Raw genomic sequence first — 115,343 nt, 5'->3', positions numbered from 1 at the left:
GAGCCCTTTGACGTCGCGTTGCTCGGCCACGGCCAGCGGCACATCGACGAAGACTTCGACAAACTCCCCGGGGGCGAAGCGCTCCCGTGCCATCCGCCGCTCGGCGCGGAAGGGCGAGATGAAGCTCACCAGCACGATCAGCCCGGCGTCGGCCATCAGCCGCGCCACTTCGGCCACGCGGCGGATGTTCTCCACACGATCCTCGTCGGTGAAGCCCAGGTCGCGGTTGAGCCCGTGGCGGACGTTGTCGCCATCCAGGATGAAGGTGTGGTGGCCCAGCGCATGCAGGCGCTTGTCGACCAGGTTGGCCACGGTGGACTTGCCGGCGCCGGACAGGCCGGTGAACCACAGCACCTTGGGCGTCTGGCCCTTGATCCGGGCCCGCGCGGCCTTGTCCACGTCCAGGTGCTGCCAATGCACGTTACCGGCGCGGCGCAGCGCGAAATCCAACGTGCCGGCGCCGACGGTGGCATTGGTCTGGCGGTCGATCAGGATGAAGCCGCCCAGGGCCCGGTTGCGGGCATAGGGCTCGAAGGCGATCGGCTCGTCCAGGGATAGATTGCAGACCCCCACCTCGTTGAGCTCCAGGCGCTTGGCGGCCAGGGCCTCCTGGCTGTTCACGTCGATGCGGTGCTTGATCTCGCTGACACTGGCCGAGACGGTGCGCGCGCCGACCTGCAGCCAGTACGGACGGCCAGGCAGCAGCGCGGCATCGTCCATCCACAGCACGTGCGCGGCGAACTGGTCGGAGACTTCGGGCGGGTCGCCCGCCGCGGCGATCACATCGCCCCGGCTGATGTCGATCTCATCGGCCAGGGTCAGGGTCACCGCCTGCCCAGCGCGGGCCAGGTCCACCTCGCCATTGGCGTCCAGCACGCGGGCCACGGTGGAGCGGCGTGCCGAGGGCAGCACCACCACCGCGTCGCCCGGGCGTACTTCGCCAGCCGCGATGGTGCCAGCGAAGCCGCGGAAGTTCTGGTTCGGGCGATTGACGTACTGCACCGGCAGGCGCAGGCCGCTGTCGGCCTCGCGCGCGTCCACGGGCACGTTGTCCAGGTGCTCGATCAGGCTGGGGCCGTCGTACCACGGGGTCCGGGCGGAGCGGCTGGACAGGTTGTCGCCCTCCAGCGCCGAGAGCGGGATGCACTGCACCTGCTCGATGCCCAGCTGCGCGGCCAGCGCGCGATAGTCCTGCGCGATGGCGTTGAACACGCCGGCGTCGAAGTCGACCAGGTCCATCTTGTTGACCGCCAGCACCACGCGCTTGAGGCCCAGCAGCGAGACGATGTAGCTGTGCCGCCGGGTCTGGGTGAGCAGGCCCTTGCGCGCATCCACCAGCACCACCGCCAGATCCGCGGTCGAGGCGCCGGTGGCCATGTTGCGGGTGTACTGCGCGTGCCCCGGGCAATCGGCCACGATGTACTTGCGCTGGTCGGTGTCGAAGTAGCGGTAGGCCACGTCAATGGTGATGCCCTGCTCGCGCTCGGCGGCCAGGCCATCAAGGAGTAGCGCGTAATCGATGCCCGGTCCCTGGGTGCCATGGCGGCGGCTGTCGCTCTCCAGCGCGGCCAGTTGGTCGTCGAACAGGCGCTTGCTGTCGTACAGCAGCCGGCCGATCAGCGTGCTCTTGCCGTCGTCCACGCTGCCGCAGGTGATGAAGCGCAGCAGCGGCTTGGATTCGTGCTGTTTGAGGTAGGTCGCGATGTCGGTGTGCGCGGTCATCAGAAATACCCCTCCAGCTTCTTCTTCTCCATCGAGGCGGTCGGGTCGTGGTCGATCACCCGGCCCTGGCGTTCGGAGGAGGTGGCCACCAGCATCTCGGCGATGATCTTCTCCAGCGTGTCGGCGGTGGACTCGACCGCGCCGGTCAGTGGGTAGCAGCCCAGGGTGCGGAAGCGCACGGACTTCATCATCGGCACTTCGCCCGGGTGGAGCGGCAGACGCGCGTCGTCGACCATGATCAGCGCACCGTCGCGCTCGACCACCGGACGCTCGCGGGCCAGATACAGCGAGGGCACGGGGATGTTCTCGCGGTAGATGTAGAGCCAGATGTCCAGCTCGGTCCAGTTGGACAGCGGGAACGCGCGCACGCTCTCGCCGCTGTGCACGCGCGCGTTGTACAGGTTCCACAGCTCGGGGCGCTGGTTCTTGGGGTCCCAGCGATGCTTGTCGTTGCGGAAGGAGAACACCCGCTCCTTGGCCCGCGACTTCTCCTCATCGCGGCGCGCGCCGCCGATGGCGGCATCGAACTTGTATTGATCCAGGGCCTGCTTCAGGCCCTGGGTCTTCATGATGTCGGTATGGACCGTGGCACCGTGGGTGATCGGGCCGACGTCCTGCGCCACGCCGTCGGGGTTGATGTGCACGCGCAGGTCCACGCCGGTCTCGGCGGCGCGGCGGTCGCGGAAGGCGATCATCTCGCGGAACTTCCAGCGTGTGTCCACATGCAGCAGCGGGATCGGTGGCACCGCCGGGGCGAAGGCTTTCAGCAGCAGGTGCAGCAGCACCGAGGAATCCTTGCCCACCGAATACAGCAGCACCGGATTGCGGAACGCCGCGGCGACCTCGCGCAGGATGTGGATGCTCTCGGCTTCCAGGCGATCGAGATGGGACAGCGAGGCGACGACGTCTGGCATCACGCGCGGGGCGGCCCGTTGGGAAGAAGCAGGCATGGTAGCCCCGGCCGGTCCCGGCACGGGCGGATCGAAGGCGGTGGCGGAATCAGTCATAGGACGTTGAAGTGTTTGAGCAGGGTGCGGGTACTGAGCGCGATCACCAGCGCGCCGACCACGCCCAGCATGGGGCGCGGACGCACGCGCTTGACCAGCCATGCACCGACTGGGGCGGCCAGCACGCCGCCGATGGCCAGCGCGGCGATGATCTGCCAGTGCCCGAACCCCAGCGTGAGCAGGAACACCGCCGAGGCGGTGAGGGTGACGAAGAACTCCACCGCGTTGACGGTGCCCACGGTCAGGCGCAGGTCGTTGCCGCGTGCCAGCAGGTTGCTGGCCACCACCGGTCCCCAGCCACCGCCGCCCAGCGCGTCGACCAGCGCGCCGAAGAAGCCTAGCGGGCGCAGGTGCGAGGCCACATTGCGCGGCTGGTAGGGACGGAAGGCCCGGACCACGATCCACACCCCCATCAGCAGCAGGTAACCGGCGATCCAGGGTTTCATCAGATCGCCCGGCAGGCTGGCCAGCAGGTAGGCCCCCACGGCCGCACCGATCACGCCGGGTAGCAGCAGGCGCCGGAACAGCACCCGGTCGATGTTGCCGAAGGCGTGGTGCGAGGCGGCCGAGGCGCCCGTGGTGAAGCACTCGGCCGCATGCACCGTGGCGCTGGCCACCGCCGGAGGGACACCGGCGCCCAGCAGCAGCGTGGAGGCGGTGATGCCATAGGCCATGCCCAGCGCGCCATCGACCAGCTGCGCGCCGAAGCCGATGGCGACATACCACAACAGGTCGGCGGAGAGGTCCATGCGGGAATCGAAGAGCGGGGCGGCGCAGTATCCGCAGGGGTGGGAGGCGGCGGAAATGCGCGGATGGCATAAGCGCATAACCGTTGATCCTTTCCGCGCTCGCGTGGGGGCCCCTAGCCTGCGAGCCCTGTCGCTCCGCCCTGCCCGCCGCTCATGTCCAGCGCCCTGCCCGTCCCGCCCCTGCCCCTGTCCACCGATCAGGCCGATGCCCTGCACCGCCTGACCCGCGACCTGGACGCCGCGCGCCTGTGGTGGCTGTCCGGCTACGCCGCCGGCCTGGCCCAGGGCCATCCGGTGGCCTCGGTCGGGGCCGTGCCGGCCGCCACGCCCACCCCTGCGGCCAGCGCCGGTGAGCGCGCCACCGTGCTGTATGGCAGCCAGACCGGCAACGCCAAGCGTGCCGCCGAGGCCCTGACGTCAGAACTGGAAGGCGCCGGGCTGGCGGTGCGCCTGGTCCGCGCCGACCGCTACGCCACGCGCGAGCTGGCCGGCGAGCGCCTGCTGTACCTGGTGATCAGCACCCAGGGCGAAGGCGATCCGCCGGACGATGCCATCGGCTTCACCGAATTCCTCACCGGCCGTCGCGCGCCCAAGCTGCCGGAACTGAAGTTCGCCGTGCTGGGCCTGGGCGATTCCAGCTATGCCGACTTCTGCGGCATTTCCCGGCGCCTGGACGCGCGCCTGGCCGAACTGGGCGCCACGCGCCTGTTCGCCGCCGGCGAGGCCGACATGGACATCGACACCGTTGCCGCGCCCTGGCGCGCGCAGGCCCTGGAGCAGGCCAGGAACGTCCTCAAGTCCGCCGCCGCACCCAGTGCCACGGTCACCCCGCTGCGTCCGGCCGCGGCCACGCCGGTCTACTCGCCCAGCGCGCCGTTCCAGGCCGAGGTGCTGGCCAGCCAGCCCATCGCCGGGCGCGACTTCAAGGGCCCGGCGTTCGGTCGCCACGGCGCGCCAGACAAGCAGGTGCGGCACATCGAGCTGTCCCTGGAAGGCAGCGGCCTGTCCTATCTGCCGGGCGACGCGCTGGGCATCGTCCACCGCAACCCGGATGCGCTGGTCGAACCGCTGCTGGAAGCCTTGAAGCTGGACGGCGATGCCGCCCACCACATCGACGGCAGCGAGCGCAGCGTGCGCGAATGGCTGGCCGGTCATCGCGAACTGACCAAGCTCTCGCGCCCGTTCCTGGCCGCCCATGCCAAGCTGGCCGGCGCGCGCGAGCTGGACGACCTGCTCACCCCCGGCAACGCCGACCTGTCCGCGCTGCTGGGCAGCCACCAGGTGATCGACGTGCTGCGCCGCTGGCCGGTGGAATGGAACGTGGCCGAGCTGCTGGGTGCGCTGCGCCCGCTGGCCCCCCGCCTGTATTCCATCGCCTCCAGCGCCAAGCGCGTGGGCGAGGAAGTGCACCTGACCGTCGACGTGCTCAACTACGACGCGCACGGCCACGCGCACAGCGGCTCGGCCAGCGGTTTCCTCGCCTCCCTGGCCGAAGGCGACCACGCCGCGGTGTATGTCGAGGCCAACGAGCGCTTCCGCGTGCCGGCCGACGGCACGCGCGACATCATCATGGTCGGCCCGGGCACCGGGGTGGCGCCATTCCGCGCCTTCACCCAGGAACGCGCCGAAACAGGCGCCTCGGGGCGCAACTGGCTGTTCTTCGGCGCCCAGCACTTCAACAGCGGCTTCCTGTATCAAAGCGAATGGCAGGAAGCGCTCAAGCGCGGCGAACTCAACAAGCTGGACCTGGCCTTCTCGCGCGACCAGGCCGACAAGGTCTACGTGCAACACAAGCTGCGCCAGCGCGGCCGCGAGGTCTATGACTGGCTGCGTGGCGGCGCGCACTTCTACGTGTGCGGCTCGATCGCCATGGGCAAGGACGTGCATGCCGCGCTGAGCGAGATCGTCGCCGAGCACGGCGCCCTGGATGCCGAAGCCGCCCACGACTACCTCACCACCCTGCAGTCCGAGGGACGCTACAGCCGCGACGTCTACTGACGTCCAGCCCCTTCCCCGCCGTACACCGCGCCTGCGGACACCGCGATTCAGACAAAGAAGATCATGAGCAGCCATTCCGTCGAAGACATCAAAGCCGAAAGCCGCCGCCTGCGGGGCAGTCTGCTGGAGAGCCTGGCCGACCCGGTCACCGGCGCGCTGCGCGAGGATGACCAGACGCTGATCAAGTACCACGGCAGCTACCAGCAGGACGACCGCGACCTGCGCGACGAGCGTCGCCGCCAGAAGCTGGAGCCGGCCTACCAGTTCATGATCCGCACGCGCACGCCGGGCGGCGTCATCACCCCCGAGCAGTGGCTGAAGCTGGACGCCATCGCCACCCAGTACGGCAACCACTCGCTGCGTGTCACCACGCGTCAGGCCTTCCAGTTCCACGGCGTGATCAAGCGTGAGCTCAAGGCCACCATGCAGGCGATCAACGCCGCGCTGATCGACACCCTGGCCGCCTGCGGGGACGTCAACCGCAACGTGCAGGTGGCGGCCAACCCGCTGCTGTCAGACGCGCACGCCACGCTCTACGCCGATGCGGCGGCCACCTCCGAGCACCTGCTGCCCAACACCCGCGCCTATTACGAGATTTGGCTGGACGAAGAAAAGGTCGCCGGCGCCGGCGAGGAGACCGAGCCGGTCTACGGCGACACCTACCTGCCGCGCAAGTTCAAGATCGGCTTCGCCCTGCCGCCGACCAACGACGTGGACGTGTTCGCCAACGACCTGGGGTTCATCGGAATCACCGATGACGCCGGTCAGGTCGTCGGCTACAACGTCAGCCTCGGCGGCGGCATGGGCGCCAGCCATGGCGATGCGGACACCTATCCGCGCGTGGCCGACGTGGTCGGCTTCATTCCGCGCGCGCAACTGCTCGATGTCGCCACCGCCGTGGTCACTACCCAGCGTGACTTCGGCAACCGCGATGTGCGCAAGCGCGCGCGCTTCAAGTACACCATCGACGACAAGGGCCTGGACTTCATCAAGGCGCAGATCGAGCAGCGTGCCGGCGTGCAGTTCCAGCCCGCGCGCGTGTTCGCCTTCGACCACAACGGCGACCGCTTCGGCTGGACGCAGGGGACTGACGGTCGCTGGCACCTGACCCTGTCGATCTCCGCCGGCCGCATCGCCGATGTCGATGCCGCCACCCATCTGACCGGCCTGCGCGAGATCGCCGCGCTGCTGCAGGAGGCGGGCATCGGCGAATTCCGCATGACCGCCAACCAGAACCTGGTGATCTCCAACGTCGACGACACGCTCAAGGCGGAGGTCGACGCGCGAATCGCCCAGCACAGCCTGGACGCCGGCAACGCTTTGCCGACCGCGCTGGCGCGCAAGGCCATGGCCTGCGTGGCCCTGCCGACCTGCGGCCTGGCCATGGCCGAGGCCGAACGCTACCTGCCCGCGTTCACCGACAAGCTGCAGCCGCTGCTGGACAGGCATGGCCTGGCCGAAGCCCCGATCGTGCTGCGCATTTCCGGCTGCCCCAATGGCTGCTCGCGCCCGTATCTGGCCGAGATCGCCTTGGTCGGCAAGGCCCCGGGACGCTACAACCTGATGCTCGGCGGCGACCACCGCGGCCAGCGCCTCAACACGCTGTATCGCGAGAACATCACCGAGGACGAGATCCTCGGCGCGCTCGACCCGCTGTTCGGCCGCTACGCCGCCGAGCGCGCAGGCGACGAGGGCTTCGGTGACTTCCTGCATCGGGCCGGCGAGATCGACTTGCCGCCCTACCCCACCCATCGATCCATTCCCGTGGAGCTGCACGCATGAACGCGCTGCCTGCCAACACGCCGCGCCCGCGCGCGGCTGACGCCATCGACCTGAAAGCCGCCAACGCCGCGCTGGAGAAGCTGGACGCGCCCGCGCGCGTGGCCTGGGCCCTGGAACATGGCCCGGGCGTGGCCGCGCTGTCCTCCAGCTTCGGCGCGCAGTCGGCGGTGGCCCTGCACCTGTTGACCCAGCAGCGTCCGGACATCCCCGTGATCCTGGTTGATACCGGCTATCTGTTCCCGGAAACCTACCGCTTCGCCGACGCCCTGATCGACCGGCTCAAGCTCAACATTCAGGTGTTCCGCCCCCTGGTCAGTCGCGCCTGGATGGAAGCGCGTCACGGCCGCCTGTGGGAGCAGGGCGTGGTCGGCATCGAGCAGTACAACAACCTGCGCAAGGTCGAACCGATGCGCCGTGCGCTGGACGAGCTAGAGGTCGGCACCTGGTTCACCGGCCTGCGCCGCCAGCAGTCCACCAGCCGCACCGACACCCCCATCGTGCAGCTGCGCGGCACGCGCTGGAAGGTCAGCCCCATCGCCGATTGGACCGACCGCGACATCTGGCAGTACATGAAAGCCCACGACCTGCCCTACCACCCGCTGTGGGATGAGGGTTACGTCTCCATCGGCGACATCCACACCACCCGCCGCTGGGAGCCGGGCATGCGCGAGGAAGACACCCGCTTCTTCGGCCTCAAGCGCGAGTGCGGGATCCACGAGCAGCTTTGACTCGCACGTACCGTCCTATCTCCCTTTCAGGGCCGGCCTCAGTACCGGCCCTTTCCATTCCTGCCCACCCTGCCGAGCCGACGCAAAGGCAGGGCGGCCCAGATCAGCGATACGCACGCTCGCGCACGTCGTCCAGCGCCCGCTTGGTGTCCTCGTCAGCCTGATCGTCAGCGGGACCGACGTTGCAGGCAATGATCATGCGCGGCTGGCCGTCGGCGCTTGGCGTCGCCACATTGAACACAGAACGCCTCGTCCGGTTGTCGCCGCAACCGCTGCCGCAGTACAGGTCAAGCTGTCGCAGCCTGGGGCCGCGCAGGGTTTCGAGCACCTCAAAGCGCACCAGGTCGTAGGTTTCGGGCATGCCCGCAATGCGGGAATACGGCGCGAGCACGTGCCGACGGGACAAGACTTCATGGGGAACGATGACATAGACGTCCTCCGCACGGCGAAGGCGTGTCGGATAGTGGTCGCAACTGAGCGCCAGGCTGTTAAACGACGACGCCAGGAACATCACCAGGCCCACGAGGGAAACGACCCGTCGTCCACGCTTCTTCATGACACCTCCGTGCGCAACCTCGGGTCCGCAGCCTGACGTGATCAGGCGTGCATGTCCCGAATGGACAGCCCTGGCCTCGCCCGACCGATGTGCGCACCTTGAACGATGCCATGGCGGCGATATGTCGCTGACAACGATACGCCAGCGCACTGAACCGGTTACTGTTCCGAACAATGGATTCCGGACACATGGGCATGGTCAAGCGCGATTATTTCGAACACCTCCGCACCTTGGACACCACGCCCGCGCCGGGCCCGGTCAACGCCTGGCAGACCTGCGTCGGCGCGCACCTGGGCCGGCAGCGCGAGGCGCTGTGCTGGATCGACCTGCAACGCGTGGTGCGTCGCTATACCTTCGAGCAGTTGGACGCGTGGTCGGCCCAATTCGCCCACTTGCTGCTGTCCCGTGGTGTCGGCCCGGGCGAGGTGGTGGCGGGCCTGCTGCCGCGGCGGCTGGAGTTGCTGATCGTGGTGCTGGGCACCTGGCGCCTGGGCGCGGTCTACCAGCCGCTGTTCACCGCCTTCGGCCCCAAGTCGCTGGAACACCGCCTGTCTACCAGCGGCGCCAGGCTGGTGGTGGCTTCGGCCGACCAGCGGCCCAAGCTGGACGAGGTGCCGGACCATCCACCGGTGCTGACCCTCGGCAGCGGCGATGCAGAGGATTTCTGGGCCGCGCTGGAGGGCCTGCCGCAGGCGTTCGATCCGGTCGCCCGCGACCGCGAGGACCCGTGCATGGTCATGTTCACCTCCGGCACGGCCGGCGCGGCCAAGGGCCTGCTGGTCCCGCTCCACGCGCTGGACGTGATCGCCACCTACATGCGCGAGGCGGTGGACGTGCGCGAGGACGACGTCCTGTGGAACATCGCCGATCCGGGCTGGGCCTATGGACTGTATTACGGCATCACCGGTCCGCTGGCGCTGGGACATTCGGTGACTTTCCACGAAGGGCCGTTCACGGTGGAGAGTTGCTACCGGACCATCGCCGAGCTCGGCGTGACCAACCTGATGGGCGCGCCGACGGCCTATCGCATGCTGATGGCCGCCGGTGACGCAGCGGCCGCGCCGGTGAAGGGCCAGCTGCGCGCGGTCAGCAGCGCCGGCGAGCCGCTCAACCCGGAGGTCATCCGCTGGTTCGACAAGGCGCTGGGCACGGTCATCCACGACCACTACGGCCAGACCGAAACCGGCATGACCCTGTGCAACCACCACGCGCTGTCCCATCCGGTACAGGCCGGCAGCGCAGGCTATCCACTGCCCGGCTATCGGCTGGACGTCTTGAGCGAGGACGGCCAGCCGCAGCCGGTCGGCGTGCCGGGGATGCTGGCGGTGCACATTGCCGATTCCCCCGCGCTGTTCTTCCGCGGCTACTGGAAGGCGCAAGCGCAGCCGTTCAAGGACGGCTGGTACCTCACCGGCGACACGGTCGAGCGCAATGCCGATGGCAGCATCGCCTTTGTCGGCCGCAGCGACGATGTGATCACCTCGGCCGGCTACCGCATTGGCCCGTTCGATGTGGAAAGCTGCCTGCTCGAACACCCCGATGTGGTCGAGGCCGGCGTGGTCGGCAAGCCCGATCCCGAACGACGCGAGTTGGTGAAGGCTTACGTGGTGCTGCGGTCGGGCGTGGAAGGCAGCGATGCGCTGGCCACCGAGCTGGCCGGATACGTGAAAAAGCGTCTTTCCGCGCACGCCTATCCGCGCGAGATCGCCTTCGTGGCCGAACTGCCCAAAACCCCCAGCGGCAAGATCCAGCGCTTTCTGCTGCGCCACCAGGCCAGGGCGGAAGTCGAAGGCGCGCAGGCGGCAGCGGCGGATTGAGACCGCCGCTGCCCGTGGCTCATTCGGCAACGGCCGGGGCGCTGGTCAGCGGCACCTTCTCCCCGCAGGCCAGGCACTTGCGATACGCCACGCCGCGCTTGCGCCGCGGGCGCGACAGCAGGCCGCCGCAGTGGCACCTGCCCTGCTCCAGGCCACGCAGCCACAGATAGAGCCGCCAGCTGGCGAGCATCGCCCAGATGAACCCCAGCGCGGTCCCCAGCAGCGAAAGCAGGGACGCCGCATGGTGTGCGCCCTCCACGCCGAGCACGCCACGCGCGTGCTCGGCCGCGAAGGACAGGCCCCAGCCAGTGGCGACCAGCACCGGCGCCGGTGCGTAGAGACGCGCCACCATTCGCGAAAGACGCTTCATGCCCGCTGTTCCCCGGTCGGCGAGGCGGACCACACCGGGTCCGCTTGGCCTCGACCTTAACCGGTCACATGTGCATGTCGTGCATGTCGTGGGGACCGGCCGCGCCCAGCGGCATCACCTTCAGGTGCACGACTAGGTCCGGCGCGTGGGCGAAGGACAGGGTGACCTCCACCTGCTGCCCGGCCACCAGCGGCCCGGTGGGGGCGACCAGCATCAGATGCGTGCCGGACGGGGCCAGCGACACGGTGGCGCCGGCAGGCAGATCCACGCCATCCACCTGGCGCATGCGCATGACCCCGCCCTGCATGGCGCTCTCGTGCAGTTCCACGCGCGCCGCCGCCGGCGAGCGCGCGCCCACCAGCCGGTCGGCCTGTGCCGCGGTGTTGACCAGGGTCAGGTATCCGACCGCCGTCGGTGCATGCGGCGGTGTGGCCCGCGTCCAGGCCTCGCGCACCTGGATGGCCGGCGACGGCGTGGCGGCCTGGGCCACGGGCAACAACCCCAGCAGCCCCGCGATAACGATGGTCTTGAACATGCGCCTTGCCCTCTCCTTCAAGGTCGATGGCGGACGACGCCGCCGTTGGGGACAGCATGCCGGCACGGTCGCCGGCTGTCTGTCCTACGTTGTGTGCAGACGCCGCTGCCGGCGCTGCATCCAGCCAAGATCGAACACCAGCACCAGCAGCAGTGAAACGCCCACCAACGGGAACAGCACGCCTCCCACCGCCAGCAGCGCCACGACCATCTTCAGCGCCCGCGGCTGCGCGGGCAGCGGCGGCACGCCCAACCCGGCGCGCGGACGCCGCTTCCACCACATCACCGCCGCGCTGACACAGAGCAGCAGCGTGCAGGCACAGGCCAGCACCAGCAGCAGCCGGTTGGCATTGCCGAACTCATCGCCCATGTGCACGTTGATGCCCCACTCAAACGCCTTGGCCACCGGGCCGTAGTCGGCATAGTCCATATCCAGCAGCACCTTGCCGCTGTACTGGTCCAGGTGGATCACACGCTGCTGATCCAGGTGTCCGTTGTAGAGCGAGGCGGTATACACGCCGCGCGCACCCTGCGGCATCGACACGCTGTAGCCGGCGCCGATGCCGCGCGCAGCGAAGATCGCCAATGCGCGGTCCAGCCCGATCGCACCGACTTGCGGCGCGGTGCCAGCGCTCCTGGCGTGACCCGGGTGATTCATGCCGGGCATGTCGGCCATCGCATCCTTGGGCATCGACTGCGGCAGGCGCGCCTGCTCCAGCGACCAGGCCGGCACCGTGGTCTGCGCCAGGCGCGCCTGCGACATCGGCACCTGCACGCGCACGCCGGCCGGATAGCCGAAGTTGTGTCCATTGACCCACTGGTTGACCTGCGCGCCCCACAGCCACGACCACGGCATCCCGGTCAGCACCAGGAACAGCACCGCCGCGCCCGCGCCGATGCCAAGCACCGCATGCAGGTCGCGCCAGAACAGCCGCTGCGTCGGCCTGCCGCGCACCGTGACCACGCCGCCTGTCCTCCCGCGCGGCCACCACAGGTAGGCGCCGGTCAACACCAGCAGGATCGTCCAGCCGGCGGCCATTTCGATCAGCGCGCTGGCCCACGCGCCGAGCAGATCCAGGCTGTGCAGGCGACGCAGCGTCCAGCCGAAGGTGCCGCGATCCGGCAGCGACCCCAGCACCCGCGCATCGGCCGGATCCACATAGACCACGCGGCGCGCACCGGTCGCGGTGATCACGCCGACCTCCGCCGACGCATCGGCCTGGGCCGGGGTGGTATAGCGGAACACCTGGCCCGGCTGCGCGGCCAGGGCAGCATCGGCGATGCGTTGCGGCGTCGCCTGCGTCGCGCTCGGCTGCACGACCAGCAACGCGTGATGCACCAGCCGGTCCAATGGCTTGTGATAGACAAAGCCCGCGCCGGTCAGGGCCAGCCACGCCAGGAACGGCAGCACCAGCAGGCCTGCGTAGAAGTGCCAGCGCCACACCGCGCGATACAGCGAAGCGGCACCGATGCCACGCCGGGACGTCGTCGCAAGCGTGGCCATCAGAAGCTCCAGGTCCAGCTGGCGTAGAGCGCGCGCCCGTCGCCAGGCGAGAAGCCATAGCTGCCGCTGTCGTACCACGCGTAGACGTAGAAGCGATCAGTGACGTTCTTCAGCTGCAGCGAGACTTCGTTGCGCGCGTCCAGCGTCCAGGTCGCGCCGAGGTTGGCCAGCGCGTAGCTGCCGTAGCGGCCCAGCGTATTGGTGCGTTCGAGATAATAATCGCCCTGGCCGTTGCCCCAGGCGCTGAGCTTCACCCGATCGGTGACCTGCCAGTCCACGCCGGCGCTCGCCAGCCAGCGCGGCACGTTCTCGATCTGACGGCCTTCGGTCAGCGGCGCATCCGGTGCAGCCTCGGCCACCGTGGCCTTCTGCCGCGAATAGGCGAACCAGGCGCTCCAGCGTTGCCCCGGCTGCAGGTTGGCCTGCAGATCCCAGCCACGTCGCAGGGTGCGGCCAACGTTGGTGACATCGCTGCCGGTGCCGGTGGCGCCCAGCATGGTGGCCACTTCCCCGGAGGCCCGCTGTTCCCAGTACGCCACTCGCCCGCTCAGCCACGGCGTCGGCACGAGCTTGAAGCCCGCTTCCCAGCCATCGTTGATCGACGGACCGAGATCGTGGACGGTGGTGCGATACGCGCCATCGCCGGCTCCGATCTGGAAGGTGCGACCCCAGTTAGCGTAGGCCGTCGTGGCCTCGTTCAACGCATACGAGGCGCTGAACTTGGGTTGGCGGATGGTGCCGTAGCCGTAGGTGTCGTAGCGCAGGCCGGTGATGCGGTCGTGCAGGGCGCCGTCGACACGGTCGATGCGATATGCCGGCACCAGCTTGAGCCCTTCGATCGGCTGCAGCACCGCCTGCAGATAAGCGCCGCGCGTGTCGAGCGTGTAATCCCAGTCGCGGGTCAGCGCCAAGCGGGCCTGTGACGCGGTCCGCCAGCGCCGCGCAGTGTTGTCCTGCCATTGCGCGTCCGCGCCGCCTTCCAGCGCGAACATGCCGCTCGGGCTCCAGGTCGCAGTCGCGAGCAGGCCCCGCTGGGTCTCGTCGTTGTCGCGCTCCTGCTGGCTGCCGGTCTGCGAGAAGCGCACGAACCGCGCATTGGTGTAGCGGTTGACGTAGGCCTTGCCGCTCCAGGTCCAGGCCTGCCCAAGGCGACCGTCCAGGTGCAGCGCGTTCTGCGCAGTCTGGCGCTGCCCGCCGTCTGCCGCCGCGTAGGACACCGCGTCGCGCGGGGTGGCCTTCGCCAGCGCATAGGTGCTGAAGTAGCCCGGCTCGCGCGCAGCGTTGTGGTAGTAGCGCGTGCTCAGCAGCACGCGCCAACGATCGTCTGCCGCGTTGTAGCCCCACTTGGCGGCGAAATTGCGCTTTACCGCGTCGGCATGGTCCCGGTAGCCGTCCGAATCACGCCAGCCCAGGAAGTAGTTCTGCGTCCAGGGCCCGGATTCAACACCCTTGGACAGCTGCACCTCGCGCGTGCCGTAACTGCCGACGGTGACATTCAGCCGTCCCTCGTTGCCGCCCGTGCGGGTGACGAGGTTGACGTCGCCGGCGATGGCGTTGAGCCCGTAGCGCGCATCATTGGTACCGCGCACGACTTCGATGGCGGCGATGTCGCCGGACATCACCGCGTCCAGGTAGGGCATCGCGCCAGCGTTGTCGTTGCTGGGGATGCCGTCGATCAGCAGCTTGACCGCGTTGATGCGCCCCTCGGCATTGAACCCGCGGAACGAGAAGCTGCCCCCCACCGTACCCATGCGGAACGGGGTGAGCTGCATGCCCGGCACCTTGCCGAACAACTCCCAGGTGTTGTCCACATGCTGGTCGCGCACCTGGTCGGCACCGACCACATCAACCGAAGTGATGACCTTGTGCGCAGGCAAGGCGCCGCGGTTTGCGGCCTGGACCTGCACTTGGCCCAGGGTGAGCACGGCATCGTCCTGCTCCAGGGCGGCGGCTTGGCCGGTGCAGGCCAGCAAGGCCAGGGCGAGGCAGAACGGTCGCGTCGGCGCACGACGCCACGATACCGCCCGATCGGGCGGCAAACGGAAGGATTCCACGGAATAAAGCTCCAGCGAACACGGAGTGGCCGCCGCTGGCCCACGCGAGGCCGGCAGCGGATCAAGAACGGCGTGTGTCAGGCGTGGAGCGGTGGGCCGCGCGCGGCGTGGGCCGGCCAGGCCGCGCCTGGGCGCGGCAGGACATGGGAGCAGGAAAGCGTGCGCGACGCGAGCTGCAGCAACGGCAGGATCAGCGCCAGCAGCACGAAGGGCAGCAGGTTGGCCGCCAGCACACAGTAATCACAGGCCGCGCCGTCGTGCCCGGCCGGCATGGGCATGCCGTCGCCTTGGTCCATGCCCGCGTGCTCGATCGCCACGGCCGGCGCGCGCGCGCCATCGGAGGGGTGATCCAGATCGACCAGCCGCAGGCCCTGCCCCGTGCACAGTTCCACCAGGTGCGCGACATGCGCCTGCGCGCCGTGCCACTGCATCCAACGGCTCACCGCCGGCGCGATAGCCATCATCAGCACACCCATCAGGGCGAGCCGGTGCATGGCGAGCAGGAAGCGACGGTGACGCAGCATGGCGCGCAGTCTAGACCATGGTCCAGGTCGGGTCGCTCTTCGAACGCCATTGACGTCGCCGCATGCGCCGGTGGCTTAAGCTCGCGGCCCCGCTTTTCCGGCGCCCCTTGTGACCATGGATTCGACGAACCCAGAGCCTGCCCCCGAGGCCATCGCCGAGACACCGACGCCAACTTCTGAAAGCCTGCGCCTGGAAGCCTTGCGCAGCTACCGGATCCTGGATACGCCACGCGAGCCGGCCTTCGACGACATCACCCGTATCGCCGCGCTGATCTGCGGCACGCCCATGGCGCTGGTCAGTCTGGTCGACCACGACCGGCAATGGTTCAAGAGCCGAGTGGGATTGGAAGCGCCGCAGACACCAAGGACCTCTTCGATCTGCGCCCATGCGATCGCGCAGGACGCGCTGTTCGTGGTCGAGGACACGCTGGAAGACCCGCGCTTCGTCCGCAATCCACTGGTCACCGGCGACCCGCACCTTCGCTTCTACGCCGGTGCGCTGCTCAAGACTTCGGATGGATTGCCACTGGGGACCGTCTGCGTGCTCGACACCCAGCCGCGACGGCTTTCGGAGGCCCAGCGCGAGGCGCTGACCGCGTTGACACGGCAGGCCATGGCCCAGCTGGAACTGCGCCGTACCCTGGCCTATGCGCAGGAAGCGGCGCATTACCGTGGCCGGCTGATGGCCATCGCCGGGCACGACCTGAAGACACCGCTGCGCGCGGCCTCCTACACGATCGAGAAGGTCCGTCGCAGTGTCGAGCCACCGTTGGCCGCGCAGCTGGAAAGCGCCAAGCAGTCCCTCACTGGTATCGCCAAGGACTTCGAGCAGTTGGCCACCATGGCGGCGGCGGGAGGCTCGGGAACCTCGCCGCGCATGACCGAGTTCCCGATCGCCCAAGTGCTTGCGCCGGTACTGGAAACCTGGCGCCGCCAGGCCGAGCAGCGCGGACTGGCACTGCACGCGGTCCACACGGACCTGCGCGTACGCAGCCACCCCACGCTGCTGGCCACGGTGATCGGCAACCTGGTGGGCAATGCGATCAAGTACACCGCCACCGGCAAGGTGCTGGTTGGCTGCCGTCGACGTGGCGATCAGGTCCTGCTGGAAGTCCTGGACACCGGCCAAGGCATGGACGCGCAGACCACCCATGAGGTCTTCAATGCCTTCCGTCAGGGCGACCCGGCCAGCGACGGACTGGGCCTGGGCCTGTGGATCGTCAGCCGCACCGCCCAGACGCTGGGCAGCGAAGTCCGCCTGACCACCCGCCCCGGCCGTGGGACTCGCTTCACCGTGTCCATGGCCCGCGCCTGAATGCATCGCTGAGCAAGCCATTTCTGCTGCCTGGCAGGTCTTCAGCCCAGGACATGGTCTGCCGATAAGACAACGCGGCGTCATCCTGCCTGACGCTCCTGCCGTCTTTCGCCGGCATGGAGCGTCTTGGATATGAGTGCCCGGCGTTGCCGCCGGGGTGCTCGCGGAAGGGCGCAATCGCGGTCGGCTTCTTTCCTCTTCAAGGCAGTTCACCATGTCCCGCATCTCTCCGCCCCCCGCCTCCTTCTGGCGCAACTGGCTGCGCTTGCGGCCGCGCGGCGATCAGCGCGCGCAACTGGCCGCCGTGGATCGGGTCATGGCCGTGATCGAATTCGATCTGGACGGCACCATTCGGGCTGCCAACGACAACTTCCTGCAGGTGATGGGTTATCAGCGCGAGGAGATCATCGGTCGGCACCATCGCCTGTTCGTGGCTCCGGGCCAGGCCGATAGCGAGGACTACCGCCAGTTCTGGCAGCGCCTGGGCAGTGGTGCGTTCGACAGCGGGCGCTATAAGCGTCTGGGCAAGGACGGGCGCGAGGTATGGATCAGGGCCTCCTACAATCCGGTGCTCGACGCCGCCGGGCGTCCCTACAAGGTGATCAAGTACGCCAACGACATTACCGACGCGATGCGCCGCGCTGCCGAGATGGAAAGCCGCATCACTGCGATCGACAAGGCCATGGCGGTGATCGAGTTCGACCTGAACGGGCACGTGCTGGAGGCCAACGAAAACTTCCTCAAGGCCATGGGCTACACGCGCGAGGAGATCCTGGGCAAGCACCATCGTCTGTTCGTCGATCCGGCCGAGCGCAAGGACCCGGCCTATCAGAGGTTTTGGGAAAAGCTCAGCCGGGGCGAACTGGATGCCGGCCGCTATCGACGCATCGACCGGCACGGCCGGGAGGTCTGGCTGCGGGCCTCCTACAATCCCATCCTCGATGCGGACGGGCGGCCCTACAAGGTGATCAAGTACGCCACCGACATCACCGACCAGGTGACCCGGGCCGCCGACTGCGAAAGTCGCATCGCGGCCATCGACAAGGCCATGGCGGTGATCGAATTCGATCTGCGGGGCAACATCCTCCATGCCAATGCCAACTTTCTGGACCTGTTGGGTTATCGCCTGGAGGAGGTGCGCGGCCAGCATCACGGCATGTTCGTGGACCCCGCCACCCGCGCCAGCGAAGACTATCGGCGGTTCTGGGCCAAGCTGGGGAGCGGTGCACTGGACGCCGGCCGATATCAGCGCCTGCGCAAGGATGGGCGGCCGGTATGGATTCAAGCCTCCTATAATCCGGTGCTGGACGGCGCCGGGCGTCCTTACAAGGTGGTCAAGTACGCCAGCGACATCACCGCCCAGGTGAACGATAGCGCGCGCATGACCACGCTGGTCGAGCAGGCCGGCGCCGTGGCCGCCCGGGTTGACGCCAGCGCGCGGCATATCGCCGACAGCAACCGCGATCTGTCCACGCGTATCCAGGCGCAGTCCGCCTCGGTGCAGCGCACCGTGGCCTCGATCAATGCCCTGGCCGAGACGGTGCGCGACAACGCCCACAATGCCGATGCCGCCCGCGACGGCGCCGAGCGCTCGGCTGCGGTGGCGCGGCAGGGCGCCGAGGTGATCGCAGGCGTGGTCACCGGCAGCGGACAGATCCGCGCCGCCAACGACCGGATCACCGACATCATCCAGGTCATCGACGGCATCGCCTTCCAGACCAACATCCTGGCGCTCAATGCCGCGGTCGAGGCCGCGCGTGCAGGCGAGATGGGACGGGGCTTTGCCGTCGTGGCCAGCGAAGTGCGCAACCTGGCGATGCGCTGCACCGCTTCGGCTCGGGAAATCCGCACGCTGATCGAGGACGCCACCGCCCGCGTCCACGACGGCGAACGCCTGGCCGGCGAGGCTGGCGCGGTGATGCAACAAGCGTTGTCAGCGGTGCTGGAGGTCAGCCAGTCAGTCGCTGGCATCGCCAGCTCCAGCCGCCAGCAACTGGAGGGAGTCGTGCAGGCCCGTCAGGAGCTGCAGGCCATCAACGACCGCAGCCAGCAGGAGTCGACGGTGGTTCAGGCCATCGCCGCCTCGGCCGGCGACCTGCAGCAGCAGTCTTCGCGCCTGTACGCCCTGGTGGGAAGCGAGACGGACAGCGAGGCACCAGCGTCTGCTCTTGGCAAGCACGTCGCGCTTCCATCGACCTGCTGACGCCAGTGCGCCAGCGGCAGTGAGCATTCACCGGTCCCGCGCGACGTGCCGGCGCCAGCGCCGCTTGCGGCCACACGACCCGGCGATGATCGCCGGTGTGGGGCCGGACCCGCCTTACCCGCACAGGACGCCACCAGCGCGTTCGCCGTAGGCCCGCCTCAAATGGTCTGGACGCCATAGTCCAGGATCGACGGCCACTTCAAGTCTGCGTGTTCCTCCTTGGAGGACGCGCAGACTGGGGTTGACCAGACAGATCACCCTCCACGCGCGATGCCCCCGGGCGGGACCGGTCAGCTGGTGATGGTCTGGGTGAGCGATTCCCAGGTTGGCGGCACCGGCCAGTCAGGCTCCCGATTGCCGTCCATCACCTGACGCAGGTCGCGCTTGTCGATCTGCGGGGCGAGCACGTTGACCAAGTCCAGCGCGTAGTCGCGCAGGACGCGTTCGCGCGGCAGCACGGCCCAGGCGATGCACTCGCTGATCTCCCTGGGCGCTGGCCAGGCGCGCAGGTCGGTATCGCCGGTGCTGACCGCCATCTCAGCCAGCAGGCCCACGCCCATGCCGGTGCGCACGTAGGTCTTGATCAGGTCCGCGTCCAGCGCGGTCAGGGCGATGTCCGGTTCCAGTCCGGCCTCGGCGAAGGCCCGCTGCAGGGACGAGCCGGGTCGGGTGGAGGATTCATAGCTGATCAGCGGCTGCGCCGCCAGGGTCGCCAGGTCCGGCGCGGGCGCGCCCTTGCGATCCAGCGCGTGGCCGCGCGGCACCACCACCAGCCGTCGCCAGCGGTACAGCGGGACGGCCAGCCCGGCCGGCGGCACGTCGCCGGAGGTACTGATCACCGCCATGTCGGCATCCCCACGCCCCAGTAGGTCCAGCGCATCGGACTCGGCCGCCTGCTGCAGGTGCACGCTGACCTGCGGATAGGCGCGCTTGATCTGCGCCACCGCGTGGGGCAGGACGAAGCGCGACTGGGTATGGGTGGTGGCCAGGACCAGCTGACCCTGGCTCTCGCGGCGCTGGTTGGCCGCGTAGGTGCGGATGTTGTTGGCTTCGGCCAGGACCAGGCGCGCGCGCTGGATGACTTCCTCGCCGGCCGGGGTCACCGACTCCAGGCTGCGCCCCTTGCGCACGAACAGCAGGAAGCCCAGCTCGTCCTCCAGTTGCTTGAGCTGCTTGGACAGCCCGGGCTGTGTGGCGTGCACACGCGCGGCGGCCACCGTGATGTTGAACTCCGCATCGGCGATGGCGACCAGGTAGCGCAGCTGGGTCAGGGTCATCGGGAGGGCTCGCGCGGTCCGCCGGCGCGGATGGGAAAGGGATGTCGACTCTACGTGCTCAGGCCGGACGCGCTTATAACGTAGGGTTATCTGAACGCAGCGGCAAGTCATTTCCGATGGTCATGGGCCGCGCGTAGCGTCGTGCCCCCGGACCCTCCGACGCCCTGCCCGTGAGCGCTGCCCTGTTTCCCCTGTTCGCCGACCTGCGTGGCCGCGCCGTGCGCGTGGTCGGCGGGGGTGCGGTGGCCGAACGCAAGACCGAGGCCCTGCTGCATGCCGGCGCCCTGCCCCGCGTCGGCGCGCCCGCGCTCACCCCACGCCTGGCGCAATGGGCCGCAGAAGGCCGCATCGCCTGGCAGCGCGGCGACTTCACCCCGGACTGGCTGGACGCGGTGTGGCTGGTGATCGCCGCCACCGACGATGGGTCCGTCAATCGCGCGGTGGCGGCCGAAGCCGAGGCCCGCCGCCTGCTGGCCAACGTGGTCGACGACGCCGAGTTGTCCAGCTTCCAGGTCCCGGCCATCGTCGAACGCGGCGACCTGCAGATCGCCATCTCCAGCGGCGGCCATGCGCCGATGGTGGCGCGCCACATCCGCCGCCAGCTGGAAACCCTGCTGGACGACTCGTGGGGCGCGCTGGTATCGCTACTCGGCCGCCAGCGCACGCGCATCCGCGCACGTTTCCCGGAGATGGGCGCGCGCCGACGATTCTTCGAGCAGCTGTTGGCCGGCGCGGTGCCGCGCCTGCTGCGCCAGCTCCAGGACGCCGCCGCGCAGGCCGCGTTCGACCAGGCCCTGGTCAGCGCCGCCGCCGCGCCCGCCGTCGGCACCGTGACCCTGGTGGGCGCCGGCCCCGGCGATGCCGGCCTGCTCACCCTCAACGCGCTGCGCGCGATGAACGAGGCCGACGTGATCCTGCACGACCGCCTGGTCAGTGCCGATGTCCTGGCGATGGCGCGTCGCGACGCCACCCGCATCGAGGTCGGCAAGTCGGCCCGAGGCCACAGCACCCGCCAGGAGGACATTCACGCCCTGATGCTCGAGCACGCCCGTGCCGGCAAGCGCGTGGTGCGGCTCAAGGGCGGCGATCCGTTCGTGTTCGGCCGCGGCGGCGAGGAGCTGCAGGTGCTCAAGGCGCACGGGGTGCCATTCGAAGTGGTGCCCGGCATTACCGCCGCGCTGGCCTGCGCGGCGTATTCGGGCATTCCGCTGACCCATCGCGACCATGCCCAGGCGGTGCGCCTGGTCACCGCCCACTGCAAGGACTCGATGGACACCCTGGACTGGCAGGCGCTGGCGCAGGAGCGCCAGACCCTGGCCGTGTACATGGGCGTGGCGGGACTGACGAGCTTCCGCAACCAGCTCATCGCCCACGGCCGCGCCGCGACCACCCCGTTCGCGCTGGTGGAAAACGGCTCACGCCGCGAGCAACGGGTGGTCACCGGGACCCTGGCCGACCTGCCCGACACCGCGCGTGCGTTCGACGTGCATTCGCCCGCGCTGCTGATCCTCGGTGAAGTCACCGCGCTGGCCCACACCCTGCATTGGTACGGCGCCGCGCCGCTGGCGGCCCCCGACTCCCCTTCCAACATCGACGCGCCTACCCTGTCGCGCGCCGCCTGATTCCACGCTTCGCAACGGAGACCGTTTCGCATGGCCATCTACGACAACATCCTGGACACCATCGGCCGCACCCCGGTGGTCAAGCTCAAGCGCCTGGCTCCGGCGGGCAAGACCGTCTACGTCAAGGTCGAGTCCTTCAACCCGGGGGGCTCGGTCAAGGATCGCCTGGCCCTGGCGATCATCCTGGACGCCGAGGCGCGCGGGCTGATCAAGCCCGGCGATACCGTGGTCGAGGCAACCTCCGGCAACACCGGCGTGGCCCTGGCGATGGTCTGCGCCGCGCGCGGCTACAAGTTCGTGGCCACCATGACCGAGACCTTCTCGGTCGAGCGCCGCAAGTTGATGCGCGCCTACGGGGCCAAGGTCATCCTCACCCCGGCCGCCGAGCGCGGAAGTGGCATGGTCAAGAAGGCCAAAGAGCTGGCCGACAAGCACGGCTGGTTCCTGGCCAGCCAGTTCACCAACCCGGCCAACCCGGCCTATCACCGCAACACCACCGCGCCGGAAATCCTGCGCGACTTCGCCGGCCAGCGGCTGGACTTCTTCGTCAGCGGCTGGGGCACCGGTGGCACCCTGACCGGCGTGGGCGAAGTGCTCAAGGCCGCGCGCCCGGAGACCAAGATCATCGCCACCGAGCCGGCTGGCGCCGCCCTGCTCAAGGGCGACGAATGGAAGCCGCACAAGATCCAGGGCTGGACCCCGGACTTCATCCCCGAGGTGCTCAACCGCGAGGTCTACGACGAACTGGTGACCGTGGACGATGCACGCGCGATCGAGACCTCGCGCCGGTTGGCGGCCGAGGAAGGCATCTTCGTCGGGATCTCTTCCGGAGCGACGCTGGCGAGCGCGCTGGACATCGCCGAAAAGGCGGTGGACGGCTCGGTGATCCTGGCCATGCTCCCCGACACCGGCGAGCGCTACTTCTCAACGCCGCTGTTCGCCGACGTCAACGATGGCAGCGACGACGACTGGCTGGCCGGCCTGCCGTAGTCCACGGCAACGCTTCCCAAACGCAGACGGGCCGCATCGCGCGGCCCGTCTGCTGTCGTACTGGAGGACACCCGCTACTTGAGCGGCTCGGCCGCGCAGGTCGGACGATTGGTCACCAGCGCATCGATGTGGTACTTGCCCACATAGTCCAGGTAGGCCTGGCAACCGTCCTTGGCGACCTGATCGGCGAGGATGTCGGTGCCGGTCAGGGCGTCCTGGTTCACGTCGCTGATGACCACCGCCCCGGCGTCATGCGCGTCGGCATAGCGCGAGGACTTGGCTCCCTGCGGGACATACATCGCCAGGGGACGGCCCGCGGCGATGCGCTGGTAGTAGGCGATGTCCGAGCCGGTGTTGACCAGGACCGAGACCATGGCACCGTTGGCATGACGCAAGGCCTCGATCGCATGGGGCCGATCGAAGGTCAGCAGGATCGTGCGGCCAGCGAGCTGGCGCGCCTGCAGCAACGGAGCGACCTTGGACACCGGCGTGCCCTTGAGGTCCAGCATCAGCAGCACGTCCGGGACACCGGCGGCCCAATCCAGCACCTGGGTCAGACGCGGCAGCGACTGCGCGGTCACCTGACCCTTGCCGTCCTTGAGGTGCAGCGCGTCCAGGGCGGTGCTGTCCTGCGCACCGATCGGCCCGTGACCATCGGTGGTGCGGTCCAGGGTGTCGTCGTGCAGCAGGTAGAGCACGCCATCGCGGCTGCTGGCCAGGTCCATCTCCACGGCGACCTTGAGGCCGGCGACCTGTTGCATCTGGGCCAGGCTGTTCTCGGGCTGGTCGGCCGAAGCCCGGCCGCGATGGGCCACGATCAGCGGGCGCTGACTCAACCGGGCCTGTGCCCAGGCATCGGTCAATGGAGTCAACAACGCCAGTGTGAAACAGGACAACAGGATGGGACGCAACGGGCGCATCAGGGAATCACTCCTTCGGCACGCCCCGCGCCCAGACATCCCAGCGCGCGAGGATGTCGGCGACCAGCGCGTGCCCAACACGGTAGGCATTGTGGGTAGCTGGCAGGAAGCCACCCGATTTGGCTGACAACGATGCCCCGACCTCCTGCCCGGGCGCCTCGCGGTCGAAGTTGGAGGCCGTGCGCAGCAGCGCGATGCGGTCGAACCGCAGCTTGCCGGCCTCGGCACCCCGCTTGAGCGCGGTCAGCGTGGCATTGTCCTCCATCTGCGTGGTGCAGTAGTTGCCCTTGCCCTCGGTAGTCAGCTGCACGTAAGCCTGCAAGGCCTGCGCGATGAGGCTGCCATGCCAATAGGTGTCGCCGGTCAGCGTGTCGCAGATGCCAACCCCCGGTGAACTGTGCGCGGCGGTTTGCGGATAGCGCTGGCGGTAGGCCTTGGCCACCTCGCTGTCCTCCAGCGGGACCTGGGCGCTGAGCGCATAGGCCTTCTGCAGCAGCGCTTCGTCGAGCTGGAACAATTCGTTGTCAGTCCTCCAGGTGCTCTTCTGCCCCGGTGCGCTGGCCCCCAGCATCAGGACGTTGGAGGACCAGCCGGCGGGCTGCTGGCGCGGATCGACCAGGTGCACCAGGCCACCGTCGATCGCATAGCGCGCCCACAGGGCCGAACCCAGCGTGGCATCGTCCGGATCGACGCCGCCGATGCCCGCGATCAGGAAGTAGGTCTGGCGCAGGTCGAAGTCCGGCGAGACCACCAGGGCCGTAAGCGTGCTGGCCGCGTTGGCCTTGCCCATGTCGGTGGTGACCAGGCACAGGCCGGCGTCCGTGCAATCGACCTGCGGGTAGCGCGGCGACAGCCCGGCGACCTCGACATGCCGGGTGAAGTTTTCCGCCTCGCGCCACGGCGCGGCTTCCGGCCCGAACATGGTGATCACCATGACCTTGGGCGCCAGCGGCGCCGCGCAGGCCGGCATGATCGCCGCGGCCAACAGGGCCAGCAGGCAGATGAGCTGGGTGGGACGGGACATGCGCACGCTCCGGTGACGTCGAACTTGGATAAAGCGATGCCTGTCGCCCAGGACGCGCGGACGCGATGGACGGCAGGCATCGACGAGAAAAGCGCGCCACGCCCCGGAGACACCGGGCCGTGGCGGTGCAGGGTCCGGGCGGCGATCGAAGCCGCCACGCCGGGCCGTGCGGGACAACGGGCTTACAGGTCGAACGAACCGCCGAAGGTCACCATGACGGTGCGGTCCTGCAGCAGCTGCCAGGAAGCCGCCGCCGCGCTGGTGCTCAGCGAAGTCGTCGACGAATAGGTCAGCGCCTTGCGGTCGCCCAGGTTGTACAGGTTCACCTTCACGTACGGCTTGTGCAGGCCACCGAAGTCCTGGAAGTTGTAACCGCCGTTGAGGTTGACCACCGCGAAGCCACCGGCATCGGACCCGTCGTAGTTGAGGAACGTGCCCCAGATCTTGCTCTGCGCGTTGACGCTCAGGCTGGCCCAGAAGGCCGCGTCGGTGAAGTTGACCGAAGCGTAGCCGACGTTCTTCGGCGCGTTGACCATGGTCTTGCCGTCGGTGGCGTAGGTCGTGGTGCCGAGCGTGACGTCGCTCTTCATCTCGTTCTTGTTGTACGCATAGGACGCGTACACCGACCAGTTGTCGTCGAACTTGTAGCTCAGCTCGGTGTTGACGCCGCGCATCTGGGTGCTGCCCAGCTGGTAGTACACCGGCGCACGGGTCACCGGGTCCGAGCCGCTGAACTGCTTGTGGTCGAAGTTGGTCGCATACAGGTCGACCACCGCGCTCAGGCTGTCACCGTAGAAGCGCCAGCCGATGTCGGCGGTCAGCGACTGCTCCGGCTCGGCATCGCTGATCGAGGTCTGGCCGCCGATGGCGTTGGCATAAGCGGCGTTCCAGAAGTCATACAGCGCCGAGGTGTTGATCGGGGCGCGATAGGCCTGGCCGACGCCGGCGAAGAACTGGTTCTGCTCGTTGGCCTGGAACTTCACGCCCACCGACGGGGTGAACTTCTTATAGGTGTGCGAGCCGGACGCATAGAGCGTGCTGGACGCGGGCGAGGTCAGGCTGATGCCGTTTTCCGCACCCGGCCAGGTCGAATACCAGCCTTCACGCTTGACCCAGGTGTAGGCGCCGCCGGCGGTGATGGTCCACTGGTCGTTGGGTGTCCAGGTATTGGTCGCGAACACGCGATAGGTCGGGGTCGTCGAGTAGAAGCGATACGCCACCCGCGGGGTACCGTTGGCGTTGTGCGAGTAGTACTGGCTGTCGTGGCCCCAGATGTCGGCCGGATTGCCCTGATCGTCGGCCGGCAGATAGACGTTGGAGCCCTGCTGGCGCGGGCGCTCGGCCAGGAAGCCGAACTCCAGGCTGTCGTTCATGCCGAAGTCCTGCTTGAACTTGACGTGGATGCCCGGGCGGTAGGTGTCGGAGGTGAAGAACACGTAGGTGTTGGCGAAGCCGTAGCTGCCACCGCCGTAGCCATAGACCATGTACGGCACGACCGACAGCTGCAGGCTGTCGTTGAGGGTGAATTCCCCGTCCAGGCTGGCGATCCAGCTGCGGAACGGATTGACCTCGGTGCCCACCCAGTCGCCCGCATTGGCCGACTCGTAGGACTCGGTGTAGCCGTAGTGGTAACCGTTGGCGGCGATCTGCGCCTTGGTCAGGTTGCGGTAGTTGTTCTTGACCTCGCGGTTGTACTGCACCGAGCCGGTGATCGAATCGCCCTCGTCCATGGTCCACACCGACTTGGCGTCGATCTTGGTGACCTTGGACTGGCCGGCACCGCGCCACAGGTCGGTCTGGTTGTTGGAGTAGGAAATCCACGAACGCACCGGGCCGGTGTCGCCGGTGTTGTAGCGCAGGAAGGTGCGCTTGTAGTTGTTGCTGCCGAAGCTCTGGCTGAAGTCCAGGCCGGCATCGTGGGTCGGATCGACGGTGACCCAGGCGATATTGCCGCCGGCCGCGCCGATCACCGGCGAGGTCACGCTGGGGTAGCCCTGCTCGACGGTGATGTCGCCCATGTTCTCGGTGTCGCCGTACTCGGTGGCGTACATCTTGTAGTTGCCCGAGTCGTTGATCGGCACGCCGTTGACGGTCACGCCGACTTCGTCGGCCGGGAAGCCACGCACGGTGAAGTTACCGTCGTTCAGGCCGGTCACGTCGTTGGTGGCCGAGACCGCGCCCGGGATGCTGGTCAGCATCTGAGTGAAGTTGGCGCCCGGCGCGGTCTTGAGGATGGCTTCGCGGCCGATGGTGGACACCGCCTTGGGCGCGTCCTGGATCTGCATGTTGCCGCCACCCAGCGACAGCGTGGTGCCGGAGACCTTCACCGTGTCCAGCTGGCGCGCGCGCTGGGTGGCATTGGAGTTGGTGGTATTGGAGGTGGTGGTGACGCTAGAGCGCTGGGCGCTCTCGTCGCCCGTCGCTTCCTGGGCGAGGGCGACACCAGCGGTCGCATACAGCGCGGCCGTCACGGCGAGGGTCAGGATGCCTTTGTTCATGTGGGGATTGCCTGTGTGGGGAAGGGTTGGAGCGATGGAAATGTCGGCCTCCCGCCTGTCACACCGGCGCTGCGTCCGGTGACTTCATGCGGTGCGCCCTGTGGGCCATTCCCTGGGCCAGAACTGCTGAAAACTCCTGCTTTACTTCGCCTGCGTGGCCGCGCCGGGCAGCACGTCGCGGTACTGGTCCCAGTGCTGCAGGAGCTGGTGCACCACCGGCACGCCCACGCGGTAGTTGGCTTCGTAGGCGGCCACCTGGCCGGGCGTCTCATCGCCGATGGTCGCCAGCGGATCCTGGCCCGGCGGTGGCATCGAGGGGTTGCTTGCGGTGCGCAGCACCAGGACACGCTGGGGATCGACCAGGCCCATCTGGCCGTAGCGCTTGATCCGCTGCGCGGCGTTCTGGCTTTCCATGTTGGTCATGGCAAAGCGCCCCTTGCCGCCGGTCCACAGCCTCACCCAGTCCTGCGCCCACTGGTTGCGCATGGCGCCATGCCAGTAGCGCTTGGAACCCAGGGTCTCGCCCAGGATCACGCGCGGCGGCCGCTGCGCGTTGGGGAAGCCCACCCAGGCCTTGCGCCGCGCGGCCAGCGCGGCGGTGTCGGGGATCTTCACGTCGCGGGTCAGGGCATAGGCCCACTGCACCAGCGCGGGGTTGAGCATGTAGGCCATGCCCAGCTGCTCGGGGCTTTCCACGCTGCCAAACCCGTTGGGATCGGTGGGCAGGGCGTTGGGCTTCATCGCACCGATGGCGAACAGACCGTAGGGCCAGTCCTTGGGAATCTGGCGGTCGTCGAACTCACGCAGCTGATCGCCATTGATGACCCAGCGCGCCCACGCGGCACTGCCAACGGAGACCAGGTTCGGGTCGCCACCGGAGATGCCGGTGAACAGCCAGTAGGTGTGGGTGAGATCGAAGCGCGGGTCGATCACCAACGCATCCATGTCCCCGAGCATCAGCCCGTACAGGCCGTCGGCGTTGCGCCGGATCGGATGCTCGGCGCCGCGCACGGCGATGGTCTGGTCCAGGTGCTCGCGCTCGACCCAGAACTGGTACTCGCCGGGCTTGTCGCCGGTGTCCTGGCCGTTCTCGAAGTTGGCGACCACCACCATCTTCACCGGAATGCGGGCGCTGGGTTGGACCTGCGCCGGCACCGGCGGCTCGGCGGCCTGGAGCAGCGGTGCGACCAACGCCAGGACAGCCATGGCCAGGCCACGGCGGAACATCGACCACGACATCGGAGATCCTGCAAAGCGAAGGGTGGACACGGGTGTGCCCAGAGGGAAGAGGACAGGACTCACGGCACCGCTGCTCCCACCGCCGGCGGCTGCGGCCGGGTGAGCAGGCACGCCATCAAGGCCTCGAAGCGGGGCACGTCGATCTGGCGCACCACCGTCTCGCGCTGCTCGCCCAAGTCCGGTGCGTAGGGTGGGCTCCAGGACAGGATGTCGCCGTAGCCGGGGCCGTGGTCGATGTTGGTGTCGACCATCAGCTGCTCGGACTCGGTGATCAGCGATGGATCCAGCCACACCGCCACGGCCAGCTCGTCCCACAGCGGAAAGCCGGTGGCGCGGCTCGCCAGCGCCTTAGCGATCGGCGTCTTTGCGTCGCGCATGCGCGCCAGCAGGTCGGGCGTGACTTCGGTGGCGGTGGACGGATCGACCGGCACCATCACGATCTTCTTCCACGGCGCGCGCATCACGATGCTGGCCGCCTCCGGGTCGAAGCGGATGTTGAACTCGCGCCGCGGCGTGTTGACGAATTCGCGCGCGAACTGCCTGGCCGCCGCGCTGTCACGCGTCTGCCGTGGCTCCAGCGAGCCGCCCATGTACACCAGCTGCTTGGCCAGCGAGGCGAACTGCGGGTCCAGGCGCTGGGCCAGGGCCAGATTGGTCAGCGGCCCGGTGGCGATGATCGTGACCTGCCCGGGATGGGCGTGGACCATGCGCAGCAGGAACATCGCCGCAGGTTCGGCGGCGGCCTTGACCACGCTCGGATTGCCCAGCTTCAGGTCCGGAACCACCTCCGGGCCGTGGTAGGCGGGGTCGCCCTGGAAGTTCGGCTCGACCCAGTGCTTCATCCACGCGCCCTTCCACACTAGCTTGCCGTACAGCGCTTCCCAGCGCTCGGTCTCGGTCTCGGTGTTGACCAACGGATCGATCGCCCCCTGCACCGCCGGCACCTCGGGATGGCCGGTGATTTCCAGCATGCGCCGGGCATGCGCGGTGGCCTCGTTGGCCCACACGTTGCCGCTGACGGTGGTCAGGCCCAGCACCTGCACGTCCGGCGCCTGCAGCGCCATCACCTGGGCCGGGGCAAAGCCATCCAGGTCATCGTCTAGGATCACCAGCTGCTTTTCGCCCGCCTGTGCCGGCAGCGTGGCCAGCATGGAGAGCAGCCACAGCGCACCGGCAAGCAGGCCGTGGGGGCGCCCCATCAGCGGGCCTCCTGCAGCTGCGCAGTCTCGAAGGCGTCCAGGTCGCGCTCCAGCTGCCACTGGTGGCGGGCCTTTTCGCTCTGCTTCAGCAGCGCGGCGCAGCCGGCGTCGGTGCGCCCGGCGGCCAACGACGCCGCGCAGGCCTTGCCGGGCGTGCGGCCGTCGGCCGTCCACAGGCTCTGGCCGGGGATGAAGGCGTAGGTCAGGCCGTTGCGCGCGATCTGCTTGAGCGTGGCGTAGTCCAAACCCTGCTCGGTGACCGCACGCTGGTATTCGTGGGTCATGTCGCTGCGCGAGACACCTTCGTCATCGGTGGACAGCACCACCGGCACGCCGGCATCCAGGTACATGTGCAGCGGATGCTCGGTGCCCTTCACGCCCAGGATCCCGTCGTTGCTGGACAGGTTGATCTCCACCGCGACATGCCGGGCCCTCATCTCCCGCAGCAGGCCGGCGGCATCATCCTCGTAGCCGATGTCCACGCCGTGACCGATGCGCCGGGCGCCCGCGTCGACGGCATCGCGGATGTGGAAGCGCAGATCCGCCGGCGGCACCAGGCCCAGGGTCAGCTCACCGGCATGCAGGGTCAGCGGCACCTGCGGGTAACGCCCGGACAGGAACCGGAACATGTCCATGTGCAGGCGGTAGTCGCGCAGCGCGACCGGGTTGTCCTCGGGCGCGACGATGTTGAGCGCGGCAAAACGCTGCGGATCGGCCTGGACCAGCGCGTAGCCCATGACCATCTGGCCGAACACCACCGGCGGTGGCAGCACGCGCAGCACGTAGGGCTGGTAGCGGTAGCCGACCTGGCAGCCCGGACTGGCATCGGCCTGGCCGCAGCGCAGGAGTTGGCGCACGCGCGCATCGAGTTCGGCGAAGGAGGCCCGCGCCTGTTCCACCAGCGCCGGCAGCTCGGCGTGCAGCGGCGCCAGGTCAGCGGCGAAATCCTGGCCGTTCCAGGCCAGTGCGCCGGCCTTGGCGCCCAAGGTCTTGGACTGGGCGGGATTGGCGATGAGCTCCACATAGGACACGTGGTCGCGCGCGGCCTGTTCCAGGGTCACGGCCACCGCCTCGGCACGACGATCTTCCAGCCCACTGAAGCGCCCGAAGGTGCTGAAGAACTGGTCGTGTCCCGAGGCCGCCGGATGGCCGGGGATGTAGTTGCGCATCGACAGCGCGTCGACCGTCTCGGCATAAAAAGCCGGGTCGCGCGCGTCCAGGCCCTTGGCCGGCACCTGGCCGTCGCCGCACGGCGGCATCACCAGCGCGTGGTCGGCCACGCTGATGCAGGCATCGTCCTGCGCGGCCCACTTGAGGAAGTCCTCGGCGTAGACGCTGCCGCCCAGATGGTTATGCAGGTCGCCGCCCTTGGGCATGGCCTGCAGGAAGGCGCGCAGCTGCGCGCCGTTGCCGGCGACCGCTTGCATCCGCGCGGCGACCTGTGCCTCGCGGGTGGACATCGCGCCGCTACCGTCGGCGGCCCACGCCGGGCCGGCCAGCACCGCGCCCAACACCACACCCCAGATTGCCTTGCTGCCTACCACGTGGATCCAGACCTCTTGAGTTTGTTTGCGAAAGAACCCACGCCCTCGGCGCGGGCACAGGTGCGCTACAGCGCGAAACGCAGGACGAACAGCGCGGCCACCACCCAGGTCGCCACATGCACGCCACGCCAGCGGCCGGTGCCCAGCTTGAGCAGCGCGTAGCTGACAAAGCCCAGGGCCAGGCCGTTGGCGATGGAATAGGTGAAGGGCATGGCCAGCGCCGCCAGACAGGCCGGCATCGCCTCGGTGACGTCGCCCCACTCCAGGTCAATCAGCTCGCGCAGCATCAGGCCGGCGACGTAGATCAGCGCCGGGGCGGTCGCATACGCGGGCACCATGCCGGCCAGCGGCGAGAACAGCAGCGCCAGCAGGAACAGCGCGGCCACGGTCAGCGCGGTCAGGCCGGTGCGGCCGCCGGCCTGCACGCCGGCGGCGCTCTCCACGTAGGCGGTGGTGCTGGAGGTCCCCAGCAGCGAGCCGGCCAGGATGGCGGTGCTGTCGGCCACCAGCGCCCGGTCGAACTGCCGACGCTGCTCCGGCCTTTCCAGCAGGCCCGCACGCTGGGCCACGCCGGCCAGGGTGCCGGTGGCATCGAACATCTCCACCAGCAGGAACACCAGCAGCACGTGCAGCAGTGCGAGCACGCCGCCGTGCTGGGTCAGCGCGCCGGCGATGTCCAGCTTGAACAGGGTCGGGGCCAGGCTCGGCGGCAGCGAGATCATGCCGGCGTAGTGCACCTTGCCCAGGGCCAGGCCGGCGCCGGTGACCGCCAGGATGCCGATGAGGATCGCGCCGCGCACGCGCAGCGCATCCAGCACGCCGATCAGGATCAGCCCGGCCAGTGCCAGCAACGGCTCGGCCTGGTGCAGGTCGCCCAGCGTGACCAGGGTGGCCGGACTGGCGACGACCAGTCCCGCCCCCTGCAGGCCAATGAAGGCCAGGAACAGCCCGATGCCGGCGGCGATGCCGCTGCGCAGCGACACCGGGATGCCATCCACCAGCCAGCGCCGCGCCCCGGTTAGGGTCAGCAGCACGAACACGCAGCCGGAGACGAAGACCAGGCCCAGCGCCTGCGGCCACGGATACCCCATCGCGCCGACCACCGAGAACGCGAAGAAGGCATTCAGGCCCATGCCCGGGGCCAGGCCGATCGGCCAGTTGGCCAGCAGGCCCATCAGTGCCGAACCCAACGCCGCGGCCAGGCAGGTGGCGACGAACACCGCCCCCTTGTCCATGCCGGCCGCGCCCAGGATGTCCGGGTTGACGAAGACGATGTAGGCCATCGTCAGGAAGGTGGTGAAGCCAGCCAGCAGTTCGGTGCGGACCGAGCTGCCATGGGCGGCGGGGGCGAAACCGGACCAGCGGGTCATGCGACCCGGCCCTGGCGGCGGCGCACGGAGGTACGGAAGGGAGGGAATGCGGCGGGTGCGTCGGGCATGCAAGGGGTCCGGGCAGACAACGGCAATCAGGGCGCCAGCGCCTCGTTGTCTGCGGGACGTGTCCGTCATCGCCTGGCGCGCTGTCCCTGTCGCGTCCCGGCCGTCCGTCCCGCGTGTGCTCAACGAATGCTGCACAGCAGCACAGCGTTTTCACACTTTACTTACGAAAATGCAAGTTACCCGTACCATTTTTTCGTGTGTCAGCATCGACACATTCACAGCCACCCGCCGCAAGGCGCGCCGTCAGGGCATTTCGACCTGCTGGCCCTGGGTGGGCAGGATGAAGTGCACGCCGAGCCGATTGCCCGCCTGCAGCTGCGCGGCGATCTGACTGCGCGGATCGCGCCCGGCCTTCAGGCTGGGCTTGGTGTGTCCGACCAGCACCTTCAGGCCCTTGAGCGCCGTCGGATCACCGCTCGCCTCGGCCAGGGCTCCCAGCTCGCGTTCCAGCCAGGCCGGGGTGAGATGGCCGAACAGCTGCGCACCGGGCACCTCATTGGGATAGGACGCCTCGATCAGCAAGCCCTTGAGCGCATGGCGCCGCACCAGCGGGGCCAGCGCCTGCCAGATATCGGCCAGGCGATGACCGCCGCCGGACAGGGCATCCGGCCCGGTGTCACCGAAATAGGCGAAATACGCATCGCCATGGCGCAGCAGGATCATCGAGGAGGTGATCCGGTCGTGCCACAGCGGATAGACCTGGGCCGAAAGCGTGGTGCCGGGAATGTCGAACCACTGCCCGGGCGCGGTCTCGGTGAGTCGATAGCGTCCCAGGGCCGGCTTGGCCCCGCGATCGCCGAAATTGGGCCAGGCCTGCCAGTTGAAGTAGTCCTCGCTGAGCACCTGCAGGGTCGAGGGCAGGCCATAGACCGGCTTGTGCCCGATGTCGTCGGTGGCGGCGATGAGCAGGCCGGCGACATGGTCCAGATGGGCGTGACTGATGAAATAGCCGGCGATCAGGTCGTGGAACACATGCCCCTGCGCCGTGTCGCCTCCGGCCGGCCCGGCATCGGCGAAGGCGCCGCGGGCCAGGGCCCGGTCGATGCCCGGCAGCAGCGTGCCCGCATCCAGCGCCAGGTAGTGCGCCTCGCCTTGGGCGCGGATCAGGTAGGAGGACAGGTTGCTATCGTCCAGGCCGCCGCGCACGCCGAGCGCGACCAGTTCGAATCCGCCCGACGTCTCGGCCCGCGCCGGCGCCTGCGCGGCGCACAGCACCAGCCCGGTCGCGAGACAGCACGTGCCCAGCACGCGGACGAAACGGCGGACTAGGTGCGGCATGACGCGGACAACCGGCAGCAGGGGCTGTCCAGTGTAAGGGCGGCAAGGCCGCCGGCCCGCGTGGTGCGCCACGCAGGCTAAGATGGCGCTTCGATGAAGCAGGGAAGACCGCAGGGCGTGCTGGAAGAACGGATGATGGAGCGGGCCGGTGCCCGGCGTGGGACGGCCCCCCTGTTGGTGCGTCTGACCTCGCCGCTGCATTTCATGGCCGCCTTCGGCGCCGCCGCGTTGTTGCAGCGCGTCCTCTCGCTGCCCCTGCCCAGCGACCTGCCGCTGCTGGTCATGCAGTGGGCCGGCTCACTGCTGGCCACCGCCGCGCTCGGCCTGGCCGTGGTCTGTTTCGTCCTGTTCGGGCTGCGCCGCACGACCATCCTGCCCGGCGGCCAGCCCTCTGGCCTGGTCCTGCGCGGTCCGTACCGCGTCAGCCGCAATCCGATGTACGTGGCCCTGGTCCTCAGCTACGTGGGCCTGGCCGGCTATCTGGTGGTGCCGTGGGCCTTGGCGCTGCTCCCGCTGCCGCTGCTGGCGCTGCAGCGCGTGCTGATCCCCTTCGAGGAAGCCCGCCTGCGCCGGGAGTTCGGCGCCGCCTACCTGCAGTACTGCGCGCGGGTTCGCCGCTGGCTGTAGGCAAGCAGGCCGCATCCGCCAGCCCCATCTCCGTGCTGCGGCGGAGATAATGCCGACATGAGCCAAACCTGCATCGGCCTCACCGGCGGCATCGCCTCGGGCAAGAGCGCACTGGAGCGCGCGTTCGCCGCGCGCGGGATCTTCGTGGCCGACGCCGACCGCATCGCCCGTGAGGTGGTCGAACCCGGCACCCCTGCGCTGGCGGCCATCGCGGACCACTTCGGCAACACCGTGCTCGATGACCAGGGCCGCCTGGATCGGGCCGCGATGCGGCGCCGCGTCTTCGACGACGCGCAGGCGCGCCAGGCCCTGGAGGCCATCGTCCACCCCGCCGTGCGCGCCGGACTCCAGGCGCAGTGCCATGCGGCCGCCGGCCCCTACGCGGTGGCGATGATCCCGCTGCTGGCCGAGGGCGGCGCGCGCGCGCGCTATCCGTGGCTGCATCGGATCTGCGTGGTGACCGCGCCATTGGACGTACGCATGGCGCGCCTGCTGGCCCGCGACGGGATCGACGAAGCGCTGGCCACGCGGATGATCCAGGCCCAGGCCAGCGACGCACAGCGGCTGGAGATCGCCGATGACATCGTCCGCAATGACGGGGACCTGGACCAGCTCGACCAGGCGGTGACCGAACTGGATGCGCGCTACCGGATGATGGCCGCCGCGTAGGCGTGCGCCGGGCGCCCAGCGCCTTCCGTGACTAGGCCTGTGCCGGCCACAGGCCGCGCATCGCGGCCACGCCCTGGGCCCCGTGCTGGCGCGCGATGCCGATATCGTCCACGCCCAGGCCGCCGGTCGCGTAGATCGGCAGGGCCACGCGCTCGCGCATCCGGGCAAAGCCGGCCCAGTCCAGCGTCGGACGCTCAGGATGGCCGGGCGTGGGGTGCAGGTCGCCGAGGGTGACGAAGTCGCAGCCCAGCGCCTCGGCCTGCTCCAGTTCGGCCAGCGAATGGCACGAGGCCGCCAGCGGCACGCCGCCCGGCAGCGGGCGCGCACTCAGCCGGGCGAGTTGTTCGCCGCGCAGGTGCAGGCCAGCACCCAGTTCCCGCGCCAGCTTGGCGGTGCTGTTGACCAGCACCTCGGCACCGGCCCGCCGGCACAGGGCCACGGCCTGCGCGGCCAGCGCCGGCCATGCCGGGTCGGCCTCCATCGAACGCGCACGCAGCTGCACACGGCCGATGCCCTGGGCCAGCGCGACCTCCAGCGTGGCCAGCCAGGCCGCGTGGTCGGCACCCGGCTCGGGTGTGACCAGATAGCGGTCCGGCTGCTGCAGGACGGCCACCACCGGCTTGTCGGCGGCGGGCATGGGATAGCGGGTCAGCTTGTCCTGCGCGACCCAGGCCAGCGCCTGGCCCTCGACCCCGCGCGGGACGCCTTTCCACGAGGTCACCCGGCGCACGTCCAGCAGCAGCGACTTGTCGGGATAAAGGTGCGGCACGCGCATGATCGGCGCGCCGACCTGCACGGTGATGCCCAGCTCCTCCTGCAACTCACGGATCAGCGTGTCTTCCGGCGTCTCGCCCGGCTCGCGCTTGCCGCCGGGGAACTCCCACAAGCCGGCCAGGTCGCGCCCGTCACCGCGACGGGCCAGCAGCAGGCGTCCGCGCGCATCGGTGATGGCGGCGGCGACGACATGGATGGAGCGCGACGGTCTGGGTTCGGTGGACACGGTGGGACGTTGCTCGGTGGGGAGAGGACGGGCCGCAGTCATGCCCCGGCGCCATCGGACGGCATGGCACGCGGGTGAGACAGGGCGACGACAGGCCCATGGTAACGGACGCCGGTTCCGGCACCGGCGCCGCGCCGGCGGTCAGCTGCCGCTGGCGTAATTGGTCAGGGCCAGTTCCAGCAGCGACTTGGCTTGCTCGCGCAGCATTGGCGGGCTGACGATCTCGGCATCCGAACCGTAATGCAGCACGTCCATCAGCAGCTCGCGCGAGGCGCTGTAGGGCACCTTCAACTCGTAGCGCCCGTCGGCCAGGAAGCGCCCTTCCTGGCGCGCATGCCATTGCTCGTCGGCGACCCAGCGCGCGGCCTTGGGACTGAAGACGATGGTCGCCCAGCCCTTGGGTTCGCCGGAAAAGATGCCGTAGCTGGAGGCCAGGTGCTGGCTGAGCTCGTCTTTGCCCATCTCGCGCGCGACCTCGTCTAGCGCGCGGGCGTTGTTGATGCGATCCACCGCGAAGCTGCGCAGCGCCTCGCGCCCGTGGTCCCAGGCATCCAGATACCAGTTGTCACGATAGTGGGTGATGCGCTGGGGCGAGACGATGCGTCGGGTGCGCTCGTCGGTGGAGCGGGCGCGATACTCGAAGCTCAACTGACGCCGTTCCAGCACGGTGCTGGCCACGCAGCGGAAGGCGGCCTCGTCCAGCTTGCGCCCGCGATGTGGGATCACCCGCACCCGCTCCACCGGCCAGCGCTCGGCGCCGGCATGGTCGGCCAGCAGGCCCTCCAGGCGCTTCTGCAAGGGTGCCAGCGCGCCGGCGAGCACGCCGCCACCGGTGCGCAGCAGCAGCTGCTGCGAGGCGACCAGGGCGTAGAGCTCATCGGAACTGAGCCACAACCCGGGCAGTTCGAAACGATCACTCTCGCCGGCCGCATAACGGAACCCAGCCTCGCCATCGCCCTCCACCGGCGCCATCAGCGCATCGCGCAGATAGGCCAGGTCGCGGTAGACGGTGGCGCGCGAGCACCCAAGTTCGTCCTGCAGGCGTTTGACGGTGACCGGGTAGCGCGCCCCCTTGAGGATGCGATGCAGCGCGGTGATGCGTTCGATCTTGTCCATGCCCGGGATTATGGCCGAGCGCGGCGTGAATGCATCGGCCGACGTTCACCGCGCAAGACGCAAAATGGGGCTGCGCCCTTGCCCCCACCGGAGTTCCGTCATGCGTTCCGCCGTCCTGCCCCTCCTGGCCTGCCTGCTGCTGGGCGCCTGCCAGGATGCCTCCCAGCGTCCCGAGCCCACCTCCGGGCCGGACCAGGCAACAGGCGCGGGCCAGGACACCGCCCTGGCGCGGGTGGAGCAGTCGATGGAAGCCTTCATGGACGCCCGCAGCTTCCACGCCGAGATGACCCTGGAGGGCGCGCGCGAGACGGTCAATGCGCTGGACTTCGTGGCTCCCGACCGCTACCGCATGACCATGCCCATGGGGACTCAGGTCATCATCGGTGACGTGCTTTACCTGCAGTCACAGGGCCAGACCCGCAAGATGCAGCTACCCGAGGGCACCGTGGCGCAATGGCGCGACCCGATGCGGCTGCACGATCACCGTGCCGAACTGGAGGTCCAGGCGCAGGGCAGCCAGACGCTTGATGGCGTGCGTGCCCGCGAGTACCTCGTGCGCAACGGCCCGACCGACCAGCCGGTGACCTTCACCTACTGGATCGGTCCCGATGGTCTGCCCTTGCAGCTGCGCCATCAGGGCCAGTCGCAGGGGCAGCCTTATACGATGACCGTGCGTTACAGTCGTTTCAATGATCCGTCCATCGTGATCGACACGCCGGTCGCATCGGGCTGATCCGGGCCTATTTCACGACGATTCAAGTAGGAAAACCGAAGATGCATCCGACAAGCCGGCTGAACACCGGCTTTTTTCGTCTTCGTTCTCCATGTATCCCCCCACCCAAGCATTCCCCACCCAAGGAGCCCTGACCATGCCCCACCGCCTCGTGCCTGCGCTGCTGCTGGCGATGATCGCCCCCCTGCCCGCCCTGGCCCAGACGGCCGCCGTGACCTCCAGCGTTCCCGCCGTGGGCGGCGGCAACGACACCGGCTGGGCCGGCACGGGCGAGCTGGGTTTCTCGATGTCGCGCGGCAACACCGAGAACGATTCGTTCGTGGGCAAGCTCAACTTCGCCTACAGCAGCTCCCAGTGGAAGCACTCCTTCGGCGCCAGCACCCAGTACGCCAAGGACGACGGGGAGGAAACCGCGCGCCGCTACGAGCTATTCGACACCAGCGGCTTTCGCGTCTCCGACCGCAGCTACATCTGGGGCTCGGTGCGCAACGAGCGCGATCACTACACCAGCTACGAGTACCAGTGGTCGACCGCCATCGGTTACGGCTACGAGGCCATCAAGACCGACAAGCAGCACCTGACCCTGGAAGCCGGCCCGGGTTACCGCTGGTCCAAGGACCAGGGCGTGCAGGTTCACCACAACGAGGCCATCGCCCGCGGCCTGGCCGACTACAGCCTGCAACTCACGCCGACCACCTCGCTGGTGGACACCTTCCTGGTCGAGTCGGGCAGCGACAACACCTTCCTCAAGAATCTGTTTGGTCTGCAGGTGGCAATGACCGAGAAGCTCGCCCTCAAGGCCGGCCTGGAAACCCGCCACAACACCGAAGTCGACGAAGGCACCAAGAAGACCGACAACCTCACCACGGTCAACATCGTCTACAACTTCAAGTAAGCCGCGCCGCGCGCGATCCCACAGACCGGCCGGGAAACCGCGCCGGTCTTTTTTGAGGCTGACGAGCTAGCGCCAGCGTCGCACGCGACGGCAATCGTCCTCATAGGCCTGACCGAAACGTGCCTGCAGCGCGCGCCCCTCCGGAACGATCTGCAGCCGCGTGAGCCACAGTATCTGCAGCAGCAGCGCAGGCAGGACCCATCCCGTCCGCAGCCCGACACCCCAGCCGCCTAGGACCAGGAGATGGCCGACATCCATGGGGTTTCGGCTCACAGCGTGCAGGCCGGTGGTCACCAGGGTGCTGGCAGATCCGGGGCGCATGGGATTGACGGTGGTGCCGACACGGCCAAACCGGCGCTTGGGCGCCAGGCTCAACCACACGCCCACCAGGCCAGCGCGGTTCCGAGCCAGGGCCCGCCTGGCCACGCGAAACTCAAAACCGGCCAGGTCCGCGCACCGCACCACAGTGCCGCGCCCAGCAGGACCAGCAGCGCAGGCGGAGGCACGCGGATTTCCAAGGTGCGCAGCATCACGCCGCGCCGGGGGAGGCTCAGCCTTCCAGTTCGGCCAACAGCGCGTCGGCGCCGTTGGCCAGCAGTGCCTGGGCGACCTGATGGCCCAGATTCTCAGGCGACAGATCGCCCGAACTCGCTTCGGCCTTGACCAGCAGGCCGTGCGTGGCCGAACCAACCAGTCCGCGCAGCGTCATGCCGTCCACGCCTTCTTCGGCGAACGCGCCCACCGGCACGTGGCAGCTGCCGTGCAGGGCGCGGTTCATGGCGCGCTCGGCTTCCACACAGCGCCGGGTCGGGACATGGTCCAGTGCGGCGAACAGCGCCAGCACCTGCGGCGCATCGCTGCGGCATTCCACTGCGATCGCGCCCTGCGCTGGCGCCGGCAGCCACGCGGGCGCCGCCAGGCGCGCGGCGATGTGCGCCTCCAGGCCCAACCGTTGCAAGCCGGCGCAAGCCAGGATGATGGCGTCGTACTCCCCGGCATCGAGCTTGCCCAAGCGGGTATTGATGTTGCCGCGCAGGTCGGTCAACTGCAGGTCCGGACGTAGCGCCCGCAGCTGCGCCTGGCGCCGCAACGAGGAGGTGCCCACGCGCGCACCATGCGGCAGCGCGTCCAGCCGGCGGTAGGCGTTGGAGACGAAGGCATCGGCGGGGTCCGCACGCGGCAGGATCGCCGGCAGCGCGAAGGGCCCGTCCAGCTCCATCGGCACGTCCTTGAGCGAATGCACGGCGCAATCGGCACGGCCGTCGAGCATGGCCAGTTCCAGCTCCTTGAGGAACAGGCCCTTGCCGCCGATGGCGGCCAACGACCGGTCCAGCACCTCGTCGCCACGCGTGCTCATGGGCACCAGTTCGACGGCCAGACCAAGATGGGCCAGGCGTAATTGTTCGGCGACGTATTCACTCTGCCACAGGGCGAGCGCGCTCTTTCGGGTGGCGATGCGCAGCGATCTCATAAGCGCATTATCGCCGCAACGCGAGGCGGCCAGGGGGCCCATCACTCATGCCGGGCGCCGCTAGAGCGTCTTGACGGTCTCGCGCAAGGCCGGCACACAGCGCCGGCTGACTTCCAGCGGTGCCGACGCGTGACGCAGGACGGCCTGCACCTTGCCATCGTCGACCCGACGCAGCTCCATCAGTTCGTGCCGCGCCACCAGGCAGTTACGGTGGATGCGCACGAAGCGACTGGCGAATTCCTCCTCCAGCGATTTGAGCGATTCCTCGATCAAATCCTCGCCGCGAGCGTGATGCACCACCACGTACTTTTCCTCGGCCTGCAGATAGTGGATCTCGTCCAACGGGATCAGGCGCAGGCTGCCACGCAAGCGCGCGCACAGATGCGTGCGCGCCTGTTGGCTGGTCGGGGCGGGCGTGGACGCGCGGCCAGCCAGGAAGGTGCGGGCGCGCTCCAGCGCCGAGGCCAAGCGTTCTGCGCGCACCGGCTTCATCAGGTAGTCGATGGCCGCGGCTTCGAACGCCGACAGCGCATGCGCGTCGTAGGCCGTGCAGAACACCACCGCCGGGCGCGGATCGAACGCGGCCAGATGCCGCGCCGCCTCCAGGCCATCCACGCCGGGCATGGAGATGTCCAGCAACACCACGTCCGGGCGATGCTCGGCGCAGGCCTGCAGCGCGGCCAGGCCATCGCCGGCCTCGGCCACGATGGTCACATCGGGCTGACCCGCCAGCAGGCTACGCAGGCGCTCACGCGCCAGGGGCTCGTCGTCGGCGACCACCACGGTCAGGGGCATGCGCACCTCAGGCCAGGGGAATGGCGAGTTCGCAGGCATAGTAGCCCTGCGCCCAGAGCCCCGTCACCTGCGCACCGGCACCGAAGCGATAAGACAGGCGATGGGCGATGCTGCGCTGCGCGTGGCCAGCGCCGCGCCCCACGGCCAACGCGGGCGCAGCGGCGGGATCCGGTGCCGGGTTGCGGACCACGATACGCAGCATGCGGCCCTCCACCCGCAGCGCGATCTCGATCAAGCCACCGGCCGGCAAGCGCGAAATCCCGTGCAATACCGCGTTTTCCACCATGGGCTGCAGGACCAGACGCGGCAGCACCAAGTCCCAGGGCAGCGGCTCGGGTCGTTCCCAGGACACGCTCAGTCGTTCCCCAAGCCGCAGCGACTCGATCGACAAATAGCGCTCGGCCAGCTCGACCTCCTGGGCCAGGGTCGAGTTGTCCTCGCCCGCACCGAGCGCGGCGCGGAACAGGTCGGACAGATCGAGCACCGCGCGCTCGGCCACCTGCGGCGCGCTGTGCAGCAGGCTGGCGATGAGGTTCATGCTGTTGAATAGAAAGTGCGGGCGGATGCGTGCCTGCAGCGCATCGGCCTCGGCCCGGGCGCTGGCCGAGAGCTGCGCCGCCCAGCGGTCGCTGACGTAGAAATAGCGCAGCGCCAGCGCGGTGATCAGCATGACGACCGCCGCACTGCCCAGCGTAAAGCGCCAGAAGCCCACGGCGCGCGCACCGATCTGCGCTCCGGTCGCGGTATACAGCGTGTAGAGCGCACAGGCCGAGAACATCGCCACAGCCCCGGCCACCAGCACCGCCGCCACGGCTCCAAGCCCCTGCGGCAGGCGCGACAGATGCGAGCGCAGCACGCACAGCAACGCGGTGACCGCGATGGCCTGCCACAGCGCAAAGGCGCTGGCCGAAAGAAAATGCTCCAGCGTCCAATGGGGCGCGCCATCAGGCGACAGCCCCAACAGCACGATCACCAGTTCGGCCAGGCCCAGCATCACCATCAACCGCGGCAGCGTGCACAGCTGCGGCAACCAGTCCTGCCCAGGCTCGGACGCGTCCATGCCTCAGCCCAGGCGCTGGGACATCCAGTCGCCGAGGTCGCGGATCTCCTCGGCGCAGACCGAATGGGCCATCGGATAGCTGTGCCAGTCCACGGCGAACCCTGCGCCCTGCAGCGCCTGCGCGCTGCGCTGTCCGAACGCCTGCATCACCACCGGGTCCGCACTGCCGTGCCCCATGAAGATCGGCTGGGCCTTGGCCGCCTCGGCCGCGAAGCCGGCCAACTGATCGGCACCGGGCAGATAGGTGGACAATGCGATCAAGCCGGCCAGCGGCACATGGCGGCGCACGCCCGCGGCCAGGGTGATCGCCCCACCCTGCGAGAAGCCCGCCAGCAGCACGTGGTCGGGCCCGATGCCGCGCTCGGCCTCGCGCGCCAGCAATGCCTCGACCTGGACGATGGATTCGTCCACGCCCGCCGCATCGGCCCGGTTGGCGAAGTCCATGCCAGCTATGTCGTACCAGGCGCGCATCGGCAACCCGTTATTGATTGTGATCGGCCTGACCGGCGCATGCGGGAACACGAAACGCAGCGCAGGCCAGCCAGGCCGCACCAGTTCGGGCACGATCGGGGCGAAGTCGTTGCCGTCGGCACCCAGGCCATGCAGCCACAGCACGGTCCAGGTGGGATGGGCGCCGGTTTCCAGTTCGACGGCGTCGAGCAGCTCGGGCATGGTGTCCTCGGAAGTGTCGGGGAGAGGGAGGACCGGCATGCCGGCTCAGTCCATCTCCACCATTTCGAAATCGTCCTTGGTCACGCCGCAATCCGGGCATGTCCAGGTGTCGGGAATGTCGTCCCAGCGCGTGCCGGGTGCGATGCCTTCCTCGGGAAGGCCATCGGCTTCGCGATAGATGAAGCCGCAGACCACGCACATCCAGTTGCGATAGGTGGTGTCGTCGGGTTCGCTCATCGGATAATCGCAGGTCCTGGGCGCTCCATTGTCACACAGCCGCGCCCGCACCCCGGAAGCCGCCATGCCCTCCTCCGCCCCCCGTGGCCTGTACCTGATCACGCCCGACCTGGACGACACCGCCCTGCTGACGCGCGTCCAGCCGCTGCTGGACAGCGGCGCTGTCACCTGGCTGCAGTACCGCAACAAGAAAGCGGACACCGCCCAGCGCCAGCGCCAAGCGAACACGCTCCTGCCGCTGTGCCAGGCCGCCGGCGTCCCGCTGATCATCAACGACGATCCCGACCTGGCGCGGGCCATCGGCGCCGCCGGGCTGCATCGCGAGGACCTGGACACCACGCTGGCCGACCTGCGTGACGCCCTCGGGCCGCAGGCGCTGCTCGGTGCCTCTTGCTACGACCAGCCCGAGCTGGCCGAGGCGGCGGTGCGCGAAGGCGCCAGCTACGTGAGCTTCGGTGCGTTCTTCGCCAGCCGCAGCAAACCGACCACGCACCGCGCTACACCCGCGGTCTTCGCCGCAACGCGTGATCTGGGCGTCCCGCGCGTGGCCATCGGCGGGCTGACGCCAGACAACGCTGGGCCGGCCATCGCGGCCGGCGGCGATCTTGTGGCCGCGATCGGCGGCGTCTTCGACGCCCCGGATCCGGTGGCCACGGCGCGCGCGTTCCAAGCGCTGTTTGCTTAGCACCAACGCAGCCAGGCTTCATCATGCCCGGCAGCGCCGGGCTTTCACCTATCGAGACGCGACACATCGCCGCCTTGGCTGTGGGGACCTGGCATCGGGCAATGGGCATCGGCCCCTGCCCGAGGCCGATGCGCTACCGGCTTACTCCAGCGCCGCCTTCACCGCTTCCGGATCGGCCAGCGACTGCACCTTCTCAATCAGGCGCACCGTGTTGCCACCCAGGATCGCGGTGACCTGCGCGTCGTTGTAGCCCGCGTCCAGCAACGCCTGCACCACCTTGGGCAGCGCCGTGATGTCTTCGTAACCGACCACGCCGCCGCCGCCGTCCCAATCCGCGCCCAGGCCGACGTGCTCCCAGCCGGCCACCTTGATGATGTGCAACAGGTGGCGCATGTAGTCGTCGAAGTTGGCCTTCTTGATGCCGTACTTCTCGTCCAGCGCGGCGATCTGGTCCATCGCCTGCTTGCGCGCGTCGGCATCGAGCCCGCGCCGACCGCCGAAGGCCTGATAGATCTTGCCTAGCTCGGCGCGGTACGCCGGGGTGGCACCGGTGTCGATGAGGTAGCCGCCCAGCGAATTCACCTGGATCACGCCGCCGTGCGCGGCCAGCACCTTCAGCCGCTTGTCGTCCAGGTTGCGCGGATGCGGGTAGACGTCCCACGCGCCGCTGTGGGACAGAATGATCGGCGCCTTGGACAGGGCGATCATCTGGTCGAACACCTCAGGCGAGGCGTGCGAGTGGTCCAGGATGATGCCGAGCTTGTTTGCTTCCACGATCATCTGCCGACCCTTGTCGGTCAAGCCCTCGCGCGCGGTCACCGCGCCCGGCGCGGTGCCGGCCGAATCGGCAAAGTCGTTGTGGCTGCCGTGCACCAGCGAGAGCATGCGCAGGCCGGCCTTGTAGTAGTAGCTCAGCAGGGTGGGATCGTGCGAGAGCGGATAGGCGTTCTCCATGCTGATGTAGACCGACTTCTTGCCTTCGGCCTTGATCCGCGCCGCGTCGCCGGCCGTGGTGGCGAGTTCAAACTTGTCTGGGTTGGCCGCGACCATCTCGCGGATCTCGCCCAGGCGCTTGAGACCGAAGTCGCGCGCTCTGAGCTTGCCCATTTCATCCAGCGGCCCCTGGCCGGTGTAGACCACCCAGAAGCCGCCATCCAAGCCGCCTTCGACCATGCGCGGATAATCGATCTGGCTGCCGTCTTCGGCGCGACTGTGCCGGTCGGTGATCTTCCAGCCCGGCTGGCCGAACAGGGCCGGCGTATCCAGATGCGTATCCAGGTTGATCGCGGCGGCCTGCAGCCGGCGCGCGTGCTCGCCCACCACCACCTCACCGGCCTGCGCCGCAGTGCCTGACAGGCCGGACAGCAGAACCGCGGCCAGGAGCGTCTTTGTCTTCATCAATGCTTGCCTCGTGCTGAAAAAAAGGCGCCGCCGAAAGGCGACGCCCCACTGGGACTATGGATGTCGGGTCAACCGCGAGCCCTGCGGCTGGCCACAGGGCTCACGGTGCGGGCTCACCAGTCGTAGGTCACCGACAGACGGCCGTAGCGCGGAGTCTGGTAGACCACGGCCTGGCCGTACAGCGGATTGACCGAATTGTCCGGCAGCTGCGAGAACGGATAGACGGTGATCTCCTTCTGCGCGTTGAGCACGTTGAACATGTTGAAGTTAACTGCCAGCTTGCCGTCGGCGAAGGTCGGCTTCCAGGTCAGGCCCAGGTCGAGCTGATTGATCCACGGCAGGCGGCCGTGCGAGCCCGGGGGCGAGGGTTCACCGGTTCCGGTTTCCGGGTTGTAGCAGTAGTGGTACGGGCCGCCGGTGATCGAGCTGCCGCCGTAGCCGGCCGGATCGGTGCCACTGTAGGACGTACCGTAGTAGTTGCCCAGGCAGTGCTTCGGCGCACCGGAGATCATGCTGAGATTGGCCGACGCACCGATTTCTTCGGTCAGCTGGTAATAGCCATACAGCTTGATCTGGTGGCGGTGGTCGTTGGACTGGTCGCCATTGGTGTGCTCCATCAGCGCCGCGTGGTCCCAGCTCTGCGTGGTGGAGACCGCCGCCTGTCCCTGGTAGCTGCCCAGCGCGCCGCCACTGCGGAACAGATCCGAACGCAGCTGACCTTCGGTGGTGCCGTAGCTATGCGACCAGACATAGTTGAACTTCGCGTACCACTTGCCGTCGAACGGACGCTCGAAGTTGAACTCCATGCCGGCGTAATCACGCTTGAGCTCTGGGAAACCTGCCGCTTTGCGCGTCACGGTGACCTGACGCAGGTTGCCGTCCGTATCGTAAACGTTCCAAACATTGGTCTTGCCGGGGTTGACAAGTTCTGCGCCGGCGGTGCGCGTGTAATCGATGTCGACGCCCTGTGCAAGGGCAGATTCAACAAGTCCACGGTTGTCGGTATCAAAGTTCTGATCGTCGATCGCATCGTTCAGGCGACGATAAGTGCCGCGCACACCGTATACCCAGCCGTTCTCCATCTGCTTGGTAAAGCCCAGGATCAGTTCGTCCTGGTTCTCGCCCTTGATGTCCTTGACCACGGCGGCACTGGGATCCGATGCGCGGCCAAAGCGCGAGTTCGCCGACACTGCCGGGCCCAAAGAGGTGGAAATGATCGGCGAGCCGTCGGCATTGATGCCGCTATAGGTGAAGTACTCATTCTTGGAGATGTTGGCGGTGAAGAGGCCAACGGCCGACAGAGGCAGTCCGAGGTAGTAGCGTCCGACGTTACCGAAGATCTTCAGGCTGGAGTCGCCATGCACGTCCCAGCTGAAGCCGATGCGCGGCGACCAGGCGTCCACGCTGATGTAGGGCACGTGGCTGATCGGCACATAGTTGGTGAACTCGTCCTTGCGCAGGCCCAGACTCAACAGCAGGTTGTCGGTCACCTGCCACTTGTCTTCCAGGTAGTAGGCCTTCTGGTCGGCGTCGTAGGAGTTCAGGCCGATGGTGGTGTCCTTGGTGACGTAGTAGCCGGAAGCGCCGTAGACAGGATCCACCAGACCGGGGCTGGGCGCACCCTTTCCACCGGCTTCGTTGGCCGACTGGCTGATCAGGCCTCCGGTATTCAGGCCATAGGGATCGTCGGTGCTACCGTAGCTCCAGGCATACCCGGGGCCGGAAGCCTGGGTGCCGATATTGGTGGCCTTGAGCTTCTGGTTGTCGATACCTGCAGTGATCGCATGGTCGCCAAGACGCCATTCCAGGCTCAATCTCAGGTTGCGCTTCTCCCACTCTCGGTCCGGGGCGGTGACCGTACCCTGCTTCTGGGGGCCGGCAATCGGCGAGCCGCCGTTGTAGGCCGGATTTTGCAGCGCGATGTTGTTGATCACCGGGCCGTTGGCCGGGTCATAGTTGTAGTAGCTGATCTCATCCGGCGTGCGCATCTCACCGTACAGCGCGCTGACGGTGACGTTGTCGCCGAAGTAGCCGGTGTACTTGGCCGAGTTCAGGACCGGGCCGGCCTTGTTCACGTTCTCGTCGGTGTAGTACGCGCCCTTGGCACGATTGACGTAGTCGTAGCGGTAGATGGTGCCGCCGGTCTCGTACTTGTCGCCCGCGCTGGTGAGTTCCAGCAGGTGGTTGTCGGTGATGTACCAGTCCAGCTTGGCGTACCAGCGGTTCTGCTCGTAATCGTATTCGGTCAGACCGCCGGAGTTGCCGTTGTCCGCATCGCGGTTGCTGGCGATGCGGGTGCCGTGCGAGTTGACGCGCTCGCCCGCGAGGAAGAAGAAGAGCTTGTCCTGGATGATGGGACCGCCAACATAGGCACTGTAGGTCTCGGAGGTCGCCTTGGTTTCGCTCAACGGCTGATACAAGCCATTGGCCGCACGCGCGTAGTTATAGGCGGTGTTGCTGGTCGTGGACGTCTGGCTGTCCGGCCGCCAATAGATGTCCTTCTGGCTGGTCTTGAAGGCATCCGGCTCCATCACCACGGCGGCGCCGAACTTCCATTCGTTGGTGCCGCGCTTGCCGACCTGGTTGATCACACCGCCGTTGGACCGGCCGTACTGGGCGCCGTAGCCGCCGGTGAAGATTTCCTGCTGGTCGATCGCGCCGTAGGGCAGGGTCAGGCCGCCCAAGTTGTTGGCGGTGGAGGTGGTGTTGAAGCCGTTGAGGTAATAGGCGTTCTCCGAGGCCGCCGAGCCGCCGAAGCTCGGCAGCGAGCCGCCCAGCGGACCGTTGTCGAAGCCACCGCTGTTGACCACCACGCCCGGTGCCAGCAGCGCAATGGCCTCGGCGCTACGGCCCAACGGCAGTTGCTGCAGCTGCTCGGAGGTCACTACCGTGCGCGTATCCACGCTGGACACGTCGATCGGCGACATGCTCATGGCCGAGACCTTGACCGCGGTCAGGGTCGTCGCCTCGCCCGACGCGCCGCCGGCCGACAGCCCGACTTCGGTACCGGCGCCGACCAGGATCGAGACGTTCTCCCGCGTGTCGACGGTGGCGCCGTCATGCTTGAGGGTGACGGTGTAACTGCCCAGCGGCAGGCTGCCGAGCGAATAGCGCCCGTTCTCCACTTTCACCTCGCGCGAGAAGCCGCCGCTGCTCTGGACCAGCACGGTATCCGCCTCTCCGGCCCCGCTGACGGTGCCGAAGATGCGGCCGGTGGTGGACTGTGCATAGGCGCCATTGACGGCCACGGTCAGTGCGAGCGCCAAGGCGCTCCTGCGGATGAGTCGGTTCATATCGATGCGGTTCCCCGGAAAGGTGGTTCGGCAAGACGCCGGAAAAAGGCGCCACTCCCCAAAGTGGCACCGCACGCGCCAGCCTGACCACGGGCCGTCACCGGCAAACCGTGGCGCAGCATGTCGCGACGCGACACGGATGCTATGCGCCGTCATGGGGCAAAGTTCGTTCCACGACGGGTAGGTGGCACCCGACCGGGTAGGTGGGCAGGGTGGGTGGGGCGTCCGGGGTGGTCCCGACCGGGCCCAGCCGCGACAATGTCGGGCTTCGTCCCCGCACGACGCCCACAGGACCAGCTGATGCACCACGATCGCTCGCACGCCCTTTTCGCCCGCGCCCAGGCGCTGATCCCCGGCGGCGTCAATTCGCCGGTGCGTGCCTTCAAGTCGGTCGGCGGCGAGCCGTTCTTCGTCCAGCGCGCCGAAGGCGCCTATCTGTACGACGTGGACGGCAACCGCTATATCGACTACGTCGGGTCCTGGGGGCCGATGATCGCCGGGCACAACCATCCGGCCGTCCGCGAGGCGGTTGAACGCGCGATTCTTGACGGCCTGTCCTTTGGTGCGCCCTGCCCGGCCGAAGTCACCATGGCCGAGACCATCACCCGCCTGGTCCCGGCCTGCGAGATGGTGCGCATGGTCAATTCCGGGACCGAGGCCACGCTCTCGGCAATCCGCCTGGCACGCGGCGCCACCGGCCGCCAGCGCATCGTCAAGTTCGAAGGGTGCTACCACGGCCACGGTGACTCGTTCCTGGTCAAGGCCGGCAGCGGCATGCTCACCCTCGGCGTGCCCACCTCGCCCGGCGTGCCGGTCGGGCTGAGCGAACTGACCGCCACCCTGAGCTACAACGATTTCGAAGGCGCCACCGCGCTGTTCGAGGACATCGGCGCTGAAATCGCTGCGGTGATCGTCGAGCCCGTGGTCGGCAATGCCAACTGCATCCCGCCCCTGCCCGGCTACCTGCAGCACCTGCGCGAGCTGTGCACCCAGCATGGCGCGGTGCTGATCTTCGATGAGGTCATGACAGGATTCCGCGTGGCGCTGGGCGGCGCGCAGGCCTACTACGGTGTCACCCCCGACCTGACCACGTTCGGCAAGATCATCGGCGGCGGCATGCCGGTGGGCGCGTATGGCGGCCGCGCCGAGTTGATGAACCAGATCGCCCCGGCGGGGCCGATCTACCAGGCCGGCACGCTTTCCGGCAATCCGGTCGCCATGGCCGCCGGCCTGGCGATGCTGGAGCTGATCCAGGCACCGGGCTTTCACGACCGGCTCTCCGAACGGGCCGCGGCACTATGCGCCGGGCTGGAGGCGGCGGCCCGCCAGGCAGGCGTCGCCGTGACGACCAATCAGGTCGGCGCCATGTTCGGGCTGTTCTTCACCGACCAGAAGGTGGAAACCTACACCCAGGCCACGGCTTGCGACACCGGCGCATTCAATCGGTTCTTCCACGCGATGCTCGAGCGCGGGGTCTTCCTGGCGCCGTCGGCGTACGAAGCGGGCTTCCTGTCCGCCGCGCATGACGAAATTGTCATAAAAGACACGCTCGAAGCCGCGCGCACGGCGTTTTCAGCCATCGCGTGAAGGCGAACGCGCGCATCGCGCGATGACCAGCCACTTTGCAAAACGCTACTTACGTGGCATATCTGTCATCGAAAGGTGCCTAGAGGATGGGCATGGGCGGGGGCCCCGACACAGGACCATGACAGATGCGCAGGTTACGCCGCGCATGGAACGGTCTTGTGCCATGCGCCGGCTTACCTGGGGGAAGCCGGTCACATGCGGAGAGCTGTGTGCCTGTTGCCAAGCCCGTTGCACTGATCGGCCCGCGTCCGTCCCTCACCCGTGAGGGCACCACCAGCGGCGACTGGATCCTTCCCGACAAACTCGAACCACCCCGTCTGCATGTCGATGCCATCCCGCGATCGCGGTTGATGGCACAGCTGGATGCGAGCCTGTCGGTCCCGCTGACCCTGCTGCTGGCCCCGCCGGGATTCGGGAAGAGCACTCTGCTCGCCCAATGGCACGCGCATCTGCTCCAGCAGGGTCAGACCCAGGTCGCCTGGCTGTCGCTGGACGAGGATGATGCCGAGCCCGCGCGGTTGCTGGCCTATCTCGCCCTGGCCCTGGGATTGGGCGCCGGCGACAGCTTCACCCCCCCCTTGGGCGCGAGCCATTGGCGCGACCTCGATCTGGCCGCCACGCGCACCGTCCTGCTGCGCGCAGTCCGTTGCGCGCAGCAGCCGTTGGTCCTGATGCTGGACGACTACGATCGCGCCGCCAGCCCGGCCATCAATGAAATCATCACCCTGCTGGTCGAACACGGTGGGCCCCGGCTGCACGTGCTGCTTGCGACGCGGCGCGCGCCTGCACTGCCGCTGTCGCAGCTGACCGTGCGCGGCGCCCTGCAGCGGATCGACGCCAGCGAACTGGCCCTTGATGCCGGCGAGACGCGCGCGGTGCTGGGGGCCTCCAGCGACGCCGATGCCGCTCGCCTGCGCGACAAGACCGAAGGCTGGCCCGTGGCGGTACGCCTGGCCGCACTGTGGATCGCCGGCGACGGGCGTCGGGGCGAGGACGTGGCCCGGTTCTCTGGACGCTCGGCCTTGCTGGCCAACTACCTGGCCGAACAGGTCGTGCGAGACCTGGACGCCCCGCTGCGCGACTTCCTGCTGGAAACCTCCGGCCTGGAGCGCTTCAACGCGGATCTGGCCAATGCGGTGCGCGGACGCCAGGACAGCGGCCAGCTGCTGGCCTGCCTGGGTCACTTCCATGGCCTGCTGGTGCCGCTGGACGATGACCACGATTGGTTCCGCTATCACCCGCTGTTCGCCGATTTCCTCCACCAGCAGCTCGAACGCCAGGCACCTGCCCAGGCCCGTGCGCTGCACCGACGCGCGGCGCAGTGGTGCGCCGATCACCACCAGCTGCCCGAAGCGGTCCGCCACGCGTTGCGCGCGCGCGACACCGAGCTGGCCGCGGCATGCGTCGCCCGCGCCGGCAGCTGGCAGATGCTGCTGCGGCATGGCACGGCCGCCGTGCGCGGCCTGCTGCGACAGTTCGATGTCCGGGTGATCCGCGATACCCCGGCCCTCAACCTGACCCAGGCTTACTTGCACATGCGCGTGGGCGAGTTCAGCCATGCGCAGACCCTGCTGGAGCGCTTCCGTGATTTCGGCGAGGAGCTGCGTGCCCCGCTGGAACGCGACTACACCGTGGTCGTAGCCCTGCTGCGCGACTTAATGGACCAGGTCTGCGGCAATCCGCGCGGCATCGCCCAACTCCATGCCCAGGCCTGCGCCTTGGACCAGGATGACCACCTGGGACGCGGAACATTGCTATGCATCTGCGCCACCACCGCGCTCGGCCGTGGCGAGCTGGCCACCGCCGAGCGCTTGGCACGGGAGGCGGCCGAGACCCTGGGCCGCGCGCCAAGTCAGGAAAGCCTGGGCTATGCCCTGGTCCACCTGGGCCAGAGCCAGTTCTACCGTGGCGCGCTGGATGCCGCCGAGGACACCTACCAACGCGCGTTGGCGCTGGCCGGGCAGTCGCATGGCGGGGATTCCACGCTCATTGCGGCATGCCGCTGCCTGCTGGCCCAACTGCAGGTCGAGCGCGGCCGCTACGATGTCGCCGCCGACCTGCTTGATGGCGCCCTGGAAACCCTCGAACGCGATGACGGCTGGGTCGATGTCTACGCCGCCGGCTACGGGACAGCGTTGACCCTGGCACGGCAGCACGATCGCAGCGGGCGCAAGGCCTGCGCCCTGCTCGATCGCATGGATGCCCTGGCCACCCGCAGGCACCTGGCGCGTCTGGCCGATCTGGCCACCGCCTGGCGCCTGGACGTGCTCATGGACTTGCCCGGACAGGCCGTGGCCGACGCGGTCATGGCCCGCTCCGGCGGGGAGGCCGCCTTCATCCATGCATTGTCCAGCGGCCATGGCTGGCGACAGGGCCACGCGCTGGGCATGGCCCTGGCACGCTGGCACGCCCAGGCCGGCCGTGCCGGCCAGGCGCTTTCGATCCTGCAACGCCAGCAGACCTTCGCCCTGGAAAACGGCGACGCGTTCCATTTGGCCCGCGTGCAGCTGCGCCTGGCCCTGGTTCGGCATCAGCGTGGTGAGATGGACCAGGCCCTGCCCCCCCTGCACGCCGTCCTCGACCATGTCGCCTCCATGCGGGCCTGGCAGGTCGCCCTGGAGCCAGGGCTGCCCACCAAGTCCCTGCTGCGCAGCGCCCGCCAGCACGATCCAGAGGCCGCCGCGGGAACCACGCGCGCCCTGACCATCCATATCCTCTTGGAGAAGCTCTCCTGCGAGGAAACCCTGGCCACCCAGCTGTTCAGCGAACGCGAGCTGGAAGTCCTGGGACAGCTGGCCCGCGGTCAGTCCAACAAGCAGATTGCGCGACGGCTCTCGCTGTCGGAGAACACGGTGAAGTTCCATCTCAAGAACCTCTACCGCAAGCTGGAAGCCAGCACCCGCGAAGCCGCCCTGGGCAACGCCTTGCAGCGCGGCCTGATCGAGGCCGCCGGCGGCCCGCAATGAACGACGCCCGCCGCGGTCGATCGCGGCGGGCGTCGGATTTCCTGCGACCTCGATCCGGCTTGGGTCTTAGACCACCATGAAGGTGCCGTCGCGCCGCTCGTCCTGGAGCAGGGTGAGCTTCAGCGGCACCGGCCCGCGCTCACCGGCCATCACCTTGGCGAAGGCGTCCTTGAACCGGTTCATTTCTTCGGCCGTGCCCACGGTGATGCGCGAGGAATTCGGCCAGCCTTCCCAGCTGCGGCCCACGAACACCCCGTAGGTGGCCATCGCCTCCATGAACTCACGCGCTGGGCGCTTGACGTCCAGCATGAAGCAGTTGCTCTCCGATGGGCTGCACGCATAGCCCTGCTGGGTCAGCCAGGTGGTGACGTCCTCGCGGATCGCGGTGTTGGCCGCGCGCCGGGTCGGGACCAACTGCGGGTCGCGCAGGCTGGCCAGGCCCGCGGCCATGGCGGTGACCGGCAAGGCATTGGTCCCGAAGTAGGTCAGGCGTTCGAGCAGATCCGGACGACCCACCGCGTAGCCCAGGCGGATGCCGGCCATGCCGTAGAGCTTGGAGAAGGTCCGCAGGATCACCACCTCCTTGTCGGCGGCCACCAGGTCCGCGCCGGTCACCGCGTTTTCCGACAGATGGATGTAGGCCTCGTCCAACACCAGGATGCTGCCCTTGGGCTTGTGCGCCAGGGCGTACTCGATGTCCTTGCGCGGGGTGAGCGACCCGGTGGGATTGTTCGGGTTGCAGATGTAGATCATGCCGGCCGCGGCATCGGCCGCGCACATGGCCGCCACGTCGTGGCTGTAGTCGGCCCGCAGCGGCACCTTGTGCACGGGCGCCTTGACCTGGCCGGCCGTGCGCCAGGCCGCTTCGAAGGTCGGATTGGCCGTCACCAGCGAGGCTGTCGGCGAGGTGAAGGCCAGCACCGTCTGGGTCAGCGGCGGGGTCGAGCCGGCATACGGGACGATGTAGTCCGGCTTGACCCCGAGCTGGGCGGCCATCTCCTGCACCAGCTCCCCCTGCATCTGCCCCAGATAGCGCCCGCCACTGGGCGCGATGCCATCGATCGCCTTGAGCGCCTCGGCGCTGGGGCCCAAGGGGTTCTCGTTGGCGTTGATCATCACCGGCTCCAGGCCCAGGGCCTTGGCCTGCTCGGGGTCCACGCGCGGCCGGCTGGGCGGGTTGCGCTTGGCGAAGGCCGGCCCGGCCAGGCCGAGCAGCGGTGCGCCAACGGCGGTGCCGGCAGCCAGGGCGGAGCCACTGAGGAAGCGGCGACGGGAGAGCGGTGCTTTCATGGGGTCACTCCGATAGCGGGGGCGGGAAACGGACGACTACGGACGCACGGCGATGACTTCGATCTCCACGCGCGCGGCCGGATTGCCCAGCGCCGCAATCTGGAAGGCCGAGCGGGCCGGCAGGTTCATCTGCTTGGCGTCCTTGCCGAAGAACTGGGTGTACCCCTCCATGAAGCCCTTGAAGTCCATCTTGCCGTCGTTCTCAGGACCGCCGACCAGGAAGGCCTGCATCTTGACCACGTCCTTCATGTCCAGGCCCATGCTCTGCAGCTGCTTCTGGATCTGGGTCAGCACGCTGATGGTCTGGACCTTGGTATCGCCATAGGCCTCAAGCGAGCCCTTGGGCGCACCGGGGTTGGCGACGGCGGCCAGCTTGCCGCTGAGATAGATGGTGGACTTGCCAGCCGGGACTTCGACCGCCGAGGCGATCGGGAAGTCGCTGCCGGGGATGCCGTGGCGCACGACATCCTGGGCCTGGGCGGCCATGGGTGACAGGAGGGCGGTCAGGAACAACAGGCGGGACAGGCGCATGGGAACTCCGTAGGAAAAAAGGGAACAGGGACACGCGATCACTCGTCGGAGGTCGAAGCACTGTCCAGCGAGGCGCGCAGTGCCTTGACGTCGTCGGCGGTGACCGGGTCATCGTAATGGTTGCCGAAATGGGTCCGTACATAAGTGGTGACCTCGGCGACCTGTGCATCGTTGAGCATGCCGCCGAAGCCCGGCATCGCGCCGTGCCCACCGAGCACCATCATCTCCACGTACGGCGCCGCACCCAGCTTGGGATTGCCGGCCAAGGCCGGATATTCGCCGGCGCCCTTGGCGCCCTTGGCGCCTTCCATGTGACAGGCCTGGCAGATGGTGCCGTAGATCTGCGGGCCGTCGGCATGGGAAAAGTCGCGCGACTTGAGGAAGCCGGTGGCATCGGAGGTCTGCGCGCGCGCCGGCAGCTGCTGCCAGCCCATGACGCCCAGCGTGCCGAGCAGGCCGATCACGGCCAGGGTCTTGGTGTTCATGCCTGTCCTCCGGTCGCCATGACCTTGCTATGCAGACGCCCGATCACATCCAGCGCGGACAGCACCGCACCTTCCTGCCAGGCCGGGATGTAGGAAATGTGCTCGCCGGCCATCGCGATACGGCCATCGATCTGGGTCGCGGCCTTGTAGTGCTGCGCGCGCAGGTCCTCGCTCCACTGGCCAAAGCAGCCGTGGGTCCACGGCACGCGGTGCCAGCCCACCGACACGCCGTTATCGAACTCGGGCTTGTACTGCGGATGCAGCTGCGAGCCGTATTCCAGCGCCTGGCGCACCCGCTCTTCCGGAGTGTGCGAGGTGAAGTCGTAAGCATCCAGGCCCCAGATGTAGGCGCCCAGCAGCACGCCCTTGCCGGGGCTGTGGTAGTCGGTGCTGGGGTAGCTGATCTGGGTGATCGGCAGGTCGGTGTAGCTGATACCGCCGTAGATGGCCTCGTCCTCTTCCCAGAAACGACGCTTGAACTGCAGGCCGACCTTCACCGAGGCCGCGTAAGGCAGGTGGGTGATGGCATCGGACATCGCCTGGCCGACCTGGATCGGGATGCGGCTGAGCACCGAGAAGGGAATGGTGCAGATGCACCAGTCGGCCTTGGCGGTGCGGCGCGCGCCATCGGCGCCATGATCCTCGTAGGTCACCGTCACGCCGTGGTCGTCCTGGTCGATCTGCACCACGCGCGCGTTGTACTGGATGGTGCCCGGTCCCAACTCGCGGGCGAAGGCCTTGCCGATCTGGTCCATGCCGCCGACCGGCTGGAACATGGTGGTCTGCATCTCGTAGTTGTTGCCGGCGGCCAGGGCGGCCCACAGGTGCGAGTTGAGCACCTTGTCCATGCCCATCGGCTCGGAGAATTCGGGCTTGCCGGAGATGCCGCCACCGGGAAACTTGGAGAAACCACGGCGCGCGCTGCTGGCTTCGCCCTTGACGTAGGCCATGTTCTTGTCCAGCGCGCCCCAGCTGCGCAGCGACTCGAGCAGCAGCTCCTGGTCGTCCTTGGTCACCGCCTGGTCCAGCGCACCCTGCTGGCAGGCCTTGGCCAGCAGCTCACTGACGTGACCCTTGTAGTCGGCGTCGATCTCGCGAAACCGCTGCGGCTTGCCGCCAAAGGCCTTGGTGTTGTGCAGCAAGGCGTTGTAGTTGACCTGGTTGAACGACTCGAGCTTGACGTTGAACTGCTTGCAGTAATGCAGCAACCCGCGGTGGTGGTGCGGGATGCGCCACGGACCCGGGTTGAGGTAGAGGTTGGAATCGAACTGGCAATGCTGGGTGTGGCCGCCGAGCTCGGTATAGGTGTCCCCGCCGTGGATGGACCAGTTGCGACCGCCGGGACGGGCGTTGTATTCGAGGATCTTGACCTTGTAACCGGCCTTGCGCATCTCGTAGGCGGCGGTCATGCCGGCCACGCCGGCACCCAGGATCAGGACGGTCGCGCCCTTGGGATTGCCCTGCAGGTTCACCGGCCCCTTGTAGCTGGACTCGGCGGCATAACCCAGGCTGGTCATGGCCTGGTACATCATGGTGCCGCCCGCGGCCAGGCCGATACGGCCCAGCAGCTGGCGGCGGGTCAATGCGGTGGTAACGCCATTCATTGAAGATCTTCCTTTCGACAGTGGCCGGCACTTCCCGGCTCCGGGCCACTGCTGGTTGGACAAAGAGCCGCCCACTGCGTCTGCGGTGGGCGTCGCGACCCGGAGCAGGCCGCTGCAAATCATCGATTGAAGGGTGGATCGTCAGACGCCGGCCAGGCGATCCTGGCCGGCGCACGGGCCGATCAGAAGCGGTAGCTCAGCTTGGCGTAGTACTTGGCACCGAAGTAACCGATCGGGCTGCCGGTCAGGTATTCGTTGTTGCCGTTCTGGTAGTTGGCCACATCGTAGTCCCACACCGGCGAGGGGATCTTGTCGGGATACTCGTTGAAGATGTTGTCGCCGCCGACGGTCAGGGTCCAGGCGTCGTTGGGCTTGAAGCTCAGGTCGAAGCCGGTCAGCGCCATGCTGCCGATTTCCTGCTTGTAGTACTGGCCACCATCCAGGGTGACCAGGTCCAGCTGGTCGGCGAACTGTTCGTAGCCGCTCAGGCTGGCGACCGAGTACTGCGGGCCGTAGATCGACTCGCGCAGGGTCAGGCTGAACTTCTCCCAGTTGAAGGTCGCGGCCAGATTGACGCGGTACTTGGGGTTGTTGTGCTCGATGTCGGAGATGTTCGCGGCGGTGAACATCGGGATGGTCTCGAAGCCCGGCGCACGGCCGGCACGGGTGACCTCGGTCTTGTTGTAGTTGGCCGCCAGCAACCAGTCGATGGTGCCCCAACCGAACTCGCTCATGTAGTTGGTGACCCAGTCCACGCCGCTGGTCTTGGTGTCCAGCACGTTGGAGAAGAAGCTCAGGTTGATGTTGGCACGCGCGGTCTGATCGAAGCTGCCACCCGGAGCGGCGGGGTCGTTGGGATTGCTGATGAAGCCGCCGGCCACCAGGGCGTCGCCCAGGATCTGGTTGTAGGCATCATCCGGCACGCCATCACCGTCGGTATCGGCCGGATCGGGCAGGTCGGCGTTCCAGGTGCCGGTGGTCCGCCCGGTCAGGGTGTCGGCGGCCTGCGCGGTGGAGTAGGCGAACGAGCCGATGTAGGTCCGATCCTTGATCTTGATCTGGTAGGCGTCCAGGGTCATGGTCAGGTTCGGGATCGGGTTGAACACGAAGCCCAGGGAGAGGTTCTGGCTCGTCTCCGGCTTCAGGCCGTTGCCCACGCTGGAACCGGCCAGGGTCGCGGTGGCGCCGGTCGGCGAGACCTGGATGGCCGAGTAGTACTGCTCACCCATGTTCGGCGCGCGGAAGCCGGTGCTGACCGTGCCGCGCAGGGCGAAGGTGTCGGTGAAGTCGTAGCGGGTGGTGAACTTGCCCACGGCCTTGTTGCCGAAGTCGCTGTAGTCCTCGTAGCGACCGGCCACGTCGACCAGCCATTTCTCGGTCGGGTTGAGGACCACATCAGTGAACACCGCATAGCTATGGCGTGAGTAGTCGCCGGTGCCCAGCGGGTTGTAGCCCGGGAACGACGAGGCGCCGGCACCGTAGTACGAGGTCGGCTCGCCCGGCTCGATGCCATAGCCGTCGCGACGGTACTCCACGCCGGCCTGGAAGGTCAGCGGCGCCTCCAGCCCGATGTCGAAGTCATGCATCGCACTGAAGTCGGTCGTCCACTGGGTCGAGTAGTAGGTGCCGTCGTAGAAATCCTCCTGCGAATAGCCGAAGTCCTGCCACAGCGAGAAGTTCATCGAGTTGAGCGTATAGACGTCCATCTCGTTGCGGCCGTAGCTGGTCGACGCGTCCCAGGACCAGTCGCCGAAGTAGCCCTTGATGCCGGCGGTCAGGTCGTAGTCGTATTCCTTGGAGGCCTCGGAGGGATTGAAGCCGTTGGGATACTTGTGCCGGACCTCACCGGTGATGGGGTCGGTGTAACCACCATCCTGCGAGGGACGGCGGTAATTTTCCTCGGACTCGGCGGTCTTCTTGCCGTAGGTACCGAAGGCGTAGAACTCCAGGCCATCGCCGAAGTCATAGCCGCCGTTGAAGGACATGATCTTGCGGTGCACTTCCGGCGGGTTGAGCCAGCCATTCAGGCCCGGGAAGCGAGCGTTGAGGATCGCGCCCTGGTCGTTGGCGATGCGGCTGAGCAGGTCGCCGCGGCCATTGGCATTGGCGTAGGCGGTACAGGCGTCGATGTCCAGCAGGCAGTTGGCGTAGCTGGGGTTGGAGAAGCGGTAGACCGACTGGCGGTTCTCCACCTCGGCGCTGATGCTGATCCAGCCGTTGTCGCCGCCCAGGCCGATGTTGCCGCTCCAGTTGTCGGTCCCGCCACCGCCGTCGGCATAGCCGGAGTAGCCGGCGTTGAGTTCGCCGCCGCTGGAGTTCTTCTTCAGGATGATGTTGATCACGCCGGCGATCGCGTCCGAGCCGTACAGCGCCGCGGCGCCGTCGGTCAGCACTTCGATGTGGTCGATGGCCGAATTGGGGATGTAGGACAGGTCGGTGGCCATTTCACCGTTGCCGGCCACGCCGAAGTTGGAAGTGACGTGGCGACGCTTGCCGTTGACCAGGATCAGGGTGTGGTTGGCGGTGAGCGAGCGCAGGCTGGCGTTGAGCGTCTGGCTGGCCATGTCGCCGCCGGTCTGGTTGGCGTTGTAGGACGGGATCTGGTTGGCGATGGCGTTCTGCAGATCCGGCGCGGCCGACTGCTTGAGCAGCTCGGGGCTGATCAGCTGGATCGGCGCCGGGCTGTCGGTCACGGCCATGTTGGCCTTGCGGGTACCGGTGGAGATGACGCTGATCGAGTCCAGGGTCTTGGCCGCGACATCGGTGTCGGCCGTGGCCGGCGGGTCGTCAGGCGTTGCATCGGCCGCGAAGGCGACCTGTGCGGTGGCGGCCAGCAGCACCGCCGAGGACAGGCCGCGCAGCAGGGTCCGGGAGGGCGACAACGAGGCGGCGACGGCAACGGCGAGGCGGCGAGGTGTGGGGCGACTACGCATGACCTGGACTCCTTGCAAGGCGAAGTGAGGAAGCGACGTGAGGGAGGTGCCTGGCGGTCCGGATCCCCGTGAGCCGGTGTCATGTGGAGTCCGCCAAACCTTCACTCGAAGCTAACCGCGAGTTAGGAATTCGTTGACCCCTGCGGCGGGTAGGTGGCCGTTGCCCGGGTAGGTGCGGGCAGGGCGCACCCCGGCCTTGCCCACCCGCCAGCCCGGGGCGCGGGTGGAGCGGGCCAGCACCCTCCACCCGTCCTTGGCCCCGGCGTATGCTTGAGAGCTGATCCCCCTCCCCCGCCCCAATGCCCCTGTCCGACATGCGGGCGCCCGATGCCATTTCCTCGCGCGCCAGCCGGCGCCCCGAGCGGCGGCGCCCATCGCTGGTCCTGTTCGATCTGGATGACGTTCTGGCCTGCTACGACCGCCGCGTGCGATTGGTCGAGCTGGCGCGGCGCAGCGGCACCCATCCCCCCGCGGTGCAGGCCGCGCTGTTCGACTCCGGGCTGGAGCACGAGTCGGATATCGGGCTGTGGCGCCCGGAGGACTATGCCGACGAGTTGTCCAGGCGCCTGGGCGCGCGCCTGAGCCTGGAAGACTGCATCGTGGCCAGGACGTTGGCCACCCCGGCCGATCCGGTCATGGTCACGCTCGCCACCGAAGTGGCCCGGCATGCCCAGGTGGCGATCTTCACCAACAACGGCCCGTTCCTGACCCGACACCTGGAGCGCATCTGCCCACCGCTGTTCCCGCTGTTCGCCGGCCGGGTGGTCGGCGCGGGCGACGTGGGCCTGGCCAAGCCGGCGCCGGAGGCCTACCTGCGTGCCCTGGCGCTCCTGGACGCAGCGCCGAGCGAGACCTTGTTCATTGACGACCGCGACGAGAACGTCAGCGGCGCACGCGCGGCCGGGCTGGACGCACTGGGCTTCAGCAGTGCGGCGACCCTGCGGCGCGCGTTCGATTTCTACCACCTCACCGGAGCTGCATCCGATGCGTCTTGAAACCCTCGCCATCCACGCCGGCGGCGAATACGACCCGGCCACCGGCGCGGTCGCCCCGCCGATCCACCTGGCCACCACCTTCCGCCACGGCCCGGCGGCCGAGCGCATCGCCGGCTACGAGTACCAGCGCGAGGGCAACCCCACCAACGATCGCCTGCGCGCGGCCGTAGCCGCCCTGGAAGGCGCGGCCACGGCGATCACCTGCGCCTCGGGCATGGCGGCCATCACCGTGCTGCTGGAGAGCCTGCGTCCCGGCGCGCGGATCCTGATTCCGGACGACTGCTACGCCGGCCTGCGCCTGCTGGCGGCCGAGTTCCTGCCCGAGCGCGGCGCGCAGGTCGTGCGCCTGGACATGACCGACCTGGCCGCGGTGACGGCTGCGTGCGAGGGCGGCGTGGATCTGATCTGGGTCGAGACGCCGTCCAACCCGATGATGAAGGTCTCCGACATCGCCGCCCTGGCCGAACTGGCGCATGCCCATGGCGCGCTACTGGTGGCCGACAACACCTTCGCCTCGCCGGTGCTGCAGCAGCCGCTGGCGCTGGGTGCGGACATCGTGATGCATTCGACGACCAAGTACTTCGGCGGGCACAGCGATGTGCTTGGCGGTGCGCTGGCATTTGCCCGGGAGGACGACTTCGCGCGCGCGGTGGCCCATCGCCTGCACATCACCGGCGCCACCCTGGCCCCGTTCAGCGCCTGGCTGACCCTGCGCGGCTGCCGCTCGCTGCCGGCGCGCATGGCCCTGCATTGCGCCAACGCCAAGGCGCTGGCCGAGTTCCTGACCGCCCAGCCGCAGGTCGAGGCGGTGCATTACCCCGGCCTGGCCAGCCATCCGGCCCACGCCCTGGCGATGCGCCAGATGCGTCAGGGCGGCGGCATGCTCAGCGTGCAGCTCAAGGGCGGGCGCGAGGCGGCCCTGGGCGTGGCCGGCGCCCTGCGGATCTTCACCAACGCCACCTCACTGGGCGGGTGCGAATCGCTGGTCGAACACCGCGCCTCGGTCGAAGGACCCCAGCCGGTCACCCCACAGAACCTGCTGCGTGTGTCGGTCGGCCTGGAGCACATCGACGATCTGATCGCCGACTTCGCCCAGGCACTGGCGAAGGCCTGAAACCTTACCGTGGGAGCCGATCGATCGGCGATGCCACGGCTCCCACCGGGTTCTCGCCCGCGACACACGACAACGCCGCCGGATTCGCACCCGGCGGCGTTATCTGTTCAGGCATGGCGCGACCTGGCATCAGGCCGCGCGATACATCACTTGGCCTTGGCGGCGTCGGCCTCGGTGGTGATGTGCAGCTTGACCTCGTCGCTGACCATCGGCGCGTAGGCGCCCACGCCGAAGTCCGAACGCTTGACCGTGCCGGTGGCGTCGAAGCCGATGGACTGGGTCTTCTTCATCGGATGCTCGGCGGCCTTGTTCAAGGTCACGTCCAGCACGACCGGCTTGGTGATGCCCTTGATGGTCAGGTTGCCGGTGACCTTCAGCTTGTTGCTGCCCAGCGACTGGACCTTGGTGCTCTTGAAGGTCGCGGTCGGATACTTGGCAGCGTCGAAGAAGTCCGAGCCGCGCAGGTGTTCGTCCAGCTTGGGCACGAACGAATCCAGACCGGACAGCGGGAAGGTGACTTCCACGCTGGATGCAGCGACGTTGGCCGGATCATAGGTCAGCGAACCGTCGGCCTGGCCGAAATGGGCGCTGGGGTTGGAGAAGCCGAAGTGGTTCCAGGTGGCGATCACGTCGGTGTGGGTCGGATCGAGCTTGTAGGTGGTCGAAGCGGCGAAGGCCGGGGCGACCAGGGCCGACAGGGCAACGGCGAGCAGGAACTTGCGCATGGGGTGAGGCTCCTTGAAACGGTGGGTGATGGGGCGTGGTGGCGCGAGCGCCGGGTGGATGGCGAAGCTGCGGATCAAACGATGCGCGCGGCCTCGTCGAAGGACAGGCGCGGCAGGCGCGGGAACAACCCGGCCGGATCGCCGTGGCCGAGGTTGATCAGAAAGTTGGACTTGATCGCGGTTCCGGCGAAGAACGCCTCGTCGACCTTGGCATTGTCGAAACCGGACATCGGGCCAGCATCCAGGCCCAGCGCACGCGCGGCCAGGATCAGATAGGCGCCCTGCAGCGAGCCGTTGCGGAACGCGCCTTCCACGCGCCCTTCCTGCGGGCCATCGAACCAGGCCTTGGCATCGGTATGCGGGAACAGCTTGGGCAGGTGCTCGTGGAAATCCAGGTCGTGGGCGACGATCACCGTCACCGGTGCGGCCAGGGTCTTGTCCACGTTGTTCTCGGCCAGGGCCGGCTTGAGCTTGGCCTTGGCTTCGGGCGATTTGACGAACACAAAGCGCGCCGGGGTGCCGTTGGCCGCGGTCGGTCCCCACTTGAGCAGATCGTAGAGGGCGTGCAGTTCTGCGTCGGTGACCGGCTGGTCGGTGAAGGCGTTCTGGGTGCGCGCGGTGCGGAACAGCTGGTCCAGCGCGGCGGCGTCGAGGGACTGGGACATCGTGCGACTCCGAAAAGCGAAAAGGCGACCCGGCGAGCGGCGGCGCGTGGCACGCGCTTCCGCTGGATCGGGGTGCAGTGTAGGGGGCGCGCCCGTCGGCGACACCAAGGCCACTCGCAACGGATTGTTTTGAGTTACAGAACAAATGCATCCTTACAGGCCTGACCGTTTCATGCCTTGCAGCTTTCCATGACCGCAGCGCTCACCTGGACCCTGACCGACGGCGCCGCCGGCAACGTGCGTCAGGCCGAGGCGCTGGCGCGGGCGCTGCACCGGCCGGCGCGCGCTTGCACGCTGCTCGCGCGCTCACCCTGGAAGCAGGTGGCGCCGCGCTGGCTACCCGGGGCGGTCCAGGCGTTCGGCCGCGATTTCGCCGCCGCGTTGGCGCAGCCGCCGGAGCTGGCGATCGGCTGCGGTCGACAGGCCGCGCTGGCCACCCGCCTGCTGCGCGCGCGGGGTGCCTTGGCGGTGCAGGTCCTGGACCCGCGCATCGCCCCGCGGCACTGGGACCTGGTGATCGCCCCCGAACACGACCGCCTGCGCGGCGCCAACGTGCTCTCCCTGCTCGGTAGCCTCAACCCGGTGGACGAGGCCTGGCTGGCGTCTGCCCGGCAGGCGTTTGCCAAGCTGGGCACCCTGCCCGCCCCGCGCATCGCCGTGCTGGTCGGCGGGCCGACGCCCCAGGCCGCACTGGACCTGGAGGACATCGAGGCAACGCTCGCGCCGGTCGACGCCAAGGCCCGCGCCACGGGCGGGACCGTCCTGGTCACCACCTCACGCCGCACCCCGCCTGTGATCATCGACGCGCTGCGCTGTCGCTACGCCGCAGGACCGCATCGGGTGTGGGCTGGCGAACAGGATGGACCCAATCCCTACGCCGGCCTGTTGGCCTGGGCCGATGCGATCGTGTGCACGCCCGACTCGGTCAACATGCTCTCCGAAGCCTGCGCCACGCAGGCGCCGGTGTTCGTCCATGCGCCGCAACGGGCGCGGGGACGGCTGGCGCGCTTCCTCGGCCAGTTGCGCGAACTGCAGCGCATCGCGCCGCTGGCGGATGGGTTGCCGCCGTTTGCCGTGGTCCCGCTGCGCGAGACCGCGCGCATCGCCGCCGAGGTCCGCAGCCGACTGTCCCTGGCATGACAGCCTCTCCGCCCGCACGTCCACGCTAGGCGGGCTCCCCCTTGCCAGCGGCGAACACCAGGCCGCCGGCCAGGCAGGCTTCGCGCACGGTTTCGCGGGCGGCCTCCAGCGTCGGCGTCGGGCTGGTCAGGCGCGGACGCCGATCCAGCGTGCAGGCCAGGCTGGCCGCCAGCAGGGTCGCGTGCGCGTCCAGCAGGGATGACGGCACCTTCAACAAACCGGCCTCGGCCAGCGCACGGATCAGATCGCGCGTATTGCGCGGGGACAGCAGCGCCGGCGCGTGGGCGGCGTGTTCAAGCACCAGCGCCTGCAGCAGGAACTCCAGGTCGACCAGTCCGCCCGCGCCCTGCTTGAGGTCGAAGCGCGCCGGCGTGCTGCGGTCCAGCTCCGCGCGCATGCGGCCGCGCATGTGCACGACGTCTTCGCGCAGCACGGCCGGGTCGCGCGTCCGGCCCAGGGTTTCGGCGCGGATCGCCGCGAAAGCCTCCAGCAGCGCCGCATCACCGGCGATCCCGCGCGCACGCGCCAGCGCCTGGTGCTCCCAGGTCCAGGCCCGCTTGCGCTGGTAGTCGGCGTAGCTGTCCAGCGTGCTGACCAGCAGGCCCTTGGCGCCATCCGGGCGCAGGCGCACGTCCACCGCATACAAGCGTCCGGCGCCGGTCATCGTCTCCAGCAGGGACACCACCTTCTGCGCCAGGCGCAGGTGCCAGCGCGCGGCATCCAGGCTGCGCGGGCCGTGGGACTGCGCCCCGGCCGGCGCGCGGAACAGGAACACCAGGTCCAGGTCCGAGCCGAAGCCCATCTCCTCGCCACCCAGGCTGCCGTAGCCCAGCAGCGCGAACTCGCCCCCGGCCACCGTGCCGTGCGCCTGGGCCACCGCGGCGCGCGCCATGTCCAAGATCACCGCGCAGACCGCATCGGCCAGCCACGCCAACTGGCGCGCCGAATCCTGTGGCGGCTGGCGCGCATCCAGCGCCGCCAGCGCGATGCGAAAGCCAAAGGCCAAGCGCACCTCATTGAGCCGGCGCAGGGCGCGCTCGGGGTCGGGCTCGGCCAGGGTCGCGGTGCACGCCGCCCGCATCGCCGCCCGGTCCGGAAGCGGCCCGGCGGCACGTGCGTCCAGCAGTTCGTCCAGCAATAGCGGGTACTGGGCCACGCGCTCGGCCAGCCAGGCGCTGCGCGCGACCACGTCCACCAGCCGCGCCAACGCGGCCGGCACTTCATCCAGCAACGCCAGATAGCTGGTGCGGCGCAGGATCGACTGCAGCAGCGCCAGGCAGCGCTGCAGCGCGGCGTCCGGCTGGTCGGAGGCCGCGGCAGCCTGCAGCATGGCCGGCAGCACGCGGTCCAGGCGCGCGCGGGCACTGTCCGACAGCTGGGCCACGCCGGGCGCCTTGAGGAAATCCTGCAGGCGCGAGGCCGACTGCGCGGCATCGGCGAAGCCGACTTCGGCCAGCGCTTCAGGCGCCTGGTCACTGTCGAGCATGCGCTGGTAAGGCGCCAGCGCAGGGGTTTCCTGCGCATCCTCCGGGGCCGCCATCAGCGGGGCGAACGCCGCGCTGACCACGTCGCGCTGCGCGGCAAGCGCTTCGCGCAGGGCGGTGGCGTCCGCGTATCCGAGCGAGACGGCGATGCGATGCGCGTCGGTGGGATCCTCGGGCAAGGTGTGGGTCTGCGCATCGCGCAGCATCTGCAGGCGGTTCTCCAGCACTCGCAGGAAGCGATACGCCGCGCGTAGCCGCGCGGCCACCTCCGGCGCCAGGATCCTCGCCTGCACCAGCGCGTCCAGGGCCGCGCGCAGGCCGCGCCGGCGCAGGCGCGCGTCGCGCCCGCCATGCACCAGCTGCAGCGCCTGAGCCAGGAACTCGATTTCGCGGATGCCGCCAGCGCCGCGCTTAATGTCGTCGGCCAGCTCGCGCCGCGCGACCTCGGCGGTGATCATCGCCTTCATTGCACGCAGGCCCTCAAAAGCGGTGAAGTCCAGGTAGCGGCGATAGACGAAGGGGCGCAGCGTCTCCAGCCAGGCCTCACCAGCGGCGAGGTCGCCGGCCACCGGGCGCGCCTTGAGCCAGGCGTAGCGCTCCCAGTCGCGGCCCTCGGTCTGGAAGTAGCGGTCCATTCCGGCAAAGGACAGGGCCACTCGGCCGGCGCTGCCGTAAGGCCGCAGGCGCAGGTCGACACGATGGCAGAAGCCGTCGGCCGTGGATTGATCCAGCAGCTGCGCCAGACGCTGGCCGAGCCGCGCGAAATATTCCTCGGCCGCCAGGGGACGGGCGCCGTCGGACTCACCGCCGCGGGCGAATCCGTAGACGAGATCCACATCGGAGGAGAAATTCAGCTCGCCGCCGCCGAGCTTGCCCAGGCCGAACACCACCAGCCGCACCGCAGCGCTCTGCGCATCGCGCACCACGCCGTGACGCTGGGCGAAGTCGCTTTCAAGCGCGTCCAGCGCGGTCTGCAGGCAGGCCTCGGCCAGCCCCGTGGTGCCGGCCAGGATCTCGTCGACGTCGGCGCCTTCGACCACATCGCGCCAGACCAGCCGCGTGGATTCGGCCACGCGGAAGCGGCGCAGCAACGCGGGCCACTGCGCGAGGGGGGCCTCGGTCAGGGCCGGCGGCGCGAACGGCGTGGTCGCGTCGTCCAGCAGTTCCTCCAGCAGCGGCGGCTGCCGGCACAGCGTATTGAGCGCGAAGTCGCTGGCCAGGGCGAGTCGCTCGACCGAGGCACGCACCCGCGCATCGGCGAGCGTGGTTTCGAGTTCCGGCGCGGCGGCGATCAGACGGCGCAGCGAGGCGGCAATCAGGTCTGGCACTGGGTTCATGGGCACCAAGTGTGCCCCAGCCTACCCGTGGGAGCCGCCATGGCGGCGATGGGGCTTTACCGATTCATTGGCCTTCCAGGCCAGCAATCCCATGATGCGACATTGCAGGCGAAGCCCCGTCGCCGCCCTGGCGGCTCCCACGAGGTGGCTTATCCCAGGGCGGGTCGCGCTATGCCACGTGCGGCGCGGGCACGCCGTCCGCACCCGTCGGCGCAATGCCGAACAGCCCCGCGATCTTTTCCAGCAGCACGGACTTGACCGCCTCCATCGACGCCGGGCCGCCCAGATCGGACAGGGCGATGGTCTGCAGGCCTTCGTAGCCGCAGGGATTGATGCGGTGGAAGGGCTCCAGGTCCATGGCGATGTTGAAGCTCAAGCCGTGGAAGGTGCAGCCGCGGCGCACACGGATGCCTAGCGCGCCGATCTTGGCACCGGCCACGTAGACGCCCGGCGCGCCGTCCTTGCGTTCGGCGTGGATGTTCCACTCCGCGCAGGTGTCGATGATGGCCTGCTCGATGCGGCACACGTAGTCGCGCACGCCGATCTTCAGCCGCTTCAGGTCCAGCAGCGGGTAAAGCACCAACTGGCCGGGGCCGTGGTAAGTCACCTGGCCGCCACGATCGACATGGATGACCGGAATGTCGCCCGGTGCCAGCACGTGCTCGGGTCGACCGGCCTGGCCCAGGGTGAACACCGGGTCGTGCTCGACCAGCCACAGTTCGTCCGGCGTCGCCTCATCGCGGGCATCGGTGAAGGCCTGCATCGCACGCCACACCGGCGTGTACGGCTGGCGTCCCAGTTCACGCACGATCGCCGGCAGCGGATCGCGCGCGGCAATGACCGCATCGCCCGCGGCCGACGGACAGGACGCGGCTACAGCGTCCACTTCACTTCCGGGTGGTCGCGCAGGGCCGCATGGGCCGCGTCGTACTGCTCGCGCGACTGCGCCCGGAACGCGATGCGCACCGAGACGTACTTGCCGTTGGACGAATGCTTCCAGCTGACGCGCTCGCTGAGCACCTCGATACCGGCGTCGGTCAGCAGGCGCGGAAGCTCCTGCTCCAGCGCGATACCGGCCGGGCCCATCGCGCTCAGCTCGAACGTGCCGGGAAACTGGAAGCCATGTTCGGGATTGTCGGATGAAATCTGCATGGCGCGATTATCGGGGCGGTCGTGCGCAAACCCAAGCCGGGCGGGCGCCATGCACGAAAAAGCCGGCATCTGCCGGCTTTTTCATCACATCGTGGGGGGCGGATCAGACCGATTCCCACCACATCCACAGGGCATCCCACAGGCGGCGGAAGAAGCCGCCTTCCTCGACGCCCTCCACGGCCACCAGCGGGGCCTCGGCGATGGTCTTGCCGTCCAGGTTCACCTTGACCGTGCCGATCTTCTGGCCCTTCTTGATTGGCGCGACCAGCTGCTTGGGCACGTCCATCATCGGCTTGAGCTTGTCGTACTGGCCGCGCGGCACGCCCACCAGCAGCGGCGCGGCCACGCCCAGCTTCACCTCACGCTCGGCGCCCTTCCAGACCTTCTGCTGGGCGATGGCCTTGCCCGCCTCGTACAGGCGGTGGGTCTCGTAGAAGCGGAAACCCCAGTTCAGCAGGGCCAGCGAGTCGGTGGCGCGCTGCTTTTCCGACACATCGCCCATGACCACCGAGATCAGGCGCTGATCGCCGCGCTTGGCCGAATTCATGATGCAGTAGCCGGCCTGCGAAGTATGCCCGGTCTTGATGCCGTCCACGCTCGGGTCGCGCCACAGCAGCAGGTTGCGGTTCGGCTGGGTGATGCCGTTGACCGTCATTTCCTTGATCTTGTTGTAGGCGTAGGTGTCCGGGTAGTCGCGGATCAGCGCGCGCCCGAGCAGGGCCATGTCGTAGGCGCTGGAGTAATGGCCCTCGGCCGCCAGGCCATGCACGTCGGCGAAGTGGCTGTCCTTCATGCCCAGGCGCTGGGCGTAGGCGTTCATCAGCTGGACGAAGGCCTCCTCGCTGCCGGCGGTGTGCTCGGCCAGGGCGATGGCCGCGTCGTTGCCCGACTGCACCACCATGCCCTTTTCCATGTCCTCCAGGCGCGCGGTCTGGTTGACCGGGAAGCCGCTGTAGCTGCCATCGGTCCCCGCGCCACCCTCACGCCAGGCGCGCTCGGTCATCATGACCTGGTCGTCGCGGGTGATCTTGCCGGCCTTGAGCTCGGCGGCCAGCACGTAGGAGGTCATCACCTTGGTCATGCTGGCCGGGGCCAGATGCTCGTGGATGTTTGCGCCCGCCAGGACCTGGCCGCTGGCCGCATCCATGACGATCCACGCCTTGGACACCGCCGGAGCCGGCGCGTCGGGGATCTTGATCTCCGGCGGCGGCGCGGTCGCGGCTTCGGGCGGCGGCAGCGTCTGGGCGACGGCCGCGCCAACGGCGACGGTCGCCAGGGCGGCAAAGGCGAAACGGAACTTCATGAAGGACTTACCCCTGGAAAACTTGGCGGTGGAAAGGAGCACACGGTCCAGGCATGGACCGGCACGACGCGGATTGGTTCACTTCACTCGCGCACGACCTGCGGGCGCGAGAACCCCAGGCCGGCGATGCGCGCGGCCAGCGCGTCGGCCCCGGCATTGTCCTCCGCCCCGACCCGCACGCGCCACAGCTTGCGGCCGCCGGCGATCACATCGCTGATCGAGGCAGTGGCGATGCCGGCCGACACAAGCCGCGCCACCGTGCGCTCGGCATTGTCGCGGCTGGCGAAACTGGCGACCTGCAACAGCACGGCCATGGCGGCCTGGCCGTAGGAGCCGACCGGCGCGGACTGGACCGGCATGTTCCGCGTCGGCGCGACAGCGGAAGGCTTCACGGCGTTGTCCGCCAGCGCAGGCGTGGAGGGCGCGGCAGAGGCTACCGGCGCACCGGGCTTGCCGGTGGCCACATGCACGCCCTGGGCCTGCATCCAGGCCTCGAAACGGTCCGCGCCAGCCGCGGCATTACCGTCGGCCTTGGCATTCGTGGCCACGTGGTATCGCAACGACGGGTCGCTGGGCGCCCCCTTGGTCCCCACCGGTGCGGCACGCGCGGCGTCCACCACCTGCTGCGGCGTGCGCGCCGCGGCGGGCGGCAGTCCGCCCACCAGCTGGTCCATCGCCGAGGGCTTGACCGGCGCGGGCTTGCCGGTGGCGATCGTGGTCGGCACCTGGCTGGCGGGCCGGACCTGGCGCCCGCGGCTGGCCAGCAGCGCCGGCAGCCGCGGATCGTCGGCATGCAGGGCCTTGACCTCGACCCGGCCGGTGCCACGCGCGGTGATCCCCAGCTTGACCGCCGCCGCATAGCTCAGATCGATGATCCGCCCATCATGGAAGGGGCCGCGGTCGTTGACCCGCACGATCACATCGCGTCCGTTGTCCAGATTGGTCACCAGGGCGAAGCTGGGCAGTGGCAGCGTCTTGTGGGCGGCGGTGAACTGGTACATGTCGTAGACCTCGTGGTTGGAGGTCTTGCGGCCATGGAACTTCTGCCCGTAGTAGGAGGCCAGGCCCTGCTCGTCGTAGTCGGCCGACGAATCGAGCACTTCGTAGCGCTTGCCCAGCACCGTGTACGGGGATTTGTTGCCGTAGGCCGACGGTGTCTCGTCGGCGATGGTCGGCTCGGCGATGCAGTCCACGTCGGGCACTTCGGTGGGGGTGCTGTCGGACACGCCCGGCTTGTACAGGCCGCCGGCCACGTAGTCGCCGCGCGTGGCCGGATCTTCCTGGGCGGGGCTGTAACGTCCATCGCAGCCTGCGGCCACGGCGGCTGGCGCCTTGCCGCCCTTGGGCACGACCACCAGCGCTTCGCCTGGCCTGGCGCCCTTGCGCGGCGCGCTGCTGCATGCCGCCAGGGTCACCACCACCAGCAGGAGCAGCCAGGTCCTCATGCCGGCGGGAGCGGTTTGCCCGCGATGGCCTGGGACAGCTGCCAGACCGCCATCGCGTACATCTTGGAGTTGTTGTAGCGGGTGATGGCGTAGTAGTTGCGGAAGCCCAGCCAATACTGCGGGCCATCGGCGGCCGACAGGGTCACCGGGGTAGCGGTCTCGCCGGCCGGGACCGGCGCCAGCGGCGTGTAGCCGCGCGCGGACAGGTCGGCCAGGGTCCAGGTCGGGGTCCAGTCCAGCGGATCGAAGGCCTCGTGCCCCGGTGCAAGTTTGGCCTGCACGGCCACCGGGCCGCCGCGCTCCCAGCCGTAGGCGCCGCCCTTCTTGACGAAGTAGTTGGCCACCGAAGAGAAGATGTCGTCGTAGTCGTCGATCAGGTTGATCCGGCCATCGCCGTCGCCATCGACGCCGAAGTCGCGGTAGCTGGACGGCATGAACTGGCCCATGCCCATCGCCCCGGCGTAGCTGCCACGCAGCGTAGCCAGGTCCAGGCCCTGCTCCTTGGACAGGGCGAACAGCTGCCCCAGCTCGTCGCGGAAGAAGCGCTCGCGACGCGCTTCGTACTGGGCGCGGTCCGGGTCCCCCGTGCGCGGATAGCGGAAGCCGAGCGTGTAGAGCGCATCGACGATCGGCGTCCTGCCGGTATAGCCGCCATAGCTGGTCTCCACGCCCAGGATGGCCACGATGATCTCGGCCGGCACGCCGGTGCGCTCCTGCACGCGCATCAGTTCGGCGCGGTGCTTGTCCAGGAAGGCCTTGCCACCGTCGATGCGTGCGGTGGTGATGAAGCGCGGACGGTACTCGTCCCAGCCGATCGTGCGTTCGGCCGGCTTGGACATCAGCTTGATGGTGTCCTCGCGCCACTGCGCCGCATCGAGCACCGAGGTGATCCAGGCCGGATCCAGGCCGTAGCGCGCAGCGGTGTCGCGGATGAAGTTGGCCCGGGCGACCTCGAAGGGCACCGGGGTCAGGTCCAGGGTCTCGACATCGGCCCGCCGCTCGACCTCGGTCCCGGCCGGCGGCGTCTTGCCGGGAGTGGCCGGGCCAGAGGAGGCAGGCCCGGCGGCGGTCTGCTTCGGCGGCGTGGGGGGCTTGGGCTGGGTCGCACAGGCGACCAGGCCAAGCGTGAACAGGCAGGCTAGGACACGTCGGGTCATCGGGCGGCAGGTTAGCATGCAGCGATGTGAAATGAACCCTGTCTTGTCAGTCACTTGGACCAGTTTGTTCATGTGCAACCGCGCTTCCACACGGCGCCTCGGCGACGGATCAGCGGTTCACCGGACGGTGCCAGCGCACGGCCATGACCAGCCCCAGGCCGGCCAGCAGGGAGACCGCGGAGGTCCCGCCGTAGCTCATCAGCGGCATCGGCACCCCCACCACCGGCAGCAGGCCGGAAATCATTCCGCCGTTGACCAGCACATAGACGAAGAAGGCCAGGCCCAGCGAGCCGGCCAGCACGCGCGAATACGTATCGCGCGCCTCCATCGCGATCCACAGGCAGCGCCCGACGATGACCAGGTACAGGGTCAGCACCGTGGCCACCCCGATCCAGCCGAACTCCTCGCTGAGCACCGAAAAGGCGAAGTCGGTGGTCTGCTCGGGAATGAAGTTCAGGTGCGACTGGCTTCCCATGCCCCAGCCCTTGCCGGTCAGCCCACCCGAGCCGATGGCGATCTGGGACTGGATGATGTTCCAGCCCGCGCCCAGGGCGTCGTTCTCCGGGTTGAGGAACATCATGATGCGATCCTTCTGGTAGGGCCGCAGCAGGAAGAACCACGCCACCGGCGCGGCGCTGGCCACGCCGGCCACGCCAATCCCCACCCACCACCACGGCAGGCCCGCCAGCAGCAGCGCGAACGCGCCCGAGGCGGCGATCAGCACGCCGGTACCGAAGTCCGGCTGCAGCATGATCAGGCTGGTGGGAATGCCGATGATCACCGCGGCCACCAGCACCGAGGGGATCTTGGGCGGCAGCGGGACGCGATGCAGGTACCAGGCGACCATCATCGGCAGGGTGATCTTCAGCAGTTCCGCCGGCTGCAGGTAGAACACCTTCAGGTCCAGCCACTGGCGCCCGTACTTGCCGGTGCCCAGGACGAACACCGCCAGCAGCGGCAGCATGGACAGTGCGTAGGTGATCGGCGTCCACGCGCGCAGGCGGGTCATCGAGACCCGCGACAGCGCCCACATCGCCCCGGCACCGATGGCGAAGCGGACCGCCTGGGCGATGACCAGATGGGTGCCGCCGGTGCTGCCGCCAGCACTCTTGAGCACCGCCAGGCCGAAACACATCACCCCGGCCAGGGCCACGCACAACACCCAGTCCAGGGTGCGCAGGAAGCGCCAGGCCAGGTCGCCCAGATAGCGCAGCAGTTCGGTCATCGTGGCCCCTGCCCGTTCGAGGCCGCCTGCGGCCTGACCGGCGCGGGCGCGGGTGCATCGGCTGCCGGTGCGGGCGCGGGACGGGGCGGCGCCGGAGATGGCGGTGCAGGCTGGACCACCTGCGGTGCCTGCGCCTGCTCCGGGTCGACATCGTCCACGCCGAGGGGCGCATCGGCATCGGCCTGCGCGCCCTGGGCCTGGGTCGCGGCGACCTGGCTGTCGGTGGGCGTATCGTCGCCTGGCATCTTGCCCAGCAGCCAGGCATCGAAGATCTTGCGCGCGATCGGCGCGGCGGTACTGGTGCCGTAGCCACCGCCCTCCACCGCGATGGCCAGGGCGATGGTCGGCGCCTCGGCCGGTGCGAACCCCTCGAACAACGCGCGATGGCGCAGGTGCATCGGCAGCGACCTGGGGTCGACCGCCGCCAGGCCCTTGCGGCTGACCACCTGCGCGGTGCCGGTCTTGCCGGCCATCTGGTAAGGCGCGCCATAGGTCACCGAATACCCGGTTCCGCCCGGACGCATGGTGTCCATCATGCCCTCCCGGATCCATTGCAGGTTGTCCGGATGGTCGGTGATCGGCCTGGCCGGGCCCTGCCCGACCGGCTTCCAGGGCTGGTCGAACCCCTGCCGCTCGTCCATCACCAGATGCGGGGTGCGCAGTTGCCCGTCGGCAACACCGGAGATGGCGCGCACCAGCTGCAGCGGGGTCACCTTCCAATCGCCCTGGCCGATGGCGATGTTGACCGTATCGCCCGGATACCACGGCTCGCGCCGGCTCTTCATCTTGTAGGCCGGCGACGGCACGATTCCGCCCGACTCGCCGGTCAGATCGATTCCGGTGGGCACGCCGAAGCCATACTTTCGCATGTACTTGTCGACTTCCTGGATGCCCATGTCGATGGCGAGCTTGTAGTAGTAGGTATTCACCGACTGGGCGATGGATTTGCGCAGATCCGTCCAGCCGTGGCCGCCGCGATGCGAATCGCCCCAGCCGCGGCTCACCCCGGGCAGATAGAACATGCCGGTGGACAGGATCTTGTCCTGCGGCCTGCGTGCGCCGCTCTCCAGTCCGGCCAGCCCCAGCAGCGGCTTGATCGTCGACCCGGGCGCCACGCCTCCCAGCACCAGGCGATTGAACTGTGGGCGCGAGGGGTTGTCGTTGAGCGCCTTGAAATCCTTGGAGGAGATGCCGTTGACGAACAGGTTGGTGTCGTAGCTGGGCAGGCTGACCATGCCCAGGATCTCGCCGGTGCGCGGATCCATGGCCACCGCCGCGCCCTCGTAGTCGCCAAAGGCCTCGGTCATGGCCTGCTGCAGGCGGATATCGATGGACAGCTTGAGGTCGGTGCCGGCCTGGGCCGGGACCCGGCCGACGACGCCTAGCGCGCGGCCCTCCACGTTGGTCTCGACCTTCTCGTAGCCGATCTTGCCGCGCAGCTGATCTTCGTAATACCGCTCCAGCCCGGTCTTGCCGATGTGGGTCAGGGCCGAATTGGCCTCGCCCAGCTGCTTGAGGTCGTCCTCATCCACCCGACCGACGTAGCCGATGACATGCGCCAGCAGCGGACCGTAGGGGTAATGGCGGATCAGATACGGCACCACTTCCACCCCGGGAAAGCGCCAGCGGTTCACCGCCAGGGCCGCCATCTCCTCTTCGGTGAGGCGCGGCTTGAGGGTGATGCCACGAAAGCCACGGGTCACCTTGCGCTTGTCCAGGAAGTGCTGCACTTCCTCCGGATCCAGCGTCACGATCTTGCCCAACGCATCGAGCCAGTCGGCCGGGTCGCCGGCCTGGTCGGGCACCACGTCCAGGCGGAAGGCCGGGATGTTCTCGGCCACCAGCACGCCGTTGCGGTCGTAGATGCTGCCGCGCGCCGGCACCACCGGGCGCAGCTTGATCCGGTTGGCCTCCGAGCGGGTCGCGTATTCGGCGTGGTCGAGCACCTGCAGCTTGAAGTACCAGGCGCCCAGGCCCGCCAAGCACAGGAACACGCCGATGAAGCCCAGCACGGCGCGGCGGCGGAACTGGTCGGCCTCGGCGTGGGGGTTCTTCATCGGGCGGCGGCGGGAGATCATCGCATCGCGCTCAGGGACGCCGCCCCAGGCGCAGGCTGTCGAGCAGCACGAACGTGGGCGGCCACAGCAGCATGCCCAGCAGCGGCGCCCACCAATAGGCCCAGGGCAGCACCGGCTCGCCGATCGCCAGGTGAATCGCGCTGGCGACGATCCTGTCGTTCACCAGCAGCCCGCCCATGGCCAGGGCCTGCTGGGACAGGGGGAAGAAGCGCAGGCGGGCGCGGAAGCGCTGCAGGATGAAGGCCATGATCACCAGGCGCAGCGCCTGTTCGCCGAGCAGGCCGCCGAAGCCCAGGTCGGCCACCAGGCCGACGATGAAGACAAACCCCAGGCCGACCCGTTCGGGTTCCTCGATCACCCAATACGCCAGCACCAGCGCCAGCCAGTAGGGGCGCAGCGGCTGCACCACCAGCGGCAGCGGCAGCAAGGCCAGCAGCAGGGCCAGCAGCACGCTGGCGGGCAACACCCAGGCGTGGCGGGTGCGGCTCATCGGGCCGGCTCCGTCGGCGCGGTGGCCGGGGGCGGGGTGTCGCGGGCGGGCGCCGGCGCAGTTGGCGTCGGGCGCGCGGCCTTGCCCGGGGGCTGGCCCGCGTCAGGCGCCGGCGTCGCCGCATCCCTGGCCGGGGTCGTCTGTGTGCCTGCGTCCGCACCGCCCTTGGCCGACGGCAGCGCAGCCGGATCCGTCGGCGCGGCGTCGGCGGGCACGGGCGGCGCGGCGTCGGCGGCCTTGAGTAGCAGCACGTTGCGGCCCCGGTCCAGATGCGCGGCCGGGGTCAGCTCGCCGACCAGGAAGGTGCGGCTGTCGTCGGCATGCAGATCGATGACCTTGCCTACCGGGAATCCCGGCGGAAACCGCCCGCCCAGCCCGGATGTCACCACCACGTCGCCGTCTTTGATGTCCGCGTTCAGCGGCACGTTCATCAGCTGCAACTGGTCGCTGCGTCCGTTGCCGAAGGCCAGCATGCGCACGCCGTTGCGCTGGACCATCACCGGGACCGCGTGGTCCGGGTCGGTGAGCAGGAGCACCGTCGAATAGGCCGGCATCACCTGCACGATCTGACCCAACAGGCCGCCAGCGTCGATGACCGGCTGCCCGACATAGACTCCATCGTTGGCCCCGGCGTCCAGGACCAGCCGCTGGCGGGTTGGGTCCAGGTCGATGTTGAGTACCGCCGCCAGCTGCACGTCCAGGCCGCGATTGCCTGCGGCGTTGAGCAGCGCGCGCAGTTGCACGTTGTCGGCCACCGCGGCGCTGAGTCGGGTCAGGCGCGCATTGGACACCAGCAACTCATCGCGCAGGCGTCGGTTTTCCGCGGTCAGCTGGGTGAGCGTGGCCGCATCGTCCTGCAGGCGCGTGCCCAGCTTGCCGGGCAGGCCCGCGACCCACCACAGCGGCTGGGCGGCCAGGCCGGCTTCGCGCCGGGCCTGGTGCAGCCAGCCGCCGCGGTGGTCGAGGATGACCAGCGCCACGCCCAGCGCCAGATAGGCCAGCAGCCGCAGCGAGCTGGCGATCTCGCCAGGGCGTGGGGCAACAGGAGGGCCAGCGTAGGAAGGCACGGAAGGCGGCTAGCGAAGGGACGGAAAGGAGGCCGGGCCGCAAGGCCCGGAAGCAGGCGCCAGCCCGTGTCGGCCGGGAGCCAGCGGTGGCCACGGCATGCGCGTGGCGGTCATGGCCGGCCCGGTTGCCGGCAAGAAGGATCATTCCGGGGCGAAGAACTCGTTGCCGTGCATGTCCACCAGTTCCAGCGCACGGCCACCGCCGCGCGCCACGCAGGTCAGCGGATCGTCGGCCACCTGCACGTGCAGGCCGGTTTCCTCGGAGATCAGCTTGTCCAGGTCGCGCAGCAGGGCGCCACCGCCGGTCAGCACGATGCCGCGCTCGGCCACGTCGGCGCACAGCTCCGGCGGGGTCTGCTCCAGGGCCAGCTTGACCGCCGAGACGATGCCCGACAGCGGCTCGTGCAGGGCCTCGAGCACCTCGTTGGAGTTGATGCGGATCATCTTGGGCACACCCTCGGCCAAGTTGCGGCCGGAGATTTCCATCTCCTCCACTTCCGGCTGGGCGTAGGCGCAGCCGATCTCCAGCTTGATGCGCTCGGCGGTGGCTTCACCGATCAGCATGCCGTGGTTGCGGCGCACGTAATTGGTGATGGACTCGTCGAAACGGTCGCCGCCCACGCGCACCGACTGCGAGTAGACGATGCCGTTGAGCGAGATCACCGCCACCTCGGTGGTGCCGCCGCCGATGTCGATGACCATCGAACCGCGTGCCTCGGTCACCGGCAGGCCGGCGCCGATCGCCGCGGCCATCGGCTCCTCGATCAGGTAGACGTCGCGCGCGCCGGCCTCCTCGGCCGACTCCTTGATCGCGCGGCGCTCGACCTGGGTGCTGCCGGCCGGCACGCACACCAGCACGCGCGGGCTGGGACGCAGCACGCGCGACTTGTGCACCTTCTTGATGAAGTACTTGAGCATCGCCTCGGTATAGGTGAAGTCGGCGATGACGCCGTCCTTCATCGGGCGGATGGTGGTGATGTGGCCCGGGGTGCGGCCCAGCATCTGCTTGGCTTCCGCGCCCACCGCCGCGACCGAGCGGGTGCCGCCGATGGCGCGGTCCTGACGCACGGCCACCACGGAAGGTTCGTTCAGGACGATGCCCTGGCCGCGCACGTAGATCAGGGTATTGGCCGTGCCCAGGTCGATGGACAGGTCATTGGAGAACATGCCGCGCAGCTTCTTGAACATCGGGGGCTGGGATCCTTCGAAGAGAGGCAAATACCCATCGCGCCGCTGGCGAAAAAATGGGCAAAAAAGAGGTCGGCTAGCCTAGCAATCCCCCCTGCGGCATACAAGGAAAATCGCAGCGCGCAACGGGCTTCCAGCCACCTGCGCGATGCCGTGCCCGGGCCGGCCGGCTGGCCCTGTCCGGCCCCAGCCGGTAACCTTGTCGCTTCGTGCCGGCCCTGGGGCCGGTCTTCCCGACCCGCCCAGGCGACCTCGCGCGCCGGGCAACCGTGACCCCTGCCAAGGCCGCCATGTCCGCTCTGATCTGTGGTTCCCTCGCCTACGACACCATCATGGTGTTTCCGGACCAGTTCAAGAACCACATCCTGCCGGACAAGGTGCACATCCTGAATGTGTCCTTCCTGGTCCCGCGGATGCGCCGCGAGTTCGGTGGCTGCGCCGGCAACATCGCCTACAACCTGCATCTGCTGGGCGGCAAGCCGATCCCGATGGGCACGGTGGGCCAGGATTTCGGCGCCTATCGCGAGCATTTCGAGTCGCTGGGCATCGACCTGTCGCGGGTGAAGGTGATCGAGGACCTGTTCACCCCGCAGGCCTTCATCACCACCGACCATGACAACAACCAGATCACCGCCTTCCACCCCGGCGCGATGATGCGGTCCTACGAGAACCACGTGAAGGACGTGCCCGGCGTGACCCTGGGCCTGGTCGGCCCGGACGGACGCGAGGGCATGATCCAGAACGCCACCGAATTCGCCGAAGCCGGTACCCCCTTCATCTTCGACCCCGGCCAGGCCATGCCGCTGTTCAACGGGCCGGAGCTGCGCACCTTCATCGAGCAGGCCGACTACGTGGTGGTCAACGACTACGAGTCCAACCTGCTGCAGGAGCGCACCGGCTGGGACGAGCAGGCCATCGTCAGCCGGGTCCAGGCCTACATCACCACCCAGGGCCCGAAGGGCGCGCTGGTGCACACCCCCGGCAAGACCTATGACGTCCCGCCGGCGCACGAGCGCCGGGTGGTCGATCCCACCGGTTGCGGCGACGCGTTCCGCGCCGGGCTGATCTTCGGCATCGAGCGCGGCTGCGACTGGCTGACCATCGGCCGCATGGGCAACCTGATGGGCGCGCTGAAGGTCGAGCATCCCGGCACCCAGAACCAGCGCTTCGACTTCGACGAGTTCAACGACCAGTTCAAGCAGCAGTTCGGCTACGCGCTCTGAGCTAGCGGGTCGCAGGATCCACCCATGAAGGGCGGCCTCCGGGCCGCCTTTTCATTGCGACGAAAAGCAAAAAGGGCGGACCCCAAGGGGCCCGCCCTTTTGCTCTTTACTGGACGCGCGGTCAGAACATGACCTGGGCACGCATCTCGAAGGCATTGGGGTCCACTTCGACGCCGGCACGACGACTGTGTGCCTTGACGTAGTTGGCCTGCACCTTGAAGTGCTTGCCGAAGTAGTAATTGGCACCCAGCGTCCAGTCGTGCTGGTAGCCACCCTCGATACCGGCGTCGTTGAGATCCAGATCGCTGTAGCGCGCGAGCAGTTCGACCGCGCCGGCCGGATGCGTGGGCGTTACATTGCCCAGCGTGCCGTTGTAGGCGCGCGACTCACCGGTCAGGATCCAGCTGCCGTAGACGGTGTTGCCCTGGGCGTGGAAGTCGGCGTAGCCGTCGCGGGCCACGTCCTCCTCCAGATGCTCGGCCAGCACGGTGAACGGCCCGGCGATGCGGATGAACTCCAGGCCGCCGCGCTGGATGTGCGCGGTCCCCGGCAATGCTCCGCTGTCGATCAGCCGCGTGTCGGTCAGCCCGGCTTCGAGCTTGGCGCGCACGCGCGCGGAGGTGGCGTCGGGGTTCTCGACCGAATAGGCCAGGCCCAGGTGGATCACGTCGCCTGCCTCCTTGTGCGGCGTCCACGCGAAATGTCCGGCCATGGTGGTGCCATGGTTGGTGGCCTCCGGACTGCCGCCGGCAAACCCCTGGAGCTGCAGCGCATAGGTCTTGCGGGTCAGGGCCCATTCGACGCCGGTGCGACGGCCTTCGTAGATCGCCTGGGTGGCCAGCGGCGCCTCCAGCAGCGAGGTCGCGCGCGAGGACCCGACCGAGTCCAAGCCCACCGGCGTCTTGATGTAGCCCACCCGCACCGCCCCGTAGTCCTTGCCGAACAGCGCCTTGGTCTGGACGCGCAGGTAGATGTCCAGCCACAGGTCCGACTGGTAGTCGTAGTAGGCCATCGCGTCCAGGACGCCATCGAGCTTGTACGTCATGCCGAATTCCTTGCGGCGCATGTCGTCGTCGTTCTCGAACCGGGCGTCGTCCCCGCTGAAGTGGTTCTGGTCGTAGGCGAAGTTGCCGGTCAGGCTCAACTGGCCGCCCCCGTTGTCGAAGGTGTAGCTGGTCGGCCAGTCAGCCGCCGCGGCCGAGCCTGCGACACACAGCAGTCCGGCGGTCAAAAGTCCCCGCATCTTGCGCTCCCCAAAAGTGTTCTTGTCATTGTGAAAGAGGCTGGACCGAAGCGGGCCAGGCATCGCGCGTCAACCGTGCGAAGAGCGCAGGCGCGAGCTTAGGGTGGATGCCGCGCGGCCGGACATCCTCCGATCGTCTGAGAACGCGCCGCGACGATACAGCAGCAAAGCGCCGATCAGAGCCACGACCGCGGCGGCCGCCAGCCAGGCGCCCGGCATGGCCTTGTTGCCGGTGACCTGGATCAACCAGGTCGAGATGGCCGGTGTGAAGCCGCCGAAGATCGCCTGGGACAGGCTGTAAGCCAGCGAGAAGCCGGTCGCACGCACGTTGGCGGGCATGATCTCGGTCAGGGTGACGACCATCACCCCCTGATAGCCACCGTAGAGAAACGAGAACCACATCAAGGTTCCGAGCAGGTGGCCGAACGAGGGCGAACCTACCAGCCAGTGCATGGCCGGATAGGCGGTCAGCGCGATCAGGATCGAGAAGGTCAGCATCACCCGCAGGCGCCCCACCCGGTCGGACAGCGCGCCCATGAAGGGGATCCAGATGAAGTTTGACACGCCCACGGCCACGGTGCAGATGAAGCTGTCCATCGAGGTGAGGCCCAACTCGCGCTTGCCGAAGGTCGGGGTGTAGGCCGTGATCAGGTAGAACATCACGCTGGTCAGGGTCACCAGGAACACGGCCAGGATCACGATCCGCCAGTCACGCGCCAGGGCGCCATAGACCTCGCGCAGCGTCGGCCGGCTCTTAGCGATCTGCGCCTTGAATGCCTCGGTCTCCTGCAGCGAGCGGCGGATGTAGAACAGGAACGGCACGATCAGGCAGCCGATCAGGAACGGCACGCGCCAGCCCCAGCTCTGCATCTGGTCCTCGCTCAGGGTCAGCCGCAGGACCACGCCGATGACCGCGGCGAAGACCACCGCCACCTGCTGGCTGGCCGACTGCCAGCTCACGAAGAAGCCGCGTCGCCCCGGGGTGGCGATCTCGGACAGATAGACCGAGACGCCGCCGGACTCGGCGCCGGCCGAGAACCCCTGCAGCAGGCGCCCGATCAGCACGATGATCGGCGCGGCGATGCCGATGGTCGCGTAGCTGGGGGTCAGGGCGATCATCAGCACGCCGGCGGACATCAGCGCCAGACTGAGGATCAGGCCCGCACGGCGGCCGTGCCGGTCGATGTAGCCCCCCAGGACAATCGCGCCCAGCGGGCGCATGAGGAAGCCCATGCCGAAGGTGACCAGCGAGAGCATGAGCGAGACGAACTCGCTGTCGCTGGGGAACATCGCATGGGCAATGGCCGAGGCATAGAAGCCATAGACCATGAAATCGAACATTTCCAGGAAATTGCCGCTGACGACGCGGAAGACATTGCTCCGCGAATGGGTGGCGGGCGTTTGCGCAGACATGGAAGCATCCTCACGAAGGACGTAGTCAAGCCAATGTTCTATATTTCAGAACGTCGTTTTGTATCTCGAAACGACTAGATCAGACGATTTCGACAGGCGTCAACGTGCACTGCAGCATGTTCCAGCATGCGAAATGCGGGCGTTTCGGCATATGGAAAGACGCTCCAGGTGCCAGAGGCGCACCGGTTGACAGCCAATTTTGTTCCGTCGTAGCGTATTTCGAAACGCCGTTCTGATATTTGGAATATGGATACCACCCTGCTCAAAGGGCTCAACGTGCTCGAGCTGCTCGCCCAGAGCGAACAGCCCAAGGGCGTGTCGGACATCGCCCGCGCCCTCAACCTGACCAAGAGCAACGTGCACCGCACGCTGCAGACGCTGGTCGCCGCCGGCTATGTCCGCGTCGGCAGCCGGCCCGGCACCTATGTCTGCACGCTCAAGCTGTTCGAACTGGCCAGCCCGCTGGTGGCGCGCCTGGATGTGCGCCAGCTGGCCGAGCCGGTGATGCAGGCGCTGGCCGGCAAGACTCAGGAGACCATCCACCTGGCCGTGCTCGATCGGCTGGAGGTGATCTATCTGCACAAGATCGAGAGCCCGCAGCCTGTGCGCGCCTACTCCAGCGTGGGTGGCCGGGCACCGGCCCACGCGGTCGCCACGGGCAAGGTCCTGCTGGCCTGGCAGGACGCGGCCACCCTGGCGACGCTGCCGGAGCGCTTCGAGCGCACGACCTCGCGCACCCTGCCCGACCGGGATGCGCTGCTGGCCGAGACCGCCCAGGTGCGCGCCCAGGGCTACGCCATCAACCGTGGCGAATGGCGCGAAGGCGTGTGCGGCGCGGCGGCCGTGATCCTGGATGCGCAGCGCCAGGTGATCGCCGCGGTCGGCATTTCCGGCCCTTCCGAGCGGCTGCGCCCGGCCGCGCTGCGCAAGCACGCCGAACGCGTGGTCGAGGCCGCCCGCGACATCTCGCGGGCCATGGGCTGCACCCGCTACGAACCCCTGCTGCCGGCCGGCGCCGCCGTCGCCGCCTGATCCCCGACAACGCCTCAAGGAGTCCCACCATGCAATTGCCCCTGACCGGCGTGCGCGTCGTCGAATTCTGTTCCGTGGCCGCCGGCCCGTACTGCGCCATGCTGCTGGCCGACATGGGCGCGGACGTGATCAAGGTCGAGAACCCCAATGGCGGCGACTCCATGCGGGCCTGGCCGCCGCTGACCGAAGGCTTCAGTGAGAACTTCGCCTCGGTCAACCGCAACAAGCGCGCGATCACCCTGGACCTGAAGGATGCGACCGACAACGCGCGCGCCAGGGCGCTGATCGAAGGCGCCGACGTGGTCCTGGAGAACAACCGCCCCGGCGTGATGCAGCGCCTCGGGCTGGACTACGCGGCGATGTCGCAGGCCAACCCGAAGCTGGTGTACTGCTCGATCTCCGCCTTTGGTCAGGAAGGCCCGCGCGCGCGCGAGGCGGGCTTCGACCTGACCCTGCAGGCCATGAGCGGCGTGATGAGCGTGACCGGCGAGGAAGGGGGCGCGCCGGTGAAGTGCGGCGTGCCGCTGTCGGACTTCTGCACCGGCCTGTATGCCGCCTATGCGATCGCCGCGGCGCTGATGCAGGCGCGTGCCACCGGCCAGGGCACGCACGTGGACGCCTCGATGTTCGGCGCCTCGCTGGCGGTGGCCGCGCTGCAGACCAGCGAATACTTCGGCAGTGGCCGCGACCCGCGCAAGCTGGGCTCGGCGCATCCGCGCAACGCGCCCTACCAGGCGTTCCAGGCGCGCGATGGCTGGTTCGCGATGGCCGCCGGCAACAACGCCCTGTTCAAGGCCGCGTGCAACGCGATGGACTGGCCGGAGTTGGCCGACGACCCGCGCTTTGCCTCCACCGCGCTGCGCGCCCAGCACCAGGCCGAGCTGAAAGCGCTGCTGGACGAGCGCGTATTCTCCAAGCTGGATGCGGCCGACCTGCTGGCGCGCTTCCGCGCCGCCGGCGTGCCGTGCTCGCCGATCAACACCTATTCCGAGGCGCTGGCCGATCCGCAGGTCGAACACATGGGCTGGGTGTCGCAGATCGCCCTGCCCGGTGGGGGCAGCGCGCGCACATTCGGTTCGCCGCTGCGCTTTTCCGGACAGGCGTTTCCGATCACCCGCGACCCGCCCGCGTTGGGCCAGCACAATGCCGAGGTCTTCGCCGAGATCGACGCACTGGTCGCGGCCCGCAACGCTGACGCCGAGGTGGATGCACCGCCGAAGGTGGCCCGCCATGCGTGATGTCGTCAAGGAACTGCGGGTCGAACGCAGCGGCGCGACCCTGACCCTCACACTCGATCGGCCCGACAAGCGCAATGCGCTGTCGCCCACGCTGGTCGATGCCCTGCTCGAAGCGGTGCAGGCCGCCTGCACCGATGGCACGCGCCTGCTGGTGCTGCGCGGCGAAGGCAGGAACTTCTGCGCCGGCTTCGACCTGTCCGACTACGCCGATGCCAGCGAAGGCGACCTGCTGCTGCGCTTCGTGCGCATCGAGCAACTGTTGCAGGCGGTGGCCCACGCCCCGTTCGAGACGGTGGCGCTGGCGCACGGCCGCAACTTCGGCGCCGGCGTGGACCTGATCTGCAGCTGCGACCGCCGCATCGGTGCGCCGGAGGCGAGCTTCATGATGCCGGGGCTGGGCTTCGGTCTGGTGCTGGGCACCCGACGCTATGCCGCGCGCGTGGGCGCGGTGCGTGCGCGCCGCGTGCTAGGCGACGGACTCACCTTCGACGCGAAGACCGCACTGGCCGACGGTTTTCTCACCGACATCGTGGCGCAGCACGACTGGGACATGCAGCTCACCCAATTGCAGACCGCCACGCTGCCACGCCTGACCGCCGACACCTGGCAGCGCCTGGATGCCGCCCTGCTGCCCGATACGCGCGCCGCCGACATGGCCGCGCTGGTCGAGTCAGCCGCAGTGCCCGGCATCCATGGCCGCATCGGCCGCTATCGCGAAGGAGCCAAGGCATGAGCAACAAGACCTCCACCAAGCAGCTGTCGATCGAGGCGCTGGCCGCGCTGGTGCCCGATGGCGCGTCGCTGGCACTCGGCGGCAGCTTCCTCCACCGCGGACCGTTCGCCCTGGTGCGTGAGCTGATCCGCCAGGGCCGCAAGGATCTGGACATCATCAAGCAATCGCCCGGCTACGACATCGACCTGCTGTGCCGCGCGGGCGCGGTGCGCCGCACACGTGCCGGCATCGTGGCGATGGAAGGCAACTTCGGCCTTGCGCCCTGGTATCGCAAGGCCGTCGAACGCCAGCAGATCGAGCTGGAAGAACACGCCTGTGCCACGCTCACCGCCGGGCTGCGGGCGTCCGCGTTCGGCGTGCCGTTCATGCCGGTCGGCGGTGTGCATGGCTCGGCCCTGGTCGAGCTCAACGGCTGGAAGGCGATCGACGATCCCTACGGCCAGGGTGGGCCGACCTATGTGATTCCGGCGATCACGCCCGACTTCGCGGTCATCCATGCCAACGAGGTCAGTCCGAATGGGGACGTGCGCGTCTATGGCACCTCGCATTGGGACCGCATCATGACCCGCGCGGCGGACAAGGTGATCGTGGTGGCAGAACGCCTCGCCGACGAGGAAAGCTTCCGCACCCAACCCGAGCTGACGCTGGTGCCACACTTCATGACCGCCGCCTATGCGGTGGTGCCCAACGGCGCATGGCCGGGCTCGTGCTGGCCGCATTACGAAGTCGATTATCCGGCGGTCACCGCCTACTTGGAGGACGCGCCCGACGTGCTCCAGGCGCACCTGGACGCCGCGCCGGAAGCGCGCGCAGCGGAGGTGGCCCATGGCTGAGTCCTGGTCCGGGTTTTCCTACATCGTCACCAACCTGGCGCGCTTCGTGCGCCCGCACGAGGTCACCTTCAGCGGCGTCAATTCCACGCTGCCGATGCTGGCCTGCCTGATGGCCAAGCGCGCCTACGATTTCGAGTTCACCTTTATCAACGTGGCCGGCGGCGTCGATCCGCAGCCGTCGATGATCCCCATCTCCAGTTCCGATCCGGTGCTGGCCGAGCGCTCGACGGCGATCTTCGCCAACGAGGATTTCTACGACCTGTGCACGCGTGGTCGCATGGATCTGTGCTTTCTCGGCGCGGCGCAGATCGACGGCGCGGGCCGCACCAATGTGTCCGCGATCGGCGACTGGCATGCGCCCAAGGTGCGCCTGCCCGGTGGCGGGGGTGGCGCGGTGATGCTGCCGACCGCGCGCCGCGCCTGCACCTGGCGCACCGAGCATTCGACCCGCACGCTGGTGGACACGCTGGATTTCGTCACCGCCGCCGGCGGTTTGGCCGGCGTGGTGACCCCGATCGCGGTCTTCATCAAGCGCGATGACAGGCTGGCACTGGCCTCGTGGCATCCGGACGTGACCCTGGAGGAAGTGCGGGCGCGCACCGGCTTCGCGTTCGACGCCAGCGGCGCCACGCCGACACCGCTGCCCAGCCAGGCCGAGGTCGATGCCCTGCGCGCGCTCGATCCCGATGGGCAGTTCGAGCGCGACGCCAAGGTCCGGCTGCACTGATCCAGGCTTCCGCGCCTGCACGCGTGAATCCCGCCGGCACGTCCCGCGCCGGCCACGTCACTGACGGACCCCACGCCGCCATTCCGCCCTCCCCGCAACAGGAGTCGCCATGTCGTCTGCCCAATCCCTCAGCCATCTGCTCCGCGACGCGCTGCGCACGCATGCGCAGGCCGGTCTTGCCGCCTTGATCGGTCCGTTCGGCGAGGTGAGCTACGCGCAGCTGGCGCGTCACGTCGATGCAGCCGCCGCCGCCGCGCACGCCTGGGGCCTGCGGCGTGGCGAGCTGGTCGGCGTGATCGCGCGCAAGACCCCCGAGAGTGTGGCGACCTTGTTCGGGCTGATGCAGGCCGGCGGCTGCGCCGGCTTCATGGAGCCAGGCCTGGCGATGGATGCCATCGCCGAGCGCATGCAGTCGGTAGGCATGCAGCGGCTGGTCGTGGAGCACGCCGACGACGGTGCCCAACTGCAAAAAGCGATCCCAGGTCTGCAGGTCATCGCACTGGAGGCAATGGCCAGCGAAGGCGCGTGGATCGACGAAGGACTGGCACCGGGCGATGCGGCGCAGATCCTGTTCACCAGCGGCAGCACGGGCAAGTCCAAGGGCGTGCTGCAGCCGCATCGCGGGCTGTTGGCCAACGCCCATGGCGTGATCGCGCACACCGGCATCACGCGCAACGACCGCTTGCTGCACGTCATGCCGGTCCATCACACCAACGGCGTCAACAACCAGTTGATCGCCCCCCTGCTGTGCGGCGCGCAGGTGGTCCTGATCGAGCGCTTCCGTGCCGAAGACTGCGTGCAGCAGCTGCGCGATTACGCGCCGACCTACCTCACCGGCGTGCCGACCATGTATGCGCGCATGCTCCCGTTCCTACGCGAAGGCGAGCGCTTCCCGTCGCTGCGCTTCCTGCGCTGCGGCTCGGCCCCGATCACGCCAGCACTGCAGGAGCAGATCGAGCAGGCCTTCGGCGTCGAACTGCTGGTCTCCTACGGCCTGTCCGAAGCCACCTGCACCTCGACCATGAATCCGCCGGGCGCACGCCGCATCGGCAGCATCGGCACCGTGCTCGAAGGCCAGGTCGTCAGGCTTTTCAAGCCAGGCACCGAGGAAGTCGTCACCGAAGGCGAAGGCGAGATCCGCATCGGTGGCGATGCGCTGATGCTGGGTTACATCGGCACCGAGGCCGCCCAACCGATCGAACACGGCTGGCTGCTCACCGGCGACCTGGGCCGCTTCGACGCCGAGGGTTACCTGTCAATCACCGGCCGCATCAAGGAGGTGATCATCCGCGGCGGCGAGAACCTCTCGCCCGCCCTGATCGAGGGCGAGCTGAGTCGCCACCCTGCGGTGGCCGAATGCTGCGTGGTCGGCATGCCGCACCATGACCTGGGCGAAGTGCCGGTGGCCTTCGTGGTCCTGGACCCCAGCGCCCCTGCGGTGACAAGCGAGACGCTGCAGGACCTGATCCGGGAGAAGCTCGCGCGGGCCTACGTGCCGGCCGAAGTGAAGTTCCTGACGACCTTGCCGGTCAATGGTGTAGGCAAGGTGGATCGCAAGGCGCTGCGGCGAGGGTTTGAGGCTGCGCCGCAGGCGGCTTAGCTTTTGCGCTCACGTGCGACGCTTTTATGGCCAATGCGTGGTGCACTTTCGCTTTCAAGCAAAGCTTTCGTGCCGCTGTGCGAAAAGTCCGCTGCGGCCGCCGGGAATTTTTGGAGGGAACACCCATGTCCCTTCCAGAACGCCGCGCATCTTTGTGTGGCGCCCTGCGGGCTTTAACCCGTGGCCCTCCGCCCGACCTCAAGGGACTGGCAGATCAGGAGTGAAGCCGAAGCAAGCCCGCTTCGGCTTGTGCTGCCTGCTTTGGACTTTGAAATCCCCGAGCGGCACGCCCGCTTCGCGGGTCCGCTACGGGGATATAAAAGCAACAGCAGGGGCAGGGTTGGAGCAAAGTCCCTGGATGGCCAGACATTCGTCTGTTGTAAAGCGCTTCCCGCGTTCGCGGGAATGACGAGTCGGGACGTGAATGACCACCGGCAGTGAGACTCTCACCAGTGAGCCTTGCTGTTGCTGTTGCTGTTGATGTTGCTGTTGATGTTGATGTTGATGTTGATGTTGATGTTGATGTTGATGTTGATGTTGATGTTGATGTTGATGTTGCTTCCAGCTTTATCTGTCTGAGCCGTAAAGCGAGCCGAGCATCGCAGAAGAAGACGGCCGAAGAGTCGCCCTTTCTGAGCGAAGCGAGTTTGGGCGACGTGCCGTCTTCTTCGAGAAGCGCAGGGAACCGCCGCATCGCGGCGGCGAGTGTTTTCAATCCCCTCTTTGGGACCGGCGAGTAGCGGCTTTGCTTCCTTTTGCCAAGACAAAAGGAAGTCGCGCCCGAAGGGCGTGAAAGCTCCTGCTGTAGCTCCTGCTCCTGCTGTAGCTCCTGCTCCTGCTGTAGCTCCTGCTCCTGCTGTAGCTCCTGCCGTACCCAGGCCTCACCTATCTGAGCCGTAAAGCGAGCCGAGCACCGGAATAAAGCAGGGGCGAAGAGGCGCCCTGTCTGAGCGAAGCGAGTTTGGGCGCCGGGCCCTGCCTTGCGAGGAGCAAGAGGAACCGATGCGCAGCATCGGCGAGTGTTTTCAATCCCCTTTTTGGGACCGGCGAGTAGCGGTTTTGCCTTCTTTTGCCGCGACAAAAGAAGGTCGCGCCCGTAGGCGCGAAAGCCTTTTCTCGAGCCGCGCTGCAAGCGCGAGTGCTTTAACTCAACGTATCGACGTCACAGACAAAAGCAGAGAAGCCTATTTCCCCCACCCCGGCATCTGATCGGGATCCAACCCGCCGGTCTCGAACTGCGCCGTCTGCGTCCCACCGGCCTTCACCGGGAACTCGATCTTCAGGGTCTTGGCGTGCGCGGCCAGCTTCCACAGGCCCTTGTAGTCGGTGATGAACATCGCGATGGCCTCGTCGGTATCCGGCCGCCAGGCATCCATGGCCTTGGGCTTGCCATCGTCGACGCTCACTTTCACCTTGCAGCCCTTCAGGCACGGGAAATCACCGGCCTTGAGCACCAGGTAAGCGCTCTGCTTCCACTCGGGATGATCGCGGAAGACCAGCTGTACGTCCTGCTTCTTCCCACTGCCATCGGTATCCAGCGGCTCGGTGCTCATGATCGAAGCCGAGACCTGCGGACCGCCGTTGATCATCACTTGGTTGTAGTTCCACAGATTGGCCAGACGGCGCTCTTCGCGCGCGGCCTCGGCCTTGGTCTTGGCCTCCTGGTAGTGCGCCTGGATCTTCTTGGTCGCTTCCGAGTCCGGGTACTGATCGGTCAGCGCGCTGCCATGCACGCGTGCCATCTCCCAGTTCTGCGCGGTGTAAGCCTGGTCGAACTGCTCAGCCAGCTTGTCGGCCGCCTGCTTGTCCTTGGCCGCCTGGGCGGCCGCCTGCTCGCGCATCTGGGCTTCGTGATCGGTACAGCCCAGCAGGGCGACGGCGCACAGGGAGGACAGCAGCAGACGTTTCATCGGTCAATGGCTCCGGGCAAGGCGGGATCGGGGCGGCCGGCACCGGTCTGGACACCTGGTCGCACCGATCGATTGTACGTGCCGCTGCTGATAAGGCCGCGCCAATAAAAAGGCCGCCGCACTCCCGAAGGAACACGGCGGCCCATGCAGGACGACCCTGACCGCTTACTGCGCGGCGGGGGCGTCGGCCTTGGGCGGCTGCGGCGCGGCTGGGGCTTCCGGCGCCTCAGGCGGGTGCGCCTGCGCCTGCTCCAGCATCGCCTTTACCGAGGCGGTGGTGATCGGGTGATAGCCCGGCTCGGCCTTGGCAAAGGCGTCCTTGGCGAAGGCCAGGCCCTCGGGGGTTTTCACCAGCTCGGCGTAGATCGGCATGATCAGCTTGCGCCGACCCACGCGCTCGATGAAGGCGCCGGCCTGCTCCCACGCGTCCTTGTCGCCGCTGCGGATGGCCAGCGGATACCAGCGCATGGCGATCTCGCCATTGAAGGTCCCAGTGAAGTGATAGGTGTCGTCGAGCTGCTTGAGCTTGTCCAGCGGCTGCGTCTCACCCAACCCATCAATGAAGTGCACCCACTGCTGGGTCACCCATTCATCGGTGGCCTGCTTGGACGGCAAGGTGCCGCTGCCCAGCCAGGCGATGCGCGCGGTGTCGACCAGGGCGAAGCCACGCGACTGCGCACGCGGTGCGAACGAGGGAATGCCCGGCTGGTGCAGCCAGGCGTCCAGCTCGGCATCGGTGACCGCGTTGGGGTTCTTGGGCAGCAAGTTCTTGCGCAGGTCCTCCACGAACTGGTCGGTGGTCGCGCTCTTGAAGCCCTGGTCGTCGAACCAGCTCCGCAGGAACGGATCGAAGACCTCGCGCCCGAAGCGCTGCTCCAGGAACTGCAGGAACCAAGCGCCCTTGACGTAGGGCACGCTGGTCAACGCTTCGTCCGGGTCGCGGCCGGTCAACGGTGCCAGCTCCAGGACCTGGTCCTGCGGCGGCATGTCCTTGATCTCGTCGGCCAGGTCCTTCTGATCGATCTGGCGCTCCATCTCGGCCAACTCCTGCCCGTACAGCGCCTCGGTGATGCGCGCCTGCACGTAGGTGGTGAAGCCCTCGTTGAGCCAGATGTCCTTCCACGAGGCATTGGTCACCAGGTTGCCGGACCAGCTGTGCGCCAGTTCGTGGGCCACCAGCGAGACCAGCGACTTGTCGCCCACGATCACCGTCGGTGTGGCGAAGGTCAGGGTCGGGTTCTCCATGCCACCAAAGGGGAAGGACGGCGGCAGCACCAGGATGTCGTAGCGCCCCCACCGATACGGCCCGTAGAGCTTCTCGGTGGTGGTGATCATCTTCTCGGTGTCCTCGAACTCGGCCGCGGCCTTGTCGGCCATGGCCGGCTCGGCCCACACGCCGGCGCGATCGGAGAGCTTGCGGAACACCAGGTCGCCCGCGGCGATGGCCAGCAGGTAGGACGGGATCGGCTTGTTCTGCACGAAGAAGTAATCGCCGTCGCGCACTGAGGCCGGGTCGTTGCCCGCGCTCATCAGGACCATCACGTCGGGCCGGCTGGTCACGTGCGCGGTGTAGGTGAAACGCACACCGGGCGTGTCCTGCAGCGGCACCCAGCTGCGGGCATGGATGGCTTCGGACTGGCTGAACATGAAGGGCAGTTGCTTGCCCTCGGTCATCGCCGGGGTCAGCCACTGCAGGCCCGAAGCGTCCGGCGAGGTGTGGTAGGTCACACGCACGGTGGGATCGCGCTGTGGCACCTGGATGGTCAGCTTGCTGCCGTACACCTTGTCCGCATCGGCCAGGCTGAACTCCAGCGGATGGAAGTCCTGGCTACCCTGCGCGGCGCCCTCGACCTTTTCGATCGTCAGCGCGCGCGTGTCCAGGACCAGCTCGGTGGCCTGGGGCTGCTTCCAGTCCAGCTTGTAGGTCGCCGTGCCGGCGATCTGTCGGGCATCGAAGTCCACGCCCACGTCCAGCGCCAGGTCCTTGATGACCACCTTGTCGGGCTGCGCATAGGAGCTTTCGTCATGGCGACGGTCGGACTTGGACACGGCGGCGGCCTTGGGAGCGGGAGTCTGGGTGGCCTCGGTGGAGGCGGTTTCCTTGGAGCACGCCGTGAGCATCACGGCGGCACAGGACATCATCAGGAACGCGGAACGCATCGGCGGCGGCATCCAGGCTTGTTCAACGGGAGAACCGTCATTCTAGCCGGTACCTGCACACGCAACCGGTCCTGGATCAAGTCGGCGCCGCGCCGGCCCCTGTATCCAGGACCAGGCGCCGGCCTCCGCCGAACTTGGCGCGATACATCGCCGCATCGGCGCGACGGTAAAGCAGCGCGCGTTCCTCGCCGGGCAGGTGCACGGCGGCGCCCGCACTCAGGTGCAGCGGGCGGACGGCCTGACCTTCGGGCATTTCAAGGTGCACGCGCCAGTCCTCCACCCGTGCGCAGGCCTCGACCGCCTCCAGGTGCAGGCCCATCAGGAACTCGTCACCGCCCCAGCGGCCGATCCAATCGCGCGGCCCCAGCCAGGCGCGCGCCTGCTCGACCAGGCGCACCAGCGCCGCGTCCCCTGCTGCGTGGCCTTCCCGGTCGTTGAGTTGCTTGAGATTGTCCAGATCCACCACGAACAGCACGAACGGCATGGAACCGCCGTCCGCGCGGCGGACCGAGTTGGCCAGCGCCTGCTCGCAACCGCGGCGATTGAGCGCGCCGGTCAGCGCATCGGTCTGCGCCTCGCGCTCCAGATCACGCAGGTCCGCGTCGGCGCCCTGCAGGCTGCGGTTGATACGACGCAGCAACTGGCTGACCTCGTCTTGCCCCGTGTCGGGCAGGCGCGGCGGCGGCAGACCGGGTGCGGACTGGGAGGCATCCAGCATCGCCATCGCCTGGCGCAGCGGCGCCAGCATCCGGCGCATGACCAGCAGCGTGGCAGCGGTTCCCAACAGGGTTGCCGCCAGCACCACCAAGAGGACGGTGATCGCTTCGCGACGCGCAAGACCGCCGTACAACAGCAACCAGCCAGCCAGCAGGATCAGCGGCGTATGGATCCCCAGGAATGCCACGGCCAGCAACCGCAGCCCCAGGGAGCGGGGCGCAAGTCGCGCCAGCACCTGTTGCATCATCCAATGAGGACCGGAAATCCAAAACCCGGCAGCTTAGCAAGCTCTTCGGCAGGCCCACGCACGACGCGTTCGTCATGCTTAGTCCGTCCCATTGTGACAGGACCGATCCGCTGATCAGGCCTTGTAGCCGTCGTGGATGGCGACGATGCCAGCGGACAGGTTGGTGTACCGGCACCGTGCAAAACCAGCCTCGGTCATCATCGCCTTGAGCTGTTCCTGCGGCGGATGCTTGCGGATGGATTCGGCCAGGTACTGATAGCTGTCCGCGTCGCCGGCGAACAACTTGCCCAAGCGCGGCAGCACCTTGAACGAGTGGAAGTCGTAGATGGGACGGAACCACTCCGGCTTGACCTCGGAGAACTCCAGCACCCGCGCCTGCCCGCCCACCTTGAGCACGCGATACATCTCGCGCAGGCCCGCGTCCTTGTCGGTCACGTTGCGCAGGCCAAAGGCGATGGTCACCAGGTCGAAGCTGTTGTCCGGGAACGGCAGCGCCTCGGCATTGCACTGAACGTACTCCATGCCGGCGACCAGCCCGCGATCGGTCATGCGGTCGCGCCCGACGGTCAGCATGCCGGCATTGATGTCGCCCAGCACGATGCTGCCGGTCTTGCCCACGCGCGACTTCAGCAGCGCGGCGATGTCGCCGGTGCCGCCGGCCAGATCCAACACCCGGTCACCGGGGCGCACCTGCGCGGTGGCGGTGAAGTAGCGCTTCCAGACCCGGTGAATGCCCAGACTCATCAGGTCGTTCATCAGGTCGTACTTGCCGGCCACCGAGGTGAAGACCTCGCCGACCAGCTTCTGCTTGTCGCGCGCGGCGACGTCACGGAAGCCGAAATGGGTGGTGCCGGAGTTGTAGGGGGATTCGCTCATAGCGCTGATTATCGCACCGACCGGCGGCCGATGGCGTCATGGCCGCGGTGCGCCGGTCCGCACAATGCACAAGGGCACACCGAAGTGCGCCCTTGTGGGACAGCCCGCGCGCTGGCACAAGCCAGCGCATGAGGCCTTACGACCGCGTGGTCGTGGCCGGCGGCACTGGCTCGCGCACGCGCGACCCGCTGATGCCGTAGTAGGCGATGTACAGGTAGCACACCAGCGGCAGGACGAAGGCGTGGTGGATCCCGATGCGGTCGGCCAGCATGCCCATCAGCAGCGGGATCACGGCACCACCGACGATGGCCATGATCAGCAGCGAGGACGCCCGGTTGGTCAGCGGGCCCAGCTTGGCCATGCCCAAGGTGAAGATGGTCGGGAACATGATCGAATTGAACAGGCCAATCGCCACCACCGCGTAGACCGCCGTCATGCCCGAGGTCACCAGCGTGGCCACCAGCAGCAGCGCCGCGATGCCGGCAAAAACGGTCAGCAGCTTTCCGGCATCGATACGCAGTAGCAGCGCCGAACCGATGAAGCGTCCCACCATCGCGCCGGTCCAGTACAGGAACACGTAGTGCGTCGCCGCCTGTTCGGTCATGGCGCCGATGTCTGGCTCGGCCAGGTAGTTGATCAAGTAGCTGCCGATGGCAACTTCTGCGCCCACGTAGAAAAACAGGCCGAGCACGCCCAGCAGCACATGGCGGTGACGCAGCGGCTCGAAGATCCCGTAATGGCGCGTCTCGCCCTTCTCGCTCGCTTCGGTGATGGCCGGCAGGCGGAACAGGAAGATGAAGACCGCGAGCGCGAACAACGCGATCCCCAGTCCCAGATACGGCATCTGGACCGAGTTTGCCTCAGCGGTGCGATAGGCCAGGAGCTGCGCCTGCGGCATGGCCGCCAGCTGCTCGGCCGTCTTGGGATCTGCCGCCAGGATCAGCAGGCCGCCGAAGAGCGGCGCGATGGCCGTCCCGAGCGAATTGAAGGCCTGGGAAAGATTGAGCCGGCTCGAGGCGGTCTTTTCAGGCCCCAGCAACGCGACATAGGGATTGGCTGCCACCTGCAGCACCGTGATGCCGGTTGCCAGCACGAACAGCGCGAACAGGAACACGCCATAGCTGTGCATCGCCGCCGCGGGCCAGAACAGCAATGCGCCAATCCCCGCAACGGCCAGTCCACATACGATGCCGCCCTTGTAGCCCAGCGCCGCGACCACGCGCCCGGCAGGCAGCGACATCAGGAAGTAAGCGCCGAAAAACGTGAACTGCACGAAGCTCGCCTGCGTATAGCTCAACGTGAACACCGACTTCAGGTGCGGCACGAGGATGTCGTTGAGACAAGTCAGAAAGCCCCACATGAAGAAGATGGTGGTGACCACCGCCATCGCCAGTTTTGGCGTCGACCGCACGGTCGTGGCAGAGGTCGGCGTGGGACTCGCGTGCATCAGGGGCACTCCTGCTGGAAACGCTTTCGCGGGGGCGCGCAGTATTTCATGCCTGCCGTGATCCCCCTGCTGCAGTGCAATATAGGCAGCATCATCGCTGCCCTGCCCGATCCGCCCTACCGGAGACCCCATGATCGCCACGCCCGACTACCGCGCTTTGCTGGACACCGCCATTGACCAAGCCCGCAAGGGCCTAGCCGAAGGCGGCATCCCGATCGGCGCGGCGCTCTACCACGCCGACGGGCGCCTGCTGGGCTGCGGCCACAACCGCCGCGTGCAGGAAGACGACCCGTCCGTGCACGGCGAGACCGACGCCTTCCGCAAGGCCGGCCGCCAGCGCACCTACCGCGACACCATCATGGTCACCACCCTGGCCCCCTGCTGGTACTGCTCCGGGCTGGTGCGCCAGTTCGGCATCGGCACGGTGGTGGTGGGCGAATCGCGCACCTTCCAGGGCGGCGTGGACTGGCTGCGCAAAGCCGGCGTCAACGTGATCGACCTGGACAGCCAGGAGTGCGTGGACCTGCTGGGCGGCTTCATCGAAAAGCACCCGCAAGTCTGGAACGAGGACATCGGCGAGGAGTGAGCCAACGCGCTAGGCCGGCTTGAACACCATCAGCCAGAAGATGCCCAGCACGCTCAGGAACGCCGGCCAGCCCAGCCAGAACCACCAGCGCATGGCGCGGTAGTAGGCCGGTGGCAGCGGCGTGCCGTCGCGCGCGGCGGCGATAGCCAGGTCCCGCGCACGCACCTGCAGCCACAGCACCGGCAACCAGCACGCACCGACCAGCACGAACAATCCCAGCGCCAGCGCGATCCATTCCTGGTCCAGGCGCATGCCCAGCACGTGCATCAGGCCCAGGCCGGTGCCGAACTGCACCACCACTGCCGGCGCAGTGAAGCAGGTATCGGCCAGCACCACGGTGCGCGCGGTGGCGGCGATCGCACGCGGATCGCCACGCCGGTGCGCGATCCACAGGAAGAAGGCGATGCCCAGCCCGGTGCCGAACAGCAGCGTGGAAGACAGGATGTGGATCCATTTCAGCCACAGGTAGATCACGCGGGTTATCTCCGGTCGGCCAGCACCCACAGCACAGCCAGCGCCGGCAGCAGGATCAGGTTTTTCAGCAGGCCGCCTAGCGGATCCAGCCACAGCTCGGACACGGCGATGCCGAACGCCAGGGTGTAAGCGGATACCAGCGCCAGCATCGCGCCGATCGCCGCGCGCGGCCGCACGCCACTGGCCAGCCACAAGGCCAGCAGCAGGTCGAAACCGGCACCAAGTCGGGCCAGCGCGACCGGGGCCAGCGACGCCAGCGCGGAGCCTTCGGTCATCGCCTCGATGCGCGCGGCTGGCGTCCGCCAGCCCACCAGTGCGGAAAGCACGAACACGCCAATCACGGCCAGCTTCAGCGCTGGCGCCAGGAAATACAGTTGGGCGTGCCAGCGGTCCTGGGTCTGGCTGGGATGCGCGTCCAGTGCCTGCTGCAGCGTGCGCGGGCGCAGGCCGAAAGCCGCTTCCAGCCGATCGGCCGCATCGGGCGCGGTCACGTTGTGCCTGCGTAGCATGGCCCACATCGTGCGGCCGACCGGGCCGCGTCCCAGCATCTCGCCAACGGCCACCACGCTGCCGACCATCCATTCCGGCGTGCGCAGCGCTCCAGTGCCGGGAACGCGTAGCCAGCGTCGCCAAGTCTGCTGGTAGGCGCGCAGCGAGATCGGCGCCGGTCCGCCCACCTCGAACACGCCGCGCTGCGCGCCGCCAGCCGAGCGCGCGACCAGTTCTCCCAGGTCTTCTGTGGACAGCGGCTGGGTCGGCCAACGGCCATCGCCGGGCAGCAGGTGCAGGCCGGGGAAGGCCGCCATCGCCCGAAGCAGCGAAGTGCCGCCATACGAACCGCTCGCCGAATACACCAGCGAGGGCCGCAGCACCACGCTGCTCAGCGGCAGCGTCTGCAGGGCCGCATCGAAGGCGTGCTTGGTGGCGATGAAGGCGCCGTCCGCTGACAAGCCTAGCGCCGACACCTGCACGAAGCGGCGCACGCCACGCTGCACGCAGGCCTGGGCCAGCGCCAACGGCGCGTCGTGGTGGATGACCTGGAAGGATTGCCCCCGTGCCTCGCGCAGGGTGCCGGCGGCGTTGACCACCGCGTCCACGCCCTCCAACAGCGGGTGCCATGCTTGCGGCGTTCGCAGCTGCATCAGGTCGCAGTCGCGTGCGTCCCCGGGCAACGCGCGTCCGTGCCCGCGTACGCCACGCAGCACGCGCCAGCCGTGCGCACGCAATGCAGACACCACATAGCCCCCGATGAATCCTCCGGCGCCAAGCACCAGCACCGTCCCTGCCCCGCCCTGCTGCTCCATATCCCGGCCACATCGTGGAATCGGCGCAGAGGCTAGCAGAACATTACAGCTTGCTTCCCCTCCAGACGCAGTTGGCGCGCCTCTCGCGGCGCCGCGCCGCCCGCCTGCGAAGAAATCTCGCGCTTACATCGGATCGATATGGAACGCGCCGAAGGCGATGCCGACATCCCAGCCCTTGCCGGTGCCGGCCAGCGACAGGGAGACCTCGCCCTTGGTCATCACCTGGGCCTTGCTGGACTTCTCCGCGCCGGCGTGCGCCTCGGCGGTGGCGTAGCTGCCCAGCACCTCGTTGAGGTTGCGCACCTCGGTGAACTCACCGGTCCCCTCGATGGTCGACTTGCCCACCGTGAGGCCGCCGCCCTTGGCGCTGACCTTGACCGGCATGCTCTCGCCGTCGTCGCAGGTGACCCGGCCGGTGCCTTCGGAGGTCTTGTAGAACGCCGACCAGCCGGACATCTTGAAGTCCAGATGGCAGGTGGTCCGCGCATAGGACGGCGCGGCGAACGCGGCCAGTGACAGTGCCGAGACGAGCGCAAGCGAACGCAGCATGGGCGACTCCCGAAGGAAATGAACAGGGCCGTGAGCATGCTCGCCGCTGGGTGAAGGCAGCCTAAAACTTCGCCTCCCCTGGTGGGGGAGCCGCCACGGCGGCGAAGGGCTTCACCAGGAAAGCCTCATCGCCATCATGGCAGCTCCCCACTCGGCATCGGCAACGAAAAAAGCGCTCCCTGGGGAGCGCCTTTGTCGTGTTGATCGCAGGCCGGATCAGAGAATGTAACGACTCAGATCCGGGTCCTGCACCAGCTCGTCCAGGTACTTGTCCACGTAGGCGCGGTCGATGGCGACGGTCTCGCCATCGCGGTCGGGGGCTTCGTAGCTGAGCGTGTCGAGCAGGCGTTCGAGCACGGTATGCAGGCGACGCGCGCCGATGTTCTCCTGGCGCTCGTTGACCTGGGCGGCAATCTCGGCCAGCCGCTCCACGGCCTCGGGCGCGAAGGACAGCGTCACGCCCTCGGTCTGCATCAGCTGCACGTACTGCTTGGTCAGGGCGGCCTTGGGCTCGGTGAGGATGCGCACGAAGTCGTCCTTGCTCAACGCCCCCAGCTCCACGCGGATCGGGAAACGGCCCTGCAGCTCAGGGATCAGGTCGCTGGGCTTGGCCAGGTGGAAGGCGCCGGAGGCGATGAACAGGATGTGGTCGGTCTTGACCGTGCCGTACTTGGTCGACACGTTGCTGCCTTCCACCAGCGGCAGCAGGTCGCGCTGCACGCCCTCGCGCGATACATCGCCGCCGCCGACGTTGTCGCCGCGCTTGGCCACCTTGTCGATCTCGTCGATGAAGACGATGCCGTGCTGCTCGCAGGCCTCGATCGCCGCGGCGCGCACATCGTCCTCGTTGACCAGCTTGGCGGCTTCTTCTTCGATCAGCTGCGGCCGCGCGGCCTTGATGGTCACCGTGCGCTTCTGGGTCTTGCCGCCGCCCAGGTTGGAGAACATCTGCTTGAGCTGCTGGCCCATTTCCTCCATGCCCGGCGGGGTCATGATGTCCACGCCACCGGTGTTGAGCGAAAGCTCCAGCTCGATTTCCTTGTCGTCCAGCTCGCCCTTGCGCAGCATCTTGCGAAACTTGGCCCTGGTGTCGTTGTCCTGCGCGGACGGCTCATTGGCGACCACCGACGGATCGAAGCCGATGCCGCTGCTGCGCTTGGGCAGTAGCGCATCGAGGATGCGGTCCTCGGCGCGCTCCTCGGCCTGGGTGCGCACGCGCGCCTTGGCCTGTTCGCGGTAGAGCTTGACCGCGGTATCGGCCAGATCGCGGATGATCTGTTCCACGTCCTTGCCGACATAGCCGACCTCGGTGAAGCGCGTGGCCTCGACCTTGGTGAACGGTGCATTGGCCAAGGTGGCCAGGCGCCGGGCGATCTCGGTCTTGCCCACACCGGTCGGCCCGATCATCAGGATGTTCTTGGGCATCACTTCGTTGCGCAGCTCCGGATCGAGCTGGGCGCGGCGCCAGCGGTTGCGCAGCGCGATGGCAACCGCGCGCTTGGCCGCGTGCTGGCCGACGATGTGGCGGTCTAGCTCCTGCACGATCTCGCGCGGGGTCATGGTGGAAGAGGTCTGGGGAATCATCGACATGGAATGCTCGCGAATGAGGCAGGGATTTCGGCTTTCGGCCGGAACGACCGTCAACGGTGCGGATAGGGCCCCGCTTGCCGGGGCCGGGATGCGAAGACGAGGCAGCGCGACGCGCGCTTTGCGTCGCTTACAGCTCCTCGACCACCACGTTGCGATTGGTGTAGATGCAGATGTCACCGGCGATATGCAGCGCCTCGGTGGCGATGGTCTTGGCATCCAACTCGGTATGGCCCATCAGCGCACGCGCAGCCGACAGCGCGTAGGACCCACCGGAGCCGATGGCGATGATGCCGTCCTCCGGCTCGATCACATCGCCGGTGCCGCTGATGATCAGCGAGGTGTCCTTGTCGGCCACGGCCAACAGCGCTTCCAACTTGCCGTAGCGGCGCTCGGTGCGCCAATCCTTAGCCAGTTCCACGGCGGCACGCTGCAGTTGGCCGTGCTTTTCCAGCTTGGCCTCGAACAGTTCGAACAGGGTGAAGGCATCGGCCGCGGCGCCAGCGAAACCGGCCAACACGTGGCCGTCGCGGCCCAGCCGCCGCACCTTGCGCGCGTTGCCCTTCATCACGGTATGGCCCAGCGTGACCTGGCCATCACCGGCGATGGCGACATGGCCGTTGCGGCGCACCGACAGGATGGTGGTGGCATGAAAGACGTTGGGGTTCTGGCTGGGGTCCATGGCAGGCTCCGAAATGCTTCCAGAGCAGATGGGGCGCCTGTACCGGGTCTTCAACCCGCGATCCGCGCCTGAGGGCCGGCACGCAGGCACGGCTGTCGCGATGACTTCCTCGCGGGGCCGCGATGCCGTCTGCGCCCCTTATTCGCCGCTTGCAGCACTGCTTACTGCCGTCAAGCAGTGCCTTGGCCCGGCTGGTGCCCGCGATGTCTGGTCATTCGAGGCACCGCCTCCATGCCGTGCAAGCTGAACCATGACCAGACTGACATTGGGTGCAGCGCGTCGGCCAGGGCCCGGCCACCGCTCGACCGCCGGTGCCGACAAGGCTCAGGCGACGCGGCTGGCCAGGCACGAAAAGCACCCCTGCCGTGCGTTATGCAGATGCGCGTAGGCCACATCCTGGTTCGCGAACAAGTCATCCAGTGCCTGGGCGACGTCATTCCCTTGATGCACCTCGGCGCACAGCATCATGCCGCGATGGTCGTAGGCACGTAGCGAGATCAGGCGGCGGCTGACATAAGGCGGGACATCACCTGGTGCCAGCACCGCCCGCGTCACCTTGGCGCGCACGTAGACCGGACCGGAACTGCGATAGGGCGAGTCGACGGCGTGGTGCAGATACGGCAGCAAAAGCACGTCTTCGCCGAGCGGCGCGTTCTCCAGGCTGATGCGGCACGGATAGCCAGACGCGTCATCGACGCGGCAACGTCGCATGCCGCGCGTGGCCAAGGCCGCGTTGTCCATTGCGAAGAAGGGCTGGAAGGCCTGGTGGTCGAGACCGGAGAGCTGGAAACGGGACATGGGGGCACCGCGAAGGGATCGAACACCAGCATGACCGCCGGCACGCCGCCCCGCTCGCCGTTTGCGGACATCACATTGAGTTGCTCAGGACTTGCGCCTGGCCCGTGGATGCGCCCCGTCATAGACCTTGGCCAGGTGTTGGAAATCCAGGTGCGTATAGACCTGCGTGGTGGCGATGTCCGCATGTCCGAGCAGTTCCTGCACGCCGCGCAGGTCCCCGGAGGACTCCAGGATATGGCTGGCGAAGCTGTGCCGCAGCATGTGCGGATGGACATGCTTGAACAGACCCTGGCGCTGGGCCAGCTGCTTGATCCGCAGCTGCACGGCGCGCTGCGAGATCGGCGCGCCACCGCGCCCGGGAAACACCTGCGCGCTGTCGGCCGCGGGCCGGTCTTCGCGCCAGGCCTGCAAGGCCTGCCGCGCATGGCGGCCCACCGGCACGATGCGCTGCTTGCGTCCCTTACCCAGCACCGTGACCAGGCCGGCCGCCAGATCCAGGTCGTGCCAGCGCAGCGCGCACAGCTCGCTCAGGCGCAGGCCCGAGGAATAGAACAGCTCCAGCAGCGCGCGATCGCGCAGTCCGAGCGGCGCGTCGGTGGGCACCTCGACCAGTTGCGTGGCCTCGTCGGCATCGAGCACGTTGGGCAACTTGCGCGGCGCCTTGGGCGCCCGCAGGCCGGCCGCGGGGCTGGCCGGGATGCGCCCATGCTTGAGTAGCCAGCTGTAGAAACTGCGGCACGCGGAAAGCCGACGCTGCAGGCTCTTGGGTGCCAGCCCGGCGCGATGTCCGGCGGCGATGAAGGCCCGCAGCTGGTCGGCCTGCAACCCTTCCAGGTCGACGATCTCCTGGCCCTGCGCCCACTGGGCCAGCGCGGTCAGATCACGCCGGTAGGCGTCCAGGGTGTGCGCGGAGACCTGACGCTCGACACGCAGATGGTCGAGGAAGGATTCAACGGCGGACATGCCGTGGCCTCATGGCTGCATCCGCTGACGCAGCACGCGCGTGACCATCGCGGTCATGCGCCTAGTCCGCGGCGTCGAAGCGCTTGAGCGCCACGGCAAGCGCCTCGCCCATCATGCGCAGGAACAACGTTCCCATGCCGGGATAGAAGCGGTTGCCATCGCGGCTGCCCACCGCCACCAAGCCCACGCCGGGCAGCGGCAGCAGCGCCGACGAACCGACTTCGTCTGCCTGGGAGGCATAGAGCAGGGCATTTTTCTGTGGCTGCAGGCGCCCGCAAAGCGGCTCGCCATCGGCCAGGCAGTCGCGGAACGGGGCCAGGTGGGGACTGTCGGACGGCATGGACTGCAGCCAGGGCGCCTGGGCCAGCGACTCGGGCACCGGCTGGAAGATGACGAGACGCACCAGATCCCCGTGGAAGTCCTCTTCCAGCGAGGCGGCCATCGCCGACAAGGTGCCTGCGACGCTGTCCTGGCGCAGCAGGGCCAGGGTCAGCTGATGCACGCGCACGGCCAGGCGCTCGTTCTCCAGGGCGTTGGCCGACAGCTCGCCCAAGCGCCGCGACAGCTCGCGGTTCTTGTCACGCAGGACGTCGAGCTGATAGCTGGCCAGCGAGGCGGTCGGGCCCTCTTCCCGCGGCACGACCAGCGTGGCGGCAAGATCGGGGAACTGTTTCAGGAAGGTCGGATGGCGGCGCAGCCAGGCTGCGACCTCGTGGGCGCCGAGTTTCTCGGTCACTTGGCTCATGGATTCCACTCTCCCTCGTAGACAAAGGTCGCCGGCCCGGACATCACCACGGGGGCGTCGTCCGCGGGCCAGTCGATCTGGAGGTCGCCGCCCGGCAGGGCGACCGTGACGCTGCGCTCGACCAGGCCACGCCGCATCAGCACCACGGCGGCGGCGCAGGCGCCACTGCCGCAGGCCAGGGTTTCGCCCACCCCGCGCTCGAACACCCGCAGCGCGATCCGGGTCGGCGACACCACCTGGGCGAACCCCACGTTGACCGATTCGGGAAACGCCGGCAGCCGCTGCAACGCAGGCCCCAGCGTGGCGACCGGCGCCAGCGCGATGTCATCGACCTGCAGCACCGCATGCGGGTTTCCCATCGAAACCGCACCAAAGCTCACCGGCTGGCCATCCAGCAAGACCTGGTAAGGATCCTGTGGCGTGTCGAAGCCGGCCAACGGGAGCTGCGCCGGATCCCAGCGCGGCAAGCCCATGGCCACGGCGAATCCGGCCTGGCCGCGCTGGACACGATGCAGTCCGGCGGGACTTTCCATCTGGAAGTCATCGCCACCGGCGGTTCCGTCGCGCACCAGCCAGGCGGCCACGCAACGCGCGCCGTTGCCGCACTGCCCGGCCAGCGAACCATCGGCATTCCAGATCCGGTAGGAGGCCACGGCATCCGCACTGCGGGGAGCCTCGATCGTCAGAAGTTGGTCGCAGCCTACGCCCCGATGCCGGTCGGCCAGGCGCGCGGCCAGTTCGGCATCGGGTGCGGGACGCCCGCCGCGCAGATCCAGCACCACAAAATCATTGCCCGCGCCATGCATCTTGGAAAAGCGCAGCGGCGTGGGGTCATTCATTCCCGCTGGTACCGCCTTCATCCACCGCTTGCTCCGCGGCGGCATCGGCCGCCGAGGGCGCGGAGGTCTCGTCCTCGGACTTGATCTGCACCGGCGGCGTGGCGCCCTGCTCGCCGACGGGCGCGACCTGGGTCGGCGTGGCGGCGGGATCATCAACAGCCGGTGACGCGGCCGGCTGCACCGGAACGGGCTTCTCGGGCAGCACAAGCGGCCCCTTGTTGCCACAGGCCGACAGGGCCAGCAGCACGGCGCTCGACAGCGCAAATCGGGAGACGGTCTTCATGGGCAAAGAGTATAGCGAGTGCGTGCGGCGTCCCAACGCAACATCCACCCACGGGACGGCGACCGCATTCAGCCGTCCTGCGGCGGCTCCGGGCGCTGCCACAGCCAGATCACCACGGCCGACATGCACAGCACGGGGATGGCGGACATCCACCAGTGATGCCCAGCGAAGGCCAGCATTACGCCGACGGTGAACACCGCGCTGGCCAGCATGGTCCAGCTGGTCAACCACTTGGCCCGCCGCGGCACCGCGCCATGGGTCTGCCAGTCGCGGATCACCGGACCGAAGTGTCGATGCCCCATCAGCGCCCGGTGCAGCTTCTCCGAGCCCCGCGAAGCGGCAAAGGCCGCGATCAGGATGAACACCGTGGTCGGCATGACCGGCAGGAACAGCCCGATCACCCCCAGCAGCAGGCTGGTCCAGGCCAGCAACCACCACGCCCAGCGAAAGCGGGTGGGCGGCGGGGAGACCTGCGGCGGGATGGGCGTGTGCACGCGCATATTCTCGCGCACCGCTTGTGTAGGCGCCATCGCGGCACGCACACGCAGCGTTGCGCCCCTGGCGCACTCTTGCCCGCCGACCGCATCACCAAGCCGGGCCCGCAGGCAATCGCCCACGGGCCCGGAAGCATCACCGCCAGGAGCGCGCCAGCCTCAGAACTGCCACGACCAGCTCAGCTGCGCACCAAACTCACGCTGCCCATCGCCGACACGGCCGTCAAAAGCGCGCGGCACTTCACCGCACACCATTTACCAAGCCAAGGAATGCGCAGCCTTAGCCGTCGCTGCCTACGCCCAACTGGTCCAGCATGAAGGCGTAGTACTCGGACATTTCCTGGTAGCGGCGGAAGCGGCCGGACTTGCCGCCGTGGCCGGCTTCCATGTTGATGCGGAACACCACCGGCTGCTTGCCGGTGTCCAGGTCACGCAGCCGGGCGACGTACTTGGTGGGCTCCCAGTACTGCACCTGGGAGTCCCACAGGCCGGTCCCGACGAACATCGCCGGATACGCACGGGCCTTGAGGTTGTCGTAGGGCGAATAGGTGACGATGTAGTCGTAGAACGCCTTCTGCTCCGGGTTGCCCCATTCGTCGTACTCGTTGGTGGTCAGCGGGATGCTCGGGTCCAGCATGGTGGTGACCACGTCCACGAACGGCACCTGGGAAATGATCACCCGGTAGTCGTCCGGCGCCATGTTGGTGATCGCACCCATCAGCAGGCCACCGGCGCTGCCCCCCATCGCCGCGACACGGTCCTTGGCGGCGTAGCCCTGCTTGACCAGCGCCTCGGTCACGTCGATGAAGTCGGTGAAGGTGTTCTTCTTCTTGAGCAGCTTGCCGTTGTCGTACCAGGCCCGTCCCATCTCCTCACCGCCGCGGATGTGGGCAATGGCGTAGACCATGCCGCGGTCCAGCAGGCTCACCACCGGCCCGGAGAAGCCCGGATCCATCGACGCGCCGTAGCTCCCATAGCCGTATTGCAGCAGCGCGGCGGTGCCATCCTTCTTGAAGCCGTTCTTGTACACCAGCGAGACCGGGACCTTGGTGCCATCGCGCGCGGTGACCCACAGGCGCTCGGTGGTGTACTTGGACGGGTCGTAGCCCAGCACCGGCTGCTGCTTCATCAGCCGCCGCTCGCCGGTGACCGTATTGAGCTCGTAGGTGGTGGCCGGCGTGGTCAACGAGGTGTAGCTGTAGCGCAACCACGGCGTGTCGTGCTCCGCATTGACGTCCAGCCCCATCGAATACGCCGGCTCGTCGGCCTTGACGAATTCGGAGGCGCCGTCCCGCTTCAGCAGCCGGATGCGCTCCAGCCCTTCCGAACGCTCGCCGATCGCGGTGAAGCCATCGAACAGCTCGAAGCCATCGATGTAGACGCTGTCGCTGTGCGCGACCCAGTCGGTCCACTGCTTGCGCGAACTTGCACCGTCCGGTGCGGTGACGAGCTTGAAGTTGGTGGCGCCATCGGCATTGGTGCGGATCACCCAGCGGCCATCGAAATGATCGGCGTCGTATTCGACGTCGCGGGCGCGCGGGGCCAGCACGGTGAAGGTCTGCGGATCGGACGCCGGCGCGTAGCGCTCTTCGCTGGAGACCGTGCTGTGCAGGCCGATGGTGATGTACTTGTCGTCGCGGGTGCGCCCCACGCCCATGTAGAAGCTGTCGTCGTGCTCTTCGTAGACCAGCGGGTCGTCGGCGACCGGCGTGCCCAGCACGTGCTTCTTCACGCGCACGGTGAGCAGGGTCTCCGGGTCGTTCTCGACATAGAACAGGGTCTTGTTGTCGTCGGCCCAGACTACGTTGGCCGACACGCCGGGGATCTCGTCGGGCAGCACCTTGCCGGTGGCCAGGTCCTTGAAGCGGATCGTGTACTGGCGCCGGCCCACCGCGTCATCGGCGTAGGCCAGCAGGGTGTTGTCCTGGCTGACGTCCCAGTCGCCGACGCTGTAGTAGCCCTTGCCCTGGGCCAGCGCGTTGACGTCCAGCAGCACTTCCTCCGTCGCGCCCATGTCGCCCTTGCGGCGCGCATGGATCGGATAGTCCTTGCCGGTCTCGTAGCGGGAGTAATACCAGTAACCACGCTCGCGGTAAGGCACCGAGGCATCGTCCTGCTTGATGCGCGCGACGATCTCCTTGTACAGCGCGTCTTGCAACGGCTTGAGCGGCGCCATGACCTGGTCGGCGTAGGCGTTCTCGGCCTTGAGGTAGTCCAGCATCTGCGGATTGGTGCGCGTGTCGTCGCGCAACCAGTAGTACTCGTCCTGGCGCTGCGCGCCGAACGGCGCGGTGACCAGGTGCGGCTTCTTCTCGACATCCGGCGGGGTGAGTTGAGCGGCCAGGGTGGAAACGGGGGAGAGCGTCATCAGGGTCGAAATCGCAAGGGGAATGAAGGTTTTCATCGGCGTGCAGGCGCGTTCCACACCAGGGAGATGCGGCAGTGTCCATGTCAACGCCGGGCGGTGGCAAGCCGGGACAGCCCGACAGTCCTATCATGGGAACGATGAACCCCTCTGCGCTTTCCGCCCGCCTCCCCTACAGCCAGCGCAGTCGCGATATCGCCCCTTTCCGGGTGATGCAGCTCAGCGCACGCGCGGCCGAACTCGAGCGCGCCGGCGCCGACGTGATCCACATGGAGGTCGGCGAGCCGGACTTCACCACCGCCGCGCCCATCGTCCAGGCCGGGCAGGCCGCGCTGGCCAAGGGACAGACGCGCTATACCGGTTCACGCGGGCTTCCGGCCTTGCGCGAGGCACTGTCGCGCTTCTACCAGCAGCGCTATGGATTGGACATCGGACCGGAGCGGATCATGATCACGCCCGGTGGCTCGGGCGCGCTGCTGCTCGCCAGCGCCTTGCTGGTCGACCCCGGGCGGCACTGGCTGATGGCCGACCCGGCCTATCCCTGCAACCGCCAGTTCCTGCGGGTCATGGAAGGCAGCGCGCGACTGGTGCCGGCCGGCCCGGAGAGCCAGTACCAGCTCACCCCGGCGCAGGTGGCTGCGCACTGGGACCCGGACACCGTCGGGGCGCTGGTCGCCTCGCCGGCCAATCCGACCGGCACGGTGCTTTCGCGCGAGGCACTGGCCGCGCTGTCGGACGCGGTGACCGCGCGCGGCGGGCACCTGGTGGTCGACGAGATCTACCACGGGCTGACCTACGGCATGGACGCGCCCAGCGTGCTGGAGGTCGATGCGGATGCGTTCGTGCTCAACAGCTTCTCCAAGTACTTCGGCATGACCGGCTGGCGCCTGGGGTGGCTGGTCGCCCCGGCCGACGCCATCCCCGCGCTGGAGCGCCTGGCACAGAACCTCTACATCGCCCCATCGACCATCGCCCAGCACGCGGCGTTGGCGTGCTTCGCGCCGGAGACCATCGCCATTCTGGAAGCGCGCCGCGCCGCCTTCCAGGCCCGGCGCGACTGGCTGCTGCCGGCGCTGCGCGGGCTGGGTTTCGAGATTCCGGTCGAGCCGCAGGGCGCCTTCTACCTGTACGCCGACATCAGCCGCTTCAGCCAGGATGCGCAGGCCTTCTGCGCGCATTTCCTGGAAACCGAACACGTGGCCTTCACCCCGGGGATCGACTTCGGCGACCACCGCAACGGCCAGCACGTGCGCTTTGCCTACGCCAACAGCCTGGAGCGGCTGCAGGAAGCCGTGACGCGCATCGCCCGCGGCCTGGAGACCTTCCGGCGCTGAGGCCGGGCGCGACCGGCCTGCGGTCGCGTCTGCCTCCAACCGGCACCCGGCTTCAGTCGGCCAACTGCTCCCATAGGAAGGTATAGGCCAGCGCGTTCATGTGCGCGGACTGCGCATTGTTGGCCGCGCCGCCGTGGCCGCCTTCGATGTTCTCGTAGTAGCGCACGTCCTTGCCGGCATCGAGCATCATCGCCGCCATCTTGCGCGCATGCCCGGGATGCACCCGGTCGTCGCGCGTGGAGGTCATGAACAGCGTCGGCGGATACTGCTTGCCGGCATCGAACAGGTGATACGGGGAAAAGGTCTTGATGTAGTCCCAGTCGGCCGTATCCGGGTTGCCGTACTCGGCCATCCACGACGCACCAGCCAGCAGGTGGCTGTAGCGCTTCATGTCCAGTAGCGGCACCTGGACCACGATCGCGCCGAACAGCTGCGGATACTGGGTGAGCATGTTGCCCATCAGCAATCCCCCGTTGCTGCCCCCTTGCGCACCCAGATGCCTGGGCGAGGTGATCTTCCTGTCCACCAGATCCTGGGCGACGGCGGCAAAATCCTCATAGGCCTTGTGGCGATTGGCCTTGAGGGCGGCCTGGTGCCAGCGCGGGCCGTACTCGCCACCACCGCGGATGTTGGCCACCGCATACACGCCCCCCTTCTCCAGCCAGCCCTTGCCGATGCCGCCCGAGTAACCCGGCGTCATCGAGATCTCGAACCCGCCATAGCCATACAGCAGCGTCGGCGCGGTGCCGTCGTACTTCAGGTCCTTGGGCCGCACCAGGAAATACGGCACCCGGGTCCCGTCCTTGGACGTGGCGAAGTGCTGCTCGATCACATCGCGCGAGGCATCGAAGAAGGCCGGCATCGTCTTCAGCGGTTCGATCTGCGCCTGCGGGGTAGCCGCATCGGCCAGCAACAGCGTGGTCGGCGTCAGGTAATCGGTGACCGTCAGCCACAGCGCGTCGGAATGCTCGGCATCCACGGCGCTGGCGCTGATCGCGCCAAAGGGAGAATCGCCCACCTTCAGCGGGCTGGAGACCCACTTGCCCTGTTCGTGGGTCAAGACGCTGAGGCGGTTCTTGACGTCCTCCATGACGTTGAGCACGACGTGGTGCCGGGTGAGCGTCGCCCCGGCCAGCGAGCTTGTCTGCGTCGGCTCGAACAGCACATCGAACTCGCGCTTGCCGGCCATGAAGTCATCGAAGCGCGTCACCAGGAACGAGCCGGCCTGGTAGGTCTTGCCACCCACCGTCCACGGCTCGCGCAATTCCAGCCCCAGCCACTCGCGCTGCACCGACTTCTGCGCCGAATTGGGCGCATCGATCTTGGTCAGCGTGCCGTCCTTGCCCCGCAGATATAGCTCATCGTTGTAAAAGGCGATGGTGCGGGAGACAAAGTCGCGCTCGAACCCCGGCGTGGCATCGTGCATCGCCGCGATGTACATGTCGTCGGCCTTGCCCTCGTACACCACCGTGGCCGATTCCAACGGCGTGCCGCGCTTCCATTCCTTGACGATGCGCGGATAGCCCGAGGAGGTCATGCTGCCTTCGCCGAAGTCGGTGTAGACGTACACCGTGTCCGCGTCGATCCAGCCCAGGCCGCCCTTGGCCGCCGGGCGATAGAAGCCATCCTCCACCCAGGTCTTGGTGGTCAGGTCGAACTCGCGGGTCACATCGGCATCCGAGCCCCCGCGCGAGAGCGCGATCAGGCAACGGGTGTAGTCCGGCTCCCGGCAATCGGCGCCGTGCCAGACCCAGGTTTCCTTCTCCGCCGCGTTGAGCGCGTCGATGTCCAGCACCGTTTCCCAGGCCGGATGGGATTTGCGGTATTCGGCCAGGGTGGTGCGGCGCCACACGCCACGCGCGTGGTCCTGGTCCTTCCACAGGTTGTAGTAGTACTCACCGATCTTCTGGACGTAGGGAATCTTGGCGTCCGAATCCAGGATGGTGCGGATCTCGCCTTCCAGTTGCTTGAACTGCGGCGTGTCGGCCAGGGCGGCCTCGGTGCGGGCGTTCTGGGCCTTGACCCAGGTCAGTGGTCGCTCGCCTTCGACCTCCTCCATCCACTGATAAGGGTCGTCGGTCATCGGGGCCTCCTGGGCGGGCGCGCTGCTGGCGGCCAGGCCGGCCACCAGTGCAAGGGCGAGTCGGGTCATCGTGGGATCCGTGCGATTCAAGTCGTCGGAACGCTAGCACAGCCACCCTCGCCCATTGCCGCAGCGCACGACCTCAGGCGGCGGTCCGCAGGCCGCTGCGGCTGGACTTGCGACGACGCGCCTGCGAACCGCGACGACGGCGACGGGGCGGCGCCGCGGATCGGGCCTGGCGACCGGCGCCCAGCGGCAGGCGGAAGCGATACAGCGACCACCACGCCGTCAGCGGCATGCCGACCAGCCACAGCGGCAGCCAGCCCAGTCCCTGGGTGTGTTCCCGGGCGGCCGGCAACAACAGCACCATGACCAGGCCGGTCAGGGTCAGCCCGCGCAACAGGTGGGCCAGCCGGGGGTCTGGCGGACCGGCCAGACGAGCCGGAGCAGAAACGTTCACTGCACGATACGTGGACATGGCGGGCCTCCAGTCAGGGTGGAGGCGCAGCGTGCGCCCGGCGGTTCTCACCGGTTGCGACCTGCCCGACGGGGCGTTGACATCGCCTGGCCTAGCCTGCAGGTCCCGGCCGGAAAAGCTGCTGCCATGTCCCACGCGCTCCGCTCCCTGGCCGCTGGTGGCCTGATCCTGGCAACACTGCTGATGGCCGCCTGTGCGAGCGATCCCATGCCCCATTCCGTCTCGACAACCCCCATCGATCTCCAGCGCTACATGGGCGCTTGGCACGTCATCGCCCACGTGCCCTACTTCGGCGAACGCGGCCATGTCGCCAGCCGCGACGAATACACCCTGCGCCCCAACGGCAGCATCGGCGTGCATTACGTCTACCAGGAGGGCTTCGGACAGCCGGTCAAGGATCTGAACTCGCGCGCCACGGTCAAGGACGGCACCGGCAACCGGCGCTGGACCACTTGGTTCTTCGGCGTGATCCCGACCAAGTATCGGATTCTGGAGGTCGCTCCGGATTACAGCTGGGCCTTGGTGGATTACCCGGGCCGTGACCTGGCGTGGGTCTTTTCGCGCACGGCCGATATGTCAGATGCCCAGTACGCCGATCTGGTCGCGAAGATGGCCCTGCACGGCGTGGACACGCACAAGCTGGTCCGCGTCCCCCAGCTCGCCGAGCAGGAAGGGCAGCCCGGATTCGCCGCCGCCAAGAAGCCTCGTCAACGCTGAACTAGCGTTACGCGCGCCGCGCCGGCACGGGTGGATCAGGCGCTCATGTCGATCCGCCGCCTGCACGCTTCGACCGCTGAAATGAAAGAAGGCCCGGATGGCGACATCCGGGCCTTCCTGCTTCCAGCGTGGACCGAGGTCGGTCAGCTCAACTGGCCGTGGCAGTGCTTGTACTTCTTGCCGCTGCCGCACGGACACGGATCGTTGCGACCGACCTTGGGCGCGTCGCGCAGGATCGTGCCCTGCACGCCCGCGGCGGCGGCCTGCGCGGCCGCCTGGGCCTGGGCAGCCTCTTCATCGGCGCCGTAGCCGCCGCTTTCGGCGTGCTGGAACTGCATGGCGCGCTGTTGCATTTCGGCCATCCGCCGCTCCTGGGCTTCCAGTTCGGCCACCTCTTCCTCGGTGCGGATGCGCAGGCGCGAGAGGATGGTCACCACCTCGCGCTTGACGCTTTCCAGCATCTCGGAGAACAGCTCGAAGGCCTCCTTCTTGTACTCCTGCTTGGGCTGCTTCTGCGCATAACCGCGCAGGTGGATGCCCTGGCGCAGGTAGTCCATGCGCGCCAGGTGTTCCTTCCAGCCCTTGTCGAGCACGGTCAGCATCACGTGCTTTTCCAGGGTGCGCATGGTCTCGCTGCCCACCTGCGCTTCCTTCTGCGCGAAGTGTGCGTCCAGCGCTTCCTGCACACGCAGCTCGATGCGCTCGGCATCCAGTTCCTCGATTTCCTGCGGCCACTGCGTCACCGGCAGGTCGATGCCGGCCTCGGCGGCCAGCTCGGCCTGTAGGCCCGGCAGGTCCCACTGCTCGTCGATCGAGTTCGGCGGCACGTGGCGGGTCACCAGGTCGGCGACCACGTCGGCACGGATGCCGTCGATGTTGTCCTTGACCGACTCGGCCTCCAGCAACTCGTCGCGCTGGGCATAGATGACCTTGCGCTGGTCGTTGTTGACGTCGTCGAAGTCCAGCAGGTTCTTGCGGATGTCGAAGTTGTGCGCCTCGACCTTGCGCTGGGCCTTTTCGATCTGGCGGCTGACGAGGCGATCCTCGATCACGTCGTCCTCCTTCATGCCGATCAGTTTCATCGCCTTCTGCACCCAGTCGCTGGCGAAGATGCGCATCAGGTTGTCTTCCAGCGACAGGTAGAACCGGGACGAGCCCGGATCGCCCTGGCGGCCGGAGCGGCCACGCAGCTGGTTGTCGATACGACGGCTCTCGTGGCGCTCGGTACCCACGATGTGCAGGCCGCCGGCCTCCTTGACCTTGTCGTGGCGCGCCTTCCAGTCGGCCTTGACCCGGGCCACGTCCAGCTCCGGTGCGTCCTCGCCCATCAGGGCCAGCTCGGCTTCCAGCGAACCGCCCAGCACGATGTCGGTGCCGCGGCCGGCCATGTTGGTGGCGATGGTGACCGCGCCCGGGCGACCGGCGTTGGCGACGATCGAGGCTTCGCGCTCGTGCTGCTTGGCGTTGAGCACCTCGTGCGGCACGCCGGCCTGGGCCAGGTGCTGACTCAGCAGTTCGGAGGTCTCGATCGAGGTGGTGCCCACCAGCACCGGCTGGCCACGCTTGTAGCAGTCCTGGATGTCGGCCAGCACCGCGTTGAACTTGCCCTTGCGGTTGAGGAAGACCTGGTCGGAGGCATCCTTGCGGATGGTCGGCCGGTTGGTCGGGATCACGATCACTTCCAGGCCGTAGATGCTCTGGAACTCGTAGGCCTCGGTGTCCGCGGTGCCGGTCATGCCCGACAGCTTGTTGTACATGCGGAACAGGTTCTGGAAGGTGATGCTGGCCAGGGTCTGGTTCTCGCGCTGGACCGGCACGCCTTCCTTCGCTTCCACCGCCTGGTGCAGGCCATCGGACCAGCGGCGCCCGGTCAGGGTGCGGCCGGTGAACTCGTCCACGATCACCACCTCGCCGTCGCGGACGATGTAGTCCACGTCGCGCTGGTAGATGGCATGCGCGCGCAGGGCGGCGTTGAGGTGGTGGACCACGCCCAGGTTCTGCGGCGAGTACAGGCCGTCGTCCTCGTCCTCCTTGAGGATGCCGGCGCTGCGCAACAGCTCCTCGGCATGCTCCTGGCCGGCCTCGGACAGGTGCACCTGCTTGGACTTCTCGTCGACCCAGTAGTCGCCCTCGCCTTCCTCGCTCTCCTGCTTCACCAGCGAGGGCACGATGCGGTTGACGCGGATGTACAGCTCCGGCGAATCGTCGGCCGGGCCGGAAATGATCAGCGGCGTGCGCGCCTCGTCGATCAGGATCGAGTCGACCTCGTCGACGATGGCGAAGTTCAGGCTGCGCTGGTGGCGATCTTCCTTGGCCATGGCCATGTTGTCGCGCAGGTAGTCGAAGCCGAACTCGTTGTTGGTGCCGTAGGTGATGTCGGCGGCGTAGGCGGCGCGTTTGTCGCCGTGCGGCATGCCCGGGTAGACCACGCCCACGCTCAGCCCCAGCCAGTTGTAGAGCTTGCCCATCTGGGCCGAGTCGCGGCGGGCCAGGTAGTCGTTGACAGTGACCACGTGCACGCCCTTGCCTTCCAGCGCGTTGAGGTAGACCGCCAGGGTCGCCACCAGGGTCTTGCCCTCACCGGTGCGCATTTCGGCGATCTTGCCCAGGTGCAGGACCATGCCGCCGACCAGCTGCACATCGTAGTGGCGCAGGCCGAGCACGCGCATGGACGCCTCGCGGCAGACCGCGAAGGCTTCGGGCAGGACCTTGTCCAGCGACTCCCCTTCGGCGATGCGCTTCTGGAACTCCGGCGTCTTGGCCTTGAGCTCCTCGTCGCTGAGCTTCTGCATCTCCGGTTCCAGCGCGTTGATGCGCGCCACCTGGCGGTCGAGCTGTTTGAGCAGGCGTTCGTTGCGACTGCCGAAAACACGGGTGAGCAAGCTGTTGATCATGGACGAGGAACCGGAATGGAAAGGAGCGTCGGCACCGCGCAGGCCTCATGTACCCCGAAGGCCTGGTGCCGAAAAGCGAAACAGGGCGCAAGGCGCCCCGTTTCGGCAACACGACATTGTAGCTTGGGGCGCGCCGCCCTGAATCAAGCCGCGCGGAAGATCACGCTGGCTGGGCGCGCACGCCCGCCGTTGCGACGTCTGCCAGACTGCGCCACTCAGCCGCGGACGCGTGTGCCGACCGGCGTGGGGCCTTCGCCCAGG

General features: G+C 68.0%; 98 protein-coding genes (2 of these 98 cut by a window edge). 29 read left to right on the top strand and 69 right to left on the bottom strand.

Translation table 11 applies throughout. The features are described from left to right. From cysN to ACORQU_RS11845, 3 genes are all read right to left on the bottom strand, one after another. Positions 1-1,722 carry the 5' portion of a sulfate adenylyltransferase subunit CysN gene (cysN, locus tag ACORQU_RS11855; RefSeq protein ID WP_491641371.1) on the bottom strand. It extends 153 nt beyond the left edge of the window, so 1,722 of the gene's 1,875 nt are visible here — the first part of the coding sequence; its start codon is at positions 1,720-1,722; its stop codon lies beyond the left edge, outside the window. After that, a complete protein-coding gene (cysD, locus tag ACORQU_RS11850; protein ID WP_491645097.1) occupies positions 1,722-2,636 on the bottom strand; it encodes a sulfate adenylyltransferase subunit CysD in 915 nt (304 codons plus the stop codon). Before cysD ends, cysN begins: the two co-directional genes overlap by 1 nt. Before the next feature lie 89 nt (positions 2,637-2,725). Beyond that, positions 2,726-3,478: a sulfite exporter TauE/SafE family protein gene (locus ACORQU_RS11845; RefSeq protein WP_491641370.1), complete on the bottom strand. Its 753-nt coding sequence runs from the start codon at positions 3,476-3,478 to the stop codon at positions 2,726-2,728. A 153-nt stretch (positions 3,479-3,631) separates the two neighbouring features. On the opposite strand from ACORQU_RS11845, the gene ACORQU_RS11840 reads away from it, so the two are divergent. From ACORQU_RS11840 to ACORQU_RS11830, 3 genes are read left to right on the top strand one after another with little or no spacing between them, the layout of a single operon-like run. Next, complete coding sequence (locus tag ACORQU_RS11840; RefSeq protein WP_491641368.1) at positions 3,632-5,476, top strand: assimilatory sulfite reductase (NADPH) flavoprotein subunit; 1,845 nt, start codon at positions 3,632-3,634, stop codon at positions 5,474-5,476. 45 nt (positions 5,477-5,521) lie between these two features. Continuing rightward, on the top strand, positions 5,522-7,258 hold the full coding sequence (cysI, locus tag ACORQU_RS11835; protein ID WP_491645095.1) for an assimilatory sulfite reductase (NADPH) hemoprotein subunit: 1,737 nt from the start codon (positions 5,522-5,524) through the stop codon (positions 7,256-7,258). Then, positions 7,255-7,986 (top strand): phosphoadenylyl-sulfate reductase, encoded by a 732-nt coding sequence (locus ACORQU_RS11830; RefSeq protein WP_271647122.1) that lies wholly within the window; start codon positions 7,255-7,257, stop codon positions 7,984-7,986. Before cysI ends, ACORQU_RS11830 begins: the two co-directional genes overlap by 4 nt. A gap of 103 nt (positions 7,987-8,089) precedes the next feature. On the opposite strand, the gene ACORQU_RS11825 is transcribed toward ACORQU_RS11830, so the two are convergent. Next, entirely contained in the window at positions 8,090-8,542 is a 453-nt protein-coding gene (locus tag ACORQU_RS11825; protein ID WP_491641367.1) for a hypothetical protein, read from the bottom strand. Positions 8,543-8,730: 188 nt separating this feature from the next. Here ACORQU_RS11825 and ACORQU_RS11820 point away from each other — a divergent pair, with 188 nt between their 5' ends. Next, a complete protein-coding gene (locus ACORQU_RS11820; protein WP_491641366.1) occupies positions 8,731-10,359 on the top strand; it encodes an AMP-binding protein in 1,629 nt (542 codons plus the stop codon). A 19-nt stretch (positions 10,360-10,378) separates the two neighbouring features. Here ACORQU_RS11820 and ACORQU_RS11815 read toward each other — a convergent pair whose 3' ends face one another. From ACORQU_RS11815 to ACORQU_RS11795, 5 genes are all read right to left on the bottom strand, one after another. After that, the gene (locus ACORQU_RS11815) at positions 10,379-10,729 is read right to left on the bottom strand and encodes a hypothetical protein (RefSeq protein ID WP_491641365.1); all 351 of its coding nucleotides are present in this window, start codon (positions 10,727-10,729) and stop codon (positions 10,379-10,381) included. 64 nt (positions 10,730-10,793) lie between these two features. Next, entirely contained in the window at positions 10,794-11,264 is a 471-nt protein-coding gene (locus ACORQU_RS11810) for a copper chaperone PCu(A)C (protein ID WP_271647126.1), read from the bottom strand. A gap of 84 nt (positions 11,265-11,348) precedes the next feature. Next, the gene (locus tag ACORQU_RS11805; protein ID WP_491641364.1) at positions 11,349-12,767 is read right to left on the bottom strand and encodes a PepSY-associated TM helix domain-containing protein; all 1,419 of its coding nucleotides are present in this window, start codon (positions 12,765-12,767) and stop codon (positions 11,349-11,351) included. Then, positions 12,767-14,806, bottom strand: coding sequence for a TonB-dependent receptor (locus tag ACORQU_RS11800; RefSeq protein ID WP_491645093.1), 2,040 nt, complete (start codon positions 14,804-14,806; stop codon positions 12,767-12,769). Before ACORQU_RS11800 ends, ACORQU_RS11805 begins: the two co-directional genes overlap by 1 nt. A 92-nt stretch (positions 14,807-14,898) precedes the next feature. After that, positions 14,899-15,345 (bottom strand): DUF2946 family protein, encoded by a 447-nt coding sequence (locus ACORQU_RS11795; RefSeq protein ID WP_491641363.1) that lies wholly within the window; start codon positions 15,343-15,345, stop codon positions 14,899-14,901. 115 nt (positions 15,346-15,460) lie between these two features. On the opposite strand from ACORQU_RS11795, the gene ACORQU_RS11790 reads away from it, so the two are divergent. Both ACORQU_RS11790 and ACORQU_RS11785 read left to right on the top strand, forming a co-directional pair. Next, positions 15,461-16,660, top strand: a complete 1,200-nt coding sequence (locus tag ACORQU_RS11790; RefSeq protein WP_491641361.1) for a sensor histidine kinase — start codon at positions 15,461-15,463, stop codon at positions 16,658-16,660. Positions 16,661-16,874: 214 nt separating this feature from the next. Next, positions 16,875-18,863 carry a methyl-accepting chemotaxis protein gene (locus ACORQU_RS11785; RefSeq protein ID WP_271647130.1) on the top strand — a complete coding sequence of 663 codons (1,989 nt, stop codon included), beginning with the start codon at positions 16,875-16,877 and terminating at the stop codon, positions 18,861-18,863. A gap of 290 nt (positions 18,864-19,153) precedes the next feature. On the opposite strand, the gene ACORQU_RS11780 is transcribed toward ACORQU_RS11785, so the two are convergent. After that, positions 19,154-20,140: a LysR family transcriptional regulator gene (locus tag ACORQU_RS11780; protein WP_491641360.1), complete on the bottom strand. Its 987-nt coding sequence runs from the start codon at positions 20,138-20,140 to the stop codon at positions 19,154-19,156. Between the two features lie 170 nt (positions 20,141-20,310). Between ACORQU_RS11780 and cysG the strand changes: the two genes are divergently transcribed. Both cysG and cysK read left to right on the top strand, forming a co-directional pair. Beyond that, positions 20,311-21,762, top strand: coding sequence for a siroheme synthase CysG (gene cysG / locus ACORQU_RS11775; RefSeq protein ID WP_491641359.1), 1,452 nt, complete (start codon positions 20,311-20,313; stop codon positions 21,760-21,762). A gap of 30 nt (positions 21,763-21,792) precedes the next feature. Continuing rightward, the gene (gene cysK, locus ACORQU_RS11770; RefSeq protein WP_491641357.1) at positions 21,793-22,752 is read left to right on the top strand and encodes a cysteine synthase A; all 960 of its coding nucleotides are present in this window, start codon (positions 21,793-21,795) and stop codon (positions 22,750-22,752) included. A gap of 74 nt (positions 22,753-22,826) precedes the next feature. Here cysK and ACORQU_RS11765 read toward each other — a convergent pair whose 3' ends face one another. The 8 genes from ACORQU_RS11765 to ACORQU_RS11730 form a co-directional block, all read right to left on the bottom strand. Next, complete coding sequence (locus tag ACORQU_RS11765) at positions 22,827-23,672, bottom strand: glycerophosphodiester phosphodiesterase family protein (RefSeq protein WP_491641356.1); 846 nt, start codon at positions 23,670-23,672, stop codon at positions 22,827-22,829. 7 nt (positions 23,673-23,679) lie between these two features. Beyond that, positions 23,680-24,696: a purine-nucleoside phosphorylase gene (locus ACORQU_RS11760; RefSeq protein ID WP_491641355.1), complete on the bottom strand. Its 1,017-nt coding sequence runs from the start codon at positions 24,694-24,696 to the stop codon at positions 23,680-23,682. A 182-nt stretch (positions 24,697-24,878) separates the two neighbouring features. Beyond that, on the bottom strand, positions 24,879-27,194 hold the full coding sequence (locus ACORQU_RS11755; RefSeq protein WP_491641354.1) for a TonB-dependent receptor: 2,316 nt from the start codon (positions 27,192-27,194) through the stop codon (positions 24,879-24,881). A gap of 141 nt (positions 27,195-27,335) precedes the next feature. Next, positions 27,336-28,433 (bottom strand): purine nucleoside permease, encoded by a 1,098-nt coding sequence (locus ACORQU_RS11750; RefSeq protein WP_491641353.1) that lies wholly within the window; start codon positions 28,431-28,433, stop codon positions 27,336-27,338. 59 nt (positions 28,434-28,492) lie between these two features. Then, complete coding sequence (locus tag ACORQU_RS11745) at positions 28,493-29,584, bottom strand: nucleoside hydrolase (protein WP_491645091.1); 1,092 nt, start codon at positions 29,582-29,584, stop codon at positions 28,493-28,495. A 47-nt stretch (positions 29,585-29,631) separates the two neighbouring features. After that, the gene (locus ACORQU_RS11740; RefSeq protein WP_491645089.1) at positions 29,632-31,092 is read right to left on the bottom strand and encodes an adenosine deaminase family protein; all 1,461 of its coding nucleotides are present in this window, start codon (positions 31,090-31,092) and stop codon (positions 29,632-29,634) included. A 149-nt stretch (positions 31,093-31,241) separates the two neighbouring features. Next, positions 31,242-32,546 carry an NCS2 family permease gene (locus ACORQU_RS11735; protein WP_491641352.1) on the bottom strand — a complete coding sequence of 435 codons (1,305 nt, stop codon included), beginning with the start codon at positions 32,544-32,546 and terminating at the stop codon, positions 31,242-31,244. A 312-nt stretch (positions 32,547-32,858) separates the two neighbouring features. Continuing rightward, positions 32,859-33,893, bottom strand: coding sequence for an MBL fold metallo-hydrolase (locus tag ACORQU_RS11730; RefSeq protein WP_491641351.1), 1,035 nt, complete (start codon positions 33,891-33,893; stop codon positions 32,859-32,861). A 135-nt stretch (positions 33,894-34,028) separates the two neighbouring features. Between ACORQU_RS11730 and ACORQU_RS11725 the strand changes: the two genes are divergently transcribed. Both ACORQU_RS11725 and coaE read left to right on the top strand, forming a co-directional pair. After that, positions 34,029-34,520 carry a methyltransferase family protein gene (locus ACORQU_RS11725; RefSeq protein ID WP_491645087.1) on the top strand — a complete coding sequence of 164 codons (492 nt, stop codon included), beginning with the start codon at positions 34,029-34,031 and terminating at the stop codon, positions 34,518-34,520. Between the two features lie 57 nt (positions 34,521-34,577). Beyond that, positions 34,578-35,189 (top strand): dephospho-CoA kinase, encoded by a 612-nt coding sequence (coaE, locus tag ACORQU_RS11720; RefSeq protein WP_491641350.1) that lies wholly within the window; start codon positions 34,578-34,580, stop codon positions 35,187-35,189. A gap of 31 nt (positions 35,190-35,220) precedes the next feature. Here coaE and ACORQU_RS11715 read toward each other — a convergent pair whose 3' ends face one another. Then, positions 35,221-36,231 (bottom strand): Nudix family hydrolase, encoded by a 1,011-nt coding sequence (locus ACORQU_RS11715; protein ID WP_491641349.1) that lies wholly within the window; start codon positions 36,229-36,231, stop codon positions 35,221-35,223. A gap of 99 nt (positions 36,232-36,330) precedes the next feature. Then, positions 36,331-37,305, bottom strand: coding sequence for a helix-turn-helix transcriptional regulator (locus ACORQU_RS11710; protein WP_271647143.1), 975 nt, complete (start codon positions 37,303-37,305; stop codon positions 36,331-36,333). A 100-nt stretch (positions 37,306-37,405) separates the two neighbouring features. Here ACORQU_RS11710 and ACORQU_RS11705 point away from each other — a divergent pair, with 100 nt between their 5' ends. Both ACORQU_RS11705 and ACORQU_RS11700 read left to right on the top strand, forming a co-directional pair. Further along, positions 37,406-38,038 carry a hypothetical protein gene (locus tag ACORQU_RS11705; protein WP_491641347.1) on the top strand — a complete coding sequence of 211 codons (633 nt, stop codon included), beginning with the start codon at positions 37,406-37,408 and terminating at the stop codon, positions 38,036-38,038. A 136-nt stretch (positions 38,039-38,174) separates the two neighbouring features. After that, positions 38,175-38,933, top strand: a complete 759-nt coding sequence (locus tag ACORQU_RS11700) for a DUF481 domain-containing protein (protein ID WP_271647145.1) — start codon at positions 38,175-38,177, stop codon at positions 38,931-38,933. 66 nt (positions 38,934-38,999) lie between these two features. On the opposite strand, the gene ACORQU_RS11695 is transcribed toward ACORQU_RS11700, so the two are convergent. The 6 genes from ACORQU_RS11695 to ACORQU_RS11670 form a co-directional block, all read right to left on the bottom strand. Continuing rightward, complete coding sequence (locus ACORQU_RS11695) at positions 39,000-39,314, bottom strand: methyltransferase family protein (RefSeq protein WP_491645086.1); 315 nt, start codon at positions 39,312-39,314, stop codon at positions 39,000-39,002. A 169-nt stretch (positions 39,315-39,483) separates the two neighbouring features. Beyond that, positions 39,484-40,404: a hydroxymethylbilane synthase gene (gene hemC, locus ACORQU_RS11690; protein ID WP_491641346.1), complete on the bottom strand. Its 921-nt coding sequence runs from the start codon at positions 40,402-40,404 to the stop codon at positions 39,484-39,486. A gap of 60 nt (positions 40,405-40,464) precedes the next feature. Further along, the gene (locus ACORQU_RS11685; RefSeq protein WP_491641345.1) at positions 40,465-41,199 is read right to left on the bottom strand and encodes a LytR/AlgR family response regulator transcription factor; all 735 of its coding nucleotides are present in this window, start codon (positions 41,197-41,199) and stop codon (positions 40,465-40,467) included. Positions 41,200-41,206: 7 nt separating this feature from the next. Continuing rightward, complete coding sequence (locus ACORQU_RS11680) at positions 41,207-42,259, bottom strand: sensor histidine kinase (protein WP_271647149.1); 1,053 nt, start codon at positions 42,257-42,259, stop codon at positions 41,207-41,209. 3 nt (positions 42,260-42,262) lie between these two features. Beyond that, on the bottom strand, positions 42,263-42,931 hold the full coding sequence (locus ACORQU_RS11675) for an alpha/beta hydrolase (protein ID WP_491645084.1): 669 nt from the start codon (positions 42,929-42,931) through the stop codon (positions 42,263-42,265). A gap of 45 nt (positions 42,932-42,976) precedes the next feature. Continuing rightward, positions 42,977-43,234 carry a rubredoxin gene (locus tag ACORQU_RS11670; protein ID WP_491641344.1) on the bottom strand — a complete coding sequence of 86 codons (258 nt, stop codon included), beginning with the start codon at positions 43,232-43,234 and terminating at the stop codon, positions 42,977-42,979. Here ACORQU_RS11670 and thiE point away from each other — a divergent pair. Further along, positions 43,233-43,853, top strand: coding sequence for a thiamine phosphate synthase (gene thiE / locus ACORQU_RS11665; RefSeq protein WP_491641343.1), 621 nt, complete (start codon positions 43,233-43,235; stop codon positions 43,851-43,853). The two genes, ACORQU_RS11670 and thiE, sit on opposite strands and share 2 nt — an antisense overlap. 141 nt (positions 43,854-43,994) lie before the next feature. On the opposite strand, the gene ACORQU_RS11660 is transcribed toward thiE, so the two are convergent. Both ACORQU_RS11660 and ACORQU_RS11655 read right to left on the bottom strand, forming a co-directional pair. Further along, the gene (locus ACORQU_RS11660) at positions 43,995-45,251 is read right to left on the bottom strand and encodes a dipeptidase (RefSeq protein ID WP_491641342.1); all 1,257 of its coding nucleotides are present in this window, start codon (positions 45,249-45,251) and stop codon (positions 43,995-43,997) included. Positions 45,252-45,367: 116 nt separating this feature from the next. Continuing rightward, positions 45,368-48,547 carry a TonB-dependent receptor gene (locus tag ACORQU_RS11655; protein ID WP_491641341.1) on the bottom strand — a complete coding sequence of 1,060 codons (3,180 nt, stop codon included), beginning with the start codon at positions 48,545-48,547 and terminating at the stop codon, positions 45,368-45,370. Between the two features lie 300 nt (positions 48,548-48,847). On the opposite strand from ACORQU_RS11655, the gene hemL reads away from it, so the two are divergent. Together hemL and ACORQU_RS11645 are read left to right on the top strand one after the other, a co-directional pair. Then, positions 48,848-50,134 carry a glutamate-1-semialdehyde 2,1-aminomutase gene (gene hemL, locus ACORQU_RS11650; protein ID WP_491641340.1) on the top strand — a complete coding sequence of 429 codons (1,287 nt, stop codon included), beginning with the start codon at positions 48,848-48,850 and terminating at the stop codon, positions 50,132-50,134. A gap of 209 nt (positions 50,135-50,343) precedes the next feature. Beyond that, entirely contained in the window at positions 50,344-53,100 is a 2,757-nt protein-coding gene (locus ACORQU_RS11645) for a winged helix-turn-helix domain-containing protein (protein WP_491641338.1), read from the top strand. Between the two features lie 66 nt (positions 53,101-53,166). Here ACORQU_RS11645 and ACORQU_RS11640 read toward each other — a convergent pair whose 3' ends face one another. The 5 genes from ACORQU_RS11640 to ACORQU_RS11620 form a co-directional block, all read right to left on the bottom strand. Further along, positions 53,167-54,390, bottom strand: a complete 1,224-nt coding sequence (locus tag ACORQU_RS11640; protein WP_491641337.1) for a pyridoxal phosphate-dependent aminotransferase — start codon at positions 54,388-54,390, stop codon at positions 53,167-53,169. A gap of 36 nt (positions 54,391-54,426) precedes the next feature. Then, positions 54,427-54,921 (bottom strand): RidA family protein, encoded by a 495-nt coding sequence (locus ACORQU_RS11635; protein WP_491641336.1) that lies wholly within the window; start codon positions 54,919-54,921, stop codon positions 54,427-54,429. Positions 54,922-54,959: 38 nt separating this feature from the next. Next, positions 54,960-55,355, bottom strand: coding sequence for a c-type cytochrome (locus ACORQU_RS11630; RefSeq protein WP_271648514.1), 396 nt, complete (start codon positions 55,353-55,355; stop codon positions 54,960-54,962). Positions 55,356-55,402: 47 nt separating this feature from the next. Continuing rightward, complete coding sequence (locus ACORQU_RS11625) at positions 55,403-57,010, bottom strand: flavin monoamine oxidase family protein (protein WP_491641335.1); 1,608 nt, start codon at positions 57,008-57,010, stop codon at positions 55,403-55,405. Between the two features lie 182 nt (positions 57,011-57,192). Next, a complete protein-coding gene (locus ACORQU_RS11620; RefSeq protein ID WP_491641334.1) occupies positions 57,193-59,943 on the bottom strand; it encodes a TonB-dependent receptor plug domain-containing protein in 2,751 nt (916 codons plus the stop codon). 299 nt (positions 59,944-60,242) lie between these two features. Between ACORQU_RS11620 and ACORQU_RS11615 the strand changes: the two genes are divergently transcribed. Next, the gene (locus tag ACORQU_RS11615) at positions 60,243-60,938 is read left to right on the top strand and encodes an HAD-IA family hydrolase (RefSeq protein ID WP_491641333.1); all 696 of its coding nucleotides are present in this window, start codon (positions 60,243-60,245) and stop codon (positions 60,936-60,938) included. Beyond that, positions 60,928-62,052, top strand: a complete 1,125-nt coding sequence (locus tag ACORQU_RS11610) for a trans-sulfuration enzyme family protein (RefSeq protein WP_491641332.1) — start codon at positions 60,928-60,930, stop codon at positions 62,050-62,052. The genes ACORQU_RS11615 and ACORQU_RS11610 overlap by 11 nt, the downstream gene beginning before the upstream one ends. A gap of 146 nt (positions 62,053-62,198) precedes the next feature. On the opposite strand, the gene ACORQU_RS11605 is transcribed toward ACORQU_RS11610, so the two are convergent. Next, positions 62,199-62,777, bottom strand: coding sequence for a YceI family protein (locus ACORQU_RS11605; RefSeq protein WP_491641331.1), 579 nt, complete (start codon positions 62,775-62,777; stop codon positions 62,199-62,201). A gap of 74 nt (positions 62,778-62,851) precedes the next feature. Further along, the gene (locus ACORQU_RS11600; protein WP_491641330.1) at positions 62,852-63,442 is read right to left on the bottom strand and encodes a malonic semialdehyde reductase; all 591 of its coding nucleotides are present in this window, start codon (positions 63,440-63,442) and stop codon (positions 62,852-62,854) included. A gap of 189 nt (positions 63,443-63,631) precedes the next feature. Here ACORQU_RS11600 and ACORQU_RS11595 point away from each other — a divergent pair, with 189 nt between their 5' ends. After that, entirely contained in the window at positions 63,632-64,582 is a 951-nt protein-coding gene (locus tag ACORQU_RS11595; RefSeq protein WP_491641329.1) for a mitochondrial fission ELM1 family protein, read from the top strand. Positions 64,583-64,607: 25 nt separating this feature from the next. On the opposite strand, the gene glnE is transcribed toward ACORQU_RS11595, so the two are convergent. From glnE to ACORQU_RS11540, 11 genes are all read right to left on the bottom strand, one after another. Further along, the gene (gene glnE / locus ACORQU_RS11590; protein ID WP_491641328.1) at positions 64,608-67,403 is read right to left on the bottom strand and encodes a bifunctional [glutamate--ammonia ligase]-adenylyl-L-tyrosine phosphorylase/[glutamate--ammonia-ligase] adenylyltransferase; all 2,796 of its coding nucleotides are present in this window, start codon (positions 67,401-67,403) and stop codon (positions 64,608-64,610) included. Between the two features lie 169 nt (positions 67,404-67,572). Beyond that, positions 67,573-68,289: a lipoyl(octanoyl) transferase LipB gene (gene lipB / locus ACORQU_RS11585; protein ID WP_491641326.1), complete on the bottom strand. Its 717-nt coding sequence runs from the start codon at positions 68,287-68,289 to the stop codon at positions 67,573-67,575. Next, entirely contained in the window at positions 68,277-68,555 is a 279-nt protein-coding gene (locus ACORQU_RS11580; protein ID WP_271647166.1) for a DUF493 family protein, read from the bottom strand. Before ACORQU_RS11580 ends, lipB begins: the two co-directional genes overlap by 13 nt. A 103-nt stretch (positions 68,556-68,658) precedes the next feature. Then, positions 68,659-69,858, bottom strand: coding sequence for a D-alanyl-D-alanine carboxypeptidase family protein (locus ACORQU_RS11575; RefSeq protein WP_491641324.1), 1,200 nt, complete (start codon positions 69,856-69,858; stop codon positions 68,659-68,661). Positions 69,859-69,941: 83 nt separating this feature from the next. Beyond that, positions 69,942-71,303 (bottom strand): septal ring lytic transglycosylase RlpA family protein, encoded by a 1,362-nt coding sequence (locus tag ACORQU_RS11570; RefSeq protein ID WP_491641322.1) that lies wholly within the window; start codon positions 71,301-71,303, stop codon positions 69,942-69,944. Beyond that, on the bottom strand, positions 71,300-72,460 hold the full coding sequence (gene mltB, locus ACORQU_RS11565; protein ID WP_491641321.1) for a lytic murein transglycosylase B: 1,161 nt from the start codon (positions 72,458-72,460) through the stop codon (positions 71,300-71,302). Before mltB ends, ACORQU_RS11570 begins: the two co-directional genes overlap by 4 nt. Before the next feature lie 109 nt (positions 72,461-72,569). Next, positions 72,570-73,685 carry a rod shape-determining protein RodA gene (rodA, locus tag ACORQU_RS11560; protein WP_271647170.1) on the bottom strand — a complete coding sequence of 372 codons (1,116 nt, stop codon included), beginning with the start codon at positions 73,683-73,685 and terminating at the stop codon, positions 72,570-72,572. Continuing rightward, positions 73,682-75,763: a penicillin-binding protein 2 gene (gene mrdA / locus ACORQU_RS11555; protein WP_491641320.1), complete on the bottom strand. Its 2,082-nt coding sequence runs from the start codon at positions 75,761-75,763 to the stop codon at positions 73,682-73,684. Before mrdA ends, rodA begins: the two co-directional genes overlap by 4 nt. A gap of 10 nt (positions 75,764-75,773) precedes the next feature. Further along, positions 75,774-76,253, bottom strand: coding sequence for a rod shape-determining protein MreD (gene mreD, locus ACORQU_RS11550; RefSeq protein WP_271647172.1), 480 nt, complete (start codon positions 76,251-76,253; stop codon positions 75,774-75,776). Then, the gene (gene mreC / locus ACORQU_RS11545) at positions 76,250-77,320 is read right to left on the bottom strand and encodes a rod shape-determining protein MreC (RefSeq protein ID WP_491641319.1); all 1,071 of its coding nucleotides are present in this window, start codon (positions 77,318-77,320) and stop codon (positions 76,250-76,252) included. Before mreC ends, mreD begins: the two co-directional genes overlap by 4 nt. 141 nt (positions 77,321-77,461) lie before the next feature. Continuing rightward, positions 77,462-78,508, bottom strand: coding sequence for a rod shape-determining protein (locus tag ACORQU_RS11540; protein WP_271647174.1), 1,047 nt, complete (start codon positions 78,506-78,508; stop codon positions 77,462-77,464). Between the two features lie 290 nt (positions 78,509-78,798). Here ACORQU_RS11540 and ACORQU_RS11535 point away from each other — a divergent pair, with 290 nt between their 5' ends. Continuing rightward, the gene (locus ACORQU_RS11535; RefSeq protein WP_271647175.1) at positions 78,799-79,731 is read left to right on the top strand and encodes a carbohydrate kinase family protein; all 933 of its coding nucleotides are present in this window, start codon (positions 78,799-78,801) and stop codon (positions 79,729-79,731) included. A gap of 121 nt (positions 79,732-79,852) precedes the next feature. On the opposite strand, the gene ACORQU_RS11530 is transcribed toward ACORQU_RS11535, so the two are convergent. Next, positions 79,853-80,974, bottom strand: a complete 1,122-nt coding sequence (locus ACORQU_RS11530) for an OprO/OprP family phosphate-selective porin (protein ID WP_491641318.1) — start codon at positions 80,972-80,974, stop codon at positions 79,853-79,855. Between the two features lie 69 nt (positions 80,975-81,043). After that, complete coding sequence (locus tag ACORQU_RS11525) at positions 81,044-82,387, bottom strand: MFS transporter (protein ID WP_491641317.1); 1,344 nt, start codon at positions 82,385-82,387, stop codon at positions 81,044-81,046. Between the two features lie 246 nt (positions 82,388-82,633). Between ACORQU_RS11525 and ACORQU_RS11520 the strand changes: the two genes are divergently transcribed. The 7 genes from ACORQU_RS11520 to ACORQU_RS11490 all read left to right on the top strand — a co-directional run bounded on the left by ACORQU_RS11520 (position 82,634) and on the right by ACORQU_RS11490 (position 89,290). Beyond that, positions 82,634-83,419 carry an IclR family transcriptional regulator gene (locus ACORQU_RS11520; RefSeq protein WP_491641315.1) on the top strand — a complete coding sequence of 262 codons (786 nt, stop codon included), beginning with the start codon at positions 82,634-82,636 and terminating at the stop codon, positions 83,417-83,419. A 29-nt stretch (positions 83,420-83,448) separates the two neighbouring features. Next, a complete protein-coding gene (locus tag ACORQU_RS11515; protein ID WP_491641314.1) occupies positions 83,449-84,657 on the top strand; it encodes a CaiB/BaiF CoA transferase family protein in 1,209 nt (402 codons plus the stop codon). Then, on the top strand, positions 84,650-85,390 hold the full coding sequence (locus ACORQU_RS11510; RefSeq protein ID WP_491641313.1) for an enoyl-CoA hydratase/isomerase family protein: 741 nt from the start codon (positions 84,650-84,652) through the stop codon (positions 85,388-85,390). The genes ACORQU_RS11515 and ACORQU_RS11510 overlap by 8 nt, the downstream gene beginning before the upstream one ends. After that, a complete protein-coding gene (locus ACORQU_RS11505; protein ID WP_491641312.1) occupies positions 85,387-86,223 on the top strand; it encodes a CoA transferase subunit A in 837 nt (278 codons plus the stop codon). Before ACORQU_RS11510 ends, ACORQU_RS11505 begins: the two co-directional genes overlap by 4 nt. Further along, entirely contained in the window at positions 86,216-86,950 is a 735-nt protein-coding gene (locus ACORQU_RS11500) for a CoA-transferase subunit beta (RefSeq protein ID WP_271647182.1), read from the top strand. Before ACORQU_RS11505 ends, ACORQU_RS11500 begins: the two co-directional genes overlap by 8 nt. Positions 86,951-87,059: 109 nt before the next feature. Next, on the top strand, positions 87,060-88,550 hold the full coding sequence (locus ACORQU_RS11495; protein WP_491641311.1) for a class I adenylate-forming enzyme family protein: 1,491 nt from the start codon (positions 87,060-87,062) through the stop codon (positions 88,548-88,550). Between the two features lie 452 nt (positions 88,551-89,002). After that, entirely contained in the window at positions 89,003-89,290 is a 288-nt protein-coding gene (locus ACORQU_RS11490) for a hypothetical protein (RefSeq protein ID WP_491641309.1), read from the top strand. Between the two features lie 444 nt (positions 89,291-89,734). Here the strand turns inward: ACORQU_RS11490 and ACORQU_RS11485 are convergent, their stop codons facing one another. From ACORQU_RS11485 to fucP, 5 genes are all read right to left on the bottom strand, one after another. Next, complete coding sequence (locus ACORQU_RS11485) at positions 89,735-90,460, bottom strand: hypothetical protein (protein ID WP_491641307.1); 726 nt, start codon at positions 90,458-90,460, stop codon at positions 89,735-89,737. A 165-nt stretch (positions 90,461-90,625) separates the two neighbouring features. Beyond that, complete coding sequence (locus ACORQU_RS11480) at positions 90,626-92,620, bottom strand: M1 family metallopeptidase (protein WP_491641306.1); 1,995 nt, start codon at positions 92,618-92,620, stop codon at positions 90,626-90,628. Between the two features lie 76 nt (positions 92,621-92,696). Continuing rightward, a complete protein-coding gene (locus ACORQU_RS11475; protein WP_491641304.1) occupies positions 92,697-93,584 on the bottom strand; it encodes a GGDEF domain-containing protein in 888 nt (295 codons plus the stop codon). A gap of 114 nt (positions 93,585-93,698) precedes the next feature. Beyond that, entirely contained in the window at positions 93,699-94,460 is a 762-nt protein-coding gene (ubiE, locus tag ACORQU_RS11470; RefSeq protein ID WP_271647187.1) for a bifunctional demethylmenaquinone methyltransferase/2-methoxy-6-polyprenyl-1,4-benzoquinol methylase UbiE, read from the bottom strand. A gap of 136 nt (positions 94,461-94,596) precedes the next feature. After that, on the bottom strand, positions 94,597-95,907 hold the full coding sequence (fucP, locus tag ACORQU_RS11465) for an L-fucose:H+ symporter permease (RefSeq protein WP_491645082.1): 1,311 nt from the start codon (positions 95,905-95,907) through the stop codon (positions 94,597-94,599). Positions 95,908-96,037: 130 nt separating this feature from the next. On the opposite strand from fucP, the gene ACORQU_RS11460 reads away from it, so the two are divergent. Then, entirely contained in the window at positions 96,038-96,493 is a 456-nt protein-coding gene (locus ACORQU_RS11460; RefSeq protein ID WP_491641303.1) for a nucleoside deaminase, read from the top strand. 9 nt (positions 96,494-96,502) lie between these two features. Here ACORQU_RS11460 and ACORQU_RS11455 read toward each other — a convergent pair whose 3' ends face one another. From ACORQU_RS11455 to ACORQU_RS11400, 12 genes are all read right to left on the bottom strand, one after another. Further along, positions 96,503-96,967, bottom strand: a complete 465-nt coding sequence (locus ACORQU_RS11455; RefSeq protein WP_491641302.1) for a DUF2269 family protein — start codon at positions 96,965-96,967, stop codon at positions 96,503-96,505. A gap of 5 nt (positions 96,968-96,972) precedes the next feature. Further along, complete coding sequence (locus ACORQU_RS11450; RefSeq protein ID WP_491641301.1) at positions 96,973-98,271, bottom strand: SDR family oxidoreductase; 1,299 nt, start codon at positions 98,269-98,271, stop codon at positions 96,973-96,975. 123 nt (positions 98,272-98,394) lie between these two features. Next, a complete protein-coding gene (locus ACORQU_RS11445; RefSeq protein ID WP_271647193.1) occupies positions 98,395-98,820 on the bottom strand; it encodes a hypothetical protein in 426 nt (141 codons plus the stop codon). Between the two features lie 216 nt (positions 98,821-99,036). Continuing rightward, positions 99,037-100,404, bottom strand: a complete 1,368-nt coding sequence (gene hslU / locus ACORQU_RS11440) for an ATP-dependent protease ATPase subunit HslU (RefSeq protein WP_491645080.1) — start codon at positions 100,402-100,404, stop codon at positions 99,037-99,039. Between the two features lie 133 nt (positions 100,405-100,537). Further along, entirely contained in the window at positions 100,538-101,089 is a 552-nt protein-coding gene (hslV, locus tag ACORQU_RS11435; RefSeq protein ID WP_271647195.1) for an ATP-dependent protease subunit HslV, read from the bottom strand. A 324-nt stretch (positions 101,090-101,413) separates the two neighbouring features. Then, on the bottom strand, positions 101,414-101,887 hold the full coding sequence (locus tag ACORQU_RS11430; RefSeq protein ID WP_491641299.1) for a DUF1203 domain-containing protein: 474 nt from the start codon (positions 101,885-101,887) through the stop codon (positions 101,414-101,416). A gap of 84 nt (positions 101,888-101,971) precedes the next feature. Beyond that, complete coding sequence (gene xerC / locus ACORQU_RS11425; RefSeq protein WP_491641298.1) at positions 101,972-102,850, bottom strand: tyrosine recombinase XerC; 879 nt, start codon at positions 102,848-102,850, stop codon at positions 101,972-101,974. 61 nt (positions 102,851-102,911) lie between these two features. Continuing rightward, positions 102,912-103,595 (bottom strand): DUF484 family protein, encoded by a 684-nt coding sequence (locus ACORQU_RS11420; RefSeq protein ID WP_271647198.1) that lies wholly within the window; start codon positions 103,593-103,595, stop codon positions 102,912-102,914. Then, entirely contained in the window at positions 103,592-104,434 is an 843-nt protein-coding gene (gene dapF, locus ACORQU_RS11415; protein ID WP_491641297.1) for a diaminopimelate epimerase, read from the bottom strand. The genes ACORQU_RS11420 and dapF overlap by 4 nt, the downstream gene beginning before the upstream one ends. Continuing rightward, on the bottom strand, positions 104,427-104,717 hold the full coding sequence (gene lptM / locus ACORQU_RS11410) for an LPS translocon maturation chaperone LptM (protein WP_271647200.1): 291 nt from the start codon (positions 104,715-104,717) through the stop codon (positions 104,427-104,429). Before lptM ends, dapF begins: the two co-directional genes overlap by 8 nt. Before the next feature lie 68 nt (positions 104,718-104,785). Beyond that, complete coding sequence (locus tag ACORQU_RS11405; RefSeq protein WP_491641295.1) at positions 104,786-105,211, bottom strand: YbaN family protein; 426 nt, start codon at positions 105,209-105,211, stop codon at positions 104,786-104,788. A gap of 280 nt (positions 105,212-105,491) precedes the next feature. Continuing rightward, a complete protein-coding gene (locus ACORQU_RS11400) occupies positions 105,492-107,615 on the bottom strand; it encodes a S9 family peptidase (protein ID WP_491641294.1) in 2,124 nt (707 codons plus the stop codon). Between the two features lie 101 nt (positions 107,616-107,716). Between ACORQU_RS11400 and ACORQU_RS11395 the strand changes: the two genes are divergently transcribed. Further along, positions 107,717-108,910, top strand: a complete 1,194-nt coding sequence (locus tag ACORQU_RS11395; RefSeq protein ID WP_491641293.1) for a pyridoxal phosphate-dependent aminotransferase — start codon at positions 107,717-107,719, stop codon at positions 108,908-108,910. Between the two features lie 52 nt (positions 108,911-108,962). On the opposite strand, the gene ACORQU_RS11390 is transcribed toward ACORQU_RS11395, so the two are convergent. Continuing rightward, positions 108,963-111,062 carry a prolyl oligopeptidase family serine peptidase gene (locus ACORQU_RS11390; RefSeq protein ID WP_491641292.1) on the bottom strand — a complete coding sequence of 700 codons (2,100 nt, stop codon included), beginning with the start codon at positions 111,060-111,062 and terminating at the stop codon, positions 108,963-108,965. A gap of 73 nt (positions 111,063-111,135) precedes the next feature. Beyond that, positions 111,136-111,471 (bottom strand): hypothetical protein, encoded by a 336-nt coding sequence (locus ACORQU_RS11385; RefSeq protein WP_271647205.1) that lies wholly within the window; start codon positions 111,469-111,471, stop codon positions 111,136-111,138. A 126-nt stretch (positions 111,472-111,597) separates the two neighbouring features. On the opposite strand from ACORQU_RS11385, the gene ACORQU_RS11380 reads away from it, so the two are divergent. Next, a complete protein-coding gene (locus ACORQU_RS11380) occupies positions 111,598-112,188 on the top strand; it encodes a lipocalin family protein (RefSeq protein WP_491641291.1) in 591 nt (196 codons plus the stop codon). Between the two features lie 143 nt (positions 112,189-112,331). On the opposite strand, the gene secA is transcribed toward ACORQU_RS11380, so the two are convergent. After that, positions 112,332-115,082 (bottom strand): preprotein translocase subunit SecA, encoded by a 2,751-nt coding sequence (gene secA, locus ACORQU_RS11375; RefSeq protein ID WP_491641290.1) that lies wholly within the window; start codon positions 115,080-115,082, stop codon positions 112,332-112,334. 215 nt (positions 115,083-115,297) lie between these two features. Beyond that, on the bottom strand, positions 115,298-115,343 hold the final stretch of the coding sequence (locus tag ACORQU_RS11370; RefSeq protein ID WP_491641289.1) for a M23 family metallopeptidase. The gene runs 905 nt beyond the window's last position; 46 of the gene's 951 nt are visible here — the last part of the coding sequence; the start codon falls outside the window, past its right edge — the gene reads right to left on this strand; it ends in the stop codon at positions 115,298-115,300.

It is taken from the genome of Pseudoxanthomonas sp. JC1303 (assembly GCF_058448525.1).
Note: the sequence above shows the minus strand (reverse complement) of the source record. Positions and strands in the feature narration are given on the sequence as shown.

Coding starts and splice junctions, on each gene's coding strand:
- ACORQU_RS11635 (WP_491641336.1), bottom strand. CDS start 54,921: ATGCGCCTGTCCCGCCTGTTGTTCCTGACCGCCCTCCTGTCACCCATG.
- ACORQU_RS11825 (WP_491641367.1), bottom strand. CDS start 8,542: ATGAAGAAGCGTGGACGACGGGTCGTTTCCCTCGTGGGCCTGGTGATG.
- ACORQU_RS11670 (WP_491641344.1), bottom strand. CDS start 43,234: ATGGCGGCTTCCGGGGTGCGGGCGCGGCTGTGTGACAATGGAGCGCCC.
- ACORQU_RS11640 (WP_491641337.1), bottom strand. CDS start 54,390: ATGAAAGCACCGCTCTCCCGTCGCCGCTTCCTCAGTGGCTCCGCCCTG.
- ACORQU_RS11655 (WP_491641341.1), bottom strand. CDS start 48,547: ATGAACCGACTCATCCGCAGGAGCGCCTTGGCGCTCGCACTGACCGTG.
- ACORQU_RS11705 (WP_491641347.1), top strand. CDS start 37,406: ATGCGTTCCGCCGTCCTGCCCCTCCTGGCCTGCCTGCTGCTGGGCGCC.
- ACORQU_RS11845 (WP_491641370.1), bottom strand. CDS start 3,478: ATGGACCTCTCCGCCGACCTGTTGTGGTATGTCGCCATCGGCTTCGGC.
- ACORQU_RS11485 (WP_491641307.1), bottom strand. CDS start 90,460: ATGAAACGTCTGCTGCTGTCCTCCCTGTGCGCCGTCGCCCTGCTGGGC.
- ACORQU_RS11480 (WP_491641306.1), bottom strand. CDS start 92,620: ATGCGTTCCGCGTTCCTGATGATGTCCTGTGCCGCCGTGATGCTCACG.
- ACORQU_RS11500 (WP_271647182.1), top strand. CDS start 86,216: ATGGCTGAGTCCTGGTCCGGGTTTTCCTACATCGTCACCAACCTGGCG.
- ACORQU_RS11535 (WP_271647175.1), top strand. CDS start 78,799: ATGTCCGCTCTGATCTGTGGTTCCCTCGCCTACGACACCATCATGGTG.
- ACORQU_RS11390 (WP_491641292.1), bottom strand. CDS start 111,062: ATGACCCGACTCGCCCTTGCACTGGTGGCCGGCCTGGCCGCCAGCAGC.
- ACORQU_RS11810 (WP_271647126.1), bottom strand. CDS start 11,264: ATGTTCAAGACCATCGTTATCGCGGGGCTGCTGGGGTTGTTGCCCGTG.
- ACORQU_RS11765 (WP_491641356.1), bottom strand. CDS start 23,672: ATGCGCCCGTTGCGTCCCATCCTGTTGTCCTGTTTCACACTGGCGTTG.
- secA (WP_491641290.1), bottom strand. CDS start 115,082: ATGATCAACAGCTTGCTCACCCGTGTTTTCGGCAGTCGCAACGAACGC.
- ACORQU_RS11475 (WP_491641304.1), bottom strand. CDS start 93,584: ATGATGCAACAGGTGCTGGCGCGACTTGCGCCCCGCTCCCTGGGGCTG.
- ACORQU_RS11460 (WP_491641303.1), top strand. CDS start 96,038: ATGATCGCCACGCCCGACTACCGCGCTTTGCTGGACACCGCCATTGAC.
- ACORQU_RS11605 (WP_491641331.1), bottom strand. CDS start 62,777: ATGCGCAAGTTCCTGCTCGCCGTTGCCCTGTCGGCCCTGGTCGCCCCG.
- ACORQU_RS11805 (WP_491641364.1), bottom strand. CDS start 12,767: ATGGCCACGCTTGCGACGACGTCCCGGCGTGGCATCGGTGCCGCTTCG.
- ACORQU_RS11745 (WP_491645091.1), bottom strand. CDS start 29,584: ATGCTGGCCACGCTGCCGGCACAGGCGGGCGAAAAGCAGCTGGTGATC.
- coaE (WP_491641350.1), top strand. CDS start 34,578: ATGAGCCAAACCTGCATCGGCCTCACCGGCGGCATCGCCTCGGGCAAG.
- ACORQU_RS11420 (WP_271647198.1), bottom strand. CDS start 103,595: ATGAGCCAAGTGACCGAGAAACTCGGCGCCCACGAGGTCGCAGCCTGG.
- ACORQU_RS11755 (WP_491641354.1), bottom strand. CDS start 27,194: ATGAACAAAGGCATCCTGACCCTCGCCGTGACGGCCGCGCTGTATGCG.
- ubiE (WP_271647187.1), bottom strand. CDS start 94,460: ATGAGCGAATCCCCCTACAACTCCGGCACCACCCATTTCGGCTTCCGT.
- ACORQU_RS11520 (WP_491641315.1), top strand. CDS start 82,634: ATGGATACCACCCTGCTCAAAGGGCTCAACGTGCTCGAGCTGCTCGCC.
- ACORQU_RS11525 (WP_491641317.1), bottom strand. CDS start 82,387: ATGTCTGCGCAAACGCCCGCCACCCATTCGCGGAGCAATGTCTTCCGC.
- ACORQU_RS11740 (WP_491645089.1), bottom strand. CDS start 31,092: ATGTCCACCCGCGAGGCACAGGTCGCCGCGCGGATGCAAGCGGTCGCC.
- ACORQU_RS11575 (WP_491641324.1), bottom strand. CDS start 69,858: ATGAAGTTCCGTTTCGCCTTTGCCGCCCTGGCGACCGTCGCCGTTGGC.
- ACORQU_RS11395 (WP_491641293.1), top strand. CDS start 107,717: ATGAACCCCTCTGCGCTTTCCGCCCGCCTCCCCTACAGCCAGCGCAGT.
- ACORQU_RS11615 (WP_491641333.1), top strand. CDS start 60,243: ATGCCCCTGTCCGACATGCGGGCGCCCGATGCCATTTCCTCGCGCGCC.
- ACORQU_RS11505 (WP_491641312.1), top strand. CDS start 85,387: ATGAGCAACAAGACCTCCACCAAGCAGCTGTCGATCGAGGCGCTGGCC.
- xerC (WP_491641298.1), bottom strand. CDS start 102,850: ATGTCCGCCGTTGAATCCTTCCTCGACCATCTGCGTGTCGAGCGTCAG.
- ACORQU_RS11450 (WP_491641301.1), bottom strand. CDS start 98,271: ATGGAGCAGCAGGGCGGGGCAGGGACGGTGCTGGTGCTTGGCGCCGGA.
- ACORQU_RS11510 (WP_491641313.1), top strand. CDS start 84,650: ATGCGTGATGTCGTCAAGGAACTGCGGGTCGAACGCAGCGGCGCGACC.
- ACORQU_RS11380 (WP_491641291.1), top strand. CDS start 111,598: ATGTCCCACGCGCTCCGCTCCCTGGCCGCTGGTGGCCTGATCCTGGCA.
- hemC (WP_491641346.1), bottom strand. CDS start 40,404: ATGAGATCGCTGCGCATCGCCACCCGAAAGAGCGCGCTCGCCCTGTGG.
- ACORQU_RS11840 (WP_491641368.1), top strand. CDS start 3,632: ATGTCCAGCGCCCTGCCCGTCCCGCCCCTGCCCCTGTCCACCGATCAG.
- ACORQU_RS11790 (WP_491641361.1), top strand. CDS start 15,461: ATGGATTCGACGAACCCAGAGCCTGCCCCCGAGGCCATCGCCGAGACA.
- rodA (WP_271647170.1), bottom strand. CDS start 73,685: ATGACCGAACTGCTGCGCTATCTGGGCGACCTGGCCTGGCGCTTCCTG.
- ACORQU_RS11610 (WP_491641332.1), top strand. CDS start 60,928: ATGCGTCTTGAAACCCTCGCCATCCACGCCGGCGGCGAATACGACCCG.
- cysK (WP_491641357.1), top strand. CDS start 21,793: ATGGCCATCTACGACAACATCCTGGACACCATCGGCCGCACCCCGGTG.
- fucP (WP_491645082.1), bottom strand. CDS start 95,907: ATGCACGCGAGTCCCACGCCGACCTCTGCCACGACCGTGCGGTCGACG.
- hemL (WP_491641340.1), top strand. CDS start 48,848: ATGCACCACGATCGCTCGCACGCCCTTTTCGCCCGCGCCCAGGCGCTG.
- thiE (WP_491641343.1), top strand. CDS start 43,233: ATGCCCTCCTCCGCCCCCCGTGGCCTGTACCTGATCACGCCCGACCTG.
- mreD (WP_271647172.1), bottom strand. CDS start 76,253: ATGAGCCGCACCCGCCACGCCTGGGTGTTGCCCGCCAGCGTGCTGCTG.
- ACORQU_RS11530 (WP_491641318.1), bottom strand. CDS start 80,974: ATGCGGGGACTTTTGACCGCCGGACTGCTGTGTGTCGCAGGCTCGGCC.
- ACORQU_RS11620 (WP_491641334.1), bottom strand. CDS start 59,943: ATGCGTAGTCGCCCCACACCTCGCCGCCTCGCCGTTGCCGTCGCCGCC.
- ACORQU_RS11795 (WP_491641363.1), bottom strand. CDS start 15,345: ATGCTGCGTCACCGTCGCTTCCTGCTCGCCATGCACCGGCTCGCCCTG.
- ACORQU_RS11830 (WP_271647122.1), top strand. CDS start 7,255: ATGAACGCGCTGCCTGCCAACACGCCGCGCCCGCGCGCGGCTGACGCC.
- ACORQU_RS11715 (WP_491641349.1), bottom strand. CDS start 36,231: ATGACTGCGGCCCGTCCTCTCCCCACCGAGCAACGTCCCACCGTGTCC.
- glnE (WP_491641328.1), bottom strand. CDS start 67,403: ATGAACCCAGTGCCAGACCTGATTGCCGCCTCGCTGCGCCGTCTGATC.
- ACORQU_RS11750 (WP_491641353.1), bottom strand. CDS start 28,433: ATGTCGTGGTCGATGTTCCGCCGTGGCCTGGCCATGGCTGTCCTGGCG.
- ACORQU_RS11625 (WP_491641335.1), bottom strand. CDS start 57,010: ATGAATGGCGTTACCACCGCATTGACCCGCCGCCAGCTGCTGGGCCGT.
- ACORQU_RS11600 (WP_491641330.1), bottom strand. CDS start 63,442: ATGTCCCAGTCCCTCGACGCCGCCGCGCTGGACCAGCTGTTCCGCACC.
- ACORQU_RS11710 (WP_271647143.1), bottom strand. CDS start 37,305: ATGGACAAGATCGAACGCATCACCGCGCTGCATCGCATCCTCAAGGGG.
- ACORQU_RS11700 (WP_271647145.1), top strand. CDS start 38,175: ATGCCCCACCGCCTCGTGCCTGCGCTGCTGCTGGCGATGATCGCCCCC.
- ACORQU_RS11445 (WP_271647193.1), bottom strand. CDS start 98,820: ATGCTGCGTTCGCTTGCGCTCGTCTCGGCACTGTCACTGGCCGCGTTC.
- ACORQU_RS11725 (WP_491645087.1), top strand. CDS start 34,029: ATGGAGCGGGCCGGTGCCCGGCGTGGGACGGCCCCCCTGTTGGTGCGT.
- ACORQU_RS11495 (WP_491641311.1), top strand. CDS start 87,060: ATGTCGTCTGCCCAATCCCTCAGCCATCTGCTCCGCGACGCGCTGCGC.
- ACORQU_RS11515 (WP_491641314.1), top strand. CDS start 83,449: ATGCAATTGCCCCTGACCGGCGTGCGCGTCGTCGAATTCTGTTCCGTG.
- ACORQU_RS11675 (WP_491645084.1), bottom strand. CDS start 42,931: ATGCCCGAGCTGCTCGACGCCGTCGAACTGGAAACCGGCGCCCATCCC.
- ACORQU_RS11630 (WP_271648514.1), bottom strand. CDS start 55,355: ATGGGCTGGCAGCAGCTGCCGGCGCGCGCGCAGACCTCCGATGCCACC.
- ACORQU_RS11400 (WP_491641294.1), bottom strand. CDS start 107,615: ATGAAAACCTTCATTCCCCTTGCGATTTCGACCCTGATGACGCTCTCC.
- ACORQU_RS11570 (WP_491641322.1), bottom strand. CDS start 71,303: ATGAGGACCTGGCTGCTCCTGCTGGTGGTGGTGACCCTGGCGGCATGC.
- ACORQU_RS11820 (WP_491641366.1), top strand. CDS start 8,731: ATGGGCATGGTCAAGCGCGATTATTTCGAACACCTCCGCACCTTGGAC.
- ACORQU_RS11680 (WP_271647149.1), bottom strand. CDS start 42,259: ATGGACGCGTCCGAGCCTGGGCAGGACTGGTTGCCGCAGCTGTGCACG.
- ACORQU_RS11580 (WP_271647166.1), bottom strand. CDS start 68,555: ATGCAGATTTCATCCGACAATCCCGAACATGGCTTCCAGTTTCCCGGC.
- dapF (WP_491641297.1), bottom strand. CDS start 104,434: ATGAATGACCCCACGCCGCTGCGCTTTTCCAAGATGCATGGCGCGGGC.
- ACORQU_RS11760 (WP_491641355.1), bottom strand. CDS start 24,696: ATGTCCCGTCCCACCCAGCTCATCTGCCTGCTGGCCCTGTTGGCCGCG.
- cysD (WP_491645097.1), bottom strand. CDS start 2,636: ATGCCAGACGTCGTCGCCTCGCTGTCCCATCTCGATCGCCTGGAAGCC.
- ACORQU_RS11660 (WP_491641342.1), bottom strand. CDS start 45,251: ATGAAGACAAAGACGCTCCTGGCCGCGGTTCTGCTGTCCGGCCTGTCA.
- ACORQU_RS11385 (WP_271647205.1), bottom strand. CDS start 111,471: ATGTCCACGTATCGTGCAGTGAACGTTTCTGCTCCGGCTCGTCTGGCC.
- lptM (WP_271647200.1), bottom strand. CDS start 104,717: ATGAAGACCGTCTCCCGATTTGCGCTGTCGAGCGCCGTGCTGCTGGCC.
- mrdA (WP_491641320.1), bottom strand. CDS start 75,763: ATGATCTCCCGCCGCCGCCCGATGAAGAACCCCCACGCCGAGGCCGAC.
- hslU (WP_491645080.1), bottom strand. CDS start 100,404: ATGATTCCCCAGACCTCTTCCACCATGACCCCGCGCGAGATCGTGCAG.
- ACORQU_RS11730 (WP_491641351.1), bottom strand. CDS start 33,893: ATGCCGCACCTAGTCCGCCGTTTCGTCCGCGTGCTGGGCACGTGCTGT.
- ACORQU_RS11685 (WP_491641345.1), bottom strand. CDS start 41,199: ATGCCCCTGACCGTGGTGGTCGCCGACGACGAGCCCCTGGCGCGTGAG.
- ACORQU_RS11540 (WP_271647174.1), bottom strand. CDS start 78,508: ATGTTCAAGAAGCTGCGCGGCATGTTCTCCAATGACCTGTCCATCGAC.
- mltB (WP_491641321.1), bottom strand. CDS start 72,460: ATGACCCGACGTGTCCTAGCCTGCCTGTTCACGCTTGGCCTGGTCGCC.
- ACORQU_RS11735 (WP_491641352.1), bottom strand. CDS start 32,546: ATGACCCGCTGGTCCGGTTTCGCCCCCGCCGCCCATGGCAGCTCGGTC.
- ACORQU_RS11595 (WP_491641329.1), top strand. CDS start 63,632: ATGACCGCAGCGCTCACCTGGACCCTGACCGACGGCGCCGCCGGCAAC.
- ACORQU_RS11430 (WP_491641299.1), bottom strand. CDS start 101,887: ATGTCCCGTTTCCAGCTCTCCGGTCTCGACCACCAGGCCTTCCAGCCC.
- ACORQU_RS11815 (WP_491641365.1), bottom strand. CDS start 10,729: ATGAAGCGTCTTTCGCGAATGGTGGCGCGTCTCTACGCACCGGCGCCG.
- ACORQU_RS11785 (WP_271647130.1), top strand. CDS start 16,875: ATGTCCCGCATCTCTCCGCCCCCCGCCTCCTTCTGGCGCAACTGGCTG.
- ACORQU_RS11780 (WP_491641360.1), bottom strand. CDS start 20,140: ATGACCCTGACCCAGCTGCGCTACCTGGTCGCCATCGCCGATGCGGAG.
- hslV (WP_271647195.1), bottom strand. CDS start 101,089: ATGGACCCCAGCCAGAACCCCAACGTCTTTCATGCCACCACCATCCTG.